This window comes from Campylobacter pinnipediorum subsp. pinnipediorum (assembly GCF_002021925.1).
GTDB lineage: Bacteria > Campylobacterota > Campylobacteria > Campylobacterales > Campylobacteraceae > Campylobacter_A > Campylobacter_A pinnipediorum.
This window is the reverse complement of sequence record NZ_CP012546.1, coordinates 1-115,343: the sequence shown is the minus strand read 5'-3', so window position 1 is coordinate 115,343 and position 115,343 is coordinate 1. Positions and strand designations below refer to the sequence as shown.

106 protein-coding genes, 1 tRNA gene, 1 other RNA gene and 2 pseudogenes (1 of these 110 running past the window's edge) are annotated in these 115,343 nt (G+C 30.3%); 27 read left to right on the top strand and 83 right to left on the bottom strand.

Features of this window, described 5'->3' with window-relative positions:
* Positions 1-1,031 carry the 5' portion of a ribosome biogenesis GTPase Der gene (gene der, locus CPIN17260_RS00550; protein ID WP_078415137.1) on the bottom strand. The gene continues 343 nt to the left of window position 1, outside the view, so only the first 1,031 of its 1,374 coding nucleotides appear in the window; its start codon is at positions 1,029-1,031; its stop codon lies beyond the left edge, outside the window.
* 93 nt (positions 1,032-1,124) lie between these two features.
* On the opposite strand from der, the gene CPIN17260_RS00545 reads away from it, so the two are divergent.
* The 6 genes from CPIN17260_RS00545 (at position 1,125) to CPIN17260_RS00520 (ending at position 5,934) form a co-directional block, all read left to right on the top strand.
* Entirely contained in the window at positions 1,125-2,015 is an 891-nt protein-coding gene (locus CPIN17260_RS00545; RefSeq protein WP_069637051.1) for a DMT family transporter, read from the top strand.
* Positions 2,015-2,815 (top strand): 3-deoxy-8-phosphooctulonate synthase, encoded by an 801-nt coding sequence (gene kdsA, locus CPIN17260_RS00540; RefSeq protein ID WP_078387314.1) that lies wholly within the window; start codon positions 2,015-2,017, stop codon positions 2,813-2,815. Before CPIN17260_RS00545 ends, kdsA begins: the two co-directional genes overlap by 1 nt.
* A gap of 2 nt (positions 2,816-2,817) precedes the next feature.
* A complete protein-coding gene (ribH, locus tag CPIN17260_RS00535) occupies positions 2,818-3,288 on the top strand; it encodes a 6,7-dimethyl-8-ribityllumazine synthase (RefSeq protein WP_069633082.1) in 471 nt (156 codons plus the stop codon).
* Between the two features lies 1 nt (position 3,289).
* The gene (gene nusB, locus CPIN17260_RS00530; protein WP_078440395.1) at positions 3,290-3,679 is read left to right on the top strand and encodes a transcription antitermination factor NusB; all 390 of its coding nucleotides are present in this window, start codon (positions 3,290-3,292) and stop codon (positions 3,677-3,679) included.
* Positions 3,680-4,357, top strand: coding sequence for an orotidine-5'-phosphate decarboxylase (pyrF, locus tag CPIN17260_RS00525; protein ID WP_069633084.1), 678 nt, complete (start codon positions 3,680-3,682; stop codon positions 4,355-4,357).
* 197 nt (positions 4,358-4,554) lie between these two features.
* The gene (locus tag CPIN17260_RS00520) at positions 4,555-5,934 is read left to right on the top strand and encodes an MFS transporter (RefSeq protein WP_226996953.1); all 1,380 of its coding nucleotides are present in this window, start codon (positions 4,555-4,557) and stop codon (positions 5,932-5,934) included.
* Here the strand turns inward: CPIN17260_RS00520 and CPIN17260_RS00515 are convergent, their stop codons facing one another.
* The 5 genes from CPIN17260_RS00515 to CPIN17260_RS00495 are packed head-to-tail and all read right to left on the bottom strand — an operon-like array spanning position 5,935 to position 8,912.
* Positions 5,935-6,540 (bottom strand): ABC transporter ATP-binding protein, encoded by a 606-nt coding sequence (locus tag CPIN17260_RS00515; protein WP_069633085.1) that lies wholly within the window; start codon positions 6,538-6,540, stop codon positions 5,935-5,937.
* Positions 6,537-7,187 carry a CbiQ family ECF transporter T component gene (locus CPIN17260_RS00510; protein ID WP_078415135.1) on the bottom strand — a complete coding sequence of 217 codons (651 nt, stop codon included), beginning with the start codon at positions 7,185-7,187 and terminating at the stop codon, positions 6,537-6,539. Before CPIN17260_RS00510 ends, CPIN17260_RS00515 begins: the two co-directional genes overlap by 4 nt.
* A complete protein-coding gene (gene cbiM / locus CPIN17260_RS00505; RefSeq protein ID WP_069633087.1) occupies positions 7,184-7,765 on the bottom strand; it encodes a cobalt transporter CbiM in 582 nt (193 codons plus the stop codon). The genes CPIN17260_RS00510 and cbiM overlap by 4 nt, the downstream gene beginning before the upstream one ends.
* Positions 7,765-8,196, bottom strand: coding sequence for a hypothetical protein (locus CPIN17260_RS00500; RefSeq protein ID WP_069633088.1), 432 nt, complete (start codon positions 8,194-8,196; stop codon positions 7,765-7,767). The genes cbiM and CPIN17260_RS00500 overlap by 1 nt, the downstream gene beginning before the upstream one ends.
* Positions 8,196-8,912, bottom strand: coding sequence for a DUF4198 domain-containing protein (locus CPIN17260_RS00495; RefSeq protein WP_078415134.1), 717 nt, complete (start codon positions 8,910-8,912; stop codon positions 8,196-8,198). The genes CPIN17260_RS00500 and CPIN17260_RS00495 overlap by 1 nt, the downstream gene beginning before the upstream one ends.
* A 257-nt stretch (positions 8,913-9,169) precedes the next feature.
* On the opposite strand from CPIN17260_RS00495, the gene CPIN17260_RS00490 reads away from it, so the two are divergent.
* Together CPIN17260_RS00490 and CPIN17260_RS00485 are read left to right on the top strand one after the other, a co-directional pair.
* Entirely contained in the window at positions 9,170-10,015 is an 846-nt protein-coding gene (locus CPIN17260_RS00490) for a fumarate hydratase (protein WP_078415133.1), read from the top strand.
* An 11-nt stretch (positions 10,016-10,026) separates the two neighbouring features.
* Positions 10,027-10,587, top strand: coding sequence for a Fe-S-containing hydro-lyase (locus CPIN17260_RS00485; RefSeq protein ID WP_069633091.1), 561 nt, complete (start codon positions 10,027-10,029; stop codon positions 10,585-10,587).
* Between the two features lie 49 nt (positions 10,588-10,636).
* On the opposite strand, the gene CPIN17260_RS00480 is transcribed toward CPIN17260_RS00485, so the two are convergent.
* The 9 genes from CPIN17260_RS00480 to tig all read right to left on the bottom strand — a co-directional run bounded on the left by CPIN17260_RS00480 (position 10,637) and on the right by tig (position 18,430).
* Positions 10,637-11,182 (bottom strand): YceI family protein, encoded by a 546-nt coding sequence (locus CPIN17260_RS00480; RefSeq protein WP_069633092.1) that lies wholly within the window; start codon positions 11,180-11,182, stop codon positions 10,637-10,639.
* Positions 11,183-11,301: 119 nt separating this feature from the next.
* Positions 11,302-11,377: transfer RNA gene (locus CPIN17260_RS00475), tRNA-Val, on the bottom strand.
* A gap of 106 nt (positions 11,378-11,483) precedes the next feature.
* Positions 11,484-12,062, bottom strand: a complete 579-nt coding sequence (gene purN / locus CPIN17260_RS00470) for a phosphoribosylglycinamide formyltransferase (RefSeq protein WP_078440394.1) — start codon at positions 12,060-12,062, stop codon at positions 11,484-11,486.
* Positions 12,044-13,438, bottom strand: coding sequence for an NAD(P)H-hydrate dehydratase (locus CPIN17260_RS00465; protein ID WP_078440393.1), 1,395 nt, complete (start codon positions 13,436-13,438; stop codon positions 12,044-12,046). Before CPIN17260_RS00465 ends, purN begins: the two co-directional genes overlap by 19 nt.
* Before the next feature lie 3 nt (positions 13,439-13,441).
* Positions 13,442-14,953: a YifB family Mg chelatase-like AAA ATPase gene (locus CPIN17260_RS00460; RefSeq protein WP_078415131.1), complete on the bottom strand. Its 1,512-nt coding sequence runs from the start codon at positions 14,951-14,953 to the stop codon at positions 13,442-13,444.
* Between the two features lie 6 nt (positions 14,954-14,959).
* Entirely contained in the window at positions 14,960-15,487 is a 528-nt protein-coding gene (gene def, locus CPIN17260_RS00455) for a peptide deformylase (protein ID WP_069633096.1), read from the bottom strand.
* Between the two features lie 5 nt (positions 15,488-15,492).
* Positions 15,493-16,506 (bottom strand): GGDEF domain-containing protein, encoded by a 1,014-nt coding sequence (locus tag CPIN17260_RS00450; RefSeq protein WP_226996950.1) that lies wholly within the window; start codon positions 16,504-16,506, stop codon positions 15,493-15,495.
* Positions 16,507-16,514: 8 nt separating this feature from the next.
* Entirely contained in the window at positions 16,515-17,105 is a 591-nt protein-coding gene (gene clpP, locus CPIN17260_RS00445; RefSeq protein WP_078415130.1) for an ATP-dependent Clp endopeptidase proteolytic subunit ClpP, read from the bottom strand.
* Complete coding sequence (tig, locus tag CPIN17260_RS00440) at positions 17,105-18,430, bottom strand: trigger factor (RefSeq protein ID WP_078415129.1); 1,326 nt, start codon at positions 18,428-18,430, stop codon at positions 17,105-17,107. Before tig ends, clpP begins: the two co-directional genes overlap by 1 nt.
* 133 nt (positions 18,431-18,563) lie before the next feature.
* Between tig and folE the strand changes: the two genes are divergently transcribed.
* From folE to CPIN17260_RS00425, 3 genes are all read left to right on the top strand, one after another.
* A complete protein-coding gene (folE, locus tag CPIN17260_RS00435) occupies positions 18,564-19,136 on the top strand; it encodes a GTP cyclohydrolase I FolE (protein WP_069633100.1) in 573 nt (190 codons plus the stop codon).
* A complete protein-coding gene (fliI, locus tag CPIN17260_RS00430) occupies positions 19,133-20,443 on the top strand; it encodes a flagellar protein export ATPase FliI (protein WP_069633101.1) in 1,311 nt (436 codons plus the stop codon). The genes folE and fliI overlap by 4 nt, the downstream gene beginning before the upstream one ends.
* Before the next feature lie 118 nt (positions 20,444-20,561).
* Positions 20,562-21,131 (top strand): YceI family protein, encoded by a 570-nt coding sequence (locus CPIN17260_RS00425; protein WP_078405774.1) that lies wholly within the window; start codon positions 20,562-20,564, stop codon positions 21,129-21,131.
* Between the two features lie 431 nt (positions 21,132-21,562).
* On the opposite strand, the gene CPIN17260_RS00420 is transcribed toward CPIN17260_RS00425, so the two are convergent.
* From CPIN17260_RS00420 to CPIN17260_RS00405, 4 genes are all read right to left on the bottom strand, one after another.
* Positions 21,563-22,171: a cytochrome c3 family protein gene (locus tag CPIN17260_RS00420; protein ID WP_069637825.1), complete on the bottom strand. Its 609-nt coding sequence runs from the start codon at positions 22,169-22,171 to the stop codon at positions 21,563-21,565.
* Positions 22,172-22,184: 13 nt separating this feature from the next.
* A complete protein-coding gene (locus CPIN17260_RS00415) occupies positions 22,185-22,613 on the bottom strand; it encodes a cytochrome c3 family protein (RefSeq protein WP_069637138.1) in 429 nt (142 codons plus the stop codon).
* Positions 22,613-24,187: a flavocytochrome c gene (locus CPIN17260_RS00410; protein WP_069633105.1), complete on the bottom strand. Its 1,575-nt coding sequence runs from the start codon at positions 24,185-24,187 to the stop codon at positions 22,613-22,615. Before CPIN17260_RS00410 ends, CPIN17260_RS00415 begins: the two co-directional genes overlap by 1 nt.
* A gap of 199 nt (positions 24,188-24,386) precedes the next feature.
* Positions 24,387-24,929: an isochorismatase family protein gene (locus CPIN17260_RS00405; RefSeq protein WP_069637827.1), complete on the bottom strand. Its 543-nt coding sequence runs from the start codon at positions 24,927-24,929 to the stop codon at positions 24,387-24,389.
* Between the two features lie 75 nt (positions 24,930-25,004).
* Here CPIN17260_RS00405 and CPIN17260_RS00400 point away from each other — a divergent pair, with 75 nt between their 5' ends.
* Both CPIN17260_RS00400 and CPIN17260_RS00395 read left to right on the top strand, forming a co-directional pair.
* Positions 25,005-26,810, top strand: coding sequence for a menaquinone biosynthesis decarboxylase (locus CPIN17260_RS00400; RefSeq protein WP_069637135.1), 1,806 nt, complete (start codon positions 25,005-25,007; stop codon positions 26,808-26,810).
* A 3-nt stretch (positions 26,811-26,813) separates the two neighbouring features.
* Entirely contained in the window at positions 26,814-27,896 is a 1,083-nt protein-coding gene (locus CPIN17260_RS00395; protein WP_069637134.1) for an epoxyqueuosine reductase QueH, read from the top strand.
* Between the two features lie 40 nt (positions 27,897-27,936).
* Here CPIN17260_RS00395 and CPIN17260_RS00390 read toward each other — a convergent pair whose 3' ends face one another.
* The 8 genes from CPIN17260_RS00390 to CPIN17260_RS00355 form a co-directional block, all read right to left on the bottom strand.
* Entirely contained in the window at positions 27,937-28,650 is a 714-nt protein-coding gene (locus tag CPIN17260_RS00390) for a TorD/DmsD family molecular chaperone (RefSeq protein ID WP_069633109.1), read from the bottom strand.
* A 132-nt stretch (positions 28,651-28,782) separates the two neighbouring features.
* A complete protein-coding gene (locus tag CPIN17260_RS00385; RefSeq protein ID WP_069633110.1) occupies positions 28,783-29,286 on the bottom strand; it encodes a TlpA family protein disulfide reductase in 504 nt (167 codons plus the stop codon).
* Positions 29,283-29,954, bottom strand: a complete 672-nt coding sequence (locus CPIN17260_RS00380) for an ABC transporter ATP-binding protein (protein WP_069633111.1) — start codon at positions 29,952-29,954, stop codon at positions 29,283-29,285. The genes CPIN17260_RS00385 and CPIN17260_RS00380 overlap by 4 nt, the downstream gene beginning before the upstream one ends.
* Entirely contained in the window at positions 29,955-31,097 is a 1,143-nt protein-coding gene (locus CPIN17260_RS00375; RefSeq protein WP_069633112.1) for an ABC transporter permease, read from the bottom strand.
* Positions 31,084-32,364 (bottom strand): ABC transporter permease, encoded by a 1,281-nt coding sequence (locus CPIN17260_RS00370; RefSeq protein ID WP_069637143.1) that lies wholly within the window; start codon positions 32,362-32,364, stop codon positions 31,084-31,086. Before CPIN17260_RS00370 ends, CPIN17260_RS00375 begins: the two co-directional genes overlap by 14 nt.
* Positions 32,361-33,728, bottom strand: coding sequence for a Fe-S-containing protein (locus CPIN17260_RS00365; protein WP_078440392.1), 1,368 nt, complete (start codon positions 33,726-33,728; stop codon positions 32,361-32,363). The genes CPIN17260_RS00370 and CPIN17260_RS00365 overlap by 4 nt, the downstream gene beginning before the upstream one ends.
* Before the next feature lie 56 nt (positions 33,729-33,784).
* Positions 33,785-34,306 (bottom strand): iron transporter, encoded by a 522-nt coding sequence (locus CPIN17260_RS00360; protein WP_069633115.1) that lies wholly within the window; start codon positions 34,304-34,306, stop codon positions 33,785-33,787.
* 23 nt (positions 34,307-34,329) lie between these two features.
* The gene (locus tag CPIN17260_RS00355; RefSeq protein ID WP_078440391.1) at positions 34,330-36,267 is read right to left on the bottom strand and encodes an FTR1 family iron permease; all 1,938 of its coding nucleotides are present in this window, start codon (positions 36,265-36,267) and stop codon (positions 34,330-34,332) included.
* Positions 36,268-36,478: 211 nt separating this feature from the next.
* On the opposite strand from CPIN17260_RS00355, the gene dsbD reads away from it, so the two are divergent.
* Positions 36,479-38,197 (top strand): protein-disulfide reductase DsbD, encoded by a 1,719-nt coding sequence (gene dsbD, locus CPIN17260_RS00350; protein WP_069633117.1) that lies wholly within the window; start codon positions 36,479-36,481, stop codon positions 38,195-38,197.
* Positions 38,198-38,233: 36 nt separating this feature from the next.
* On the opposite strand, the gene hcp is transcribed toward dsbD, so the two are convergent.
* The 7 genes from hcp to queC all read right to left on the bottom strand — a co-directional run bounded on the left by hcp (position 38,234) and on the right by queC (position 46,587).
* Complete coding sequence (gene hcp, locus CPIN17260_RS00345) at positions 38,234-39,562, bottom strand: hydroxylamine reductase (protein ID WP_069633118.1); 1,329 nt, start codon at positions 39,560-39,562, stop codon at positions 38,234-38,236.
* A gap of 169 nt (positions 39,563-39,731) precedes the next feature.
* Positions 39,732-41,708 carry an autotransporter outer membrane beta-barrel domain-containing protein gene (locus CPIN17260_RS00340; protein ID WP_157887313.1) on the bottom strand — a complete coding sequence of 659 codons (1,977 nt, stop codon included), beginning with the start codon at positions 41,706-41,708 and terminating at the stop codon, positions 39,732-39,734.
* A 184-nt stretch (positions 41,709-41,892) separates the two neighbouring features.
* Positions 41,893-42,366, bottom strand: coding sequence for an ankyrin repeat domain-containing protein (locus tag CPIN17260_RS00330; RefSeq protein ID WP_157887352.1), 474 nt, complete (start codon positions 42,364-42,366; stop codon positions 41,893-41,895).
* Positions 42,367-42,459: 93 nt separating this feature from the next.
* Entirely contained in the window at positions 42,460-44,457 is a 1,998-nt protein-coding gene (locus tag CPIN17260_RS00325) for a hypothetical protein (RefSeq protein WP_157887312.1), read from the bottom strand.
* Positions 44,458-44,470: 13 nt separating this feature from the next.
* Positions 44,471-44,629, bottom strand: coding sequence for a hypothetical protein (locus CPIN17260_RS09085; protein WP_157887311.1), 159 nt, complete (start codon positions 44,627-44,629; stop codon positions 44,471-44,473).
* Complete coding sequence (locus CPIN17260_RS00320; RefSeq protein ID WP_078440386.1) at positions 44,630-45,907, bottom strand: DUF2130 domain-containing protein; 1,278 nt, start codon at positions 45,905-45,907, stop codon at positions 44,630-44,632.
* A gap of 14 nt (positions 45,908-45,921) precedes the next feature.
* Complete coding sequence (queC, locus tag CPIN17260_RS00315; protein ID WP_078440385.1) at positions 45,922-46,587, bottom strand: 7-cyano-7-deazaguanine synthase QueC; 666 nt, start codon at positions 46,585-46,587, stop codon at positions 45,922-45,924.
* Between the two features lie 64 nt (positions 46,588-46,651).
* Between queC and ybeY the strand changes: the two genes are divergently transcribed.
* Both ybeY and CPIN17260_RS00305 read left to right on the top strand, forming a co-directional pair.
* Positions 46,652-47,053 carry an rRNA maturation RNase YbeY gene (ybeY, locus tag CPIN17260_RS00310; protein WP_078440384.1) on the top strand — a complete coding sequence of 134 codons (402 nt, stop codon included), beginning with the start codon at positions 46,652-46,654 and terminating at the stop codon, positions 47,051-47,053.
* A 236-nt stretch (positions 47,054-47,289) separates the two neighbouring features.
* Positions 47,290-50,049 carry a TonB-dependent receptor plug domain-containing protein gene (locus tag CPIN17260_RS00305; protein WP_157887310.1) on the top strand — a complete coding sequence of 920 codons (2,760 nt, stop codon included), beginning with the start codon at positions 47,290-47,292 and terminating at the stop codon, positions 50,047-50,049.
* An 85-nt stretch (positions 50,050-50,134) separates the two neighbouring features.
* On the opposite strand, the gene CPIN17260_RS00300 is transcribed toward CPIN17260_RS00305, so the two are convergent.
* The 9 genes and pseudogenes from CPIN17260_RS00300 to purB all read right to left on the bottom strand — a co-directional run bounded on the left by CPIN17260_RS00300 (position 50,135) and on the right by purB (position 62,873).
* Positions 50,135-51,565 carry a catalase gene (locus CPIN17260_RS00300; protein WP_078440382.1) on the bottom strand — a complete coding sequence of 477 codons (1,431 nt, stop codon included), beginning with the start codon at positions 51,563-51,565 and terminating at the stop codon, positions 50,135-50,137.
* A 290-nt stretch (positions 51,566-51,855) separates the two neighbouring features.
* On the bottom strand, positions 51,856-52,653 hold the full coding sequence (locus CPIN17260_RS00295; protein WP_078440381.1) for a metal ABC transporter permease: 798 nt from the start codon (positions 52,651-52,653) through the stop codon (positions 51,856-51,858).
* The gene (locus tag CPIN17260_RS00290; protein ID WP_226997023.1) at positions 52,646-53,404 is read right to left on the bottom strand and encodes a metal ABC transporter ATP-binding protein; all 759 of its coding nucleotides are present in this window, start codon (positions 53,402-53,404) and stop codon (positions 52,646-52,648) included. Before CPIN17260_RS00290 ends, CPIN17260_RS00295 begins: the two co-directional genes overlap by 8 nt.
* Positions 53,398-54,843, bottom strand: a complete 1,446-nt coding sequence (locus tag CPIN17260_RS00285; RefSeq protein WP_078398207.1) for a HoxN/HupN/NixA family nickel/cobalt transporter — start codon at positions 54,841-54,843, stop codon at positions 53,398-53,400. The genes CPIN17260_RS00290 and CPIN17260_RS00285 overlap by 7 nt, the downstream gene beginning before the upstream one ends.
* Positions 54,840-55,874, bottom strand: coding sequence for a metal ABC transporter solute-binding protein, Zn/Mn family (locus tag CPIN17260_RS00280; RefSeq protein ID WP_078440380.1), 1,035 nt, complete (start codon positions 55,872-55,874; stop codon positions 54,840-54,842). Before CPIN17260_RS00280 ends, CPIN17260_RS00285 begins: the two co-directional genes overlap by 4 nt.
* Positions 55,875-55,956: 82 nt before the next feature.
* Positions 55,957-56,565 (bottom strand): anaerobic ribonucleoside-triphosphate reductase activating protein, encoded by a 609-nt coding sequence (locus CPIN17260_RS00275; RefSeq protein ID WP_069637024.1) that lies wholly within the window; start codon positions 56,563-56,565, stop codon positions 55,957-55,959.
* Positions 56,566-56,607: 42 nt separating this feature from the next.
* Positions 56,608-58,848 (bottom strand): annotated as a pseudogene (locus CPIN17260_RS00270) (ribonucleoside triphosphate reductase); the annotation flags it as partial.
* A gap of 230 nt (positions 58,849-59,078) precedes the next feature.
* Entirely contained in the window at positions 59,079-61,451 is a 2,373-nt protein-coding gene (locus CPIN17260_RS00265; protein WP_069633306.1) for a ribonucleoside-diphosphate reductase subunit alpha, read from the bottom strand.
* Positions 61,452-61,544: 93 nt separating this feature from the next.
* Entirely contained in the window at positions 61,545-62,873 is a 1,329-nt protein-coding gene (purB, locus tag CPIN17260_RS00260; protein ID WP_078387289.1) for an adenylosuccinate lyase, read from the bottom strand.
* Positions 62,874-63,010: 137 nt separating this feature from the next.
* Between purB and CPIN17260_RS00255 the strand changes: the two genes are divergently transcribed.
* Together CPIN17260_RS00255 and CPIN17260_RS00250 are read left to right on the top strand one after the other, a co-directional pair.
* On the top strand, positions 63,011-63,931 hold the full coding sequence (locus CPIN17260_RS00255; protein ID WP_078440379.1) for an RluA family pseudouridine synthase: 921 nt from the start codon (positions 63,011-63,013) through the stop codon (positions 63,929-63,931).
* Positions 63,932-64,059: 128 nt separating this feature from the next.
* Entirely contained in the window at positions 64,060-64,308 is a 249-nt protein-coding gene (locus CPIN17260_RS00250) for a hypothetical protein (RefSeq protein ID WP_078440378.1), read from the top strand.
* Positions 64,309-64,725: 417 nt separating this feature from the next.
* Here CPIN17260_RS00250 and rlmN read toward each other — a convergent pair whose 3' ends face one another.
* The 3 genes from rlmN to CPIN17260_RS00235 all read right to left on the bottom strand — a co-directional run bounded on the left by rlmN (position 64,726) and on the right by CPIN17260_RS00235 (position 69,151).
* Positions 64,726-65,787, bottom strand: coding sequence for a dual-specificity RNA methyltransferase RlmN (rlmN, locus tag CPIN17260_RS00245; RefSeq protein ID WP_069633310.1), 1,062 nt, complete (start codon positions 65,785-65,787; stop codon positions 64,726-64,728).
* Entirely contained in the window at positions 65,784-66,308 is a 525-nt protein-coding gene (locus CPIN17260_RS00240) for a nucleoside phosphorylase-I family protein (protein ID WP_078440377.1), read from the bottom strand. Before CPIN17260_RS00240 ends, rlmN begins: the two co-directional genes overlap by 4 nt.
* Positions 66,309-66,778: 470 nt before the next feature.
* Positions 66,779-69,151 carry an autotransporter domain-containing protein gene (locus tag CPIN17260_RS00235; protein ID WP_078440376.1) on the bottom strand — a complete coding sequence of 791 codons (2,373 nt, stop codon included), beginning with the start codon at positions 69,149-69,151 and terminating at the stop codon, positions 66,779-66,781.
* A gap of 163 nt (positions 69,152-69,314) precedes the next feature.
* On the opposite strand from CPIN17260_RS00235, the gene rsmA reads away from it, so the two are divergent.
* Genes rsmA through CPIN17260_RS00215 form a run of 4 tightly spaced genes read left to right on the top strand, consistent with a single transcriptional unit; the run spans position 69,315 to position 73,898 of the window.
* The gene (gene rsmA, locus CPIN17260_RS00230; RefSeq protein WP_078440375.1) at positions 69,315-70,151 is read left to right on the top strand and encodes a 16S rRNA (adenine(1518)-N(6)/adenine(1519)-N(6))-dimethyltransferase RsmA; all 837 of its coding nucleotides are present in this window, start codon (positions 69,315-69,317) and stop codon (positions 70,149-70,151) included.
* Entirely contained in the window at positions 70,135-72,150 is a 2,016-nt protein-coding gene (locus tag CPIN17260_RS00225) for an RNase J family beta-CASP ribonuclease (protein ID WP_078440374.1), read from the top strand. The genes rsmA and CPIN17260_RS00225 overlap by 17 nt, the downstream gene beginning before the upstream one ends.
* Before the next feature lie 9 nt (positions 72,151-72,159).
* Positions 72,160-73,122 carry a KpsF/GutQ family sugar-phosphate isomerase gene (locus CPIN17260_RS00220; protein ID WP_078440373.1) on the top strand — a complete coding sequence of 321 codons (963 nt, stop codon included), beginning with the start codon at positions 72,160-72,162 and terminating at the stop codon, positions 73,120-73,122.
* Between the two features lie 11 nt (positions 73,123-73,133).
* Positions 73,134-73,898, top strand: coding sequence for a pseudouridine synthase (locus tag CPIN17260_RS00215; RefSeq protein WP_078440920.1), 765 nt, complete (start codon positions 73,134-73,136; stop codon positions 73,896-73,898).
* Positions 73,899-74,153: 255 nt separating this feature from the next.
* On the opposite strand, the gene CPIN17260_RS00210 is transcribed toward CPIN17260_RS00215, so the two are convergent.
* Positions 74,154-74,774, bottom strand: coding sequence for an AAC(3) family N-acetyltransferase (locus tag CPIN17260_RS00210; RefSeq protein WP_226997022.1), 621 nt, complete (start codon positions 74,772-74,774; stop codon positions 74,154-74,156).
* A gap of 122 nt (positions 74,775-74,896) precedes the next feature.
* Between CPIN17260_RS00210 and CPIN17260_RS00205 the strand changes: the two genes are divergently transcribed.
* Positions 74,897-75,661, top strand: coding sequence for a replication initiation protein (locus CPIN17260_RS00205; RefSeq protein ID WP_226996947.1), 765 nt, complete (start codon positions 74,897-74,899; stop codon positions 75,659-75,661).
* 29 nt (positions 75,662-75,690) lie between these two features.
* Here the strand turns inward: CPIN17260_RS00205 and CPIN17260_RS00200 are convergent, their stop codons facing one another.
* The 19 genes from CPIN17260_RS00200 to CPIN17260_RS00105 all read right to left on the bottom strand — a co-directional run bounded on the left by CPIN17260_RS00200 (position 75,691) and on the right by CPIN17260_RS00105 (position 93,550).
* The gene (locus tag CPIN17260_RS00200; protein ID WP_078415342.1) at positions 75,691-76,257 is read right to left on the bottom strand and encodes a hypothetical protein; all 567 of its coding nucleotides are present in this window, start codon (positions 76,255-76,257) and stop codon (positions 75,691-75,693) included.
* 15 nt (positions 76,258-76,272) lie between these two features.
* Positions 76,273-76,929, bottom strand: a complete 657-nt coding sequence (locus CPIN17260_RS00195; protein ID WP_078415343.1) for an AAA family ATPase — start codon at positions 76,927-76,929, stop codon at positions 76,273-76,275.
* Between the two features lie 742 nt (positions 76,930-77,671).
* On the bottom strand, positions 77,672-78,673 hold the full coding sequence (locus tag CPIN17260_RS00185; protein ID WP_078415184.1) for an adenine-specific methyltransferase EcoRI family protein: 1,002 nt from the start codon (positions 78,671-78,673) through the stop codon (positions 77,672-77,674).
* A gap of 9 nt (positions 78,674-78,682) precedes the next feature.
* Positions 78,683-80,635: a type IA DNA topoisomerase gene (locus CPIN17260_RS00180; protein ID WP_078415185.1), complete on the bottom strand. Its 1,953-nt coding sequence runs from the start codon at positions 80,633-80,635 to the stop codon at positions 78,683-78,685.
* 11 nt (positions 80,636-80,646) lie between these two features.
* Positions 80,647-81,054, bottom strand: a complete 408-nt coding sequence (locus CPIN17260_RS00175) for a hypothetical protein (RefSeq protein ID WP_078415186.1) — start codon at positions 81,052-81,054, stop codon at positions 80,647-80,649.
* Positions 81,055-81,071: 17 nt separating this feature from the next.
* Positions 81,072-82,283: a type IV secretion system protein gene (locus CPIN17260_RS00170; protein WP_078415187.1), complete on the bottom strand. Its 1,212-nt coding sequence runs from the start codon at positions 82,281-82,283 to the stop codon at positions 81,072-81,074.
* A 1-nt stretch (position 82,284) separates the two neighbouring features.
* Entirely contained in the window at positions 82,285-82,560 is a 276-nt protein-coding gene (locus CPIN17260_RS00165; protein ID WP_078415188.1) for a hypothetical protein, read from the bottom strand.
* 59 nt (positions 82,561-82,619) lie between these two features.
* Complete coding sequence (locus tag CPIN17260_RS00160) at positions 82,620-83,489, bottom strand: ArdC-like ssDNA-binding domain-containing protein (RefSeq protein WP_078415189.1); 870 nt, start codon at positions 83,487-83,489, stop codon at positions 82,620-82,622.
* A 41-nt stretch (positions 83,490-83,530) separates the two neighbouring features.
* Positions 83,531-83,725, bottom strand: coding sequence for a hypothetical protein (locus CPIN17260_RS00155; protein WP_078415190.1), 195 nt, complete (start codon positions 83,723-83,725; stop codon positions 83,531-83,533).
* A 106-nt stretch (positions 83,726-83,831) separates the two neighbouring features.
* Entirely contained in the window at positions 83,832-85,730 is a 1,899-nt protein-coding gene (locus CPIN17260_RS00150) for a type IV secretory system conjugative DNA transfer family protein (protein WP_078415191.1), read from the bottom strand.
* Complete coding sequence (locus CPIN17260_RS00145; protein WP_078415192.1) at positions 85,723-86,157, bottom strand: plasmid mobilization relaxosome protein MobC; 435 nt, start codon at positions 86,155-86,157, stop codon at positions 85,723-85,725. The genes CPIN17260_RS00150 and CPIN17260_RS00145 overlap by 8 nt, the downstream gene beginning before the upstream one ends.
* The gene (locus CPIN17260_RS00140; protein WP_078415193.1) at positions 86,154-87,098 is read right to left on the bottom strand and encodes an ATPase, T2SS/T4P/T4SS family; all 945 of its coding nucleotides are present in this window, start codon (positions 87,096-87,098) and stop codon (positions 86,154-86,156) included. The genes CPIN17260_RS00145 and CPIN17260_RS00140 overlap by 4 nt, the downstream gene beginning before the upstream one ends.
* Positions 87,091-87,309 carry a hypothetical protein gene (locus CPIN17260_RS00135; protein ID WP_078415194.1) on the bottom strand — a complete coding sequence of 73 codons (219 nt, stop codon included), beginning with the start codon at positions 87,307-87,309 and terminating at the stop codon, positions 87,091-87,093. Before CPIN17260_RS00135 ends, CPIN17260_RS00140 begins: the two co-directional genes overlap by 8 nt.
* A gap of 12 nt (positions 87,310-87,321) precedes the next feature.
* Positions 87,322-88,419 carry a DNA type IV secretion system protein ComB10 gene (locus CPIN17260_RS00130; RefSeq protein ID WP_418225665.1) on the bottom strand — a complete coding sequence of 366 codons (1,098 nt, stop codon included), beginning with the start codon at positions 88,417-88,419 and terminating at the stop codon, positions 87,322-87,324.
* A gap of 52 nt (positions 88,420-88,471) precedes the next feature.
* Positions 88,472-89,701, bottom strand: a complete 1,230-nt coding sequence (locus CPIN17260_RS00125; protein WP_078415196.1) for a TrbG/VirB9 family P-type conjugative transfer protein — start codon at positions 89,699-89,701, stop codon at positions 88,472-88,474.
* Positions 89,698-90,351 carry a VirB8 family type IV secretion system protein gene (locus CPIN17260_RS00120; protein WP_078415197.1) on the bottom strand — a complete coding sequence of 218 codons (654 nt, stop codon included), beginning with the start codon at positions 90,349-90,351 and terminating at the stop codon, positions 89,698-89,700. The genes CPIN17260_RS00125 and CPIN17260_RS00120 overlap by 4 nt, the downstream gene beginning before the upstream one ends.
* A 124-nt stretch (positions 90,352-90,475) precedes the next feature.
* The gene (locus CPIN17260_RS00115; RefSeq protein WP_078415198.1) at positions 90,476-92,977 is read right to left on the bottom strand and encodes a VirB4 family type IV secretion/conjugal transfer ATPase; all 2,502 of its coding nucleotides are present in this window, start codon (positions 92,975-92,977) and stop codon (positions 90,476-90,478) included.
* Positions 92,978-92,985: 8 nt separating this feature from the next.
* Entirely contained in the window at positions 92,986-93,228 is a 243-nt protein-coding gene (locus CPIN17260_RS00110) for a hypothetical protein (protein ID WP_078415199.1), read from the bottom strand.
* 10 nt (positions 93,229-93,238) lie between these two features.
* Positions 93,239-93,550 carry a hypothetical protein gene (locus CPIN17260_RS00105; RefSeq protein ID WP_078415200.1) on the bottom strand — a complete coding sequence of 104 codons (312 nt, stop codon included), beginning with the start codon at positions 93,548-93,550 and terminating at the stop codon, positions 93,239-93,241.
* 591 nt (positions 93,551-94,141) lie between these two features.
* Between CPIN17260_RS00105 and CPIN17260_RS00100 the strand changes: the two genes are divergently transcribed.
* Positions 94,142-95,770 carry a relaxase/mobilization nuclease domain-containing protein gene (locus tag CPIN17260_RS00100; protein ID WP_078415201.1) on the top strand — a complete coding sequence of 543 codons (1,629 nt, stop codon included), beginning with the start codon at positions 94,142-94,144 and terminating at the stop codon, positions 95,768-95,770.
* Between the two features lie 23 nt (positions 95,771-95,793).
* On the opposite strand, the gene CPIN17260_RS00095 is transcribed toward CPIN17260_RS00100, so the two are convergent.
* The 10 genes from CPIN17260_RS00095 to CPIN17260_RS00050 all read right to left on the bottom strand — a co-directional run bounded on the left by CPIN17260_RS00095 (position 95,794) and on the right by CPIN17260_RS00050 (position 103,014).
* A complete protein-coding gene (locus tag CPIN17260_RS00095; RefSeq protein ID WP_078415202.1) occupies positions 95,794-96,351 on the bottom strand; it encodes a HepT-like ribonuclease domain-containing protein in 558 nt (185 codons plus the stop codon).
* Positions 96,344-96,709, bottom strand: a complete 366-nt coding sequence (locus CPIN17260_RS00090) for a nucleotidyltransferase family protein (RefSeq protein ID WP_078415203.1) — start codon at positions 96,707-96,709, stop codon at positions 96,344-96,346. Before CPIN17260_RS00090 ends, CPIN17260_RS00095 begins: the two co-directional genes overlap by 8 nt.
* 69 nt (positions 96,710-96,778) lie before the next feature.
* A complete protein-coding gene (locus tag CPIN17260_RS00085; RefSeq protein WP_078415204.1) occupies positions 96,779-97,180 on the bottom strand; it encodes a hypothetical protein in 402 nt (133 codons plus the stop codon).
* Between the two features lie 454 nt (positions 97,181-97,634).
* Positions 97,635-97,892: a hypothetical protein gene (locus CPIN17260_RS00080; protein WP_078415333.1), complete on the bottom strand. Its 258-nt coding sequence runs from the start codon at positions 97,890-97,892 to the stop codon at positions 97,635-97,637.
* A 149-nt stretch (positions 97,893-98,041) separates the two neighbouring features.
* A complete protein-coding gene (locus CPIN17260_RS00075) occupies positions 98,042-99,274 on the bottom strand; it encodes a toprim domain-containing protein (protein ID WP_078415334.1) in 1,233 nt (410 codons plus the stop codon).
* Positions 99,275-99,281: 7 nt separating this feature from the next.
* Positions 99,282-99,983 (bottom strand): TrbM/KikA/MpfK family conjugal transfer protein, encoded by a 702-nt coding sequence (locus CPIN17260_RS00070; protein ID WP_078415335.1) that lies wholly within the window; start codon positions 99,981-99,983, stop codon positions 99,282-99,284.
* Positions 99,984-99,985: 2 nt separating this feature from the next.
* On the bottom strand, positions 99,986-100,423 hold the full coding sequence (locus tag CPIN17260_RS00065) for a single-stranded DNA-binding protein (protein WP_078415336.1): 438 nt from the start codon (positions 100,421-100,423) through the stop codon (positions 99,986-99,988).
* Between the two features lies 1 nt (position 100,424).
* Positions 100,425-101,414: a TrbJ/VirB5 family protein gene (locus tag CPIN17260_RS00060; RefSeq protein WP_078415337.1), complete on the bottom strand. Its 990-nt coding sequence runs from the start codon at positions 101,412-101,414 to the stop codon at positions 100,425-100,427.
* Positions 101,415-101,424: 10 nt separating this feature from the next.
* The gene (locus CPIN17260_RS00055; RefSeq protein ID WP_078415338.1) at positions 101,425-101,913 is read right to left on the bottom strand and encodes a hypothetical protein; all 489 of its coding nucleotides are present in this window, start codon (positions 101,911-101,913) and stop codon (positions 101,425-101,427) included.
* Positions 101,914-103,014 carry a hypothetical protein gene (locus tag CPIN17260_RS00050; RefSeq protein WP_078415339.1) on the bottom strand — a complete coding sequence of 367 codons (1,101 nt, stop codon included), beginning with the start codon at positions 103,012-103,014 and terminating at the stop codon, positions 101,914-101,916.
* Between the two features lie 851 nt (positions 103,015-103,865).
* Here CPIN17260_RS00050 and CPIN17260_RS00045 point away from each other — a divergent pair.
* Entirely contained in the window at positions 103,866-105,023 is a 1,158-nt protein-coding gene (locus CPIN17260_RS00045) for a tyrosine-type recombinase/integrase (RefSeq protein WP_078415340.1), read from the top strand.
* A gap of 99 nt (positions 105,024-105,122) precedes the next feature.
* On the opposite strand, the gene CPIN17260_RS09080 is transcribed toward CPIN17260_RS00045, so the two are convergent.
* Positions 105,123-105,266, bottom strand: a complete 144-nt coding sequence (locus CPIN17260_RS09080; RefSeq protein ID WP_157887309.1) for a hypothetical protein — start codon at positions 105,264-105,266, stop codon at positions 105,123-105,125.
* Between the two features lie 189 nt (positions 105,267-105,455).
* Here CPIN17260_RS09080 and rmuC point away from each other — a divergent pair, with 189 nt between their 5' ends.
* Both rmuC and ffs read left to right on the top strand, forming a co-directional pair.
* The gene (gene rmuC, locus CPIN17260_RS00040; RefSeq protein WP_078440371.1) at positions 105,456-106,955 is read left to right on the top strand and encodes a DNA recombination protein RmuC; all 1,500 of its coding nucleotides are present in this window, start codon (positions 105,456-105,458) and stop codon (positions 106,953-106,955) included.
* 74 nt (positions 106,956-107,029) lie between these two features.
* An RNA gene (ffs, locus tag CPIN17260_RS00035) (signal recognition particle sRNA small type) lies at positions 107,030-107,127 on the top strand.
* Positions 107,128-107,133: 6 nt separating this feature from the next.
* Here the strand turns inward: ffs and CPIN17260_RS00030 are convergent.
* The 6 genes and pseudogenes from CPIN17260_RS00030 to dnaA form a co-directional block, all read right to left on the bottom strand.
* Positions 107,134-108,351 (bottom strand): annotated as a pseudogene (locus tag CPIN17260_RS00030) (HD domain-containing protein); the annotation flags it as partial.
* A gap of 4 nt (positions 108,352-108,355) precedes the next feature.
* On the bottom strand, positions 108,356-109,066 hold the full coding sequence (gene queF / locus CPIN17260_RS00025) for a preQ(1) synthase (RefSeq protein WP_078440370.1): 711 nt from the start codon (positions 109,064-109,066) through the stop codon (positions 108,356-108,358).
* Positions 109,067-109,083: 17 nt separating this feature from the next.
* Entirely contained in the window at positions 109,084-110,460 is a 1,377-nt protein-coding gene (locus CPIN17260_RS00020; RefSeq protein ID WP_078440369.1) for an EAL domain-containing protein, read from the bottom strand.
* Positions 110,460-112,790, bottom strand: a complete 2,331-nt coding sequence (gene gyrB / locus CPIN17260_RS00015; RefSeq protein WP_069637857.1) for a DNA topoisomerase (ATP-hydrolyzing) subunit B — start codon at positions 112,788-112,790, stop codon at positions 110,460-110,462. Before gyrB ends, CPIN17260_RS00020 begins: the two co-directional genes overlap by 1 nt.
* A gap of 19 nt (positions 112,791-112,809) precedes the next feature.
* Positions 112,810-113,877, bottom strand: a complete 1,068-nt coding sequence (gene dnaN, locus CPIN17260_RS00010) for a DNA polymerase III subunit beta (RefSeq protein ID WP_078440368.1) — start codon at positions 113,875-113,877, stop codon at positions 112,810-112,812.
* A gap of 155 nt (positions 113,878-114,032) precedes the next feature.
* Positions 114,033-115,343, bottom strand: coding sequence for a chromosomal replication initiator protein DnaA (gene dnaA / locus CPIN17260_RS00005; protein ID WP_078440367.1), 1,311 nt, complete (start codon positions 115,341-115,343; stop codon positions 114,033-114,035).

The following is a 115,343-nucleotide window of genomic DNA, read 5'->3' as shown; positions in this document are numbered from 1 at the left end:
GCTGATACACTTATGATAGGTGCATAAGCTAAGAATTTAAACCTATCTTTTATATCCTTTACCATCTCATCAAACTCTACTTGCGACTTATCCCATTTATTTAAAACGATAATTATCCCCAAATCAAACTTAGATGCAAGTCCCGCTATTCTCTCATCTAGTTCACTAAAAGGTTCTGAGCTATCAAGGACCAAAAGTGCTATATCTGTGTTTTCTAAAATTTTTTGTGTTCTATTTAGTGCATATTTTTCAATGCCTTCTATCTTGCCTCTTCTTCTTATACCAGCAGTATCTACAAACTCATAAATTTTGCCATCATGCTCATAAACTTCATTTACTGGATCTATCGTTGTTCCAGCTACATCGCTAACAACAGCACGAGAGTCTTTTACTAAGGCATTTAATAAGCTTGATTTTCCAACATTAACACGACCTATTATCCCGACTCTTATATTTTTGTTTTCAAAGTCTTGTTTTATCTCTAAATTATCATCTACTTCATCTAAAAAATCATCAAAATCATCACTTTCATCAGGAATAATCTCATCTTTTAGATGTTTTTCTATCCAATCACTAAGCTCATCTATGCCGGTATTGTGGCTAACTGATATGCTAAATACATCTTTTGCACCAAAGCTTATAAACTCCCAAGCCCTTTGTTCATCTTTTTTGCTATCACATTTATTTATCACCAAACAAATAGGTAGTTTTTGCTTGCTTAATTCATAAAAAAGCTCTCTATCTTCATCATCTGGCATCATCTTGCCATCAACCATATAAACGATAGCATCAGACTCTTTTACTTCATTTAAAGTTTTTGCTTTTACATTGCGAAACAATTCAGAACTATCATCAAGACCACCCGAATCTATAAGCAAACATCTTTTATCATAGATGTTTATCACAGCTTTATTTGTATCTCTTGTTGTTCCACTAACATCGCTAGTTATCGCAATTCTCTGTCTTGCTAGTCTATTAAACAGCGAACTCTTTCCGACATTTGGCTTACCTACTAATATAATCTTTTGCACTTTTTTCCTTTTTTAAAGCCAATATTATACAAAATTTAAGCTTTTTGTTCGTTAATTTGAGTAAAATATATATTTAAATTTAAAGGTATTATTTTGTTTCGTAAAATTATTATAAGAAATTTAGGCATTTATTATATGATTATTGCCTCTATTTTATTTGCTTTCACTGGTGCTTTTGCCAAAATTTTAAGTAGCGATTTACCATCCATTGAAGTTGTTTTTTTTAGAAATTTAATAGGCTTAATGATGATATTATATGCTATTTTTAAAAAGCCATTAAATCAAAAAGGCGGACATATATTTTTACTTATGTTTCGTGGTTTTGTAGGAACGATAGCACTTTTTGCATTCTTTTATAATATCGCTCATATAAACTTAGGAGCAGCTTTTACTTTTTCAAAAACAAGTCCGATTTTTACAGCTATCTTAGCGGCATTTGTATTTAAAGAATCACTTAGCTTTAAGGGTTGGGGAGCAATATTTTTAGGATTTGTTGGGATACTTTTTATAATTCAGCCGAATTTGGGCATAAGTAAAACAGATTGGCTTGGGATTTGGAGTGGTGTTGGAGCAGCACTTGCTTATACAAGTGTTAGAGAGTTAAAAAAGAGCTATGATACAAAGGTTATAGTTTTATCTTTTATGGGCTGGGGTTCTTTGCTACCACTTATTTTTATGGGTATGGCTGAGTTTGTTGAGTATGAGCCTATTGATTTTTTACTATCAAAATTTGTTATGCCAAATATTTGGAATTTAGCAGCAATTATAGCTATGGGAATTTTTGGACTTTTTTTTCAAGTTTATATGACAAAGGCTTATGCGGTTAGCAAAAAAGCCGGAGTTGTGGCGGCAGTTAGCTATCTTGATGTTGTTTTTACGATAATTATAGGATTTTTTATGGGCGATAAGCTTCCTGATGGATTGGCTTTTTTTGGTATAATGCTTGTTATTCTTAGTGGAATAATAGTTGTAAGGGAGAAATAATGATATTAATAGCTGGTCCTTGTGTAATAGAAAGTGAAGAGCTTGTAATGCAAGTCGCTGAAAGACTGCAAGAATTTAATGATAACAAAAATATAGATTTTTATTTTAAGTCAAGTTTTGATAAAGCAAATAGGACAAGTATTTCAAGTTTTCGTGGCCCAGGTTTAGAAAAAGGGTGCGAGATATTGGCAAAAGTAAAAGAGAAATTTGGATATAAAATTTTAACAGATATTCACGAAAGCTATCAAGCACAAAAGGTAGCACAAGTTGCGGATGTGCTTCAAATTCCTGCTTTTTTATGTCGCCAAACTGATTTGCTTGTAGCTGCAGCAAAAACAGATGCCGTTGTAAATATCAAAAAAGGTCAGTTTCTAGCCGCTGATAATATGAAATACTCAGTTAAAAAAGTGCTTGAAACTAGAAATGTAAAAGATGAAGGCTACGAGATAGCAAAACAAAACAAAGTATGGCTTTGTGAGCGTGGAAGCACATTTGGATATGGAAATTTAGTAGTTGATATGAGAAATTTACCTATCATGCGTGAGTATGCACCTGTGATATTTGATGCAACACATAGTGTCCAAATGCCGGGGTCTGCAAATGGCAAAAGTGGTGGCGATGCTAGATTTGTGCCGTATTTAGCAAAGGCTGCGGCTAGTGTGGGTGTAGATGGATTTTTCTACGAGACACACATAAATCCTTGCGAAGCACTTTGTGATGGACCAAATATGCTAGACATAAGCGAGCTTAAACATCTAGTAGAACAAACAATGAAAATAGAAGAAATTTTAAAAGGATAGATATGAACATTATAGAGGGAAAACTTTCATTAGATGGAAGTGAAAAGATAGCGATAATAAATGCTAGATTTAATCACATAATAACAGATAGATTGGTTGAAGGTGCAAAAGATGCCTTTTTGAGACACGGTGGAGATGAAAAAAATCTAAGCCTTATTTTAGTGCCTGGCGCGTTTGAGATACCTATGGTTTTAGAAAAAGTTTTACAAAGTGGAAAATTTGATGCTGTTTGTTGTGTTGGTGCTGTTATTAGGGGTTCAACTCCACATTTTGATTATGTGTCAGCTGAAACAACAAAAGGTATAGCAAATGTAACATTAAAGCATGGAAAACCTGTAAGCTTTGGTGTTTTAACAGTAGATAGCATAGAACAAGCTATAGAAAGAGCTGGAAGCAAAGCCGGAAATAAAGGCTTTGAAGCTATGGCTGGCATTATAGAAATGCTTAATCTTTATAAAACTTTAAAGGTTTAAAATGGCAACTCGTCATCAGGCTAGACAAGCTGTAGTTTCACTTTTGTATGCTTATGAAATGGGAACAGATAGTGAAGAGTTTTTGGAAGAGTTTTTGGAAGATAAAAAGATAAGAAATGAGAGAAAAACTCAGGTAGTTGAAACTTTTAATCAAATTCGCCAAAAACAAGATGAGATAGATAGTGTTTTTAAGCAATACCTTAAAGATGAAGATATAAGCAAGGTGGGACTTGTTGAAAGGTCTATTATTAGACTTGGTATATTTGAGATAAAATTTGCAGATACCGATAAGGCTGTTGTTATAAATGAAGCTATCGAACTTGCAAAAGAGCTTGCAAGTGATACAAGCCCTAGATTTATAAATGCGATATTAGACAAGGTTAATAAGTAAATGAAGCTTTGTGTAGCACTTGATATGCAAAGCTTAGATGAAAATTTAAATCTTGCAAAAGATTTAAATGGTCTTGATGTGTGGATGAAGGTCGGGCTTAGAAGCTATCTTAGAGATGGGGCTTTGTTTTTGACTGAGCTAAAAAAGATGAATTTTAAAATTTTTTTAGACCTTAAACTTCACGACATACCAAACACAATGGCAGATGCCGCTGAGGTTATAGCTGACCTTGGTATAGATATGACAAATATCCATGCAAGTGCTGGAAAAAGAGCTATGAGAGAAGTCGCAAATAGACTAAGTGCTAAGTCAAATCGTCCATTGCTATTTGCCGTATCGGCTCTTACTAGCTTTTCGCAAGATGAGTTTTTTGATGTTTATAATGACACTATAAATAACCGTGTGAAGAAATTTAGTATAGATGCTTATGAGTGCGGTCTTGATGGAATGGTTTGTTCTGTTTTTGAAAGCAAACTTATCAAACAATCAACAAACAATAGCTTTTTAACTCTAACTCCGGGCATTAGGCCATTTAAAGAGTCATCAGATGATCAAAACAGAGTAGCTGATATAAATACTGCAAAAGAAAATTTAAGTGATTTTATAGTAGTCGGTCGCCCTATATACAAGTCTGAAAATCCAAGAATGGTTACAGAAAAGATACTATCTGAGATATAAAAAATTTTAAATAAATTCAATAAATTAATATCTATAAAATATTCAAAGTGTATTGCCCTATGATACACTTTGAAAAATAATCGCAAAAAAAGATTTTAAATCTGTACCAAAATAAATATTTATTTTTATGTATTAAAATAACGATTTATTGATTATAAATTTTTTAATACTCAAATACTAAGATTCGTGGGGATATCGTGGAAAATCATAATTCCTATAGAGGACTGGCTTGGATAGGTGCCATTGTCTTTTTTATGCAAGCACTTGATGCTACTATTTTAAATACTGCTTTACCTAGTATAGCTACAAGTTTTAATGAATCTCCACTTGATGTTCAAATGTCTATCATAAGCTATGCTGTAGCTATATCTTTTTTTATTCCACTTAGCGGATGGCTTTCAGATAGATATGGAAGCTTAAATGTTCTTAGACTTTCTATAGTAGGATTTGTTTTAGGTTCTATCCTTTGTGCGATGTCTACCACTTTAAATCAACTTATATTTGCTCGTGTTTTACAAGGTGCGGGCGGGGCTTTGATGTTGCCTGTGGTTAGACTTGTTACTATAAATATAGTGCCTAAGCATCAGCTACTTGATGTGTGGAATATAATAACAATGTCTGGTTTGCTTGGACCAATACTTGGACCAATACTTGGCGGTTTATTTGTTACTTATCTAACTTGGCATTGGATTTTTATAATAAATATTCCTATAGGTATATTTTGTATAATGCTTTGCGGTAGATATGTGCCTAATTTAAAAAAATCAGTAGAAAAATTAGACTGGAAAGGCTTTGTATTATTCTCTTCTGGGCTTGTTTTTTTAACTGTTGGTCTTGATTTTATTGCAGAGCCTAGATTTTCTATGCAAAGTGCTTTTATTGTTTTGTTTTTAGGTGGGTTGCTTTTATTTTTGTATTATCTTCACGCAAAATCATTTACTCATTGCATTATATCTCTTGAGCTTTTTAGGATTAGGACTTTTAGTATATTATTGTTTGCGATTTTATTTTTTAGACTTTATATAACATCTGTGCCTTTTTTATTGTCTTTGTTGTTTTTGGTTGTTTTTCATTATGGTGCTGATGTCGTTGGCTATTTACTTGCTCCTATTCCAATGTGTGCTGTCTTGATCAAGTTTTTTATAACATATATCTTAAAAAGAATAAGTTATAAGACAGTCTTGATATCAACTTCTATATTTACTATGATTTTAGTTGCGGCAATGGGGCTATTTGATAGCAATACTTCTATATTCACAATCGTGATTTTATGTGGATTTTATGGAGCTTGCATGTCTATACTATTCACTTCTAGTAATGCATTAGCCATCATAGATATATCTGAAAACTTGGCTGGTTCAGCATCTACGCTTAGTGTTATACAGCAAATTGGCATAGGTGTTGGTATTGCTGTTGCTTCTGTAGTGCTTAAGTTTTATAGAGATAACATAGGAGATAGTGCCGAAAAACTGCAATATTCCTTTGGTTATACATTTTTTACAATAGGTGTTTTAGGTGTTTTGCTGATTTGGCTTTTGAACTATTTGCATAAAGATGATGGCAAATCTTTGCAATAATCAAATATCTTTTTCTAGCATATCTAGATCAAAAAATACAACATTTTGAAGAAGCTCTTTTTTTTCGTGGGTTATTAAAATAAATGCCTTTTTTTCATTTAAAATTTCCAAGACTAGATTCGTTTTTTCTTCATCTAGCTCTTTAAACGGTTCGTCTAGTAGATATAAATCAGCATCTCTAACAAGTATTCCAGCTATTGCAACAAGCCTTTTTTCTCCGCCAGATAGATAGTATATAGAGTTGTTTTTAAGATGTGAAATTTTTAATCTTTCAAGCATATCACTTGATAATCTCTCGGCATTTTTTGGATCTATTCCGTCTACTAAAAGTGAAAAAGCAACATCTTCAATAACACTTGGAGCTATAAATTGGTCATTGCTATCTTGAAATAGATATGCTATTTTTAGATTAGGGCGAGTTTTTATACTCTCTTTGCAGTCATCTTTTAATCCAGCCAAAAGTGATAAAAAAGTGCTTTTTCCTCTACCGTTATTTCCGTGTATTACTATTTTTGAGTCTTCTTGTATGTCTAAGTTTATGTTTTGTAAGATGGTTTTGTATTTGTATCTGAAAGATAAATTTCTAATTTCTACTAAATTTTTCATAAGTTTATTATAATCCTATATAAAATATTTAAAACACTAAGTATTAAAAGCATTATTTCGCCAAATTGTGCTTTTTCTGAATGCAAAAATGCAATTTTGTCTTTATATCCCCTTACTTTCATTGTATTAAAAATTTCAAATGCAAGGTCAAGACTGGCAACTATATTTTTGCCTATTAAATTAGCATAACATTTGTATGTAAAAAATGATGTTGTTAGTTTAACACCTCTTGCTTTTAATGTTTTTGGTATTTGTTTGGTTTTTTGTAAAAAATCACTAAATAATCTTGAATTTATTACCATTATGGCTATAATTTTTTGTGGAAATTTAAGCTCGTAAAGTGCTTTTGTAATAAAATATTGATCTTTACTAAATAGCAAACTAAGAACTAAAAGCAATATTAGATTTGATCTTAAAAAGATAATTTTTGCATTTTGTATTTCGTTGTTTATAAAATATGAAGCAACCATAAAAAGTATAAATAAATTTAGTCCAAGTAGCCAAAAAAATACTCTTTTTTTATCAGGACATAAAAATAAAAACGCAAAAAATGGTATAAAAAAGTCAAATGCGCCAAAATTATTTATATTAAGCAATAAAATATCATAAAGTATTACGCAAAGTAAGTAACAAACTGGTTTGCTCATAAAAAATCAGGCTTATATTTTAAGATAAAACGCAAGGTAAATACTGATATAAAACCCTCTATAAACATTAATGGTAAGTTAAATAATACAATCATATAAATAGCATAATCGAGTTTTGTGCTATTTATAAGTAAAATTCCACACAATAATATAACGCTTAATAAAACTGGTAAAAAACCACCTACAAAAGATACTAAATTTGTATTTTTGTGCAGTTTTGGTCTTAAAAAATACCAAACTACAACAGCTGGAAATGCCATAATAAAGGTATTTACACCAAGAACTCCTATACCTCCAAATCCATAAAGTAGAGCTTGGAAAAATAGGGCTATCATTATGGCTAAAAACGAATTTAGTCCCCCAATTGCCCCAATTAAGCCGTTAAATAAAAGGTGAACGCTTGTAGGTCCAACCGGTATGTGTATAAAAGAACCTATGAAAAACAAAGATGACAGCATTGCTATTTTTGGCATGTCTTTGTTTTTTAATTTATAAAGTGCGTAGGCGGCCAATGTCGCAGAAACAGCCCATCCTACGCTAATTATAGTGTTATTTAATACACCTTCTGATATATGCATTAGTTATCTTTTTTTCTTGATTTAATTAATGACAATACACCAAAAATTCCAAAAATAATACCAATTGTACTAAGAACGCCGAAATATTTTTGGAATACAGGCTCTTCAAATTTTGCAATTTCAAAATCATTTGCCACATCTATTTTAAATTCTTTTATATGATCGCCATGGTCACTACTAGCTGTTATTTTAACATTGTAAGTTCCGGCAGATTGTGGTAAAAATGCAAAACTACCTTTGTTGTCCATTCTGCTATTTACAAATGCGAGAGCAGAATCTCCCTCAAAAATTTCAATCTTTGCATATGCAGCAGGTACGCTTTTTGTGAAATTTGCATTTATTATTATAGCTTTTCCCTCTTTTGCCTCATAAAAAAGACCATGTGAAAACAAAAAAGAGCAAATAAATGCTAACGCGACAAAAAATTTCACTATTTTACCTCAAAAGATATAGAGCTTTGGATAAATAAAGTATGTGCATCTGGGTCATTAAATAATGGCTCTTCGCCTCTTGCTGCAATTATATTTAGCCCTTTTTCTTTGATAGGAATTAAAGCTATACCAAATTCATTGGTTAAATTATCAAGGTCTTCATTTGCTGTTTCAAATGCTACGCCTTTTGCTGGCTTGCCATCTTTTAATACCAAAACAGGTAAAGAGTCACCAACTTTAACTTTTAAAGGATCGTTTAGCGCTATTACTTCTAGTTTTAAACCTATCGGATCTAAAAATTTCTCGTTCCAAGAAAAATATGTTTTTCCTATTTTAACACTCTTGATGTCATCAAACACAACATCATCTATTTTTGTTTTATTTCCATTTTTGTATCCGGTATCTGTTTGAATCCAGTATTTTGCATCAAAAACTGTTACCATTATGGCAGGTGCTTTTTCTGTTAGAATTTCAGGTTTTTTCGAATCATCGTTATAATTATATTTTATACCTGTTTTTATTCGATCTAAATTTTCATCGTAAGCTTTGGCTCCAAGAAGTTGGTTTGAGTTATAATCGTCAAATTGCGTGTGTGCCCAGAATTTAGCTTCAAATTTATTTTTTCCAACACTGCTTGCTATAATTTGGTGAGCATTTGCATTTACGGCAAAACCTAGTGTTGCAACAACGGCTAAAGATAATATTTTTTTAAGCATTTTGAGCCTCCAAATAATAAATTTTTTAAAATAGTATTATAAAACCACAAAGTTTAAAAAGTTATTAAACAATAAAGCCTGCTATTTTAAGTCATTTTTAGTAAATACTAACTTTAAATTCTAATTTTATAAATTCAAATATTTATTAAAATATAAAATTAATATTTTTTTATAAAGATAATTTTTATTATTTTTATAAAATTGCTTTTTTATATAGTATAATTAGATATGTAATTTTTTAATAACAAGGAGGAATTATGAGAATTATTCATGCAGATGAAATAAAAAAGGTTGTAAGTGAGCTTTGTAAACAAGCCTGCTATGTTATTACTCCTGATATGAAAGAAGCTTTTATAAAAGCCAAACAAACAGAAACATCACCTTTAGCAAAGGATATTTTGTCTAAATTGTTGCAAAACTCAGAACTAGCTGAAAAAAAAGTAGCCCCAATATGTCAAGATACTGGGATGACTGTTGTATTTTTGGAGATAGGACAAGATGTAAAAATAGAAGGTGAATACATAGAAGATGCTGTAAATGCTGGTGTGGCTGATGGTTATGTTGGTGGTTATTTGAGAAAATCAGTTGTTGCTGAACCACTTTTTGAAAGAAAAAATACTACAAATAATACCCCAGCTGTTATAAACACAAAAATAATCCCCGGCGATAAAATTAGAATAAAAGTAGCGCCAAAAGGATTTGGTAGTGAAAATAAGTCTATTTTAAAAATGCTTGTTCCTGCTGACGGAATAGAGGGTGTTAAGAAAGTTTTCTTAGATGCTGTAAAGTTGGCTGGTCCAAATGCTTGCCCTCCTATGGTTATTGGTGTTGGAATAGGCGGCACTATGGATAAAGCTACTCTTTTAGCAAAACATGCTGCTGTTCGTTCCATTGATAGCAAAAATAGCGATGAAAGATATGCAAAACTAGAAGAAGAGTTGTTAGAACTTGCTAGAAAAACAGGCGTTGGCCCTCAAGGTTTAGGTGGAGATACTACAGCTGTAAAGGTAAATATAGAATGGTATCCAACCCATATCGCAGGACTTCCTGTTGCCATAAATATAAATTGCCACGCTGCTCGCCACGCTGATGCTGAAATTTAAGGAGTTTAGTTATGTCAGATATAAAAAAAATACAAGTACCATTTGATAAAGAGGTAGTAAAAAGTTTAAAAGCTGGAGATAATGTTTTGATATCAGGGACTATTATTGCTGCAAGAGATGCTGCTCACAAGGCTTTGATAGAGACATTACAAAGAGGTGAGAGTTTGCCTGTAAATTTAGCTGGAGAGACCATATACTATCTAGGGCCAAGTCCTGCTAAACCAGGAGATGTCATAGGCGCAGCAGGTCCAACAACAAGTGGCAGAATGGATAAATACACACCTACTATGATAAATGAAATTGGTATAAACGGCATGATAGGTAAAGGATACAGATCGCAAGAAGTTATTGATGCTATGAAAAAATCAAGTTGTGTATATATGGTTGCTATAGGTGGCGCTGGTGCTTTAATAAGTCAGAGTATAAAAAAATACGAGATTTTAGCCTATCCTGAACTCGGACCAGAAGCAATAGCAAGACTTACGGTTGAAGATTTTCCGGCTATAGTTGCGATTGATTGTGAAGGTAATAATTTTTATGAAATAGGACAAAAGCCTTATAAGAAGATATAAACAAAGAACAATGTCTTTGATGTTTAATCAAAGACATTTAAAAAAATCATTATTTTTCTATAACCAAGCTCATATCAACTTTAGCTTCACTCCAAGTTTTTCCGCTATGTAAAGCTTTGCACTCTTGCGCAAACTTATTGAAAGTTTCATTTAAACTAAAATCAAGAACATCTATAACAGCACTAGCTGATAACTTTCCATCTTTTACTTCATAAGGAGCATTGTAAGTTTTTGTTACTCCATTTGCTGTGATTTCAAGAGCAAATTCGCCCTTATTCTCATCACCTTTTACATCAACGATTTTTGCCATTATTGCTTCATTTTTGAAAATAGAAGCAATTCTTTTGTCGCGAAGTGGATTTTTTGTAGTTAAACCAGCTGATTCTATCTTTATGTCAATTGTTTTAGCAAAGTCAACAAAACTATCTTTTTTTTCTGATTTAAACTCAAATTTTTTAAATGTTCCGCCAACAGCAGTCTTCTTTTCTGTTTTATATCCTGTAAAGCTTAGCTCAGGATCCATTTTTGCATTAAAAGCAAACGCACCAGTAGCAAATAAAGATGCTACAACAACACTAGAAATAATTTTTTTCATTTTCCATCCTAATATTAAAAATAAGTATCAAGATTATACAACGAATAAAATAATTATTTTCTTAATTTGTATTTTTTATTAAAAAATAAAGCATTAAATTTAAATAAAAATAATGTAGATGGTGGCTCCGAATGGACTTGAACCATCGACCACTACCATGTCAAGGTAGTGCTCTACCAACTGAGCTACGGAACCACAAAATAAGTCTTGTATTGTATTAAAAAAATCTTTTTGTAAAGCTTAATCCTATGTCCAAATAAGACAAAAATCAAATCGAGTTAGCAATAAGCAACTATTTGATTTAATTATTACATAAAATTTTAATTATAGCTTGTGGTAAAATTTCATGCTCTATGCTATGTATAGCATTAGCCCAATCATCTAAACTCATTTGCGATTTACGTTCAAAAGCTCTTTGGGCTATAAGTTTTCCGCCATCAAGCTCTTCACTAACCCAATGAACACTCACACCACCAACTTGCATATCACTATCAAAACTCTCTTGTATAGCATGCGCACCCTTAAAAAGCGGAAGTATAGATGGGTGTAAATTTATCGCTTTTATTTGAGTTGTAAAAACACTTGTTAAAATTCTCATAAATCCAGCCAACACGACCAAATCTATATCTTGTTTTTTTATCTCTTCTACTAAAGCCGCATCAAATTCTTCTCTTGATGAAAAATTTTTATTTTCTATTATCTTGGTTTCAAGTCCATATTTTTTTGCTCTTTGTATACCATAAGCATCAGCTTTATTGCTTATACACAAAGCAACCTCAATCTTTACACCATTAAATACTTTGTTGTGAACCTTATCCAAAATGGCTTGCAGATTTGAACCACTACCACTAAAAAGCACTGCTATTTTTTTTGTAAGCATTTTATTCCTTTTATGATATTATTTGGGTTTAAAGCATAGTTATTTATCTTTTGTTTTTTTGCTGATAATGCATGTGCTAAAGTGCCATTTATTGCAGCTTTTAAAGGCGAATAACCCTGAGCTAAAAGCCCAAGTATAATGCCTGATAGCACATCGCCACTACCACCTTTTGCAAGAGAGCTTGATCCAAAAGGCATTATAAATAATTTACCATTTTTTGCAATGATAGTATTTGCACCTTTTAGCACCAAAACACATTTAAATTTTAAGCTAAACTTCTTAGCATACTCAAACCTATTTTTTTGAAGCTCATCAACACTAATATCAGCCAAACCACCAAGTTTAAGCAATGAACAAAATTCTTTTGGGTGCGGTGTCAAAACTATCTTTTTGTTTTGTTTTAAAATATCAAAAGTAGCCTTACAATGACACATCATAGCATCCAAAACAAGACTTTTATCCATAAGTGTATTTAAGTTTAAGCTTGACACATCTTCAATACTAAGCCCCATTCCAATAGCACCTGCATTCATTTTTTGACCTATTTTATCTGTTTGCATAAGATAGTTTTTTATGATTTTATTTCTACCTATCACACTAACAAGTCCGGTACCTATGCTAAATGCTGCTTTTGCACAGATTTCACTAGCGCCTGATAGCTTACCACAAACAACAAAAGCATGTCCGAAATCGCCCTTATTTACACAAAGTTTTTTTCTAAATGGTAATTTTAGGTCTCTTTTTTGAAGCAAAAAAGTATCTGTTTTTGTTTGAAATTTATCTTTGCAAATACCTAAATTTGCAACTTTTACCCTGCCGACATAATCTTTTGCTTCATCTAAAAAACATCCAAGCTTTAAAGCACCCATACAAATAGTAGTATCAGCTTTAAAACACTCGCCTAAAATATTTCCATTCTCACTCAAACCGCTTGGAATATCACAAGCTACCTTGTATGCTTTTATTTTGTTTATTTTTTTTAATAGTTTTTTATGCTCTTTACTAAGCTCTCTATTTAGTCCGGATCCAAAAAGACCATCTACTATACACTTTGATTTTTTGATTTTTGTTGTTAATTTAGCTCCAGCTTTTTTGGCTATCTCTAATTGCTTTTTAGCCAATGGTTTTAAGCTTGAGGATGCTAAAAATATCTTTGTTTTATAATCCCCCTGAAGCATTCTAAGGGCTGCAAAAACATCTGCCGCATTGTTTCCACCGCCACAAATTCCGAGAATTTTACTACCTTTTTTTATCTTTTTACGTATGTGATTTGCTATAGACAAGGCTGCATTTTCCATTAAAATTTCACTTTCAAGTCCAAATTTTAATGTAGCTCTTAAGTCAAGTTCGTTTGTGTTTAAAAATAATTTTTTCAAGGCTTAATCCTTATTTCTAAAACTCAAAGCTTCCAAAATATGTGATTTTGATATATCGTTTTTAAACTCAATATCAGCAATACTTCTAGCTACTTTTAAAGTCTTTTTTATACCTCTTTGAGATAAATTATACCTTGTTATTGCCTTATTTAAAATATTTTTTGCCTCATCATCAAGACTACAAAACTTATCAACATCGCTATCTTGCAATTTTCCGTTAAATTCAATCTGCCCTCGTTGCTTTTGAAATTTAAAGGCATTTAATACCACTTCGCTCATCTGTCTTGAAGTAATATCTGATTTATCGGTTTTACTAACCTCATCCATTTGGACATAAATGTCAATTCTATCTAAAATAGGCTCTGAAAGTTTTGACTTATACTGCTTTATCTCTCTTTCGCTACATCTACAATTTAAGTTTTTAGATAATAAATTTCCACAAGGACAAGGATTTAAAGCAGCCACAAATGTAAATTTTGTATCATAAGAAACTTTTGAGTTTACCCTTGAAATATTTATTTTATAATCCTGCAAAGGCTCCCGCAAACTCTCTATAACCTGCTTTGAAAAATAATTAAACTCATCAAAAAACAAAATACCGCCATTAGCCAAAGCCACCTCGCCTATCCTAGCAACACTGGTTCCACCACCAAAAATAGAGCTTTTTGTTGATGTATGATGTGGACTTCTAAAAGCACGAACACTACTAAACTCGCTATCTTGCATATTTAAAGAACGATAAGCCGCTGAACTTAAAACATCATCTAAACTTTGAGGCGGAAGAATATATAAAAGTCTTTTAGCACACATACTCTTACCACATCCTGGACTTCCTTCAAATATTATATTATGCATACCGACAGCCGATATAAGACAAGCTCTTTTTGCCCTTGTTTGACCCAAAACATCTTTAAAATCTAGCTTAAAATCTAAATTTGGAAGATATTTTTTACCATTTATATCAATTATATTTTTAAAAACCGGATGCGTATTTTTAAACTTACAACTTTGTGCATAGTCTTTATCTATGAAAAAGTTAATAGCATCTTCGAGCTTATCAACACCATAAATTTCTAAATTTTGTATCTCACTTGCCTTATCCGCTATGGATTTTGGGACTAGAACCTTTGCATTTTTAACCTTAGTGCTTAAAAAAAGAAGTATTGAAAAAAGATTTGTTGTGTTTTTAATACTTCCATCAAGTCCAAGTTCTCCAAAAACAAAAATTTTATCAAGTTGTTCTGATTTTTGAAGTGCTATTAAAAGAGCTATTGATAGATCAAAATGTGAACCATTTTTGGATATATCAGATGGAGATAGACTGATAGTAATTTTTTGAGATGGAAACGAAAACCCCAAAGATAAAAGTGCTGCCTTTACACGCTCCGTGCTTTCTTTTATACTTGCACCAGCTAGCCCTACTATGTTAAACCCCGGCAACCCCCTAGAAAATACAGACTCTACTTCTACAATTTTTAAACCATCTAAGTATGTTGCGCAGTATAGGGATTTCATATATGATTAGCTATGCTCTTTTGGCTTTTGTTTTTTGCTATTTTTAAACTCTTTATCAAATTTTTTACGTTTAGTAAATCCTATTTTTTCTATAAACAGATGACCATCAAGATGGTCGTTTTCGTGCTGAAAAGCAATAGCCAACAATCCATCAGCTTCTATAGAATGATGATTTCCAAAACGATCTTGATAAGATACTTTTATCCATTCAGCCCTTTTTACTTCTTCGTAAAAATCTGGCACACTAAGACAACCTTCTTGAAAAATACTTTCACCTTTTTTGTCTTCAAAAACAGGATTTATAACCTCTATAAGTTCATTCTTATCTTGAGTGCCGTCTTCATTAACTAAATTTATAATAAAAATACGTTTTGCAACGCCTACTTGAATAGCAGCAAGACCTATGCCTAATTTTGCTATCATCGTATCATACATATCATCAAGAAATTTATGTAATTTATCATCAAATTCTGTAACGTCTTTTGAGACTTCATATAATTTTTTATTAGGGTATGATAAAACTTCTAAAATCACTAAAATTACTCCAAAATTATAGGTTCATCTTCATTAGCAACTTCAATACTATCTAAAGCCTTTGATAGCATCTCTTCCATACTTAAAGAATTGGCGCCAAGCTCACATGCAACCATACAAAGCTTAGCATACACATCATTGTCATTTATACGTTGCTTTACTGAACTTATCAACTTGGAAAGCCTATTGCAAGCAAGTTTTGCACCATTTATGTCAGTATGTTTCATAATAACGACAAAATACCCATCACCATAGTGTCCAACAACATCACTACGTCTAGATACCTTTAAAAGAAGTTTGGCGATATTTTTTAAAAAGTTGTTTTTTTCTTTTAAATTTTTCATACCAAAAAGTATTCTTTCACTAACTTTAACAATTAAAAATGAAGATTTGTAACCATAACGCCTAGATGTATCTAGCTCCATTTGCATAGTGTTTATTATAAACTTTCTATTATATATCTCATATCTAGAGTCGTATACAGTTTGTTCTTCTATAGTTTTTAAAATTTTACCTATTTCATTATAATTTGTTTTAATTACTTCTATATGCTTATCCATCAACGTAAAAAGTTTAGAAATATCACAATTAAAAGAAGAAACCACATTTTGAACAGCTAGGATATCTCTATTGCTTTTTAATATAGTTAAATTTTTTTTTGTTATACCTTTCATTAAGCCTATATTTTTATAAATTAAGGCAACAGCTTGAAGCATACTTTTAATCTGAACAAAACCTTGTTTTATCTCTTTTTCTATACATATGCTACTTTCTGGCATTTTTTCACCAAATTCTTCATAAAATTGAAGCGAATCTCCTAATTTTTTTTTAAAATCAGGAGATTTTTGTTCAAGTAGTTTTTCAAAATATATAGAATAATTACTAGGTATAGATGAAATGTTATCTTTATTTAATTGCTTTAATACATTTTCCGAAAATTTATATATATCAACATCTTCCAATTTATCACTTTTATTATTTAGTATCTGATATTTTGGCTTAGAATCTGTTGTTTGCAAAGTTATTCCTATTTAAAGCTCTTTTTAAGTATAGTATCTATAAGACCATAATCTTTTGCCTCTGCGGCACTCATAAAATAATCACGCTCTGTATCTTTTACTACTTTTGAAAGTTTTTGACCAGTATTGTTTGCTAAAGTCGCATTTAAAATCTCTTTAAGTCTTAAAATTTCACGAGCTTGTATCTCTATATCAGTAGCCTGTCCTCTTGCACCACCAAGTGGTTGATGGATCATTATACGAGAGTTTGTAAGCGCATATCTTTTGCCTTTAGCTCCTGAACTAAGCAAAAAAGCTCCCATAGACGCAGCTTGACCTATACATATAGTGCAAACATCTGGCTTAATATAATTCATAGTATCATATATACTAAATCCGCTTGTAATAACTCCACCTGGAGAGTTTATATACAAATATATATCTTTTTCTGGATCTTCCGCTTCTAAAAATAAAAGCTGAGCTACGATAGAAGATGCCATACCATCTTCTATCTCACCGCTTAGCATTATTATCCTATCTTTTAAAAGGCGAGAATATATATCATAACTTCTCTCTCCTTTGCTTGTTCTTTCAACTACGACAGGAACGTAATAACTCATTATTCAGCCTTCTCTTTTTTAGCCGCTTTTTTGTCATCTTTGTTAAACATTTCGTTAAATAATTTTTCTTCTATCATAGACATTTTAATAGCTGGCAACACTCCTTGATTTTTATAAGCTTCAAGGTGTGATTTTGGATCTCTTCCGCTTCTATATGCTTCAAAGTAAACAGCTTGAACAACTTCTTGATCACTTACTGTAACATCTCTTACACGAGCAAGCTCATCTATGATAAATGTCAAACGAACACTATTTTCAGCATCTTTTCTAAATTCTTCACGCTTATTTTTTAAAGCATCTTGATCCTCTTTAAATTTGTTTATCTCGTCTTCAGTAAAACTTGACCAAGCGCCTCTAAATTGCATATCAAGTTCTTGTTCTACTATATTTTTAGGAACATCAAATTTAAACTTCTCAACAGCTGCTTCTGCAAATTTAGGTTTTAATTCTTCATTTACAAGAGTGAATAATTTTTCACTTCTGATTTGCTCTTTTATCTTCTCATCAAGCATATCTTCAGTTGGGTTTTCTTCATTTGGTAATATACTTTTTAATGTTTGCTCATCAATTTTTTCTGGTATTTTTCTCTCTTGGATTTCGTGTAGTTTTACCTTAAACACAGCAGGTTTTCCAGCTAAATTTGCAGCACCATACTCAGCAGGGAAAGTTACATTTACATCTTTTTCTTCTGAAACTTTTAAACCAACCATTCCATCTTCAAAACCAGGTATAAACTGACCAGAGCCTATCTCAAGAACATAGTCCTCAGCCTTTCCACCTTCAAAAGCTTCGCCATCAACAAAACCCTCAAAATCAAACTTAGCAAAATCACCTTGTTTTAAAGCTCTATCTTCGCTAACTTTTTCAAGTGGAGCAACCATTTTTAAAATTTCATTTTTCTTCTCTTCTATGTCTTTTTTCAAAACTCTTGGAGTAGAAAACTCAGGGATTATCTCCTCATAGCCACTAACATCTATGCTTGGTTTAAAAGATATAGTCATACTAACATCTATGCCTTTTTCGTTTTTATCAAACTTCTCAACCATAGGCTCACCTATAATATCGCTACTTTTTTTGCCAGCTTGTTTTATAGCCTCATCTAATATATCTTTTAAAGCGTCTTGCTCTGCATCGCTTGTTAATTCTTTTTCATATCTTTTAAGAACAACAGCAGTTGGAACATGTCCCTTTCTAAAACCATCTATTTTCATAGTCTTTGCAGCTTTTTTTGCTAATTTTTCAATATTAGCTTTTATTTGTGAATTTTCTATATTTGCGCTAATTTCAGTATTTACACTATCTATAGCTTTTACGGTAATCGCCATTTTATTCCTTTTTTAAATAAAAATTTAAGCAAGAATATACCAAACTTTTCCTTATTAATAGTATAAATTTTAAAATTTTATACATCTAAAAGGCATTTTTATATAGAATTTAATTTTATTTTTGGAGAAGTTAATGCAAGAAAGTTTTGAAAATTCTGTAAGAAATATGCTTACCATAATAGGCGAAGACATAAATCGTGAAGGTCTTATTAAAACCCCTGAACGAGTTTTTAAGTCTTTTAAAGATCTCACAAGTGGTTACAAAGAAGATCCAAAAGAGGTTTTAAACAATGCCCTATTTCAAAGTTCAAACAATGAAATGGTTTTGATAAAAGATATAGAGTTTTATAGCCTTTGCGAACATCATTTGTTACCTATAATAGGTCGTGTTCACGTAGCCTATATACCAAATGGAAAGGTCGTTGGGCTTTCAAAAATACCAAGAATGGTAAATATATATGCCAAAAGACTTCAAATTCAAGAGCAAATGACAGAACAAATAGCACAAGCTATAGCTGATGTTATCGAGCCAAAAGGGGTTGGGGTTGTGGTTCAAGCAAGGCATATGTGTATGGAAATGCGTGGGGTTCAAAAAATCAACTCAACGACAACAACATCTGCTCTTCGTGGCGCATTTATAAAAAATGCTGAGACTAGAAAAGAGTTTTTTTCTCTTATAAACTCACCTAAGGAATTTTCTTTTTGAGTTTAGAACGAATAAAACTTAAACTAAACGATAAAAAAATTTCACTAGCCAATGTATTTGGAGTGATAACAAAAATAACACCAACGACTATACAAATAAACGGGCTAAGACCTAGTATCGGAGATGTCGTTAAAATTTCAAGCAAAGACAAGAGCAAAACCGGACTTGGAATGGTTACACAAATAACATCAGATGGTGCTTTCATAAGTCCATTTGGTTTTGTTGAAGGATTTAGGGTTGGTGACTTTGTTTATCAAAGTGATCAGGGTATGAATATACCGGTTGGAAATGAGCTTTTAGGTCGTGTCGTGGATCCCTTTATGAGACCAATTGATGGAAAAGGTCCAATTCGCTCAAATGACTTAATGCCAATAATGAAAGCACCGATAGATGCAATGAAAAGAGGGCTTATAAATGAGCCTTTTAATGTTGGAATTAAAACGATAGATGGACTTCTTACTTGTGGCAAAGGTCAAAAACTTGGAATTTTTGCTGGTTCTGGTGTTGGAAAATCAACACTAATGAGTATGATAGTAAAAAATACCCAAGCCCCCATAAAAGTAGTAGCTTTAATAGGAGAAAGAGGAAGAGAGGTTCCTGAATTTATAGAAAAAAACCTAAAAGGGGATCTTACCGGAACTATAATAATAGTAGCAACATCTGATGATAGTGCCCTTATGAGAAAATATGGAGCATTTTGTGCTATGAGTGTTGCTGAATACTTCAAAGAACAAGGCAAAGATGTTTTGTTTATAATGGATAGTGTTACGAGATTTGCAATGGCTCAAAGAGAGATAGGTCTTGCACTTGGAGAACCGCCAACATCAAAAGGCTATCCACCATCATCTTTAATGCTGCTTCCGCAACTAATGGAAAGAGCCGGAAAAGAAGATGGAAAAGGAAGTATAACAGCATTTTTTACGGTTTTGGTAGAGGGTGATGATATGAGCGACCCGATAGCTGACCAAAGTCGTTCTATATTAGATGGGCATATAGTTTTAAGTAGAGAATTGACTGATTTTGGGATATATCCCCCTATAAACATACAAAACTCGGCTTCTAGGGTCATGAATGACGTAGTTAGCAAAGAACATAGACAAAATGCCATAACTTTTAAAAGACTATACTCTCTTTTAAAAGAAAATGAAGTATTGTTACGCATAGGAGCTTATCAAAAAGGCAATGACAAAGAGTTAGACATAGCAATAGCAAAAAAAACATTTATGAATGACTTTTTAAAACAGGGCGAGGATGAAAATTTTAGCTTCGAAGAGATACAAAAACTACTAAAAGATATAAACTTTTAAAAAATACCGCAATATAGCCAATTTAAAATAGCTTAACAAAAGTATATTTTTTATTTATCTTATATTATAAAAAAGTGTACTATACTTTCACCTTGTAAAAAACACTCAAGGAGAAAAAATGAAAAAAATGGTTAAAGCTTCTTTGCTTGCAGCTCTTTTAGCGAGCTTGTCATATGCTACTGATTACAAAGTTGATCCAGCTCACTCAAATGTTGGTTTTATGGTTAAACACCTTACAATTGCAAAAGTTTATGGTAGTTTCAAAAGCTATAATGCAGATGTAGATTATGATAAAGATGAGAAAGTATTAAAAACTTTAGATGTAACTTTAGATGTAAATTCAGTAGATACTCAAAATGAAAAAAGAGATGAGCATTTAAAAAGTGAAGATTTTTTCAAAACTAGCGAATTTAAAGATATGAAATTCAAAATGACAAAATTTGAAAAAGAAAGCGATACAGAAGGTAAAGTTATGGGTGATTTAACTATAAGAGACGTAACTAAACCAGTTGAACTTAAATTTGAACTTAGCGGTATAGCTAAAGATATGGATGGAAAAGAGAGAATAGGCTTTAGTCTTACTGGTGATGTTATGAGAAAAGATTTTAAAATCGGAGATAAATTCCCTGGTGCTATGGTTTCAGACAAAGTTCAACTTCAAATTGATGTAGAAGCTCAGGCAATGTAATTTTTTAGTTGTCTCTTTTTGAGACAACTATTTTTTATAACTCATACTTTAAAATTATTTTTCACTATATTTTTATACAAACTTTTTTAACCTCTGCAACAACCAAATGGAATTTGATCATAAAGATTTAAATATAAGATTTTGATGCACAAATTATCAATTTATTTTTAAATAGCGCTTTAAGACATTATATAAGACAAAGCCCAGAAATTTTATTACTAAAAACCTTTCTATATTTCATAAACTAGGTAACTAGATTTCAAGCTTTTAGTGTATTTAAAAATTTATAATTATGTTTTATCCTATTTGAAAACCACACTGCAAACACCTCGCCTATATTTTTTGCATTAATTATTTCAAATTTATATATAAAGATAAAAAATTATAGTAGATTTATTTCCCAAAAAGATTTGCTCTTTGGGAAATTTGTTTTATTTTTTACTAGCTTTTAGGTCGTGCATTTTCTTCCACTCATCCCAATTTTGTGCTGTTTTATGTTTTTGTTCTATAAGCATTTTACCAAGCTCATGATGGCCTACATATTTATGACATTCAGTACATTTCATCTCATTTTTTGTGCCTTTAAACTCAATATACTTTAAGTGCATTTTATTCACAACTCTTGTGATGTTTCCATCCTGAGATTTTAAAATATTATTATGACAATTCAAACAAGAACTATCGAAAGTATATTTTTCACGCACATATACTCTATTAGCTATCCAATCTTTTGCTTTCGGATCTTTAGTTAGTGTGGTTAAACCTTCGGAAATACCATTTTTTGCTTTTGTAAAGATGTAATTAACAAAAGAATCGTGAGGTAAATGGCAGTCAGTACATTTGGCGCCAACACCTTTTTGGTTTGATGGTCCATGAATTTTATCAGCTAAATTTGTTTGAGCTATAGCTCCATCCCATTCATGACAACTACCACAGAAAGGATAATCAGATGTAGCCTTTACAACCTCATATCCGCCAAAAAATATAGCAAACATAACAAGGGCAGTTATCACAACCGCTTTAATTACTGTATTTTTCATCTTAACCCCCTTCTTATTTTACTTCAAGCTTTTTCATGGAATCTTGCGTATGACAACGCAAGCACATATTAACAGTTGGCTTATGTGCTTTGTGGCATGTATCGCAATCAAGAGATTCATAATGAGGATTAGCATGTATATTATCATTATGGCCTAAATGTCCTGTGGCTTCGCCCAGCTTTTTGTAACTTCCATGGCATTCTAAACAGGAGCTATTCATAGCAGATGAATAATCTTTTTGATTTTTCTCTTTATGACAATCTTTGCAATCAAGACCCAATTTTTCATGTATTCCTTTTATAGGAAATGCATTTTTGCTAAAATCCGTAATAACCTTGCCATCTGAACTTCTTAAAACATCAACCAAACTATCTTTTGGATTTATTTCATTTCCACTTAAAAATAGAGCTATAAGCGAGATTAATAATATTATCTTTTTCATTATGCACCTCTTTTTTCGTTATATTTTTGTGCAAGTTTTGCACCAGCTCTTTTACCATAAACCAAACAATCAAGAACTGCATTTGAACCAAGCCTATTATATCCATGTCTACCACCAGTTAATTCACCACATGCATATAAATTTTTCACAATTTGCATATCATTGTTATAAACTTCACAATCTATTGTAGTTTTAATTCCACCCATACAATGATGAACTTTAGGCCCAGGTCTAGAAGCAAAGAAAGGAGCTTTTTCAACTTTTATATATTTTCCTTTATAAGGAGAGAAGTTGCGGTTAAATTCAGGGTCACGATAATCTTTATTTTTAGAAGCTTCATCTACAAAAGAATTATATCTCTTAAGCTGATTTAAAAATGGTTCTTTATTTATATGGTAGAACTCAATAAGCTCATCCATAGTATCAAATTGCTTTATAGCCCCTACACTTAATCCACGTTGAAAATCCTTTACATCTACAGTTTGAGTTCCTTCTATATCCATTATTAAAATTGGATGATTTGTCCCATTTTCATTCATAGCCCAAATAGCATCAGAACCCACTTTTCTATCCGCTATTTCGTTCACAAAACGAAGTCCTGTTTTTGGGTTTACCATGATTCCATAAGCATAACCACGAGTTATCCATCTATAAGCAAATCCAAAAAATGGCTCATCTGCAGATGTTACATGCATTCTTTGAATATATTGCATATCTATAAATTTTATATCATCAGATATTAATTTTTTAACAGTATAGGCAGTAGCACCTGAGTGATTTGTTGTTAAAACATCGGATCTTAAAGCAGGGTCAAATTTTTGTCTAAACATTATGTCAGCACCCCAACCACCGGTAGCTAAGATAAGACCACCATAAGTTCTATAGTATTTAACTTGACCGCTATGATTGTTTTCTTCTTCAAAACCTTTATCAAAGTTAAACTCATATTTTTCACGAACCTTTATACCTACAACTTCGTTTTTATCATTATAGATAATATCATCCATAATAACCCTAGTAGCTATTTGTCCACCAAGTTGTAATATTTTGTTTTGCAATGGTCTTGTAATATAACTTCCTGCGCCAGCAGAATGAGAACGAGGAACACTATGTCCACCACTTCTGCTAACCCATTTAAATTTAACACCATTATCAACCAACCAATTAAAGGTTGTTGGTCCTTCATAAACCATCTCTTTAACCAATGCTAAATCATTTAAATCATGACCACTTTTTAAAGTATCTTTTATTTGAGATTCAGGATTATCTTTAATACCATCTTTTTCTTGCATAAAAGTTCCAGCAACAGCCATAGAGCCGCCGCTATATGCAGAGTTTCCACCCAAATATTGCATTTTATCAATCATTATACAATTTGTTACGCCTCCATTAAGCAAAGAAAGCATTGCTGCACTTCCAGCAAATCCACTTCCAACAACAATAGCATCAAAGGTCTTATCCCAATGCTTGACATCATTAACAGAAATTTTACCAAAAGCCAAATCAGGCATCGCAAGTGTGGCCGAGCAACAGGCAAGAGTTTTTAATGTTCGCCTTTTTAATAGATCAATCATTTTGATCGCTCCTTATTATAATATTAAGTATTAAATATAATTTTTAATATAAAAATTATCTTAAAATCAAAACATCCTATATAAAATAAAATTAAAAAACAATAAAAAATTAATACATAAATCTAAATACAATATATTGTTTTTATTGAAATAGGAGCTAATTTAAATCATTATATAAATTTAATATTGAGATTATTAATTAAGTATTAAATTTAATTCCTTCGTTTTTAAATTTAAAAATAACATCATCTACCTTGCTTTTGTTCACACAAGCGCATAAATTTAAATCTACTTTTACATCAAAACCTGCTTTTTTAAAATCAATTGCAGTTTGTAAAACACAATATTCTAGTGCTATACCAACAATAAGAACATCATTATTTATAATATCAGACAAAAATACACTATCTTTATTTGTAGCTTTAAATGCAGAATATTGCTCTTTTAACATACCTTTAAAGAACATATTATCTGCATTTGGAGATTTTTGTGCTGGTAATTTTGTATAAAATTCATTATCCAAAGAAGCGCCAAAGCTTTCAGCTACACAATGAATGGGCCAAATACCCCCATTTTGGATAAAACTGCAATGATCAGACTCATGCCAATCTAAAGAATAATAGACATTTCCGTCAAAGTTTTTAATAAAATCTACTACTTTTTTCAGAATTTCCAAAGCATTTGGACAAGCAAGTGTTCCACTTATAAAATCATTTTGCATATCAACAACTAATAAATTCATATCAACTCCAAATTTAATAAAAAAATACTTTTTTATTATATAATAATATAAATTTCAAAAAATAGGTAAATTATTATGGATTATATAAAACTTTTAGAAGAAAATGGGCTTTTAACAAAGATAAAACAACCGGTAGACTTAGACCTTGAAATAGGACATATAAGCTATATTGAGGTTAAAAAAGAAGATAGCAAGGCTATTTTGTTTACAAATGTTATAGACAAAAATGGTAAAAAATATCCACCGGTTTTAACGAACATATATGGCTCAAAAAAAGCATTAGAGCTAATTTTTAAAAGACATCCTGATGATATAGCAGATGAAATTCAAGCTCTTTTAAAACCAAAAAAACCAAAAAATTTAATGCAAAAAATTGATTTTTTATCATATCTGTTTAGCATGAAAAAAGTTTTTACAAAGCAAATAGATAAAAATGCACAAGCTCAAGAAATAGTACACCTTAACGAAGATGTAAATTTACTTGACCTTCCAGCGCTAAAAACTTGGGAGCTTGATGGCGGAAGATTTATAACAATGGGGCAAGTTTATACCAAAAGCCTTAATGGAGAACTTTCAAACCTAGGCATGTATAGATTACAAATATATGATAAGAACAGGCTTGGTATGCATTGGCAGATACACAAAGATGGTGCAAATTTTTTTCACGAATACAAAAAAGCAGGCAAGAAAATGCCAGTTAGTGTAGCTATAGGCGGAGATCCTTTGTATATTTGGTGCGGTCAGGCGCCATTGCCTAAGGGTATTTTTGAGCTTTTATTGTATGGTTTTATAAGAAAAGAACCGGCAAAACTTGTAAAAAGCATAACAAATGATATTTTAGTACCTCACGATGCTGATTTTGTTATAGAGGGATTTGTAGATACGAGCAAGACTGAGCTTGAAGGTCCTTTTGGAGATCATACTGGCTTTTATACCCCGATAGAGCCTTTTCCGGTTATGGATGTAACTGCTATCACACAAAAAAAAGATCCTATATTTCATGCAACAGTTGTCGGGAAACCACCGCTTGAGGACAAATATATGGGTTGGGCTACAGAGAGAATTTTCTTACCGCTTTTAAAAACAACAGTGCCTGAACTAAATGATTATTATATGCCAGAAAATGGTGTTTTTCACAATCTAATCTTAGCAAAACTAAAAACCCTTTATCCAGGTCACGCCAAACAAGCAATGCATGCTTTTTGGGGTGTTGGACAGATGAGCTTTGTAAAACATGCTATTTTTGTTGATGAAAATGCGCCGGAACTACAAAATTTAGATGCGTTTAGTACCTATGTTCTAAATCGTTTTGGAGAAAAATCACTTCTTATATCAGAAGGGGTTTGCGACCAGCTAGATCACGCTTCGCCAAACTCTTGTTATGGCGGAAAACTAGGCATAGATGCCACAATGGATTTGTCCGATGATGGTATAAATACCATAAGCGATAATGAATTATTGGCTAAGTTTAAAGAAATTTCAAATGATATTTTAGAACTTAAACAATACAAAACAGATACAAAAAACCCAATATGTATAATAAAATTTGCAAAAAAAGAGCCAATAAAAGATCTCTTTGAAAAGTTATTAGAAATAAAAGATTATTTTAAAATTCTCATATTTGTTAATGAACAAAACAGGATAAATAACCCATACATGCTAACTTGGAGAGTAGTAAACAATATAGATGCTATCCGTGATATTTATATAAAAGATAGTAGATTTTGTGTAGATGCAACACCAAAAAATACACAAGATGGATACGAAAGAGAATGGCCAAAACAAACTGACTGTACTCGTGAAGTAGTTGATAGCCTTATAAAAAGGGGGATAGTCAAAGACAACCCTGATTTATTTGAAAAATTTGAAATTTTTGGTTAAAGGATGTTGATTCATATTTGTTGTTCTGTTGATAGTCATTATTTTTTACAAAAATTAAGAGCTGATTTGCCAGATGAGAATTTGGTTGGTTATTTTTATGACCCAAACATACATCCATATAGTGAGTTTTTACTAAGATTTGAAGATGTAAAACGCTCTTGTGATAAGCTTGGAATAAAGCTTATTTGTGGGGATTATGACTATGATAGTTGGTTACAAGGCACAAAAGGACTAGAAGATGAGCCAGAAAAAGGCAAAAGATGTAGTTATTGTTTTGATTTTAGGGTTGGAAATAGTGCAAAAAAAGCTACCGAAATAGGAGAAAAAACCATAACGACCACTCTTTTAATGAGTCCAAAAAAAGACTTTGAACAATTAACAAATTCTTTAAAAAAGGCTGTTGAAAACACACAGATAGAAATTTATGCAAAAGATTACCGCAAAAATGGTGGAACAAACAAACAATTTACATTAGCAAAAAAAGATAAATTATATCATCAAAATTATTGTGGCTGTATATTTGGACTTTCTAAACAAAGAGAGGCACAAAAGCTTCCACTTAGCGAACTTTGTAGCGAAATAAATGCAAGGATAATGCCCGGAAGCATAGAAGAGAGATTAGAACTTTATAAAAACGTAAGAGAGTGTGAAGAAAAAGGGATAATCTTTACTCTAAAAAGAAACTCTTTCTTAAACTACCGACTTCTTAGGGCATTTGTTAAGTTTGATGGCAAAACAATACCTAGTTATTTTATGCTTTATTCAAATTTTAAAAGAAATTTTATAAAGTTTAATTTACAAGAACAAGTAGATGAAAATACAAATTTGCGTGATGGAATCGTGCTTTTATCAATATCGAGATTTAACACTCTTTTTAATACAAATTTCAAAGACACAACACAACTTTGCAAAAACCCATTAAGCATAGAAAACGAGCTTAAAATAAGAGAAGAATTAAGCGGAACAATGAGCCTAAATCCGATAATAATACTAGATGATGTAAAACTTGGTAAATATGAAATTTATGCAAAAAATGAGTTATACCAAGATAGCAAAGAGATTTTAAAAATTTTAGACAACAAATAGTGCTTTTTATGCAGTACTATTTAATATTTTAAAACCTGAATCATAAAGCTGTGAATTCTTCCCAATGAATTTTTGATTTTGGTGTAGGCATTTTTGTTTTAAATGGAACTTTGTTTAAAGCCTTATCAGCCACACTTTGCTGATCTGGCTTAAAGTATGGTGCTTCTATGCCAAGGATAGATCTTTCAAGAGCTATAAAGGTATTTAAAATTTGAGCTATTGCTTTAAAAAATACTGATTTTTCGTGAGAGTAAAGTTTGTCACAAAGCTCATCTATAAAGCCATTTATAACACTAGAAAACAACTCGGTGCTTAAACTCAAATTTGTATCATTTGTTATCTCATCAATTATAAAAGTTTTCATTGCAAGGAATATAAATCCTACAAAATCTTCACTATCTTTACATTTTGAAAAGTCTCTATAATAAGCACTTTTTTTTAAAATTTCAATAACCCTAAGCCTAGCAGCACCATCATCTCTACCCTCTTCGTAAAAACTAGCACTTAATGGTATGTTTGTATAACTAAAATCAAATAAGACATCATTTTGCTCTTTTTTAAAAGAATCAAAGTCAAAAGTATTTAAAATTTGAAAGTTTTCGCTATCGCTTTGAGATAAAGGATTTTGCTGAATATAAGCTAGCTGTTCTTTCCAAATTGAAAATTTTCTATCATCTTCGTAGAAAAAAAACGGTGTTGCAAAAAACTCATAATAATAACTTCTAGCTCTTAACAAATCTATATTTTTATTCATAAAATCCCCCTTAAAATCAACCTATTAAAATTATATCATTATAATTTATAAGTCATTTTTAAAAATAAAATATAGTTGTGAATTTTAGATTTGTATAAAAAAATATCAGCAGAAAAACTACTGATATTTGATTTAGTTTGTATAAAATTTAATCTTTTCTTTTAGTGTGTTTTCAGGGATAAGTCCGATAAATTTTTCAACCATTTTTCCATTTTTGTCAAATATAAAACTTGCAGGAACACCCATAACTCCACCAACAGCCCTGCTAAAATAATCAACAGAAACCTTATCGCTAGTTGTTTTAAACTCTATATTGTGTTGTTTTAAAAGCTCGATATCTTTATCAAAACCCCTAGTGCCACCTAAAACACCGACAAATTGAATTTTATCGCCGAATTTTGAATTTAATTCGTTTAAAATAGGAATTTGAGCCTTGCAAACCCCGCAACTTGAACTAAAAAAGAATAAAAAGTATGGTTTATCTCCTATTTTCAAACGCCTATCGGTAGGAAAATATTCTGTTTTTATGCCTTGTGTGTCATTTAAGAGTATGTGATTTTTGCTATACTTGTCATTACAAGAGATAAAAAATACAGCAATAAATCCAACAAATAAATATTTTATATATTTTTTCATTTATTATTCTCAATCACACGTATTTTTTCTAATTTTCCGTGTCTTAAATATACGATTTTATCGCCATACTCTCCCAAATCAGGATTATGAGTTACAAGTAATATAGTTTTACCTTGTTCTTTAAGCTTGCAAAAAAGATCAAGTATCACTCTCTCATTTGCCTCATCAAGATTACCTGTTGGCTCATCGGCTATAAGTATCTCTGGGTCGTTTATCAAAGAACGAGCTATACACAAACGTTGTTGTTCCCCGCCACTTAACTGGCTAGGTAAGTGATCAAGCCTATGGCCAAGACCAACCATCTCTAAGGCTTTTATCGCATCATCTTTATCAACACTACTATGATAATGCTGTGCTATCATTACATTTTCAATAGCATTCAAATAAGGTATAAGATGAAATTGCTGAAAGATAAGACCTATCTTTTCACGCCTAAATTTCAAAGTATCATCAGGGCTTAGCTTGCTAGCGTCATCGCCACCTAAAATATAAAAACCGCTAGTTGGTGTATCCATCAAAGACAATATATTAACCAAAGTTGATTTACCAGAACCACTAGGCCCCATAACGCTAAGCCATTCGCCTCGCTTAACATCAAAACTTATATCATCAAGAGCTTTAACATCACCAAAATGTTTACACACACTTTTGAGTTCTAAAGCATTCATCTATTCTCCTCTTAAAATTTCAGCCATATTAGCGCCCAATGCTCTTCTTATAGGATAAAAAGATGCAATCGTAGCAAAAAGTAAGGATATAAAAACAGCGATAGGGATACTTAAAATCCTAAAATCTATACTAGAATCAAAAATAACAAAACCTAAAATTTGAGCCAAAATATATCCAAAAAATGCACCAAAAATTGAGCAAATAAAAGCTAAAGAAAAAATTTCTAAACTAAAAAGATTTAAAATATTTTTATTGCTAGCACCAAGCGCTCTCATCAAAGCTATCTCTTTTGACCTAGAAAGCATTATAGCCGATAATGTCGTATTTACACACATAGAAGTTATAAGCAAAATAACAAGCGAAACAAGTGCCATTAAAAGCTTAATCTTATCAAGTATCATACCCTCTGATTTTGAGACCTTAGCTACCGGTCTTGCAACAAATCCATCATTGCTTAATTTATTTGATAATGTTTGTATCTCGCCAAAAGAACCCAAAACAACAGCTTCGGCATAGTTTATCTTATTTTTCAAATTAGAAATTTCTTGTGCTAAGCCAAGAGATACTATAAGCAAAGTATCTTCTTTATCGCCACTAGCAACTATGCCTTTTATGCGAACCTTTGTTACTTTATTTGAACCGGTAGTTCTTATATCTATCAAGTCTCCTACCTTAAAACCTGTCTGCTTTGCCAAATCAACCCCGATTAGGGCATTTTTATCATCAAAATCAACATTAATCATAGAGCCTTCTCGTAGCTCTAAAAATGGTTTGATTTTTTTAAGTGAGCTAAAATTTACACCCATTATAATAGCATCAGTAGGTCCTATGTTTGACTGGGAAAACAGATAAGAGCCAAAACCTATGAGATTTTGCTTATTGATACTCTCTTTTGCTTTTTGTATCAAGCTTTCATCTATAAATTCATTTTTCGCCATATCCGCAGGAACAAAAACCATATTTGCACCATAAGTTTTTAACTCCCTTGAAACCTTAGAATCTATATCCAAATAAACATTTACAAAAGCTGCACACACACAAGCACCTATAAAGATACAAACAGCAATAACAGCTCCGCGAAGCGAACTATTTTTTAAGCTTTTATACACTAAGTTCATAATAAATTTATTATTTACGGTCATATAATACCTCCGCCGGAAGTAAATTTATCAAGCTTTTCATAGGGATTATAGAACCAATAATACTAACCAAAAGCGAGAAAAACACACTAAGTGGAATAATAATCAAAGCAAGCCCAATACCGTGTGAAAAAATAGTATAAGCAACAAAATAACTAACAACATAACCGATAAAAGAACCGACCAATCCAGCTATAAATGCAACAACCAAACTTTCACTTGTAAAAAGAGTATATATCGCAAAGTTACTAGCACCCAATGCTTTTAGTAACCCTATCTCTTTTTTTCTACGATAAATTTCACTAGTCATCAAAGATGTGATACCAATGGATGAAACAAAAAGAGCTATAATACTAACTATACCCATTAGGCTTTGTATCTTTTTTACTATGTGGCTTTCAGCATCACTTACTTGCAAACTAGGCTTTGCACTTACACCTGAAAAGTTCTCTTCTATTTGGTAAGCTATAGAGCTAACATAGGCAGAACAATACCATTTGTCATACTCCGCACTATCTAAATCATCTAAATTTTTTCTAGCTTTTAAAGATAAATCATTTTCTGGTATTGTCATAGCAGAAACTTCAGCTTTTTGAAATTTACCCATTTTATCAAAAAGTTTTTGTGCTAGTTTTAAAGAAACTATCAGCTTACCGCTTTCATCTCCGGCACCCTTTAAAATACCAACTACCTTAATATCATTGCCGTTAAAGTTTAAAACATCTCCAACCTTGATAGATAATTCTTGCGATAATTTCTCTCCAACCAAAGCCTCATCTAAGCTATCATCTTTTACCCAGTTTCCAACAACTCCCCAAAAGCCAAATAAACTTTTAGCACCTGTGCTAAACTCAGGCTCATCAGCAAGGCCAATATTTTTATCAAAATATGTTCCCATAATAGAAAAGTTTCTACCCTTGCTATCATTCATTTTACCTTCCAAAAAAGGAGAAAAAGCGACTATGTTATTTCTCCAAAATATCTCTTTTATCTTATATAGGTCTGATTCGTTTAAGAAATTTTGAGATTTTAAGGGTGTAAAGTTTCTACCTTCTATCTCTATACTAAGGCTCTCTCCTCTTGGTAAAACAACTATATTTGAACCATAAGATCTAAGCTCACTAGCGACCTCATCGCCTATTTTTAAAGTGATATTTAGCATACAAGCAATAAGAGTTGATGCCAAACACACAGTTACAAAAGCCATAAGCTTTTGAAGTTTTGAGCGAGTAAGCGAGTTTATAATCATAAGAAAATGTGTGTTTTTCATTTTAATGTCCCATTTGTATCTACAAATTTTTCAGGATTTGCTTCAAAAGTGGCTTGAGTTTTTTCATTTTCAAAAAAGTATGTATGCCCATAATACAAATATGATTTTGATGTTAGATTGCTAACTTCTTTTTTTGAAACCGGATCAAGAACCATTTTTTCAACCACTTTGCTAAAGTAGCCAGATCCATCAACAATGGTTTGTCTATCAACGGTAACATACTCACCATCAAACTCAAACTCCATAGGAACTGGGTTGCAACCACCTTGCTTGCCGACAGAAGGTAGAAATATCCTTACATTACAAGATATACATATAAGGTCATTGTCTTGTTTTATATAACCCATATCGCCACAAATCATACAAGCATCAAAGACTATGACAGGTGAAGCCCTATCAGCAAAACGATTAAGCAAGAAAAATCTAACCTCTTTACCTTCATCTGTTATATAAGCATATCTATGAAGCTTATTGTCGCTTAATTCTTTTACATCAAAAACAAATTTATCATTTTTTGGCTCTACATATGTAGGGTCTGATATTTGCGGTGGTTTTGAAGCATACAAATCATAATACAATACAAAACATAAAGATATAAAAATAATATAAAATGAATATTTGAAATTTGAAAATATAAAATTTCTTTGTGCTTTCAAAAAGCGATACTCTTTTGAACCAATCTCATCTTTACTATGTAGTTTTGGAGCTGATTTTAAAGCAAAAAGTGCGATAATAATAGACAAAGCAACATAAAAATAAATAGCAAAACTATTAAAATATATGCCTTTTGCAACCAACGACAAAAGCCAAGAGTGAGTAGCTACTATGCCTGCTCGCATCGATTCTAATAGTGCTTGAGATATCTTTTCTAACAATAAAACCACCACAACTAAAAATGATGCTGTTTTAACAATATGAGTACAAATTTTATCTTTTAAATTTGAGATTAAGAAAAAGATAAAGATAGAAAATAGCATACCAAGAAGCATCAAGAAAAAGCTTATTATAGACATTGTATCAAGCAGCTGAGAGTCAAATAGCGGAAAAAGAGAGCTATTTAAACTATAAGAAAAACCAAAACATAAGGATAATACACCAAATGTAAAAATTTTTACTGGCTTAAATTCAAAAAAAATACAAAAGCAAGATATTATTAAAAATAAAATAGCAATATAATCAAAAAATATCTTAACATAGCTATCAATTAAAAAATATCTAGCAAATTTAAAAATCAATATACCAAGTAAAACACCTATGATAGATGGTAAAAATATGATTTTAATAGATTTTGTTTTGTTACTTAAGGCAGCAAAAAAGACTAAACCAAAAAACGAAGATATAACATGAAAGAAATAAATTGACATAAAAGTCCTAACTATTTATTTGATGGATAAAAAGGGTGATTAGCACCCTTTAAAAATTATTTTACAGGACCGCCTGTCCATTTGAAGTTATAAGTTACATCAAAAGCTTCAAACCATTTACCAACACCTGTTTCTTTATCAGCATGTCTTCCAAAACCTTGTTTTTCTGGGTTGTCAATATGGAATTTCAACTCATAGTTGCCTATGCCAGCATCCATTTTTAGGTTTGCACCATAGTGAGGACCATCAGAAGCAACCATAGGCATAAAAGTTCCTTTTTTCATTTTGCCATTATCAAGATTTTTTAGCTCATAAGCAATTTTTAGATATGGCATCCACTCGCCTTCACCAAAACCATTTTTATTTCCTTTGATAGCATGTATATCAGCTTCTAGGTGTATATCAGCTTGACTAGGAGCCAAATCCATACCTTTTGGTTCCATATCAACTGGTTGTAGATAAACAGCAGCTATCTCCATTCCATTGATTTCTACAGGCTCACCTATAGGAAACTCACCAGCCATGCTCAAAGTGCCAAAAAGACCTACTGCTAATGCAGAACTTAAAAACTTGTTCATTTTTTCTCCTTGTTTAAAGTTTTTTATTGTATTTGTTTTTTCTTCATAATAAAAATTCCAAATACCAATGATAAAATCATAATAATCTGTGGAATCAAAGTCTCATAATAAGCATAAAATCCAAGCCATGTGTTAAAGAATGGTGGAAAATGCAATCCATCTATTATTGTAGGAACAAAAATCTTTCCTTCTACAAGTTCCATTATACCCTTACCTACAAAAACTATAGACATATAAAAAATAATTGCTGATGTAAATATAAAGAAAGGTTTGATAGGAATTTTTACAGCAAATATTTTAAATACAAAATATACTACCAATAATATAACAAGACCTACAACAAATCCACTACCAATCATTGCAAGAGCTGGAGCACTATCTTTAGCATCAAATATCAAAGCTTGATAAAACAATACTGTTTCAGCACCCTCTCTAAATACAGCCAAAAATACAGTCCACCAAAGCGCCATAATAGAGTTAGAAGTTAATGACTGGGTAATATTGCTTTGTATATAAGCACTCCATTTTTTAGCTCCGGCATTTGAAAGTAACCAAAATCCGACATAAAATAAAAATCCGACAGCTACAAGCATTGTTATGCCCTCAAAAAGCTCTCTTTTTTGTCCAGCAGCTTGAGCAAATATCAAGTTCATAGCATACGCCATAACGAAGCTTAAAACAACAGCTGTTATTATAGAGCTATATACGATTTTATTCATTTTTGTTGCATTGCCGGTTTTTAGCAGATAACTAACAACAGCAGCAACTATAATAAGTGCCTCAAATCCCTCTCTAAGTATAATAGTCAAAGACCAAACAAATAATGTCCAAGGCGAGCTTTGAGTGCTGGTTAATTCCAAAGCCTCTTTTAGCTGAGAATCAAGCTTAGTTAAAGCTTCTTGGATAGATTCTTTATTTGCTCCTGATTTCATCAAAGATACAACAGAACCAAAACTAGCTTCTATCGTAGTTTTAAGATTTACATTTATAGCACCTATTTTATTTTCCATACCGCTTGCTTCAAAATCATCAAAGTATATATCCTGAGCATCGCCCATTGCACCATCAATTTCACCTTTTAAGTATCTATCAAGTGCTTGTTGCATTTTTGTGTTAATGCTTACTACAACGCTTGTAAAATCAGTTCCATTACCTTCATCGCTAAAATCATCAGGTAGTTTAACATCAGCTATTTTTGTAGCTTCAGCAGGTAGTTTTGATATAGCACTGTGAGTTAGGCTTATAATATGATCTATTTTTGTATCAAAATCATCTTTTGTGATTGAATTTTTTGTTCCAACTATAGCTTCATTCATCTTTCTTTGTATATCGCCATCTAAGCTTTGCCCTTTATCAGCATATTTTCTGATAGCTTCTTCTAGTTTTGTATTTCTATAATAGACAAATTTAGCATCTTCAACGGCTTTTTTAGCCTCTTCTTTTTTGTCATCTTGATAGTTTTGTTTTGCTAACTCCAAGCTATTTTTAATGTTTTCAAAAACAAATTTCCACTCAGGTGCAAAATTTTGCGAATCAAGCTCAGCTACACCAACTTCATTGCTAGGTGTATCAGAATACTCGCCAACTAGCCTGTGTCCATTTAAAATTATAGGCAAAACCTCATCGAGTTCTTTGCTTAGTTGATCAACCCTACTTTGAATTTGAGCGACAGTTTCGCCTTTTTTAATAGCTTTTCTTATATCTCCAAATTGCTTTTCCATAAGATAGGCTTTCTTAGCAGAAAGATTTATCCTAATAGCCCCTTCTATATCTTCAAAAAGACCAAAATAAGCATTTTGAACATCTGTTTTAGCTTTATCAACATTACCAGCTTCATACTCTTTTATAACAACATTTAAAGCATCTTTGATATCTTGAGTAGTTTTTGCAAAATCATCACTTTTAGCAGTTAAAATCAAAGGAGCAAATAGCAAAAATAAAAATACAATAATTTTTTTCATAATAATTTTCCATGTTTAATCAAATATAAGATATAACTTTACTACATTTTAACTTTAATAAAAATAAAAACGGTTATCAAAATTTAATACAAAAACATAACAACATAAATATAATTACAAAAAAATTAATGAAATTGTGTTATATATCAAGTTAGAAAAAATTTAATATTTTTAAGTAAAATCAGAAGCAACAATCTAATATAGAGGCAAAATGATAAAAAAAATTATACTATTAATTAGCTTTTTATACTCTTTTGGCTTTGCTGATGTTTTAAACACAAACGAAGCTTTTAAAATAAGCAACCACATAACAAGCGATGATGTGGAAATAAAATTCCAACTAGGAAAAGATATATATGTCTATAAAAAAACTTTTAACGTAAAGATAAACGAAACAAGCATACTAGATATACTAAATATGCCAAAAGCAGTAGTTAAAAAAGACTATGAAATTTTTGATAAAGATTTTAGTATATTTATACCCACTAAGCTTATTCAAAAATACCTAACAGACAATAAAAACACACTAAATTTAGAATATCAAGGCTGTGCGGAAAATGGAATTTGTTATCAGCCACAATTTAAAAAATACCATATAAGTGAAAATTTTGGAAAAATTGCACTTCAAGAGTTAAAAAAAGACAAAGAAAAAGAGATAATTTTATCAGAAGAACAAGACATCGCAAGTAAATTATCATCAAATGGTCTATTTTTATCACTAGCTACATTTTTTGGATTTGGACTATTGCTATCTCTTACACCTTGTGTTTTTCCTATGATACCGATACTTTCAAGCATTATAGTATCAAAGAGTGAAACTTCAAAAAATAGCTTTTTAATATCAGCTGTGTATGTTTTTGCTATGAGTTTAGCCTATGCTATAGCTGGTGTTTTAGCAAGTATCGTAGGTGTAGGTGTTCAAGGATTGCTACAAAATTCATGGGTTCTTGGTGGTTTTAGCCTTATTTTTGTAGCCCTAGCATTTAGCATGTTTGGATTTTATGACATTAAATTACCATCAAAACTTGAAAACCTTATAAACAAAAAAACAAGCAATAAAAAAGGTATGATTGGTGTTTTTATCATGGGTTTTGCATCGGCATTGATAGTCTCACCTTGCATTGCTGCACCTTTAGCTGGAGCACTTCTTTATATATCACAAACCGGAAATTTATTTTATGGTGGGCTTATGCTTTTTGTCATGGGTATAGGAATGGGTGTGCCTTTACTTATCATAGGACTTAGTAGCGGAAAAATTTTACCAAAACCAGGAATTTGGATGGATACCATAAAGTATACATTTGGATTTTTAATGCTTATAATGGCTATATGGCTTTTATCAAGAATACTTGGTAGCTTCTTTGAGCTTTTGGGATATGGTGTTATAGGTGTTATATGGGCTGTTTATATAGGAGCTTTTGAAAGTGCAAAAAATGGCATAGAGAAGTTTCAAAAATCATCGGCTATACTTATATTTATATACTCTTTAATGCTTATTTTTGGAAGCTTTATAGGCTCAAAAGACCCACTTTCGCCGTTAGAAGGACTACATATAAGCTCAAACACACAAAGCGATAATCAAACCAAATTTGAAAAAGTAAAAACACTAAATGATTTAAACAAAATCATACAAACATCAGATAAGCCTATTTTGGTTGATTTTTGGGCTAGTTGGTGTGTTAGTTGTTTGGAACTTGATAGCAAAACATTTAAAGATAAAGATGTAATGCAAAAATTAAAAGAGTTTAAACTTGTAAAAATTGATGTAAGCGAAAACAAGGATGAAAATACAAAGCTACTTCAAAACTTTGGTCTTATAAATCCACCCGCTTTATTGTTGTTTAAAGACAAACAAGAAATTTCACACAAAAGAACGATAGGGTATATATCGCCGGAAAAATTTTTAGAAAAAATAAAAGATATAAAATGACCTTCTCTAAGAAATTTCTTAGAGAAGTTAAAGTATTTATTTGCTCAAATAATACTCCAAATCAGCTTTTGCATCGCCACTTATAAGCCTAACATTAAATTTTTCTACCAAGAAATTTACTATCTCATCATTAAAAAATTTAGGCAATGTAGGACCTACATTTATATTTTTGATACCCAAGCTAAATAAAGCAAGAAGTATAATAACGGCTTTTTGCTCCATCCACATAAGCACTATTGAAATAGGTAGGTCATTTACCGCTATACCGGTTGCTTCGCTTAAAGCAAGAGCTATTTTTACAGCGCCATTGCTATCATTACACTGACCTAAGTCTATATATCTTGGTATTTGCGTATCAGGCACCATTCCAAAATCAATATCATTAAATCTAAACTTACCGCAACTAGATGTAAGTATCACACAATCCTTAGGCAAAGATAGTGCAAGTTCTCTATAATACTCTCTACCTTTTCCAGGCGCATCACACCCAGCTATAACAAAAAATCTACGAATTTTACCAGAGTTTATCGCATCAAGAATTTGTGGTGCAAGACCCAATATGCTCTTATAATGGCCACCTGTAACCAAAACATCATCACTATCCAAACTAACATCTCCACAATCAATAGCACACTGTATCAAAGGTGTAAAATCATCGTTTTGTATATGCCTAACTCCATCTGTGCCGACTATTTGATAGCCAAAAAGTCTATCAGAGTATTCACAGCTTGAGCGTAAAGGAACTATACAGTTTGTTGTCATAAGTATAGCGCCCTTAAATTCATTAAAAAGTTTAGTCTGATCAAACCATGCCTTACCTACATTTCCCTTTAAATGAGGATATTTTCTAAGCTCAGGATAGCCGTGAGCTGGAAGCATTTCAGAGTGGGTATATATATTTATACCTTTATCTTTAGTCGCTTCAAGTAGTAATTTTAGTGCATTTAAATTATGTCCACTAACAAGTATAGCCTTGCCTTCTACTTTATTTTGAGTAACTTTTACCGGAGATGGGACACCAAAGGCATTTGTATGTGCCTCACTTAATACATCCATAACGTTTACACCAGCAGAGCCGACTTGCAATAATTGTGCTATATGCTCATCAAAATTAAAATTTGAGTTTGTAAGTGTAAAATAAAGAGTATCAGCCATAACCTTATCAACATAGCTTGTATCAGCACCAAGTTCATTTGCATGGTGGCGATATGCACTAAGTCCTTTTAATCCAAAAACCATAGTATCTTGCAAACGAGCCAATGTATCAGTTTTACCGCAAGTTCCCTTACTTTGACCATGAGAGCCACATCCATCAATAGCACTCATTTCGCATTGATGACAAAACATTTTTAATTCTTCACTCATATGTTCTCCTTTAAAAAATATAAGAACATTCTAGGGAAATTTTTAAAATTAGTAATTGATAAATATCAAGGATAAGGATAATGTTTGTAAGATTATAACCCCTTTAAGTTTTACTCCTAAAGGGGGTTTAGATACTTGTTTGAGTATCTTTGTGTAGTTACTTAACTAATTAAAACTTATAGTTAACACCTACGGTTCCGTTATAGAACTTGTTTTTAGAACCTAGTTTTGTTCCAAAGTTGATATTTGTGCTTAAGCTATCTGTTAGGTTGAAGTTAGCACCTGTTTGTAAAGTGAAGTAAGTATTTTTCTTATCATCACCTACTAGTTTAATGCCATTCTCTGCTCCTATAAATTTAACTATAGGATCTTTAACATTTTTAAATATCTCTCTTTCTACGCCAGGAGTTACATAGAAGTATTCACCAGATTCAAGATATTTTCTTAACTCAACACCGGCTTTTAAGTTAGCTACTTTTGTTGTTATAGAGCTATACGATAAAGCACCCTCGCCTTTTTCAGCAAATGATTTTGTTTTTAGATATGTATATCCAACACCACCGAGTGGTTTAATCATTAAATCATTGTCTAACTGATATATGCGACCATAAGTTAGATCAAAAGATGTTGCAAATGAATCAAACTTACCATCAGTTTTACCTATACTAGTTGTTCTTTTTACCTTGTTATCTCCAAAGTTAAAGTTGATTCTTGCATCTACTTCATTCTCATCAAAGTATCCTCTTGTATAAAGACCTAATTGGATATTTTTACCTTTTAACTCAACATCACTTTTGTCTGCTTTTGTTTGAGTATAAGTTGTAGTTGCACCAACTATCATATTATCAAATCTCTTATCATAACCAAGAGTTACACCAAAGATTTTTGGATTTGCACCATTTTTAGCACTTGTCTTGCCACCTAATACACTTCCCCATAGGTTATTGTCATAGTTAAATCTATCTGTGTATTCTCTTACTATGCTAATTAATGCACTGTCGTCACTACTTGCAAAGCTATCATCTTTTAAATGTTTAATAGCACTTGCTAATGCTAAATCAGCATTGAATGGGTTGCTTAGACTTGCAAGTCTTGTAGCAGTTGAAAGATCTGTATTAAACTTAATGATATCTACATTAGATATTTTAGCCATTGAATCAACTGATGTTGTTACAGAGCTTGTTACATTCTCAACTACCTTAACAATATCTTCTTTTTTAACACCTTCTGAAAATAGTTTACTTAACACTTTATTATCTGCTGATATATCACCTAAAGACTCTGCTACATTTTTGCTTATACTATCTAGCTTTCTAACCGCACGAATAGCACGATCAGCATTAGCATCACCTACTTCTTTTTTAGCCTCTGCTACTGCTTTTATAGCATCATTAAGTACTTTTAGTTTAGTGGCTTTTTGTTCTGCTGTAGTAGCTTTATTATATTCTTCTTCAGCTTTTTTTAATGCTTCTTGTTTTTCTTTTAGTTCTTTATTAGCTTTACCTGTGTTAACATTAGTTTCCGCTAAAGCATCATTTAATAAATCTACTTGTTTAGATTTAGTTTCTATTTCTGCTTGAAATTCTTTTTTAGCTTTTTCAATTGCTTCTGCTTTTTGTTCTGGTGTCGCATCTTCTGGAACTGCCACTTTGGCTTTTGCTAGTTCTGCTGCCACTTTGGCTTTTGCTAGTTCTGCTGCTTCTTTGGCTATGTAAACTTGAGCTTCAGCTTCAGCCAATAGCTCATCTGTATACTCTACTACTTTTCTTGCTTCTTCTATTTTAGCTGCTGCTGTTGCTTTTTGTTCTTCTTCTAATGCTATAATTATTGCTTTTTTTGCTGCTTCTTTTGCTGCTAATACTGATTCTATTACTTCTGATACTTTATCCTCTAATGCTTCTATTTTTTCTTTAGTGGCTTCTTCACCTGCATTTATAGCCGCTAGTGTTTCTTGTGCTAATTTAAGTTCAATTTTTTTATTTTCAGCTATTAGTTTGGCTGCTTCTATATTTTTTTCTGTTATGTTTTTAGCTGTTATTTCTCCTTTTTTTAATGCATTTTCTATATTTTCTGCCTCATCACCAAAAGCGGAACCACTTACAGCAATACTAAGTATAGTTGCACTTACAATCTTTGAAATTTTCATTTTTACTCCTCCTGATAATTCAATACTATATAATGGTAACTTAAATCATCTTCAAAGGCTCTTAAATTTCAAATAATTAACTATAATTTGAATTAATATTTACAGAATATATAAAAAAATATTTGTATAAAATTTTTAAAACTAAGAATTGATAATTTTAAAAAAACAGAATATACCAATAAGGCTATTTACCTGAAAATAAACCAAAAATCTTACCGAATATTTTTTGTAAAAAACTATGTTTTTTATTTACACTATTTAGATATTTTACAACCTCAGTTCTACCAAATATCATAGCAAAGGTATGTGGAGTAGCACCCATGCCATTGTTTGCATTTATGTCAGCACCAGCTTCAACCAAAGCCTTAACTACTTCAAGATGACCTTTAAAACAAGCACCAGCAAGCGGGGTTTGGTTTTTGTCATTTCTCTCATCAACCCTAGCACCTTTTTCTATAAGCATTTTTACCGTTTCAAGCGAGTTGCGATAACTTGCAAGCATTATAAGCGAATCGCCTTTTTCATTTTTTAGATTCACACTAAGCCCCGCATTTATCATTTTTTCTAACTCTTCTTTTTTATTATGCCTTGCAAATTCAAAAGCCTTGCCACAAAGCTCAGCATATCTTTGTTCATCTTGCTCGGTTATTTCTTCTATATTTTCCATAAAAAGCCTTTATTTTTGTGATTTTATAAGATTATATCATAATTTATTTTAGCGACTAAAACAATAACACCATCAATACTTTAATCATAAACTTGGATTATTTAGCTCTTTTATTTGAATATATAAATTTTTCAAACTTTCATCCGACATATCCAAAATTGGCTCATACATAAAAGAATTTAGATGAATATTCTCAGGTGTTATTAAATTAACTTTTTCTAATACTTTAATAATTTCATACTGTTTGCTAAATTTATTTTTGTATTTGTTTATTAGCATAATGGTTTGATTGTTTGAAATATTGCCTTCTTCATTACCTATTTCTTCAATCATAAATTTTTCCGCTTTTAATCTAATTGCAATAGACATAATTATTTTATTTTCTAAATTTAAACATTCATTATCATCTTTTATAATATCTTCAGCAAGTTTAAATATTAAATCAATCACAATCTCATTAGTATTTGTAAACTCAAATATTACATCTTTAAATATTGCTTTAATATTGTTTTCTAAATCTTGAATTGTTATATTGTATGTATTTTCTTTTATATGCAACAATGAAGTTAAAAATATATATTCATTGCTATCAATCCCCGAAGTATATTCAAATAAATTTCTAATAAAAGGTATTATAGCAACTAAGCATTTTTCATTTTTTACTAATTGTTTTTTTAAATATTCAAAAGGATTTTTTATATATTTTGCATCTATAATTGAGATTTTATGCAAGCCTTTGTTTATCATTTTAGAAAAATTGTAACCTACAAATCTACTATTCAAGGTTCTATAAAAATCAAAATTGTGAGTTAAAATTATTTGATAAAATTTTTCTTCTTTAGAAATATCATTTAAATATTCTATTATAGCATACTTATTTTTGTAATCAAAAGAATCAGCAATATCATCCACAATAAATAAACTTTTTGTTTCTAATTTTTTTCTAGCCATTATTTCAAAAATAATATTTAACAAATACAAAGCTCTTTTTTCTCCTTGGCTCAAAATTTTTAATAGCTCGCCTTTTTCTACTCTTATTTCATTTTCATTTTCTTTAAAAATAAAATTTAGCATAGGTACTGCACTAGTTTTTAAAATCATATCATCTTTATTTTCTATTTCTAATCTAAATGGCATATTTGTAAATCTTATATTAAATTCATTAACTGCATCTTCCCATTCTGTTATTGTGTCAATAGCTGATTGAATAATTTTTTTTAGATCTTCTTTTTTTTCATTATAAGATTTTAATATATTTTCAACATCTGTTTTTAACTTAGTTAAATACGAAACCCAAACTTTTTCCTTAAATTTTTCATAATCGATAAGCTCTGTCAATAGTAAATTATTTTCTTCCAACACTTTCTTAAAATCTCTTAGTTCTTTGTTTGAAGAAATTGCTTTGTCTATTTTTTTAAACACTTTTTTTAAATTTTCATCTTCCATAATTTTTTGAATTTCATTTTCTATTAATTTTTCATACTCTTCAGCTGATTTAATTTCTTGATTTGTATTTAATTTTAAGGCATGCCCTGCAGTAAAAAATGAGTTATCTTGTATAGATTTTAAAATTTCTTGAGCTTGATATGTTCCAAATGTATTATTTGATTTTTTAAAAAAACTGGATTTAGAAATCAAAGAATCATATTCATTAAAATACTCTTTAAGAGAATCTTTGTTTTTATCTAAAAATTTTTTAATATTTCCTTTTTGATCAAAAACATCATTGTATCTAAAATTATATTCACGATTAATATCTAAATTTGAATTTTCATTAATTTTCAACAAAATTTCAAAAAAAGTATCTGATTTATCTTTTCTAAAAGTTTCCATTACTTCGCTTTCGCAATCAGAACTTTGAGATACAGATTTTAATTTTTTAATAAATTCTGTTTTTTCATTGTCTAAGTCGGTATAAATTTTATCGTATTTTTGCTTCAATTCTTTTTCTACAACCAAAGTAGAAATTTTATCAGAGCTATATTCTTGATTATAACTCTCTATAACAAACACTTGCTCTGGCAATAAATCTTCATCTTTTTCATCTGTAATTTTTCTAATTGGTTTCCGCTCTTTAAACACTTCATCTTTTGAATCATAAATTAGATAAATCTTTAAATGTTTTAGCAAATGATGTTTTCATGGTGCCATTTGGTGCGTATATTGAATAAGTATTTTTTTTCGTAAAATCAAATTCTGTTTCTAATTTTTTTATTCCGTAACAATTTTCTAAATAAATTTTTAATTTTTTCATTTATTTTTCCTCCTTTTCATTATAAGCTAACTCAAGTGCTTTAACACTTCCTATGCTGTTTCCAGCTATGCCTTTGATAGAACCATACATTCCTATCGTATTATCAAGCACCTTTTCTATCTGTTTTTCTCTTTGTTTCCAAATTCTTTGCATTGAGCGTTTTTCGCTATCAAGGTCGCTTTGCATTTGAGTAAAGCCCTCAACTATCGCTTCTATTTGCATTTTAAACTCATTGCTGGTTAAATAGCCATAAAGCAAACTCATCTTATCTGTCTTATTTTCATCTGATTTTTTAGCTAAATATACCTTTATAACACCCTCTCTAAGCACACCAACAAGCCCCTTAAACTCCTCATAAGTGCAAACCCACACACCATCAATAAGCCCCATTCTGCTTAGCTCTTTTGGAAGCACTTCAGTCACCAAAACACCGACATCAGCACCCTTTTCTCTCATATCAGCTTTAAATTTTTCTATCCAAGCCCTTTGAAATTCCTTAGTTCTCTTACTCTCATAATAAATTTTTCCGCAGTTTTGAAACTCTCTTGTATGAACCGTCTGCACACAGTCCCCACCCCTAACACCTTTTTTAATCTCTTCAATAGTATCAAAGGCAAACTTTGCACTCAAATACTCTTCAATGGCTAGCTCTTGCACCTCACCTTGAAGTTGTTGTGAGCCTTGTTCTGCCTTTCTTTGAGCATCAACAAGTTGCTTTCTAAGCTGTTCTAGTTGCTCTTCTTTTTGTTTGAACTTAAGCTCGTTTTGCTCATCTAAGATTTTTTGAATTTTTGCCTTTTCTTCGCTTAACTGCTTGCTTAAGACAAGCTCGGCTTCTGCTTTTATTTTTGACTCCATCTCATCTTTTTCACGTTTTAGCTTTTCTATCTCAGCCTTGCTTTTGTTTAGCTCTTTTACTTGATTTGATTTTTCTTCAAGCTCTTTTTTTAAAAGATTTATGGATTCGCTTTGTTCTTCTAAAAGTTCTTTTTTAAGCTCATCGCTTAATTTTTGTCTTTGCTGTTTTAAAAGCTCCTTTGTGGCTTTTTCAAGCCTTTCATTAAAGCTTTCTTCTTGTGCTTTTATGCTTAATTCTTGTTCTTTAAGCTTTGCAAATGCTTCTTTGTATTCGCTTCTTTTTTGGTTTAATTCATCTTCAAATTTCTTTTTTTCTTGTAGATTTTTTTCTTTAAATTCACTCTCTAGCTTATGATAAAGTATGTCGTTTATGTCTATTGTTTCTCCGCAATTTGGGCATTTTATACTTTGTTTTTCCATATTTTATCCTTTTACTAAGAGATGTATTTTATAGGATCTTTTGCGCCAGCGAGCTCAAAGCCGTTTAACCTAAGCCTGCAACTATCACAAAGTCCGCAAGCATCATCTTCGTTTTCATAACAAGACCAAGTAAGCTCAAGTGGAGAGTTGTTTTGTAAAGATGTTTTTACTATATCAGACTTACTAAGATGAACTAAGGGCATATGAATTTTTATATTTGTGCTGTCTTTTGTGCCTTTGTTTATAGCATTATTTATGCTTTTTATAAACTCATCGCTACAATCAGGATAACCGCTACTATCTTCCTCAACCACCCCTATAAAAAGAGCCTCTGCCCCCTCTTTTTCAGCAAGTGCTGCTGCAATGGATATAAAAATGCCGTTTCTAAAAGGCACATAGGTATTTGGCACATCATCAGCAACGCCGTCTTTTCTTATATCCATACTCAAATCAGTCAAGGCATTAGCACCTATATCAGCTATAAAGCTAACATCAAGCTCTACCTTTTTTACCACACCTATTTTGTCACATATCTCGTTAAATGCACGCTTTTCACGGCTCATCGTGCGTTGATTATAATCAAAATGCAATGCAACGATATCATAGCCTTGTTTTTTTGCCAAAACAGCACACAAGGTGCTATCCATTCCTCCACTCATTATACAAACTGCTTTTTTCATACTCTTGCACCCCATAAATTTTTTAGATAAAATTATACAAAAATAAGCTAAAAAGAGAAAAAAAATGATAATTTGTGATGAAAACTACCCAGAGATACTAGATAAAATTTGCGATTTTTTAACACCTGGTGATGTTGATTTGTGCTTTGTTGATAACGAAGAGATGAGAAAAGTAAATTTAAAAGAGCGTGGATTTGATAAAACAACTGATGTGCTTAGCTTTCCACTTGTCTATCAGCCACATGCGCCGCTTGGCTGCATACTTATAAATGTTGATTTGGTTGAAGAAAAAGCAAATGAACTAGGACATAGCAAAGAGGCTGAAATGGCACTTTTGTTTACTCATGGCTTACTTCATGTGCTAGGATATGATCACGAAACAGATGATGGGCAAATGAGAGAAAAAGAAGAAGCCGTTATAGCTGAGTTTGAACTTCCTGATAGCTTGATAGTAAGAAATTCATAATAAATATAAACAATCATATTTACACTTTTATAAGCTAATATTTGTTATCATAATTGGCTTATAAAATCAACCAAATAGCCTAAATCTAGCCTACTAATGCAATATCGCAAACATACAAGATATGTAATTAAAATTATAATTTTGATTACAATTATCAGAATTTATAAAATCTTAAATTCTTTAGCTATATAATACAAACATTTTTTAAAAATTTTAAGCAATTAAAGGGAGTTGTATTGAATAATTTGTTTAAAACCGGACTTAGCATAGTTTTGATTGCAAATATTTTGTCTACTGCACACGCCGCGAATGAAGTCGAGTTAGATTCAGTAGAGATTGTTGATCAATACTATAAAGAAAGGATTGAAGCATATAAAAAAAGCGGTGCCGTAAGTATTAGAGATGAGATAAATAAATCAGATAAAACACTTGACACTATAATAAGATCGATACCTGGGACATTTACACAGATGAACAAAGGTGCGGGGGCTGTTACTGTAAATATAAGAGGTGGTACTGGTTTTGGTAGAGTAAATACGATGGTAGATGGTGTTTCTCAAACATTTTATAGTAGTGGTGGAGATACCGGTGGTAAGGGTGGTGCAGGATCTCAGTTTGGTGCATCCATAGATCCATCATTTATTACAAGTGTTGAGCTAAACAGAGGCTCTTTTAAAGGAAGTGGTGGCGCAAACTCTTTAATGGGTTCTTCAAATTTTAAGACAATTGGAGTTGATGATATATTAAGATTTGATAGAGATATAGGTGGTATGGTAAAAAGCCAAGTTGGCAGTAATGATATGAGACCTGAGCATATGTTTGCAGTGGCTGGAAAGAGATTTTTTAACTACGGTGGTGCTCTTGGATTTTTATATGGGCATAGTGAAAAAACCATATCTCAAAACTATGAAGTTGGTGGTGGCGAGACTCACGAACAAAAATCACTTAGAGATACAAAACGTATATCAGATGACTATGAAAGAGAATATTATCCTCAAAAATCTCCATATGACTCAACACCATATGATCCAGAAAAAGTGAGACAAAAACCAAAAAGCGATATCTTTAAGATAGAATATACAGATGACTATAACTCACTTGAATTACAATACAGAACTCTCAACAACCATTTAGCAGGCAGAAGCATAAAAAATAAAACGAAACAGATTAATTATAATCTAAATATACCGGATAATAATTTGATTAATTTTAATTTTCTATACTCAAATAATTTCAATCAACAAAACTATGATATAGGTGCTGAGATAATAAATAGAAGAATAAACAAGCCGCTTGCCGGAGAAAATAAAGCTGAGATATTTGATATAAGTAACACATTTGAGTTTGAACTGCCCAAAGATTCAACTTTAAGCACCACATTTGGTTTAAACATATTAGAAAATAAATACTCTAGAAATCGCTATCCTGATGAACTTAAAATTTATAAAATTTGTGAAGAAGGAGAGGATAATGATGACTGCCTAGTATCAACTAGTGAGTTTTTAGGTGGCACTTTTTCTGAAGCAGAAAAAATAAATGCAGCATTGCCAACAAATTCATTTTTTCCACAAGGAGAACAAAAATTTAAAGCTTTTTACTTAGACAATTCAATCAATTGGGATAAATTAACTTTTGATTATAATATAAATTTTGTTAAGTATAAAAATAAAGGCGAAAGCCTGCTTACAGTTAGCCAATTTGTTGATGAATTAAACGATCAATGGAACAAACTTGATGAGATCTGGAAAAAATTACCCAAAAATTCAAAAGAAAGAGATGCATTAGAGCCGGATTTTAATAGATTAAAAGAACTTTATAAGCCTTACTATGATTGGACTTTAGTTAATGACCCTGATACAAACGAACAAGTGCCAAAAGGTTTCACACAAAATCCAAACAATATAATAACAAAACAAGATAAAGTTAAAGATCATTTTCTAAATTACTCTTTTATGTTAGCAGCCAATCTTAATGAATATTTTACACCTTTTATAGGGCTGTCAAGGACACACAGAGCACCTACTATACAAGAAATGTTTTTTTCAAACCTAAGTAATGCTGGAAAAAATTTATCCCTAAAACCAGAAACAGCCAAAACCAAACAAATAGGATTTAATGGATTTACTCAAGGAGTAATTACAAAAAACGATACAATAGGATATAAATTCACAAGATATCAAACAAGAATTGAAAATTTTATACACAATATATTAAGCTATAGGGTAGTTCCTGGAAAATATCTAGATGGTACACCTGTTACTGTCGGAACCATATATCACAGAAACCATAATGAAGAAGTATCTATAAACGGTTTCGAGGCTGAAATAAGCTATGATATGGGGACATTTTTTGCAAATGTAAGCTTTGCAAAACAAAAAACAAATCAACCAGCCTCTTATAGTGATATATCAAGGACTGCGGATAATATAACCGTGGATCAAGCCGATGCACAAAGTTTTGGATTAACAAAGGTTACAATATTACCTAATCAATACGGTTCTCTTGAACTAGGAGTAAGATTATTTGATCAAAAACTTACACTAGGAGGTATTGCAAAATACTATGGTAAGAGTAAAAGAAGCAAATATGATACAACTTTAATGTGCGAAGGTGGAGCTAAGCCTATTCATCCATTAGATCAACATGGTAATTTTAATTTTGAAAGAGCTTTACAATGTCCAAAAGATTCAAAAGGCAACCAATATAAAAGTATAGGTCAAATAGCAGAATACGAAGAATTTGAAAGCCAGCCTATAATATACGACATTTATGCTATATATGAACCTAGTAAAAATCTTATGATAAAATTTGCTATAGACAACTTAACAGACAAACTATACGTGAATCCACTTGATGCAAATAACGACTCAGCATCACAATATGCAAAAGTGATTCACACAAAGCAAAAAAATGGAAAATACTTTTATACGGAATACTTCCAAAACAACTTTGCTCGTGGTAGAACAGCAAAATTAATGTTTACATATAAATTCTAATAAAATAAAATTCCCTCTTTTATACTTTAGAGGGATTTTTTACACAAGACAAAGTCAAACACCTTGTCTTGCTTTATTTTATAAGTTATTTTTTCAAAGCTTTTCTAACACCATTAGCATAATCGCTTGATATTTTTTCAAAATGCCCCAAAGCTCTATTTACAACCTCATCACTAACACCAGCCATACTCTCAGCTATATTGTTAAAAAGTTGCTTTTTTTGTGAGTCGTTCATAAGATTAAACAAATCTCTTGGCTGTGAGTAATAATCATCATCTAGCTCTCTATGATCATACCTTTTCATAAGACCCTCAAGTGCCAAATCAGGCTCAAGGAATTCTTTATTTTCCTGTGCGCCACCATAGCTATTTGGCTCATAGTAAGCATTTTGTTCTATCTCATATGCGCCATTATTCATAGCACCACCAACAGTATAAGTGCCTACTTCGTTTATAGGGCGATTTACTTTAAGCTGTGCATAGTGAGTGCCTATCCTATATCTTTGTGCATCGGGATAGCTAAAAATCCTAGCTTGAAGCATTCTATCAGGGCTAAATCCAATGCCCGGAACTATATTTGAAGGGCTAAATGCCGCTTGTTCTACTTCATTAAAGTAATTATTTGGATTTTCATTTAGAGTCATTACACCAACTTTTATAAGCGGAAAATCCTTGTGCGACCAAACCTTAGTCAAGTCAAACGGACTATAAGGAAGCTTTTTAGCTTGTTCTTCTGTCATTACTTGGATTTTAAAATCCCAGCTTGGAAAGTTTCCTTTTTCTATATTTTCATATAGGTCTTTTTGGTGGCTTTCTCTATCGTTTGCTATTATTTCATTGGCTTCTTTGTTTGTTAAGTTTTTAATGCCTTGTCTTGTTTTAAAGTGAAATTTAACCCAAACTCTTTTTCCATATTTGTTTATAAGACTATATGTATGGCTACCAAATCCGTGCATTTGTCTATAACTTGCCGGAATACCCCTATCGCTCATTAGTATAGTAACTTGATGAAGTGTTTCAGGACTTAAGCTCCAAAAGTCCCAAGCTGCCTGTGCTGAACGCATATGTGTTCTTGGATTTCTCTTTTGAGTATGGATAAAATCAGGGAATTTATAAGGGTCTTTTAAGAAAAATACAGGTGTATTGTTGCCCACTAAATCCCAGTTACCCTCTTTTGTATAAAATTTAAGTGCAAATCCACGAACATCTCTTTCAGCATCAGCTGCACCAGCCTCGCCTGCAACTGTTGAAAATCTCAAAAGTAGCTTGGTTTTTTCGCCTTTTTGCAAAACCTTTGCCTTTGTGTATTGTGAGATATCTTCTGTTATATCAAGTACTCCATAAGCCGCACTACCATTTGCATGAACTGTTCTTTCAGGGATTCTTTCTCTGTTTTGATGAGCTAGTTTTTCTATGAGCTGATAGTCTTGTAGCATTATGCCTCCCCTACTGCCAGCTGTTAGTGAGTTTTGATTATCAGCTATTGGATTTCCAAAAGTCGTAGTTAATTGTTTCATTATTTTTTCCTTATTAATAATTTTTATTATTTCATAATTATATTCTTTTAGTATTAATTAAAGCTTAATCTTTTAAAAAATTCAAAAAAATATAAATTTTTAAATTTTATATGTTGTTTAATTTATTTTTAAGATTTGTATGACTATGTATGCACTGCAAGTAGTATATACTTCTATGGCATTCATAAATTTTATCTTCACTAAATCCAGTTTTTTGAAACTATCTATATTTGAAGTATAGATAAAATAATTATTGTTTTTACTCTTTAAAAGTTTAAGAAATAAGATATTTATTTCTTAAATCTAAAACAAAATATAAAAAAGAACAAAGAAGCTACAAGTATGATACTGGCTCCACTTGTAAGATTAAACTCAAAGCTTAAAAAAAGTCCAGCTATACAAAAAAATGAAGCTATGATTGATGATAAAACCATCATCGAACCAAGTCTTTTTGTAAATCCACTTGCCATTATAGATGGTATACTAATAAGTGCTATAACAAGTATAAGCCCCACAACTCGTATCGTAGCGACTACACAAAGCGCCATCATGCAAACCATCACATAATACAGTAAATTTACATTTACACCACGAAGTTTTGCAAACTCCATATCAAAGCTAATAGCTACAAATTGGCGATATAAACTAGCAACGAGTATAATAAATATAGAGTTTAAAACAAGCATAAAAACCAAATCACTATCGCCAACAGCTAATATAGAGCCAAATAAATAGCTCATCAAATCAACATTATAACCAGGTGTGAGATCTATCAAGATAATACCAAGTGCCATTCCAAAAGCCCAAATGGCACCTATGATAGAGTCTATCTTTGTCTTGTCAACAAGTGTTATTTTAGCGATAATTATAGCGAGCAATAAAGAAAAAACTGTCGCTCCAAGCAATGGCTCAAGCGAGAAAAAAAAGGCGATACCTATGCCACCATAAGCACCGTGTGCTATGCCTCCTGCTATAAAACCCATACGATTTATAACGACCAAAGAACCCACAACACCACAAGCTATGCTTACAAGTAATCCGCCAAGCAATGCGTTTTGCATAAACTCAAGTTGTAAAATCTCAATCACAGCCACACTCCTTTAAAGCAAGCTCAACATCACAAAAATGGTTATGATTTTTAACTAGATGTGCTATAAATTCTTGTTTATTTAAATCAGGTGTTATATCGTGCAAATGAAGATTTTTACTCACATAAGCTACCTTTGTAGCAAAGCTAAGAGCGATATTTGCATCATGGCTTATAAGCACTATACCTATGCCATTAGCATTTATATGCTTTAGCAAAGAGTATATTTCTGCTTGTGTTTTTGTATCTACACTAGCCGTTGGCTCATCAAGCATTAAAATTTTACTCTTTGTACATAATGCCCTAGCTATATAAACCCTTTGCCTTTGACCACCACTAAGCTCATCTATGCGAACCTTGGCATAATCTTGCATATTCACCATTTCAAGGGCTTTTAAAGCTTCTTGTTTTTGTGATTTTGTATAAAAACCAAATATTTTTTTATCTATAAGCCCCATTAATACTACTTCTATAACAGTTATAGGAAAGTTTTGATTGTGCATAAAGCTTTGAGGAACATAACCTATGACATTGCTTATATTTTTTGGAGATTTGTTAAATACTTTTATGCTTCCATTTTGTGGTTCTAAAAGTCCCAACATAAGCTTTAAAAGTGTGCTTTTTCCGCCTCCATTTGGTCCTATGATAACCAAAAAATCATCAATATTTACATTTAAATCAATATCTTTTAAAACAAAATTTGTATCATCATAACTAAAACTAACATTTTTTAATTCAATCATATTCAAAATATACTACTTTTTGATGAAATAAAAATCATAAAAATTCCTAGAACAAACATTATCAAAATAGCAATAAGCTCTATATAGGATTTAAAATTTCTTATTTTTGATATAGAGTTGTTATTTATTTTTTGGCCAAAAACGGCTGATAAAAATATAACAACACTCATTCCAAGAGCCATAAAAATACCGCTTAGTATACCCGTAAAATAACTTCCAAGCTCAAAAGCAAGTATAAACACCAAAATAACACCCGGACAAGGTATCAAGGCAGATGAAGCCGCTATAACCCAGTCTTTATATGTGCTATTTTTGCTTAGGTTTATGCTCGCACAAGATGCACAACCACAACCACTTTCGTGTGTATTCCAAGTATATTTTGGTTTTGTTTTTTTAAGTTTTGTATATAGCATATAAATAGCTATCATTGCTATCACAATGCCACAAATTAATGTTGAAATTCTTGATAATTCTCTAGAAAGTATTAAGTCTATCTTACTAAGTGTCAAAAATGTAGTTCCAACTAAGATAAAAGCTCCCAAAACATGCATAGCACCAACTTTTATAGAAAAGTTAAAAGCTTTAAGATAACTTCCTCCATTTGCAGCAAAATAGCTTCCGGTTAAAAGCTTAGCATGTCCTGGACCAGCAGCATGCAAAAAGCCATAAACAAAAGAAAAAAACAGTATCAAAAATGTTGAAAATATAGTTGGATTTTTTTGATTGTCTTTAAAAATTTGCTTTAGTCTATCTAAAAATCCAAGACTTACCTTTGATAAAGAGTCAAATTTATTAGCATCAATCTCATCTATATAAGAATAATCAGGCTCTTTTTCTTGCAAACTTACTACATCTTTTAACTTTGGTTTGGCATCATCCTGCTTTGCAACCTCTTTTTTTACTATTTTAAAGAAATTTATGTTTGCATTTATGTTTTGAACAACCCAATAACTAGGCGATATTTCGTATGATTTTTCATCCATAAAAGTAAAATAAAAATACTCATTTTTGTCAAAAACTTCTATAGGCATAACAAGGTTTTGTTCTATTTTTATCCCCAATAAAAACTCAACTTCAAATCTCAGCCGCCCTTTGTCAAAAAATATATTATAATCTTTTACTTTAAGCAAGACATCTTTTGCATCTTCATCGCCTTTGTAATACGATATTTTAGTTAAAAATCCATTTGGAACAAGATAGTCTAAAAGAGATCTAAAAACAACCTGCAATTCACTTTTATCAAAGTGTTTATCTGAATTTGTATCATATGTTTGAAGCATCAAATTTGAAAAATTTTCAGAAAATGTCCAGATAAGTTTTACACTATCTATATTATCATTTGTTGTATGAAATTTAGTGGTTACGTGTGCGGTAGGGCTATATAAAGCACACAACGCACACGCAAATGTATTAACACTAAGGATAATAACTAAAAAAAAATTTTTCAATTTTTAAGACTTTTGGCAAAGACTTCAGCTGTTTTTTTCATCTCTTTTTCCCATTCAAGAGGTAACTGATCTATCTCAACAACTTTTGAACCTGTTTGTTTTGCTATGATTTTAGCTGTTTTTTGAGAAAACTGCGGAGCAACAAAGATAACTTTTATATTATGCTCTTTTGCCTCTTCTATAAGCTCAGCAAGTTCAGCTGGTTTTGGCTCCTTACCTTCTATCTCAATAGGAAGTTGTTTTAAGTCATATCTTTTTGCAAAATATCCCCAAGATGGATGATAAACTATAAATATAGAATCTTCAAAAGGTTTTAATGTTTTTTCTATATATTTATCCAACTCATCAAGTCTTTTTGTAAATTTATCTAAATTTTCCTCATAAAGTTTTTTGTTTTCTGGGTATTTTTTAATTAAAGCTTGTGCTATTGTTTTTGTTTGTTCTTTAACAAGCATTGGATCAAGCCAGATGTGTGGATCAAGTTCGCCATGATGGTGATGATGCGCTTGTGCATGATGGTTATCATCATGATCGTGATGGTCTTTATCGTGGGCATGATCATGGTCGTCGTCATCATCATGGTCTTTGTCATGATGGTCGCCGTCGTGATCGTGGTCATCATCGTGATCTTTATCGTGATCGTGATGATCGCCATCATGCTCGTGATGCTCATCGTGATCATCATCGTCATCATGGTGATGATGTGCAGCCATTTTTATCTTTTCTATGCCTTTATCTGTATGGATTATATTTAAGTCTGGATAGGCTTTTTTAAATTTCTCAAGCCAAGTATCTTCAAATTCTATACCAACAGCAAAATACAAATCGCTTTTTTCAAGCTCTTTCATCTGTTGTGGTTTTGGCTCATAAGTATGAGGATCTGATCCTTTTTCAACCATAGCATTAACATCTAAAGTATCTCCAGCTATTTGTTCTACAAAATATTTTGTGGGTAAGATAGATGTGCTTACAAGTGGCTTACCAAAAAGAGCGGTAGCGGCAACGATCGCGAATAAAAGTGTTTTTTTCATAAAAATCTCCTTTGATTTTAAAAATAAAAGTCATAGAGTTTAACAAAATGCAACTAAGTTGCTACTTAAAAATTAAAAGTACTCAAGCTTTTAAATTTCCAAAATTTTCGCCAGTATCTAAGAAATTTTGTAAAAAATATTCGTTATTATAACCCTCTTCTTTTAACAATTTATACATAGAATGGATATCATCACTATTTAAAAGGGAGTTATGCACGGTTGTTCTAACTTCAAAGTCAAAATTTATACTTATTAGGTATTTTAAAGTTTTCATGAACTCATCGTATAAATTTGAGTTTGTAATATCTTTAAATTTTTCTTTTAAGGATTTAAAATCAAGAGCTATATAGTCTATAAGTCCGAGCTGGATAGCTTCTTTCAGGATTTTTAGATTTGTTCCATTTGTATCAATTTTAAGTAAAAAACCTCTTTTTTTAACCTCTTTTGCAAGTTTTAAAAAAGATTTTGTAAGAGTGCATTCCCCACCGCTAAACACAACAGCATCTAGTTTATTTTTGCGAGAATCCAAAAATTTACAAAAATCTTCATCGCTTATATAAGGCTCACCTAAAACTATCTCTGTATTATAGCAATACTGACACCTCATATTGCAACCACAAAACCAAACAACACAAGCTATCTTGCCAGCATAATCAGTTAAATTAAATGGTGTTATTTTAAAAATACCCATATTGATATTGGTTTAAATATTCTTATAAGATTTAAAATCACATTCTTGTTTAAATTTAACTCTCTCTCTATGTTCACCTTTTTTACCAAGGTTAAAGCTTTCAACTGGTCTATGATACCCCATAACTCTTGTATATACAACACATCTTGTTCTTTTTGATTGCAATTCTTGTGGAAATTCTTGCATTTATGCTCCTTTATATTTATTAAGTAACTCTTGATCACATATAGGACAAAACTCATGTTCCCCTGCTATATAGCCATGCTTTTCACAAACACTAAACACAGGTGTTATGGTAATATATGGAAGTTTATAGTTTTGGACTATATTTTTTACAAGTTTTTTACAAGTTTGGGTATCACTTATCTTTTCTTTCATATATAGATGAAATACGGTTCCTCCTGTATAACTTGATTGGAGTTCATCTTGATAATCAAGTGCTTCAAAAGGATCATCCCCAAAATCAGCAGGTAACTGAGTAGAGTTTGTATAGTATATATTATCTCCACTTCCGGCTTGTATGATGTCTTTAAATCTTTTTTTGTCTTCTTTTGCAAATCTATAAGTAGTTCCTTCTGCCGGTGTTGCTTCAAGGTTATATAAATTTCCTGTTTGTTCTTGAAAAGATTTTATCTTATCTCTTAAAAACTCTATCATTTCAAGTGCAAATTCCTTACCAAAATCGGTAGAAATATCTTCTTTGTCATCTGTAAAATTTCTAATCATCTCATTTGCACCATTTATACCAATAGTACTAAAATGATTATTGAAATGTTTAAGATATCTAGCTGTGTATGGATAAAGACCTCTATCATACATCTCTTGTATAAATTTTCTCTTTTTTTCAAGAGTTGATTTTGCTAACTCTAAAAGATACATAAGCCTATCATAAAGCGCTTTTTTATCATTTTTAAACTCATAACCAAGTCTTGCTAGATTTATAGTAACAACACCTATACTTCCAGTCATCTCAGCACTACCAAAAAGACCACCACCACGCTTTAAAAGCTCTCTTAAATCAAGTTGCAATCTACAACACATAGACCTAACAGCACCCGGTTTGTATGCCTTTTCATTTGGTATTTTGTTTCCGTTTTCATCAATAATGTATTGACTACCTATGAAATTTTGGAAATAACTAGACCCCATTTTTGCTGTATTTTCAAACAAAATATCAGCAACTTCACTATCCCAGTCAAAATCCTCTGTTAAATTTACAGTAGGTATAGGAAATGTAAAAGGTTGTGAGCATTTATCTCCAGCCGTTAAAACCTCATAAAAAATCTTCACTATTCTGTGCATTTCAGGCTCAAAATCTTTATATGTCATATCAATAAGACTATTGCGACCTCTTTTTTTAGCCTCTTTCAAAAGCTCAGAGTCATCTGTGTGCTTAAAAATATGCTCATCATTTATCGTTGGGATTTGCTCTTGTAAATCATCAGGACAAGATATATCTATAGTAACATTTGTAAATGGACTTTGTCCCCATCTGGCTGGAACATTTAGATTAAAAATAAAACTAGTTATAGCCTTTTTTATCTGTAAATCACTCAATTTATCTTTAAAAACATAAGGAGCAAGGTATGTATCAAAACTAGAAAAAGCTTGAGCTCCCGCCCATTCGCTTTGAAGTATTCCTAAAAAATTCGCCATTTGAGACAGTGCTTGTCTAAAATGTCTAGGTGCTTTGCTTTCAACCCTACCTCTAACACCATTAAAGCCCTCATTAAGCAAGGCTCTAAGGCTCCAACCAGCACAATACCCTGTCAAACAATCAAGATCATGTATATGATAATCGCCATTTCTATGAGCTATGCCTTCCTCTTTGCTATACACACTATCAAGCCAAAAATTTGCTATAACCTTACCGGCTGTATTATTTATGAGACCTGCATTTGAATAGCTTGTATTTGAGTTAGCACTAATTCTCCAGTCTGATTTGTTTATGTATTCATTTATAGTTTGGGTTGAGTTTATATAAGTTGTATCTTTATTGAGTCCAAGAATTTGCTCTCTTTGCATTTTATGAGTGTGTCTATAAAGCATAAAGCTCTTTAAGACATTAAAATAACCAGTATTAAAAAGCTCTTTTTCTATACTGTCTTGTATATCCTCAACGGTAGCTATATTTTGTTTTTGAAAGATGCTTTGAACAACATTTGTAAATACATTTTCATCATAATCTAAATTTTCACTCTCAAATGCTTTTTTTATAGCATCAACAATTTTATATGCTTGAAAATCCTGTTTACTTCCATCTCTTTTTACAACTTGTTTCATATCCCACCCTATATAAAATTCCTCTGGAGTATATAAAAAAAAAGCTTAAAGTTTAAGCAAATTGATATTATCTATCAAAAAAATAATAAATAAAGAACTTTTTAATTTATTATTAAAATTGTTATATTTTGATAATAAATATTATAATAATGTTTGAAATTTTAGTATTTTTTTATTAATATTATGGATTTTATAAACCACCTAAGCATAAAACTTAGGTGATATTTTCATTACTGACAACCCTGACATTCGATAGATCTATCGGCTACATTATTTACCTTTTCACTATCAGGGCTTTCGCTTCTTAGATAATAAGTTGATTTTAGCCCTAGCTCCCAAGCAAGAGTGTAAATTTCACTTAGATATCCACCACTAGCCTTATCTAAGCTTATAAATATATTTAGGCTTTGACCTTGGTCTATCCATTTTTGTCTAATAGCACCTGCCTTTATAATAACTCTTTGATCTAACTCATAAGCTGGTGTGTAGTATTGCCAAGTATCTGTGTTTAGATTTGGCACAACAGTTGGTATCATTCCGCTTAAATTGTGTTCAAACCACTTACGCTTATAAACTGGCTCTATTGTCTGTGTAGTTCCTACTAAGATACTTATACTTGAAGTTGGAGCGACAGCCATCAAGTAGCCATTTCTCATACCATCTTCTTTTACTTTTTTCCTAAGCTTATCCCAATCGCAAGTATCATCATCAAACAATCCGCCCCTATCAACAAGTGCTTTTGCTTTTTCACTTGCTGAGTCTATAGGAAATATACCCTTACTCCATTTTGAGCCCTCATAGCTAGGATAAACACCCTTTTCAACCGCTAAATTTGAACTAGCATAAATAGCATTATAGCTTATGTTTTCCATAACACTATCTATAAGACTAAGATGTTCGTAACTACCCCAGCTTACACCTTTTGTAGCTAGCATTTCAGCCTCTCCCATAACACCAAGTCCTATAGCTCTTGTATGTAAATTTGTCTGTTTTACTTTTTTATGTGGATAGAAATTTAGATCTATTACATTATCTAGCATTCTTACAGCTATAGGCACTACTCTTTGTATATCTTCTTTTGTATTTATCTTACTTAGATTTATACTTGCTAGGTTACAAACAGCTGTTTTACCCTCTATATTTTCTTTTTCTACTATAAAAATTTGTTTTTTATTTATACTATCAAGTGCCGATAGTTTTTTTGCTTTTTTGACTATACCTGTATCGATTTTTACTTCATCTTCTTCATTATAAAGCTCAATATCACCATTTTCAAAAGTGATCTTTATCTTATAATAATTTGGATCTGTGTTTTGAAAAATTTCAGTACATAGGTTTGAACTTCTTATGATACCATCGTGGCTATTTGGGTTTGCTCTATTTGCATTATCCTTAAATCCCAAAAATGGCATACCAGTCTCAAAATAATTGGTAAGAATTTTTTTCCACAACTCTTTTGCCATAACTGTATTTTTTTGTATGCTTTCATCATTTTCATACTCTATATAGCGTTTTTCAAACTCTTCGCCATAAAGATCACAAAGATCGCTAACTTGTGCCGGATCAAAAAGAGTCCATCTTTCGTTGTTTTTAAGACGCTTCATAAAAAGATCGTTTATCCACAAAGCTGGAAAAAGTTCGTGTGCTCTACGGCGCTCTTCTCCTGAGTTTTTGCGAAGATCTATAAAATCCCCAACATCCATATGCCAAGGTTCTATATACACAGCTATAGCACCTTTTCTTGTGCCAAGCTGATCAACAGCTACAGCTATATCATTTGTAACTTTCAAAAATGGAATGATACCACCCGCTGCATTTTTATGTCCATCTATACTACCACCCATAGCTCTAACTTTGCTCCAGTCCCAGCCTATACCACCACCAAATTTAGACAACAACGCCATCTCTTTATAGCTATCAAAAATTCCTTCTATATTATCAGGAGTGCTACCTATATAACAAGAGCTTAATTGATGTCTTTGTGTTCTCGCATTAGATAAAGTAGGAGTAGCAAGCATAACTTCAAATTTACTTATAAGATCGTAAAATTTCTTTGCCCAGCTCTGAGAGTCAAGTTCGTTTTGAGCCAAAAACATAGCTATAACCATAAACATATGCTGTGGCAACTCTATAGGTTCACCTTTTTGATCTTTTATAAGATATCTATCATAAAGTGTTTTTATACCAAGATATGTAAACTGCAAATCTCTTTTTGGTTGTATATAATCATTAAGATCATCAAGATCATATTTTTCTTTTAGACCTGGGATAATACGACCTATTTTTTCACCTTTTTCTAAATATTCTTTTAAATGATTATAGCCATTATATCCAGTTATCTTATGATACAAATCATACAAAAAAAGTCTAGCAGCAACAAAGGTCCAATTTGGACGATCTATATCTATCTTTTCAACTGCTGTTTTTATAAGAGTTTGCTGAATTTCTTCTGTAGTTATCATATCACGAAATTGAATTTTTGCATCAACTTCAAGCTCACTAAGACTTACATTCTCAAGACCTTCAATCGCTTCTGTTGTGTATTTTTTTATTTTTGATACATCAAGCTCTTCAGTTCTTCCGTTTCTTTTTATTACTTTCATTTCTCACCTAGTCCAAATTTGATAAACATACTCTTGCATAGTTAAAATTTTAAAGTTATAAAATCGCAAGAAGTATGTTTTATTTATAAAAAATTATTTAAAAACTCTATTAAAAATTCTATCTACATTTTTAGTATAGTATTCATACTCAAAACAACTTCTTATATCATCTTGAGTAAGAGATTTGTTTAAGTCTTCATCGTTTAATAAATTTTGTAAAAATAGGCTTTCACCATTTTCATTTATAGCTGGTCTATTTTGTTGTAAATCAGCCCATACCTTCATCGCATTTCTTTGAACTATCTTATAAGAATCTTCACGGCTAACACCACGCTTAGGAAGTTCAAGTAAAACTCTTTGAGAAAAGACCAAACCGCCAGTTAGGTTTAGATTTTTCATCATATTTTCAGGATAGACAACTAAATTCTTAATCAAATTTGTAAGTCTATGAAGCATAAAATCAGCTGTTATAAATGAATCAGGTAGCATAAATCTCTCAACAGAGCTATGGCTTATATCTCTTTCGTGCCAAAGTGCAACATTTTCCATAGCTGGTATAGCATAAGACCTAAGCACTCTACAAAGCCCTGTTATATTTTCACTAAGAACTGGGTTTCTTTTGTGTGGCATAGCAGAACTTCCCTTTTGGCCAGGACTAAAATACTCCTCAGCTTCATAAACTTCAGTTCTTTGATAGTGTCTTACAGCAACTGCTATCTTTTCACAGCTTGAAGCAAGGATTGCGATAGCATTCATAACCTGAGCATATCTATCTCTTTGGATTACTTGGTTTGAAGCTGGAGCTGGCGATAAATCAAGCTCATCACAAACTAATTCTTCTAGCTCAAGCGGAGCGTGCGCGAAATTTCCCATAGCACCACTTATCATACCAACACTAATAACCTTTTTAGAATGCTCCAAAAGCTCTAAGGCTCTTTTTATCTCATCAAACCAAATCGCCAAAACCAAACCAAATGTTATAGGTTCGCCGTGTATGCCGTGGCTTCTTCCTACCATTAAAGTTTTTTTATGTTCTAAAGCTCTTGTTTTAAGTGCAGAAAGTAGTTCATTTACATCTCTTATGATAAGCTCTAAGCTATCTTTTATCTGTAAAGCAACAGCCGTATCTATACAGTCACTACTTGTCATTCCAAAATGAACAAACCTGCTCTCACCCCCAAGACTCTCGCTAACACTTGTTAAAAATGCTATAACATCGTGCTTTGTTGTTTTTTCTATTTCATCTATTCTTGATATATCAAATTTAGCGTTTTTTACTATCTTTTCACAGTCATCATCACTAATGAATCCTAGTTTATTCCAAGACTTTACAGCCGCAAGTTCTACTTTAAGCCAAGCGTCATATTTAGCTTGCATACTCCACTTGTCAGCCATCTCTTTACGCGAATATCGTTCTACCATATTATAAGACCTTTATGAGTTTTTTTGTATAATTTTAATAGAAAAAATTATACAAAAATTGCCCTGAAATAGTGGTTATAATTGGTTTAATTTGAACTTAAATTTTTAGACTATAAACTTATAAAAGAAAGGTTAATTTGCCATACATAAATAAATTTCTAACCAAAGCAACCTCACAAAAAGCCTATGAGATAATGATAGCCAAAGGTTTTAGTATGAGAGAAGCTCAACGGCTTATAGACAAAGGTAGGCTTATATGCGATCAAAATGTCATAAAAGAAAAAAATGCTATATTAAACGGTGATGTTTATTTGATTGATTATGAGCCAAATCCAAAAGGTCTAAAACCGATATTTGAATGCGATGATTTTGTGGTATTTGATAAGCCTAGCGGAGTTTTAAGTCATCCAAATGGAAGAAATTGTGTTTATTCTTTAAATGATGAAATTTGGCATTTGTATGGTAAAAATGCTTGTGTTGCACATAGGCTTGATTTTGAAACAAGTGGGCTTATAGTGGTCGCATTAAATAAAAACTCACAGATAGAGTTAAAAAAGCTATTTGAACAACGAAAGGTAAAAAAGACATATCTTGCATTAGCAAAAGGTTTTATAAAAGATGATTTTAGTGTAAATGCAAAAATAGGACTTGCAAATAACTATGATGATGTAAAAATGCGAATGGAAATTTCAGACAATGGAAAAGATGCTTTGACTGGATTTAGGGTTATAAAATATTTTGATGATACAGATTCCACCCTACTAGAAGCTACACCGTTTACCGGAAGACAGCACCAGATAAGAGTGCATTTGTTTCACGTGCAACATAGCATATTAGGAGATCCGCTTTATGGACTTACAAAAGATAAAATCATAGAAATTTTAGATAAAAAAATGCCAGAACAAGAAAGACTGGAGCTAACCGGTGCAAGTAGATTGTTACTACATTCAAACTCATTGTCATTCACTTTTAATGAAAAAGAATACAACATAAAAAGTAATTTTAATGCTTATGATGAGTTTTATAAGCTAGCATATAATAAAGCTTATAAAAAATAGATTTATAGTTTTATCATTTTACTTTTTTAGCATATAAATAATATTTTTTAAAGTACTATAATCTGAATTATTAATTATGATTTTTTTGAAAAATACAGAAAGAATAAACAGATAAAAAACTTCTTTTATTGTTATTTTTTATTGGGTTTGGTAGCGAGCTGGATGATTTAGTAACAAAAAGTAGTGATGTAGATGGCAAAACATACCTTAAAATTGGATGTGAAAAATTAAAATATTGGCCGTGTTGCTATCAAATAGGTTTAATATATAAAATATCAAAAAAATGTTCCGCAAGACCTAAAAAAGTTAAATACTACTACAAAAAAGTTTGCAGATTTGGTTCGAAACTTGCTTACAATAGCTTAATGGGGCTTTAAAACCCCATTTGTTTTTTTAAATAAAGCCCATAAAAGCTAACTCAATATTGCTTTTTTCACGATTTAAAATTTGTTTCATAAAATTATAAGCTAAGACATTTTTTCTAACAATTTCTCTTTTCTGCTAAGTCATTTATATGCTACTTTTAAATCACCATTATGTGCAACTATAAACAAGCTAACAATAAACTTTTGGAGCATTTCTAATTTGGCGAATTTCATTTGTGTTTTATAAAAATGGCGAAATTATTCCAATAAAAGCTACCAAGACTAACAAGCTTGATATTAAAAAGTTAGTGTTAGTTATGATAAATTAGCTATTTTTATCATCATCAAAAAATGCAAATTTGACAAACATACCAATACCAACACAAACAACGATACAAATAAAAATTATCTGAAATATATCAAGTGTTGTCATTTGTTTTCATTTCTCTGTTTTAGTTGCCCACAGGCCGCGGATATATCAAGCCCCTTGCTTTGTCTTATGGTGCAAGTAACACCTTTTGCACTCAAATAATCTTGAAATTTTATCATATCTTCTACATCCGGTCGTTGATAGACACTTCCTTCGTGTGGATTAAAATATATCAAATTTACCTTTGCCCTTATACCATCAAGCAACTTAACCAAAGTCTTTGCATCTTTTATGCTATCATTTACATTTTTTATAACAAGATATTCAAACAAAACTTTCTTTCTCATATCAACAGGAAATTCTCTCACAGCTTGCATAACGGTTTGGATATTATACGCTTTATTTACAGGCATAAGTTTTGTTCTAAGCTCATCTGTAACAGCATGAAGTGATATAGCAAGTAAAACACCTAGATTTAAATCACCAAGTTTTTTTATCTGATTTGAAAGACCGCTTGTTGATATAGTCTGTCGCCTTGGTGCGATAGCTAGTCCATCATTTTCTTGCAAAATTTTAACAGCCTTAGATACATTTTCAAGATTATCAAGTGGTTCACCCATACCCATATAGACTATATTTACCCTTCTTTCATAAGGTATATTGTTTTGTTTTTTTATCCAAAGTATCTGCCCTACTATCTCTCCTGGAGTTAGATTTCTTTTAAGTCCACCCTTTGCAGTTAGACAAAAAGAGCAACCCATACGACAGCCAACCTGAGAGCTTACACAGATAGTATATCTAGCGTGTTTTGAAATTTTACCATTTTCATCAACCTGCTCTTCTTTCATAGGCAAAAGTACACTCTCTATCCTAGACCCATCCAAGGCTTCAAAAAGATATTTGATACTCTTATCGCTACTTTGTTCTGCTTTTATACATTTAAGAGGATTGAAATGATAAATTTTTGACAGCTCCTCTCTCATCTGTTTAGGCAAACTAGACATATCATCAAAGGTATCAACTGTCTTTTTGTATATCCATTCAAAAATTTGTTTTGCTCTAAACTTTGGGCTCACTATCTCTTCAAGTTCATTTAGAGTATAATCAAGTAAATTATTCAAATCAATCCTTTTTCTATTAAATATTTTTCTAAAATTTCTTTTGCTTTTTTATGGTTTTTTATAAAATCACTATGTGCATTATCATTACAAAAATTTGTAGCAACAAATATACCCTTTGCAGGTATATCAAACTTCTTAGCCACAGCTAAAACAGAGTAAAACTCCATATTTTCTATATCGCATCCCATATCAGACATTTTATAGGCTAAAGCTTGATTTGTCGTTATAAATGTTGATGAGTTTGTCAATGTTTCACAAGAAACATCATTAATAATCTTTTGTTCAAACGGTGTATAAGAGTTGTTTTCAAGAGATGATATTTCTATGTTTGTTCCGTTTTTACTTTCAAAGATATCAAAAATTTTACCATTTTTGTAAATACCACAAGAGCCTACAAACAAAAGCTCGTTTGGTTTTTCTTTGATACAAATCTCACTTAGACTTATACTCGCATCAACAAGCCCTACTCCGATAGCCTTTGCAAATGCAAAACTCTCACTTTTACCGGCACAAATTATCAAATTCTAACTCCTATTATTATCTTTATTTTAAATACCATTAATGCAAAAACTACTAACATTATTTGATTTCTAAAACATTAAAAATCAAATTCTAAAATACCAAATTTCATAGATAATCATTTTATACTTATATTATCATAATGAGAATTTAAAAGTCTTGAAATATTATAGGTATCTAAATATTAAAAGCTTTCCTTACAAACTTAATAAATCAAAACATAGAAATTTAATAAAAGCTAACAAACAAATTTTTATAGTTGTTAGTTAGCTGATAACATAACAAATCACTAACCACTACAAACTACTAACAAAAATAAAACTACTAAATTTCATAAATTTATAAAGTAGTTTTTGCTTTATATTTTAGTTCAGAGATTGTTGTATTTTTTGATGGATAATTTTGTTTTTATAGTAAGGTTTAAATAACAACCACCAACATAAATTAGTGGTTGTTATAGTTTATCTAGACATTAAAACTTATAAGAAAGTCCTATTGTTCCATTGTAGTGTTGTTGTTTTGATTTAGCTTTTATGCCAAAGTTTACGTTTGTAGATAGATTGTCAGTTAGTTTCATCTCTGCACCTGTTTTAAGTGTAAAGAATGTGTTTTTATCTTTTTTAGATGCATATTTGATATTTTCTGTTGAGTTTACAAATGCTAGTTCTGTATCTTTCATACTTTTACTTAACTCTCTTTGGATACCTGGAGTTATGTATAAGAAGTTACCGTTTGCTATGTATTTTCTAAACTCTACTGCTGCTTTAGCTGATAGTGTTTTTACAGTAGTTCCTTTAAAGCTTACAGGAACTTTACCAGTTTCTTTAAAGCCTTTAGTATTTATATGGCTATACTCTAAACCAATCATTGGTTTCATAAAAGAGTTATTGTTTGTATCAAATATATAACCATAATCAATACTTGTATTAAAGAACTTGCTATTGTATTTAGCATTAGCATCAAAGTCTGAATCTATAGTTACTTTTCTATCTAGTTTGTTTTTACCTTTACCATAAGATACTTTAGCATCTATTTCGTTTTGTTCTATATACATTCTAGTATAAGCACCAAAGTGGTAGTTGTCTGATTTGGTTGTTAATGCATCACTTGAAGATCTAGCATTAGTATATCCAGCATATCCACCAATTATCATATTATCAAATGCTTTATCATAACCTAGCATAAATCCATAAGTACTTGTATTTGCTTGAGATTTTAATTTAGCTTTACCACCCATGATATTTCCCCATAGGTTGCTGTCATAGTTAAATCTATTTGTATACTCTTTTACTACACTTGAAAGAGTATCTCCGTTATCTGCAAATTTATTATCACTTAGATTTTTTATAGCATAAGCTAAAGCTAGATCATCGTTTAATGGATTACTTAGTTTAGCAAGTCTTGAGTTTATAGCTGAACCAACATTTGATAGTAGTGTATCTACTGCTTGATTGTTTTTAAACTCTTGTGCTACTTCTTCTAATGAGTTATTTATATTTTTAGCTAAGATAGCTATGTCTTCAGCTTCAGTTTTTAATAATAGATTATTAACTTCTTCATTATTAGTAACAGATAATAAAGACAATACTGTTTGAGCTTCATTGTTATTAAATTTCAAATCTTTATCTTTACTTATAGATTTTGCTCTTTGTTTTTTGGCTTCTTCTATTTTTGATTCTAGTTCTTCTAATGCTTTTTTTCTTACTTCTGGATCTTTTGCTTTATTGGCTAGCTCTTGGGCTTCTTGTAATGCTTTTTTAATTTTGTCTAGTTTTGGTTGTAGCTCTTTTATTTTTTGTTCAGCATCTTTTTTGGCTTGTTCTAGTGCCTTTTTGGCTTTTTCTAGTTCTTGTTCTGCTTGCTCTACTTTTTTTTGCTGGTCTGTGATTATTTTTTCTTTTTGATTTGCTAAATTTTGTTGTCTTTCAAATTCTTGTTCCTGCCTTTGGAATTCTGCTTGTTTATTTTCAAATTCTGTTTGTTTTTGTTTAAAAGAATCTCTAGCTTCAATTACTGCTTCTAAATCTTTTTTGATTTCTTCTGCTTGTTCCTTTCCTGTATCTAACAATAGTTTTCTTAAACCTTTATCATAACTTTTACCAATAATATCATTTAACCATTGTGTTAATTCTTGATTTTGTTGTGTTTTAAGTGCTTTAAGTTTACTAAACTGTTCTTCTTTAACCAAACCTATTTTAGATAGTTTTTCTAATATTTCTAATTTTTCATTATTTTTTTCACCGGTTGAATCTTCTGCTAATTTTATTAAATTAGGATCACTATATTTATCATAATCTGTAAAAACTTTAATAGCTTCTTCAAGATCTTCTTTAGAACCTTTAAAGTTGTTGCTGTCTAATTTTTGTTGTAAAATACCGCCTAACTCATGTGTTTCTTTAATTCTTTGATTTAATTCTTTGATTTTTTCATTTTTAAATGCTTTTGTTTCAGCTTCTGTTTTTTGTTGTTCTGCTTTGGCTTTTTCTGCTTCTGCTTGTTGTTTTGCTTTTTCAGCTGCTGTTTTAGCTTCTTGGACTTTGTTTTTTTGTTGTTCGGCATTATTAGCTTCATTTATTACTTTTTCTGCTTCTTGTTTTGTTTGTTTAACTTGTTCTTCTAATTTTTCTACTTCTATTTGTGGTTTTAAGGCTTTGTTTTTTTCTTGTTCAATTTTTTCTTTTTCTTTTTTAAGCTTATCAATAAATCCATCTTTACTAGCATCTTCTAATAACTTGATTTGATCTTGTATATCGTGTATTAAATTTAAAGATGAACCATCACCATAAACATTTATCGTCATAATTGCACCTATAATAGTTGCACTAGCAATCATCGAAATCTTCAACTTTTTCTCCTTAAATAAAATTTAGCTAGGTATTTTACCCCCCCCCATATTAAATTATTATTAAAAATTAATATTATTAATTATATAAACTAATAAAAAATTAAAATAAATATAAAAATTTGATTTATTTCATTATAAGTATCATTTAGATACAATATCGGCTATGATAAAAGCTAAGAAACATTTTGGACAGAATTTTTTACAAGATGCAGGTGTTTTATCAAAGATCATCCAATCGATTCCCAAAGATAACAAAGATATAAAACATATAGTTGAAATTGGGCCTGGCTTAGGTGATTTGACCTTTTGGCTTTTAAAGAGTGATTTTAAAGTAACAAGCTATGAGATAGATAGTGAGCTTATACCTATCTTGCTTGATAGATTTAAAGATAAAGCCGAAAATGGACAATTTAGACTGATAAACAAAGATGCAAATTTGCATTGGTGTGAACATAAGAGTTTAAGCGATGTGCCATATATATTAGTGGCAAACCTGCCCTACTATGTCGCAACCAAGATGATATTAAATGCATTAGAAGATCAAAACTGTATAAGTATAGTAGCTATGACACAAAAAGAGGTAGCTATGAAATTTGCTAGTAATGGAGGAGATAGAGAGTTTAGCTCTCTTGGAGTACTTGCAAATTTAACAGGATCTTGTAAGCTACTTTTTGATGTAGCTCCTGAGTGCTTTGATCCTATACCAAAAGTTGTTTCATCAGTTCTAAGGATAGATAAAAAGCAAGAGCTTTTAGGAGATAATGGTCTTTTTAGTGATATAAATGAGTATCATAAATTTAAAGACTTTTTGAAAGCTTGTTTTATAGCCCCTAGAAAGACTTTGTTTAAAAATTTAAGTTCAAAAGTAGAAAAAGAAAAACTTCGCATAGTTTTTGATGAACTTGATATAAACCAAAATCTTCGTCCACACGAGTCAAATGTCGCCTTGTATTTAAAAATTTATGAAAAAATAAAGGCAAGAAATGAGCGAAAACAATGAAGCTAAAGTTATAACTAACGATAGTAAGGACAACAAAAAAAAGAGATTTAACCATAAAAAACCTAAACCAAAAGTAGATGAAAATGGTGTAAATCAAAACAAACAAGAGAAAAAACCAACAAACAACAAAGCAAAAAATTCTAACCCTAACACAAACAAACAAGAAAACAGCACAAACACTAACGGTGAAAAAGCACCTAAGAAAAAAAGAATACGCAAGAATTTACCAGCCAAACTAAATGGTAATGAACCTTGGCAACAAGATATAGCGCAGGCTATGCAAGCAAACAGGGCTGCACATGAGCTTATACTTGAACCACTAAAATACCTACACTCTAACGAACATAAAATACGCATAACCCCACTTGGTGGGCTTGGTGAGATCGGCGGAAATATGACTGTGTTTGAGACTGAAAACTCAGCTATCATAGTAGATATAGGTATGAGCTTTCCAAATGAGGGTATGCACGGGGTTGATATACTTATACCTGATTTTGACTATATAAGAAAGATAAAGGATAAAATCGCCGGTATAATCATCACTCACGCACACGAGGATCATATAGGGGCGGTGCCGTATTTTTTCAAAGAGTTTAAGTTTCCTATATATGCTACTCCACTTCCACTTGGTATGATAAATAATAAATTTGAAGAGCATGGGTTAAAAAGCGAAAGGTCATTTTTTCGTTCAGTGGAAAAAAGAAAACCATATCAAATAGGCGAGTTTGAAATAGAGTGGATACATATGACACACTCTATCATAGATGCCTCATCCCTTGCTATAACAACAAAAGCTGGAACGATAATACATACTGGGGATTTTAAGATAGATCATACTCCGATAGATGGATATCCTGCTGATCTTGGTCGCTTAGCGTATTATGGTGAACGTGGTGTTTTGTGTCTTATGAGTGATAGCACAAATAGCTATAAAGAGGGCTTTACAAAGTCTGAAAGTAGTGTTGGTAAGACTTTTGATGCGATATTTTCAAAGGCAAAAGGTAGGGTTATAATGAGTACATTTAGCTCAAATATCCACCGTGTTTATCAAGCTATATCTTGGGGACTTAAATACAACAGAAAAGTTTGTGTGATAGGTAGAAGTATGGAGAGAAACCTATTTACAGCAATGGAACTTGGTTATATAAAGCTTGATAAAAAGATATTTATAGATGCAAATGAGGTCGCTAAGTATAAAGATAGCGATGTGCTTATAGTTACTACTGGATCTCAAGGTGAAACTATGAGTGCTTTATATAGAATGGCAACTGATGAGCATAAATATATAAAGATAAAACCAACTGATCAAATAATCATAAGCTCAAAAGCGATACCAGGTAATGAGTCTAGTGTATCAAAGGTATTGAACTTTTTGATAAAGAGCGGAGCAAATGTAGCTTATCAGGATTTTAGTGAAATTCACGTAAGCGGACATGCAGCTCAAGAGGAACAAAAGCTAATGTTAAGGCTTGTAAAACCTAAATTTTTCCTACCTGTTCACGGCGAATACAATCACATAGCAAAACACAAAGAAACAGCGATAGCATGTGGTGTAAATGAGAAAAATATATATCTTATGAGTGATGGCGATCAGATGGAAGTATCATACAAACATCTAAAAAGAGTAAGAACGGTAAAAACCGGAAAGATGTTTATAGATAATCAGATAAATAAACAAATAGCTGATGATGTCGTGATAGATAGACAAAACTTGGCTGAGTCTGGTGTAGTTATGATAATAGCTCAAATTTCAAGTCATAATCAAAAGCTTATAGGAAAACCTAGGGTCATAAGCTATGGTTTGGTTGCAAATAAGCAAGATGCTGAGTTTAGTAAAGAGATGCAAGAGATATTGGTTCAATTTTTAAGCAATGTAAAAGAGGAACTTTTAAAAGATAATAGAATGCTTGAAAGTCAAATAAGACAAGTGATAAGAAAGCATATATTTAGAAAAGTGAAAAAATATCCAACTATCGTTCCAATAATTTATATAATGTAAGGAAAAAAATTGGGTGATTATATAAAAATAGCAAGACAAGTACTAACACTAGAAGCTAACGAAATTTTAAGAAATGTCGAGCTTATAGATGAAAATATGCAAAAAGCAGTCGAACTTATACATCGCACTAAGGGTAAAGTTGTAGTAACTGGTGTAGGCAAAAGCGGACATATAGGTGCAAAGATAGCAGCCACACTTGCAAGCACAGGAACACCTAGCTTTTTCTTACATCCTACGGAGGCTATGCACGGCGATCTTGGAATGATAAGCAAAGATGATGTAGTGTTAGCTATAAGTTTTAGTGGAGAGAGTGAGGAACTAACAAAGATACTTCCTCACATCAAACGATTTGGTGTTAGTATCATATCTATGACAAAAAGCAAAGATAGTTCGCTTGGTTATTATAGCGATGTGGTGCTAAAACTAGACATACAAAAAGAGGCTTGCCCACTAAATGCAGCACCTACAAGCTCTACGACACTAACACTTGTGTTAGGAGATGCGTTAGCTGTTTGTTTGATGAATAAGAGAAATTTCAAACAAGAGGATTTTGCAAATTTTCATCCTGGTGGAAGCTTAGGAAAGAGACTTTTTATAAAAGTAAAAGACATAATGAAAACTGAAAATCTTCCGATAGTAAATGAAGATGAAAGCTTAAAAACTACGATAGATGTGATGACTCACTCAAAACTTGGAAATGTTTTGATAGTTAATAAAAATAATACATTAGTTGCTGTTTTGAGTGATGGTGATTTAAGAAGAGCTTTGATGGATGAGAATTTTGATATAAATGCAAAGGCTATAAACTATGCTACAAAAAATCCAAAAGTGTTAGATAACGAGGATATGTTAGCAATAGATGCGTTAGCTTTGATAGAGAAATTTAAAATTCAACTTCTTATAATTTTAAAAGACAATGAGATAAGAGGTGTGCTTCATATCCACGATTTAACAAGCTTAGGACTAAAATAATGCAAGAAAAAATGAGACTAAATAAATTTATATCACATAACACAAACTATTCAAGAAGAGAGGCTGACGAACTAATCAAACAAGGTAAGGTTAGTATAAATAACAAAGTAGTTAGTAAAATGGCTGTTAGTGTTAGCAGTGATGATAAAGTAAAGATAAATGGTAGATTCGTAAAAGAAAAGAAAGATTTTACTGTTATTGTTTATAACAAACAAAAGGGTGAGTTAGTAACAAAAAAAGATGATCGTGGAAGAAAAACTATATATGATAACTTACCTCGTGGATTTTCAAAATTTGTTAGTATAGGTAGGCTTGACTTTGCAAGTGAAGGGCTTTTGCTTTTAACAGATGCACCAGCTATCGCGACTGCACTTATGAATAGCGATATAGAAAGAGAGTATTATTTAAAGATAAAGGGAGATATAACAGAAGAGGTTAAAAATGCTATGAGAGAGGGCTTTTTTGCACAAAATGCAACAAAAGGTGCTCACGAAAAAAGCAAGATAACATCTATGGATTTTAAACCTTTTGTAGCCTTTGATATATTTGGTTCTAGTGGTGGTTATACCAAACTTCGTGTTATGATAAATGAGGGTAAAAATAGAGAGCTTAGAAGATTTTTTGGATATTTTGATTTGGAAGTTGTTGATCTTAAAAGAGTTAGTTTTGGAAGGGTTGAGCTTGGAATGCTTAAAGATGGCAAGTGGAGATACTTTGAAAATAGTGAATACGAGGATTTGAGAGACTTTTTAAAACAAAATGGAGTTAGGTATTGATAAAAAAATTATCAATATAATATATTGGTGTTAAAAATAGATTATTTTATGGCATTATTTTAATTAAATTAGCTGAGTCTAATTTATGAATAATTTCATATAGTTTCTACTTTTACATCGTTAATTAGTATATATTTTTACTTTGTAAGTTCCATACTTAAGTTTTAAAATCATTATAAGAAAAACAAAATCCACGTATTTATTTATAGTAAGAAGTTATATACGAAATTGTATTTGGCTTAGTTTTTTAATCATTTATTCTATTTTATATAAATTATTACCATTATTTTCTAGAATATCTTTTTTTATTATATTATATGCTAAATACAAATCAATTTTTTTAATTTCTATACCATCAAATAAAGATACTTTCATAACATTATTTTCAATAAATATAGATTCTAGTGGTTCAATAAAAGTTAAAACTTTATTTTCAATATCTCTAACATGCATATCATATTTAACAAGTTCTTTATTCCCTTTATCATCAATATAATAAGAAGTAAATGTTTTATTATATCTATAACTCACCTTATACATCTCTTCTACATAATGCACAAATGTAAAAGAATTTTGAAGAGGTAATCCGATTATAATCATTTTTGCATTATGTTTATACATAAAGTCAAAAGGCGAATTAGCATCAAAAGCACCTTTATTTCTTAAAGAAATAAGCTCATTTTGGTATTTACCTGCAACAGCAAAAGAATATATTGGATGTCTAGTTCTTTTAAAATCATCTCTTTTAAGAGCAATATTACCCAATGAACCGGTTTCTGATTTTGTATTTAAAATATCATATGTTTCTCCAGAACAAAACCGCCAATTAAATGTTTGTAATGCAAGAGTTCCACTATTTCCTATTTTATCAAGTATTGAGTCAATTAATAAATTTAAGCTTCAACACATTAAAAGTATTTTAAAATTGTAGTCAAATTTTTAGATTACGAGGTATAAATATGAGTGACTTTTCTTTCTATTTTGAGAAAGGCGATTTTGTGTTAGAAGTTTCAAAAAAGAATTTTAAAAAATCATACGGTAATCTTGTTTTTAAAAATAAGATGAATTCTATTTTGTTTCCAGTTAATTTTACAGCTAGGGATTATGATATATTCTTTACGATTTGCTGGTTTGCAAAGCAAAAAGGATATGCAGAAAATAAAGGCTTTATAGAAATGCCTTACTCTGAAATTTCTAGATTTTTTGACAAAGGGATAAATAAAACTAGGTTTAACGATGAAGTTAAAAGTTTTGCAAATAAAGTTCTTGGCAAGGATGGTGCAGCAATATATAGAACCCTTGAAATTACAGATGACGATGAAATTTTAAGTTTGGGTGTATTTTTTACTGACATTAAAACCTTTAGAAATCAACAAATTTTACGCTTTAAAATGAATCCTATTGCCTTAGATATTCTCTTTGGTGTTCTTCAATTTATGAAAATTAATTTATATGATTTTGTAGCCATAAAAGGCAAATTTGCAAAAACTCTTTATCGGTTATTACTCCAATATGAAAATATAAAACCTGATAAAGATGGTTTTAAATGTGTAAAATTTAGCCGATCTGATTTTGAGAACCTTATGGCTGTGCCAGATTATTACGAGTCCAGCAATATTGATACTAGAGTAATTTTGCCATCCATAAAGGAATTAAATAAAAACTACTTCAAGAAACTTATGTTTGAAAAACAATTTTTAGCAAACGACAATAAAAAAATAGTCGGCTATTCTTTTAAATTTCTTTTTAAAGATGCTTCATAAAAACGGCTAATATGCCGTTTTTAAGCTTTCTATCCCTTTATTCTCATTGCAATGTATTCATCTAGTTCTAGCTCGTAATTCATCGCTTCTGCTTTAAATTGCATCAACTCTTCAAACGTAAAAATATCTTTTAATTTATAAGTAGCTAAAATTTTGATTTCTGAATAAGTTAAAATTTTTAACCCGATATTTTGTGCTTTCTTGATTATTTTCTCTTTATTTTCATTACTTATCCTTAACCCCCTATTTTTTAATACTGCATCCGTTTTGTTTGGTTCTATTGTCTGTGGCGATTCCGTTAAGCCCATTTTAAATTTTACAAAATCATCCATTTTCATATCATACCACTTGGCTTGTTGATAAATAAATGGCAAAATTTCTTCTTTTATGTGTGGAATATCGTTAATTAATGATTGCTCTATAAATTTTGAAATAGATAATATTGGATATTTTTGTTTAATTTTTTCTCCAAGTTCTGTTGAAAATTTAACATTTATAAAAGAAGTATTTATTTCTTTTCTCTCTCTTTGAGTCTCTGCACCATCTATAAACGCATCTAAATTTTCAATTGAGTTTGTGGTTTTTTTAAAATTCATTTTTATCTCCGTAATCTATTTATTTGTATTAAAAAGTTCAAGACATAAGTTTTTAATTTCGCTTTCCGCCTTGTTACCGTCTTTTATTTCAACCACACCAAGCCCTAGTTGAGTTGCTACTTTGTAGCGTTCTCGCTCATATATGATTGTTTCGGCTAATTTTATATAATCTTGCTCTATCTCTTCTATAAAACTTTTTAAACTCTCGATTTTTTTATATAAAAAAGGATTTGTTGAAGCCCTGTTGATTACTATATATGCTATGAGTTTTTCGTTTTGTTCTTTTGCCATTTTTATAACATTAACCATTTTATCTAGCACGCTAACATCAAACTGGCTTGGGATTGTTGGAATTATAATCATATCACTTAATGCAATAGCTATTCTCATCTCTCTACTATCTCTTCCGCCAGTATCAATTATAATGTCTTTGTTACCGCTATAGCTTTGCAAGAATTCTTTTAAATTTTCGCCATATTTATATGTAAAATCAAAAACCTTTGGTTTGTTTTCTTCGTTTCTTATGTTTAAAAATGTAGCTATCGATTTTTGTGGATCAGTATCCATTAATAGCGGTAGTTCGTTTTTAGATAAACTTTGATTAATGGCAATATTTGTTGCTAAGGTACTTTTTCCACTTCCTCCTTTTTCATTGCAAATCGATACAATCATTATACTTCCTTAATACATTAAAATTATATGAATTATATCACTATTTTCTTAAAGTGTGTTAAAATATGATTATATTGTGTTAAATATATAGTAAAATATTAGTTATATTAAAGTTATAAAGTGTTAAATAATTAGTTATTATAAAGTTATTTATAAGTTATAAAGTGTTATTTAAAATATAATCTCTTTTTTTATTATGTATTATTTATTTTACAAAAAAGAGACTATTTTGAATATGCTATAACAATTCATTACTCTTTCTTTTTTTGTTATTTGTTTTTTATTCTACTTTATCGGAACATTTTGTAAAAAGTTGTAATTCGTAAAATGCTATTAAATAGCGATTTTATCGGTTTTTTAGCTATATTTTGTAAGCTTATACAAGCCTTAAAGTGTAAAAAACACCTGTTTTAATGAAGGATATGCCACTTATTTCTTTTTATTTCTGGTGTATGTTTTACTTTTGTGAGTTAAAAGTTGGTTATTTTTGCGATATTAAAAATCTAATTTTTAATATTGTATACAGCATTACATTAAAAACTATATAGCAAATAATAGCTAATGTTATAAATATTGGACTTGCATTAATAATTGTTTCTATTCCACTTGGTATTTTTAAAAAATAAAGTATTATGTTTAATCCGATTCCTATTAAATGTATTGCTATAAAAACCCATATAAACTGTTTTATCGGGCTATCAAATAATTTTACTTTCTTTTTTTGTTTCATTTTCTATTCTCGTTAAAATTGGTTTTGTAATTTTGTTCTAGGCAATAAGCCGATTTTTCTTTGCACTATTATTCTTGTAAACATCTCTTGTCCATTAAGCACGGCTGATTTTGTGTTGCTTTGTGCAAAATCTTGCTTTACAAGTTCTGGGTATTTTTCTTTGATTTGAAAATCACAGCCCAATATATTAAATTGAGTTGGATTATGCCTTAAAAAAAATGTTAGCGGAACACCGATTATACCGTAGTAATCAATTGGTATATCTTTATAGCTGGTTACTTCTATGGCTTTGTAATTATCGTATTCAGGGTATTTATGCTCGTTGCTTTTATATCTTTTTGTTAGTTTTATTGGTTCTAAGTGTTTGATACTCTTTAGGTTTGTAAACCAACTTATGTTTGAAAAACGCTTTTTTGTGCCGTCTGGGCGTGTAAAAATGCAGACTTGATTATTCCCTAGCCAAATTTTGCCTTTTTCATATAATTCAAATATCATTTTATAAGTGATTGAGTATGTACCACCGACTATTAAAAATTTCTTTTTCTCACTCTCTACTATCTCTATTAAATCTCTAAAAAGTGAAAATGGCGGATTTGTTACGATTATATCTCCCTGTGCGATTATTTCTCTTATTTCATCGCTTCTAAAATCGCCACGTCCGTGCAATTGGGTTTCTTTTTTTTCTTTTGTTGTAATTTCTATTTTTGTTCCCTTTGCATTTTGGTCATTGATATTAAAAGTCGTAGTTATAAGCTTTTGTAACTCTAGTTCTTTAAAATTTAATTTAAAATAGTGATAAAAATTGCTTTTCTTTCCATCATTACAAGGACACACTACAATCTTGCCTTTAAAATGTGATTTGTAATCATCTAGCTCTTTTTTGATTTCATGATAGCTCGTATAAAACTCATCATCTACTTCATATTTTGCTTTCATAAAGTAAACATTTTTCTTTTTCTCTTTATTAGCCATCCATCCTTGACTGGTCGGCTCTGTCGGTTTTATTTGGTTCATACTCTTATCTTACTTCTTCTTTATGTGCTTATCTATAAAATTTGAGCATATTTTTACATCTTTTTCTATGCCATTTGGTAACTCTACTTTGTTGTCTGTTGCTAGTTTCTTTGCAAAAGCTAGTTGTTTCTCACTTGGTGGTCGCACGTCTTTATCTTTGTTTTTCTCAATAAAATTTGAGCATATTTTCCAGTCTCCTTCAATTCCTTTTGGAAGTTCTAAATTTATGTTTTTAGCTATACTCTTTGCCCATTCTAGTTGTTTCTCGCTTGGTGGTTTTGTTTCGCCTGAGTTTAATTTTACAAATCCCATTTTTTCATGCAAAGGCTTGATAAAGTCTAAATAGCCCACTTTACCATCGCTTATCTCATCTAGTACGCTCTCCATTTGCTTCGTAAATTCGCTCTGACTTACCCATTCATCGTTTGCTTTAATATTTTCGATAAAATTTATCCCCTTGCTTGTTGCTACGATAATTTGATTCTTCCCTTTTTTCTCTGTAATCACATACTCTCTTTTAAGTAGCGTAGGCAAGAACGTAGCATAAGTACTTGGTCTTCCAATACCTTCTTTTTCTAAAAGGGAGATAAAATTACTCTCTTTATAATGTTTCGGTGCTTGTTTTTTAACTTCGGCTAGTTCATATCCTGTTATTTGCACTTCGTCGCCTTGCTTTAAATTTAGAGTAATTTCTAGTCCTTCTTCATCAGTATCTTCATCATCTTGTGTTCCTTCTTTTAAAGCCCCTTTAAATCCATTATAAATGCATTTGCTGGTTTTTGTTTTAAAGCTTAACGTTGTTATACTTATATCATATGTAGTGTTTTCATTGATTGCATTTTTGGCTTGACTTTGAATTGAATTTAAAAAAATTAGTTCGTATAACGCCTTTTCATCGTCACTTAAGTTTTCTTTTACTCCGATTTCGTCTATTTTGGTATATTCGTGTACGTGTGATATTCTTATTGCTTCGTGAGCTTGTGCTTGACTCTGAGCTCCTGCTTTATATTCCTTTTTTTCATACCATTCCTGTTCTTTAAATTTAGCTTCTACTTCGTTTATAAACTCATCTGATATTGTATTGCTATCCGTTCTGTGGTATGTAATTAAGCCTTTCTCAAATAACTTTTGGGCTAGGCTCATAGTTTTATCCGAGCTAAATCCTAATCTTTTACTAGCCATTTCTTGGAGTTGGCTTGTTCTAAATGGTGCAGGTGGTTTAATCTCGCTTTGTTTTGTATCTACTTGATACACTTTTGCCATTGCATTAGCAAATTCGGCTATTTTTGCATTTGCATCTTCTTTTGAAGTAAATATATTGTCGTTTATTGCATCAAATTCTATGCCATCTCTCGTTTGTAGTTTTGCTTTGATTTTATAGCTTATTTGCTTTGAAGCAGGGTTTTCGTTAAACTCTTTGATTTCAAGCTCTCGCTTAACAATTAATGCAAGTGCTGGAGTTTGGACTCTACCGACACTTATATTTTTATCATTTAATTTATTTATATATGTTGGACTCATTATAAAGCCCACTAGTTTATCGCCAACAGCTCTTGCTTTGAAACTATCAAATTCTTTTAAATTTGAGTTAGTAAATGGCACAGCACGATCAAGTCCTTTTTTGATTCCACTTTCTGTTATCTCGTGAAATTCTGCCCTTTTTATGCTTTTTGCTATGTTTTTTATAACTTCATAGACCATATAGCCAATACCATAACCTTCACGATCTGGATCTGTCGCAATTATTACATCTTTGCCTTTACATTCATTAAAAATTTGATTTATTTGATATTTTTTTTCTTTTTTTATTTCAAATATTGGAGTATAATCTTGATAATTCTCCACGATCTCTTTGCTTAATTCTTTAAAGTGTCCTTTTGTAGCATAAACTTTTGCTCCAGTAATTTTTTCTATTTTTTCACATTTATTTGGACTTTCAATTATAATTATTGTATTGTTCATTTAGCTTTCCTTTATATGTTTGGTCTAAAATCTATCATCATTGTTAATTTATCTTTTATTTGTAAAATTCTATTTTGTGGTCTATGTTTTTCTTTTATGAAACCTATGTCTTCTTTTAAAAATTCATACTCAACTTCTATTTCTTTTGTCCTTTTGGTGTATTTTTTTATAATGCAATCTAATGCTTTATCTATGTTTAAAAAATTAATAAAATTTTTCTGTTTTATTAAACAAGTTTTGAGAATAGAATACTCATCTTCACAACATTCTTGCCAATCTTCGCCATACTTTTTTGCTACTTTTAAAATTTTATAAGCTTTATTTTTATCTCTAATTTGAATATTACAATCAATAAAACCCCTAAAATAAGCAATATCACTAAAATCTATCATAATACTACAATAATAAAATTTATCCATTTTTTTCCTTTTTTATATTACGGTATTGCATATCCACCCCTAAATGCCTTGTAGGTGTTATATGTTCCAGTCCCTAGTATTTTTGCCCCTTTTCCTATATCTTTTCCCATGTTGATACTCGCATCGATTCCTGTTTTAGCAATATGTCCAACCGCATTTCCGCCAGTCGCTCTACCAAAGCTTTGCAAAGCTCCGCCTATAAAACTTCCACCACTAGCTTTTCTAGCTAATCCGCCAAGTAGTGTTTTTCCAGCTATTCCACCAGCTACGGCTCCTGCTACTACTCCACCGCTTCCACTTTCCATTTGAGTTCCTAAAACAGCATTTATCCAGCTTGGAATTCTTTTAAGTATAAAAATTGCCGTAATACAAGTAATTGCCCCTGTTATTAAATACTCAAATTGTTTTAAAAATATTTCCGCTATGTTATTTTGAAATTTTTCAAGTTGCAGTATCGGATTCATAGCTAAATTTAAAGCTATAAATGCCAAAGGGGCGATAATTGCATATGATAAGTACAATTTATACCAGCTCCACAAATATGGTCTAAACCTTGAAAATATTAAAAATGGAATAATTAGCGGTAGTGTACTTAAAATCAAAAATGCTGTAAATTTACTAAAAAATATAACTATTACGATTCCTATCAAAAGTATAAAAAATCCTGTATAAAATATCCAAAATGGGATCATTAAAAATGCGGTTACTACCCCAGCCATTAAATAGTCAGCTGGACCATTAACTTCAAAAAACCCAAAATTCCAAGATTCTGATTTTAAGTATTGTGTTGTTCCATAATCCCACATCGATGCTCTTAGATTATCTACTTTATTTGCTGATTCTGTTACGATAGTTCCAAAGTCTTGATTTTGAAAAATTGAGCTAACAACTGCCGTTATTACACTTTCTGGAATTGTTAAAAAATTTAAAAATCCCGTGTAAGCATCAAATGAACTTAACATTGCATAAATAAAACAAAGTGATATTATATATTTCATTGCCCCAAATGATTCATCTCTTGTTGGATAACCGTTTTTAAGCTTATCTAGTAGCCAATAAACGACTATTAGAATTATGATTGTTGTTACTCCTGATGAATAAACTATGTCGTGAGCTCCTTGATAAAATTTTTCAAATAGGCTCATTACGTTTTCTTGCATTATGTTTTGTGTTTTATTTATCCAATTACTATCGGTAAGTAGCTCTTTTGCGACTTGTTGTTCTGCCATTTTACATCCTTGTTATATCTTTTTTATACGTTTTTATCGACACCAAAGTCTTGCCGTTATTTAATGGCTCTGCAGTTTTTATTTTTTTAATCTCTATTTTTTTGCCGTCTTTTATTATTGTTTTAGTTGTAATTTCTTCTTTAAAATATGGACTTTGCATCTGCACTATATATTCTTCAGCCTTTTCTTTTACACTAGCATCGTTCATATGTGTAGGCTGTTTTTTGTGGGTAGTCTTATCATTAAGACCTAAAAAATTTAAAAATTCAATTAACATTTTTTCCCTTTTAAATTTGGGGCTTTCGCCCCATTAACCCTAAGTTTCATTTTGACTGCTTATCTACCTTGATCCAAACTATTATCTTTCTCTTTAGTTTTTTTCTTAATTGATTTTTTGCCTTTGGTTTTATCTTCTTCTTTGCTCATATCAAGCCTTTTAGCTGGGTTAAAATAATCTACGCCTTTGATTTGAGCTAATGTTAGATTATTTAGTTGCTTTTCCAAATTTCCGCCAATGCCTAGAGTTTTGCCATAATCGACCTTTACTTCGTATGCTTGGCTTTTGGCTGTTTCTCTGTAATTGTGAACAGCGGTTAAATCTCTATCTTTTACCTTGCTCTCATCTAGTCCTTCAAATTGACTTACATGATAAAGAGTTTTTGTTTCTAGTTTTGGTTCAATTGGGATTTTTTCTTTAACTATGTAAGTGAGCGGTTTTTTGGTATTCTCGTCTATCTTAATATTGCCATCCTTGTCTTTAACCACAGCCGTGACTTCTTTGCCATCCTTGTCAATCTTAGGTCTCATCTCATAGTTTGCAATATAAAGCATTTTTACACCGTCGACTCTTGCATCTTTACCATTCTTAGTTTTTAAAATTTCGCCTGTTTGCTCATCGTGTTTTAGTTTTAGTACTCCTCCCATAGCATTTCCTTGCTCCATAGTTACAAACTGAGCTTTGTTATAACCTTTTATCGCCATTTCTGCTCTTAGCAGCATACTAGTCTCTCTTGAGTATGTTCTGCCAGTTGATGCATTATATGGAATTGTATTGTCTACTTCTTCCTTGCTCATATCTTTTTGCCAATCAGCTTTTGCTGTCTTGTGTGCTTCAAAAAGTTTAAATTTTGCATATTTATCAAAACTTTCTTTTTTCTCTGCATTACTCATCTGTTCCCAAGTTTTTCGCTCTTGCTCTTTTGCCATTTTTAATCCTTTATCTCTGTTGTTTACTCATAGCTTTTGGGCTATGAGTTTGTGTTTGGCTCGTCTTCGTCTGCAATATCTAAGCTTTGGTTGGTCTTATTTAGATATTCCCACTCCTTGCTCTCTTCGTTACTGATTTTAAATTCGCCATCTTCGCTATGTTCAAACTGATCAGCAAGGTGTTTTTCATACTCTTTGTATGCTTTTTCTTGCTCCAGTCTCTCTTCATAAGTCATTTTTACTCCTTAGGGTTGGATTTTAGAGCTTTTTAGACTCTAATCTGAATTTTAATTTGGTATTAAAATTTAGATTAAAACCTTTAAACATATAAAATCATAACTTTTACTCCCTATTTATTCTAATTTTTAAAGCTCTTAATAGCTCATCTCTTTGCATTTTTTTCTCATTAAATTCATTTTTTGTTTGCTCTATTGTTTCTTCGCTTTTGTTGTCTGTTGTGGCTCTTTTTTCTTTATTGATTTCTAGCTCATCTTGTGGGTTTTCTATTGATATTATTTTTATTTTGTCCGCATTGCTCCATTGCTTCATCTTAAACCAATATGGCACTTTGGCTTTAATTGGTAGCTTAAAGAAACCCTTTACCAAAATTAAAATATCGCTACTATCTTGATTTTTTAAGTCCTGTGAGGTTACTAGCCTTTTGGCTTCTTTGCTCTTTGAGATGTTGCTTTTAAATAATTCTAAGTTTCCTTGACTTCGGCTAATCTTTATGTTCGTATAATCACCTATTAATCTACTTGTGTCTTCAGCATCCTTGTCACTATTCATATTAAAAATAACTTGATATCCGCTATTGTTTTTAACTATATTCATATCATCTTCACCATAGTATTTCTTTACTTGTTCATAGCTTTGTGTAACAAACACTGGGAGTAATCCATAGCTTCTGCATAGTGCTGGTGCTTCAAGCAAAAATGGCATTTTGCCAAATCTGACGAATTCATCCAAATAGCAATATATAAATTTATCTATATCACTGCACTCATGCCCACTCATTAATTTTTTAAATAATGTTTCTATAAAAATTCGTACCAAAGGAGCTAAAATTTCCATGTCTTCAGTTTGAATTACAACATACATTGATATTCTTTTTTCTCTTAAATCTTCAAATGTAAAGCTCATTTTACTTGTTGCATTTGCTACTTGCGGATTGGTAAAAACTTTCATAAATGTGTCGTAAGTTGATTTTATACTAGCAAACTCATTTTCGGCAGCTTTACTGTAAGCTCTAGCTTGATTTCTAGTATTTTCATCTATTGTCTCATCAAAACTAGTTTGTTTTAGCCATATTCTAAAAGTATCAACATCATAATCTCTTTCCCTTTCTTTTTCAGGATTATCTTCATCTATTTCTTCTAATGCTTCATCTAAAAATTTATCTTCTAATACATCAAAATAATCGGCTTTTGGTGCTTGTGCTAATTGTGCTAATGTTGTATGTTTATTTTTTTGCATAAAATATTCCGCAAAAAATACAAACATGGTTTTTGCTGATACAATCCAGTGATCGTTTTCCTGTCCTTTCTCTCCTACAAAAATAGTAGATGCTATTTGCTCTGCTAATTTTTTAATATGTATATATTCCATATCTTTAATTATTAAATTATCAAACGGATTAAAAAATAGCGTATTATCCCAACTAAAAGGGGAGAAAAGTTGGATTTCATTGTTAAAATATTTTTGGCGATATCCAGCCGTTTTTTCGTATAACTCTCCTTTTATATCTAAAACTACGCAAGAGTTAGGCACACTTAGCAAATTCGGAATTATCATACCTGCAGTTTTACCACTTCCAGGAGGTGCAACGACTAATGTTGAGAGCGGTTGTGTTGCTCTTATAAATTTTGGATTGTCGCTGTTAACATCAAGACAACCAAGCACCAAACCAGTATCGTAGTTAATTTTCATCTTTTTAAAATCTTTTGGCATCGCAAACCTAGCTGAACCGTAGTCTTCATTATCTTGTAGGTATGGTAACATCCACCACACTACACACATTAAAAATGGAGCAAAAAGCATTAAAAGTGCTACATATGCTTTAAATTTTAATGTTGGTTCTCCAATGTTATTTAAAATTTTGAGAGCAACTATTGGAACATTTACCAAATCTGGGTTAAAAATAAGCTTGACCATTCCTAAGTATACCACCACTCCAATCAATAACGATGTTATAAATACGACTATCCATTTTGTGGTGCTGAATTTCTGTGTATTATCCATTTTCTTCCCTTTTTATTTCGTATTCTTGTACGTCATCTTGCTCTTCTATACTGCTTGGGGTTTTTGTGTGCGGTACATTTATCTTAATTTTTAGTGTATCAACCTTTTCATTTAACTCTTTTATCTTCTGCATTAGCTTCACGATGTTCTTTTCAAGGTCTGTTTTTGCTTCTTCATGATTTGTTATATTTGCATTTAGATGGTATGCTATTTGATTTATATTCGTTCCTATATGGCTAAATTCTTTTAAATAACTGCCAATTATTCTATTATTCGCTTCTATCTCTTGTAAATTATCTCTGTATTTTTGGGTTTGAATTAGTTTTCTAACAACTGCAGATCTGCTTTGATTTCTTTTATCTGATAGTTGTCTTAAAATTCTATTATCGGCTTCTGTTAAGTATATGTGGTGTCTTGTCTTTTTCATGCCACAATCCTTACCATGTCTTTTTTTAAATTTAAGATGTCAGTTATTACTCTTTGATTTTTAACTCTTTCTATTTGGATAATATAGTCTATTGCTGTAATAATTAAGCTATCTAACATCTTGTCGTCTACACTTGATAAGCCACCGCCTAGTATAATGTTTGTTTTTATAGCTTTTATTGCATCTTTTGGGCTGTTGGCATGTAGCGTACTTAGGTTTCCTGCATGTCCTGTGTTGTTAACTCTTAAAAATGAGAAGGTATTTCTTATGTCTATTTCGCCTAAGAATAGTCTATCAGGTCGAAGTCTCATAGCATTGTCTATTGCTATTTGATAGCTATATACTTCATTGGCTATTTTTGGGACTGCAAGTTGAGTTTTATTTATATTTTCAACTCTTAACTCTTGGCTGTCTTCAATTGTTACTACTCTCTCGTTTGGATCAATTTCACCCATTAGTGAGTTTAAAAAGCTTGTTTTTCCACTTCCTGTTCCACCACTTAGTAGTACATTCTTTTTCTCTCTTATTAGTTCTTTTATTTTTTCGTAATTCCAGCCATCAAGTCTAACTTTATCACTTAAAACAAAGCTTTCTAATTTGAAATTTTCTTTACTTGGTATTCTTATGCAGATTGCTATTTCGCTATTAAAAAGACTTGATTTGTGCTGTGCCTGAACCCTATATCTTAAAAATGGTTCAGGTAGTTCGCACGATAGATGGCAATGTGCTTCACTAAACCTTTGATTTCTCCTTGTAGCAAGTTCTATCAAGAAATTATTTAAAAATTTAAGATCTAGTTTTGTATCGTTTATTATCTCCCAGTGATCGCCATAATCTACATTTATTTCGCATGGTTTATTAAAAATAAGCTCATTTGCTTTTAAATTTAGATATGGTGTCAACACTCCTAGTATGTTGTTAAGTATTACACTTTCACTCATTTGATTGCTCTTTGTTTATTTCTTGTGATGCAGATGAAAGTCTTTCTTTTTCCATAATCAAATTTTCTAATTTCTCTTTCTCTTTATTGTAATTTGCTTCGGCTTTTTTTGTGGTTTTTAGTTGAGTGCCGATTTTATCCAGTATTTTGTCGTAGGCTTTTTTGTTTTCAAGCTCTTTTTCTATTTGACCTTGTATTTTTTCAAATTGCATTTTTTATCCTTTTTATTCTTTAAAATATTTCATTAAGACTTCGCCATTTTTTGGTTTACTAAACCACATATGATTTGTCGGCACTAAGAATATACGACTTCCGCTTTGAATTTCAATCGTTGGCTTAATTTGGCTTTGCTGTTGTATCATATCTTGAACTACTGTGCCTACGTCACTTCTTGTATTAGTGTATATCTCTTGTGTATAAGCGTTAGCCCCTTGCGTTTTTGAAGCTATTACCAAAAGCAAGGCGTTTGTCAGAGTTGAGATTGAATAGGGCATTCCGTATCTATCCCAATATTTATTATTTATAGCTCCTATAGCTCCGTTCATACCCATGTTGTCAGCAGCTAATGCATCCGTTAACATGATGTTTATGCCTTGTGGTGTAATAATTTCTCTCCATCTAATTTCTAGTCTTTCATGACCGATTTTGGTGTCGTTGGTATAAAAACCTATTGCTTTACTTCCGCGTGGGATTAAAACAGCTCTCCCCATTGAAGCATATATGTCTTGTTCTACTTGAGCTGTAATTATTCCACTTAAATCTGAGCTTATTGCGGTCGTTAAAATAGCTGGTATCATGCGTCCTGCCCTTATTGTCCTATAAAGCCTATGTTCGTTTGTGCTTATGTCGACAGGCTTTTGATTTGAAAAGCCATCAACACCATATTTTGAAGAGGATCCATCAATGTTTTTAATTTCATTATTGCGATTGGCTAAAATTTGAGCTCTTAAAAGCTTTTTTATTTTATTATCATAGGCTTTTTTATTATCAACCCTTATCTCTTGTCGCAAGGCTTCTTGTTTGGCTTGTAGTTCTTCTTGTTTGGCTTTGTTTCTTTTTGCTTTTTCTTGTTCTTTAAACACGGATTGGGGCATTTGCACCTGTGTTTGTGGAGTCGGTGAATTTTGTTTGTCTTTTTTCCCTTTTAGAGCTTGGGCGATATCGGATTGATCTTTATTTGGCTCTCTCTTTCCTGCCTTATAAATGTAATCATCAACTGGGAATTTTGAATTTTCAAAAAGATGATTTAAATTCGTTTCATTTTGCAAATTTCTTATCTGTTCGTCGCTTAGCTCATTAGCAAAAAGGGAAGGAGATTGCATTACATACAATGCCATAATACTGAAGAATAACGCTTTTTTCCCTTTTTTCATTTTATATTCCTTTTATTCTGTTTATTGCTTGATTTTGCTTTTCTTTATTGACTTTTATCTTGCTATTATTTTCTTTTTGTCTTTCTTTTATTACTTCTTTACTTGTGTTTAAATTCTTTCTCATTTCTTTTCTATCTTTTTCTTCTTTTGTCTCTTTTCGTCCTACACATATATAGCTATTACCACTTTTAATCGTAAATCTTGGATTTATGGTCTCGGCTATTATGTAATCTCCTATAACCCTTGTCTCTACTGGGCTGTCTTGATTATCGATTACCGCAAAAATTGCTGGTACTTGAGGCAACTCGTCTTTTGGATATTTAAAGTAAGTAAATTTCTTATCGTCAAAAATTTCAGCCGATAGTAGCCACTCGTTTTCCTTGTTTGCTTTTTGTATGTAACCGTTGTAAATATCGCTTTTCTTTATTTTTAGCTTTGCGATACCATCTTGTATGATTTTATAATCTCTATTGTCTCTCTCTATTTTTGCCTGTTTTGCTCTTATTGCTTCTTCATCTTGGATATAAATCACAAAGCTTGGGTCTTTTGTATTTTTATAGTCTGTTGAAAATATATAAAATGTATGTATTTTTCCATCTCTTGTAAAAATTGTAAGACTTGTATCAATTCCTATTAATTGCGGAATTACTGCTATTGCATCATCTTTATTTGGGATTAGCTCTAGTTTAAAACCTGTTTGATCTCCTAGTATAAAGTTTTCTATTGGGCTGTCAAATATTAAAGTTGTTGCCATTGCATGGCGAGTTCTTATTTTGTGAGTCTTGTTTGGTGTGTATTTTATTGTTTTGGTATTCTCAAATCCGCTATATTTTTTTGAGTGAAATTTTTTCTGTAATGCTTTTAAGTCTTGATTTCTTATAGCATTTCGCATAAGCTCCATCTCTTCCTTGCTATACTCTCTTGGCTCTTGGGAAGTCGAACCATCAAAATCTATATACTCATCTTGTGGATGTTCTTGATAATTTTTTTGTCCATATACTCCAAATGGATTTATACCTACACTTGTTTGGATGTTTTTGTTGATATTTTTTGTTTTATCATTAAATATGTTTTCACCCATGGACTGGTCTTGTTGTTTCTGTTCGTTGACTAGCTCTTGAGTTTGTCTCATAATTGCTCTTACTTCGCTCATTTGTTCTTCGCTAAGTCCCTGAGCATTTAAATTTAAAGCCGTAGCCAAAATTATGTATATTTTCGTTAAATTTTTCATTTTTTATCTTTTCTTTCATCAAGTATCTGTGTGACTCTGTATTTGCTAACTATAAAGCCTGTAGGATTTTTTATGTTATCCAAATATGTACTACTTTGGTTTTGAAAGTCATACTCTATTGCACTTCTATATTTCTTAAAGCTCTTATCCGTTCCTGATGGATTCGTGATTTCTGCTTGAAAATCTACTGTTGCAACATTTTTGCTTAAAATAGAGACGTTTAAAATTTGAATATCTCTATAATAGCTTTTTGTGGTATAAATTGAATTTGGATCGGCTACTAAAGTCTGAAATGCTTCCCACACTTGTCTACTGCTTTGTGTTCTTATCTCGTTGTATCGTTCTATATCATCAATTCTATTTATTAGTTCTCTATTTTTAACATATCCAGCTATTATGCTTTTTAATAGCTGTTCATCTCCCCTTATGTTAAGGCTAGTGTCGCTAATAGTTACAAAGCGAGAGTCAGCTTCGCTAAATTTAAGTAAAACTGGCTTTGTTTCTTTTAAAGGTGTTAATAGTGCTAAGGCTATTGATAAACTAACACTTACAACTGTTAAGGCTATAATGATATAAAGCATATATGCTTTAATATTTCTTTCCATTTTAAAAATAAAATTTGGGTCTACTTTTTTATCTTCAAATGCCATTTTAAATCCTATTTTGAAAAGTCGCAATAAGCACAAGGACTTATCTTTTCTATTTTGCTTGGCTTGTTTGTACATCCGCTTAAAAATATCATCATTATTGTTGCCGTTAAAATCACTATTTTTTTCATTGTATTACTCCTTTATGTTCTAGGTATAGTTTTCGCCAATGTTTTGGGCTTTCTTCTTTTAGCTTTTTGATTAGCATTACATTGTCTGAACTTGATGAGAATGCTTTTAGTAGGCTTCCTAACTTTGAAAGATCTATATTTAGTTTTGCACTCTCGTTTCTTAGCTTCATATTTAAAAGCACTTCTCTTGTGCTTGAATTGCTCTCTTTTAAGTATTTAATTTCCGTTGGTGCAAGTCCTATTATTTCGTGCATCTCGTTTAATGCTTCTGTATTGTTTGTTGGGAATATAATAAAATTTGCGATGTTATCTAAAAACGATGAACCCCTTTCAATTTGTTTAAAGAGACTAAGGCTTTGAAATCCCATACACATTACTCCACCTATCTTTCTTACTTCTAGGATGCTTTCTAAGATTTTTTCTTGCATGGTTTCGTCTTGCAAGTAATCTTTAAGCTCATCTATAAAGCAGAAAAAGCCCCTAGTATCAGTGCTATTCTTTGCTTGGTTTTTTAACTTATGAAATATATATATCGCTGTAAGTGCTGATATTTTTTTATTGGTTAATATCCCATCCATATTTAGCACTGATAATTGTTTTTTGAAATTTAGAGCATCTTCTTTATTGTCAAATATTGAACCTTTGTAGCTATCAAACCTTATTTTTAATCTTGATTTTCCATCATTGTCAGCTGGAAGTGAGATTATAAAGTCACTAAGCGTTATGACTTGGTTTGGTTGCTTCATTTCATACATTCTATCTACGGTGCTGTTAATATCCTTTTTTTCTTCGTGTTCGTCTATTTTTATCTCTGCCATCATTTGAAGCCATGATTTTAAAAATTCCCTGTTCTCATGTGTATCAGCAAGAGTAAATGGATTTAGTTTAAACTCTTCGCTCTCACTGTCGTGGTACTCTCCATCCATATAATTTGTAAAGTTGCTCATTCCTCTTAATTTATCCATTGCGAATATGTTTATTGGATATTTAAATAGATTTGTCATTAAAAACTCAGCAAGTGTTGTCTTTCCCTTTCCAGTTCCACCCATTATCATTGTATGACCTGCTGGTCTATCGCCGTCTGGTGTATAGTGAAAGTTAAAAAGGAAGGGTGTTTGGTTTATATGCTTAAATGTTGTTACTGCTTCATCTCCCCAATCATTTCTATTAAAGCCTGTTACTTCGTTTTCAAAGTTGGCGATTGTGGATAAGTTGCTTATGTTTAGCGTTTTCTTTCTTGCATTTAAATTTCCCCTGCTTGGAAAGAAACTAAAATATAAGGGTTTTTGATTTAGTGTCTCTCTTACGACATTTAACCCTTGATTTTCAAGAATATTTTTAAGCTTGTTTGCTTTATCGTCTAACTCTGATAAGCTATCTGCTAGACAATATACTGAAAAACTTGTTTCTACTAAGTTTTCTCTGTCTGCTTGAACTAACTCCATTAATTCATCAAGCTCTGCTCTTACTAGTTCAACCGAGAATGTTTTTGTATCTTTTATCTTTTTGATTGCTTTTCTTTTCTCATATGCTTTAAAATAAATCATTGCCATAAATTCATTATTACTTTTGATTAGATTTGAAGTAATAAGTGATTTTAACTGCTCTGTTTCGTAGGCTTTAATGCTTATAAATCTTGCGTATTTGGTAGTGCCGTCGTTGCGAAAAAATTCTATATAATCTTTTTTAAATTCAACGTCCGAGCTTATATAACAATCCGTTATTAATTCGTTTGTATATCTTAGGCTGGTTTCTTTTGCATTTGAGTATGTAGCATAAAAATTAATTATTTCATCAGCTTCCATTTGGCGTGGATTATAAATTAAAAGATAATTTTTAATATTTAAAAGTGTTTCATTTAATAGATCTATTTTTTGTCTTAAATTTACACTTTCACTACTTTCTTCGTTTTGTTCGCTTGTTACTTTTGTCTTAAAACTTTCAAGTATGCCTGTTAAATTTTTAGTGATTGTTGAGATAATTAAGTAATATTTTATTGAGTAAATATCTTGATTTGTCTCCCATTTTTCTATTATCTCTTCTGCATATGGGTTTATATCTCTTTTTTTAATTTTAGTTATATCTTGTTTGTCTTTTTTAATAATTAAATTTATTTCTACATCGTTTTTTAATGTTGTAAAAAACATAACACGATTTAAAAGATAATCTGTTTCATCATCAAGAGTAATTCCAGCATAGCTCGTTCCTTTTAGCTCTACTGCTATGGTTGCATTGCCATCTTTTGTAATTATTACATTATCACCATATTTACATGCGATATTATTTTCTTTTGCTAATGTATAAATTTGTGGTTCTGCTAACATTATTATCTTGTCTGCTTTTTTATTTAATCCGCATCCACTTTGATTTGTCTGTTTATTGTTTCTTTTTGCATTCTTTTTATTTTTTGAATTATCAAAACCTAGCTCTTGCTTTTCTTTTTCCCTTTGTTTTTCTTTCTTCCAGTCTTTAAATACATCAATTAATCCACGAGCCATTTTTAACCCTATGCATAAAATTTATTTTGAGAAATTTTCATTTTAGAACCGATGATCGCATATATATCTTCATCAAAAAATTCTAAAATAAAAAACAAGCAGTATAAAACTGCCACAATTACTAATGAATATAAAATTAGAACAAACCACGCTATAAATCCAGCTATAAATACAATAATTAAACTAGTTGAAGTTAAACCTATTATTTTTGTTTTTTTAGTTAAATCCATATAGCAATCTGTTACTATCATTTTTACTTCCTTACATTGCAGCCGCACTTAATCCGTAACAAATACCAAGAATAATCGAGGCAATTAAAATACCTTTTGCGTGATTTTTTGCAGCTTCAATATTAAAGAATGCAACTAATGCTAAAAATATAATCCATAAAACACCAAGCACAAGAATGACTGTATTTAAAACACTTGCTACACTACTTCCAGCTTCTGTGATTTGTTCATTTGCAGCAGTCGCCATTTTTTTAAGTACATTATCTCCTGCACCAAATAAAAAGACTGGCGAACATACTAAGAGCCAGTAAATCTTTTTGAGGTTTTTTGAAATTTTTTTCATTGAGTTGTCCTTTAATTATGATTTTATTTCATAACTATATCAAAAACAAAAAAGAAACATTTTGTAATTTTATTTTCCAAAATTACCATTTTATAGGCATTTACTAAGTCTATTTAATTTATTTTAAGATTTTTATTTACTTTTTGATTTTTTGGTTTTTATTATATTTGCGATGTTTGATGAAGTTTTTTTTAAAAAATGTTGTTTTACAAAATGTTTTAATTAAAATTTTTTTCTTATTTTTCCATTTTTTACATATTTTTATAATTTTGCTTATTCTTTTTTGTTTTTCCAAATATGATTTTTATTTTTTATTAGTTTTAAAATTTTTCAAATATTTTTTGAAATTTTCTATTTTATTCTTTGATTACTTTGTTTTATCCAAAAAATAAAAACGCAAAGCCTTTTTTATTTTATTTTTGAAATTTGTTAAAAATTCAAAAATCAGCTATAAATGCCGATTTTTTCGGTATTTATGCTAAAAAATGGCACACAAAAGGGGTTATCCTGCCTTACTTCTTCTAATCTCTTTTTTATTTTTACTAAGCTAATATAATTTTCAAATATTTTTTATTTTTTTTGGAGATTATTTTGAGTAGTATTGATTGGGATAAATATTTTGATGAATTAAAAGCTATCAGAGCTGGACGAACTAAATTTACAAAATCCGATCATAAAAATGTTTATTTTGGAAGTGGTAGAGGATTTGCAAGATCTAATACTAATTTTTCAAAAAATAATTTTACCAAACAATCAGTTATTAAAATGATTTCAAATTTACCAAAAACTTCAATTAAAAGATGCATTGATTATGCTCTTAAAAATTCTATTGACGGCACAGCTATTAATGAAAAAGGGGAGAGAGTAAGCAGTGACGAAGTGATGATCGAATGGAGCAAGGATTTTGGTAAAAATCTAAACTCAAAAGATGCATGGCATTTAATGTTTTCTATCAAAGAGCCGTGTAGTGATAAACAAAAATTAAAAGCTTTAGAGCAAAGTGTTAAAAGTGTTCTTGGTACTAATTTTACAGGACATAAGTATGTGTTTGTAACGCATACTCATCAGAATAATCCACACGTGCATGTGGTCTTAAATAAAAGAAATAATTTTACTGGCAAAAAAATTCACTTTGATAGTCGTACGGAGATTAGAGAATTTTTTGATGATGCAAGGGATGCATTTGCTTATGCCCTATCAGCTCGTGGTCTAAAATATGAAAATAAAAATTTCTTGGATAAGGATTTAAAAAACGAATTTAACAAAATAAAATCTAATATTAAGCTTGAGGTGGATGATTATACGGCTAAGGATAAAATCAACGACTATTACGATAAAATGCAAGATAAAAACAGAGAAAAATACAACTCGACTGCTGAGCGAATTAAAACTATGAATGATGATCTTGAGAAACTTAAAAAAGTCAATGAAGAGCTTTTAAAACTTTTCTTACTCTATGCTAAAAAGCGAAATAAAAAATCGTATAAACTTGCTAAAGAATTAAAACAAAGCAATAAAATTATTAAGGACAAAAGCAATAAAATTTTAATTGAAATTAAAAATATTAATAAACTAACGCATGAAGCTAATCTTCTTAACGAGTTGAAACTCGCAAACTACAAAGACCGCTCAGCTGGGCTTACTTTGCTTGAAAATTTTAGCTATAACTACAACAAGCTTTATCCAAAAAATAAAGGTGTGAGTAAGGCTGATTTTGAAAATTATAAAAAAGTTAAACGAGCCATAGCCATGCTTCGTGATAGAAAAGATGACAATGCTAAAAAATACTTTGATGATAGCTTAATCGTTACTAGGATGCTCGGTCACAATGAAAGTCTTTTTAAATTAAGTAAAAAGCTTGAGATTTTGGATAAAAATTTATACATTTTAGAACATTCAGAACTTGAGATTGATGAAGCTAAAGAGTTTAAAAAACGGCTTAATAGCAATAAAGAATTTATTACTGGTGTATGTGAGAAGCGGTTTGAATATGTTTCTAAAAAGCTTTTAAAGAGTGAAAATATAAGCAAGGATGACTTTTTATTTAAAGAGTATTTTAAGGGTGTTTCTGTGCTTAGTACCCAGCCAAATGAGCGACTGGCTAAAATCAAAAAAGAAGCAGACATGGCAGATAAATTTGGCTCTCGTAGTGGCATTAATAAATCAAAATCTAAAAGCAAAGATGACTTTGAATTTAGACGAAATGCGAACAGGGGGTAGTTTTTCTCCCTTTTTCTCATAATTTATTTTTGATTTTCTTTTGAATTTTCTTTAATTATATTTTTTATCTTATCACTATATGGCTTCTCTAGTTCAATTTTATGCTCTTGTAATTTTTCATACTCTTTTTCAATGCTTCTTATAAGTTCTGTTTTTGCTTGTGGTATTAAAATATCTTTTTTTTTGGTAAAATAATCAACATTTTTTTCTAAATTTTTACATAGTTCTTTTTTTGTCTCTTTTAAAACTTCTTGTATATTTCCTTTAAGTTTTGGTAGTTTTGTATGTATTGTTTGCTCTATAATTTCATTTTGTATATTATCGTAATCATGTGAAGACCAGTTTCTAACACGCCTTAATCCTTTTAGTTCGTCTTTGTCAAATTTACTTAAAATTTTATATTCTTGATCTTTTTCTAACTTTTCAAATTGTTGATGAATTACATCAAAGTGTTTCATTATGGCAGGTTTTAAAATTGACTCATCTTCTAAAGCTTTTTTAACCCCTTTTAAACTACAAATTTTTTCTATTTCTTCTATTTTTTCAACCGCTATTTCCAATCTTCTGATGTGCTTAGACATAAATTGCCCCTTTTACTATTTTATTATCTTCCATTTTTTGTTCTGAGTAAAAATCACAAATATCTACAGATTTGTGAAATTTATTTGAAATTTGCTTTCTTAAATTATCCAAATACTCAAGTGCATTATACACATCTAGTCTCTCTAAAAACTCTTTTTTATCCGCTAAAACAACTATATCAATATCTGAATTTTCATCAGCATAACCTTTGGCATAACTTCCAAATAAGCCTATTTTTTTAATGCCATCATTTTTAAGGTTTGACTTTAGTTCTGATAAATACTCCAATATAGCATCTTTTGTCAAAATATAGTTTTTAGATGTTGGTATCTCATATGCTTGTTTTGAAACTATCATTTTTTACTCTTTTTGTTGCAATCTTTATCAAATGATTTTAAAACTATGTTCTGTCTATCTTTTTCCAATTTATCGATTTATTTCCATTATTTTATCTATGTCGATATTGACTGTCTCTTTACCTAATTCTTTGCAATATTTCAACTTTTCAGTTAAATAATATATTTTATTGAGTTTTGCCATTTTGTTTGCTGCATCAAGATAAATATTGCCTTGAACATTTCTTTGCCCTTTAACTCTCGTTTCTTCATCGGCTATCTTTTTTGTTTCTTTTGCTTCTTTCTCCATTTTTAATAGTCTTTTACATTCTACTTCTGTTAATTGATAAGGTTTTTTTGAGGATATACTATTAATATCGCTTGTTTGTTTGCTACTTTGCATCTTTGGTAGTTCGGGTAACTTTAATTCACTGCATCCTGATATTATAACCCCTGTTGTAGCAATAGCTACTAAAGTTTTAAACCTTTGCATGATCTTCTCCTTGAATTTTCCAAAATTATACATAATTTAGAATAAATATGTTCTTATAATTATATCACTATTTTCTTAAAGTGTGTTAAAATATGATTATATTGTGTTAAATATATAGTAAAATATTAGTTATATTAAAGTTATAAAGTGTTAAATAATTAGTTATTATAAAGTTATTTATAAGTTATAAAGTGTTATTTAAAATATAATCTCTTTTTTTATTATGTATTATTTATTTTACAAAAAAGAGACTATTTTGAATATGCTATAACAATTCATTACTCTTTCTTTTTTTGTTATTTGTTTTTTATTCTACTTTATCGGAACATTTTGTAAAAAGTTGTAATTCATAAAATGCTATCAAATAGCGATTTTATCGGTTTTTTAGCTATATTTTGTAAGCTTATACAAGCCTTAAAGTGTAAAAAACACCTGTTTTAATGAAGGATATGCGTTAAAAATGGGTTAAATATAGTTTTGTTTGCTTTCTTTGCTCTATCTCTTCGTCGATAAATGCTAGGACTTCCTTGCTTAAACCTTTAATTTCAAAGCCTAACGAGTCAAGATAATTTACCATCATTTCTATTGTTTTTTTTAAAAATACAATCTCTTTGTCATTTATATTGCTTATTTGTTCAAAGGGAAGAGGAGTTTTTGATAACTCTATCATTGTTTCGTATGCTCTTTCAAATTTATTATAACGTCTATCCATATTTCAATTTCCTTTTCGCTTTATCGGGACATTTTGTAAAAAGTTGCAATTCGTAAAATGCTATTAAATAGCGATTTTATCGGCTTTTTAGCTATATTATATAAGCTTATATAAGCCTTAAAGTGTAAAAACACTTATTTTCTTTCCCTTTATCTCTGTTTTAAATAATCTTTTTCTATTTTTTTACAGACGATATCTAGCCTCTTATAACACTCTCTCATTCCTGCTAAATATCGCACTTTTGGCTCTATTTCTTTAAATTTAGACATATTACATCCAAATAATTCCTTTACTTTATTGTTTTTCGCCTGTGGTTCTAAAAAATCATATTTCTTTGATAAATATTCCACTTTTTTGTTAAATTCGTTTAATGGCTTTGTGATACTCTCTTTGCTAATTTCATCAGCTTTTAGTCCAAGTATTTTCCCTACAACCAAATCATCATTAAAGTCTTTTAAAATGGCTTTATCTGTTACTGCTCGTGGGATTATCTCTTTTACTATGCCATTAAATTCTATCCCCTTTTTATCGTTATCAAATGCTAGTATTATATTTGCATTTGTAGCTTTTTCATTTAGATAACTAAATACTTCTTTTTGACTACTTGATATTTGCCCATTTGTTGAGCATAAAATAGTTTCTTTTAAATTTAACTTTTTTAGTTCACAATATGACAAAGCATCTATTGCACTCTCGCAAATTACAATATATTTAAAGTTTTTTAAATTTTTTTGTGAGTCGTCCCCTTTTAAAATTTCCAATCCTTTGTTTCCGTTACACAGCTGTTTAATTGGCTTATCATAAGGATTTCCTTGCCTATCTTTGCTAAGAGGTCTTGAAAGGTAACTAACACTTCCTGTTTGGATTAAAAATCCAATTTCTTTCTCTCTATTGCGAAAGCTTTTATAAGTGTAACTTGGTACTATGGCATTTGCATATTTTTCATCTTGTTTTAACATACTAAAACTATTTAAAATTTGGAGATCAATTTTCCTTTTGGCTACTAAAAATGAATTGTTTGCAATAGTAGGTAATTTTTTAAAGTCTTCTATTACTTTTTTATTGCTTTGATTTGTTGTTTCTATCGGTTTTATATTGCTTTTTAATTCGTTTATATTTATTCTGTCGCTGTTTATTAGTTCTCTTATTTCTACACCGCGATTCTTTGCAAAATTATAAATATTTCCCCTATCGTCATTGTCGCTTGGATTAAAATACAAATAATGCCCATTGGTTTGGCGTGATATAACTATTGTATCATCTTGATCGTTTGTAAGAGTCTTATAGTTTCTGCTACTCTTATTTCTCTTCTCGTAGTAACCGTTATTTTTTAAAATTTCATCCAATGGAAGTTCTACTAAATTTTCTTTTTTTACTTCCATCACGATTTTAATCCTTATTTACCCAACAATCTTTTTTAATATCTTCTACTTTATAATAAGTTTTGCAAAACTCTGAGTTTGATCTTTTGCAAAATTTACTACTACTTGTGTTAACTATTAAATTTTTAAAGCCTTTTGCTTTTAAATTATTGTATTCATCTTTTGAAATATTTGTATAAGCCTTTCCACTAGACCATTCTATACTAGAATACCATCTAGTATTTTTACATACATTTTTTGGCTTAACATTTGTGTATTTATGATTATAAAGAGCATTACAAAATGCTGGAAGTGATGTTTTTGGTCTATATTTATACTCAACACAACGACAACGGTGTTTGCCACAACTCTTTTTTATACATTCTGTATCAGGATTATTATTTAGCCATTTTGCAGTACACTGATCGGCATTCAAATTAGGCAAAACATTATCTCTTAAATCCGCAAATACTTTATCGTCGACTGCAGATGAGCCAACAGGACAAAGTCTTAAAAAGTTTCTTCTTGCATTAATAGTGTCTTTCCATTTTTTCTTATGAATAGAAAAATATCTTTTTATTGATGAACTACATTCGCTTGGTCGCGTTCCGCTACTTAAACACAAAATAGCTTCACAAGCAAGTTTTGTGTCGCCAGTTAGTATATCCCCTGCGTTTATGCTATTTGCTAAAGATAAAGCTATAGTTATTGCCAAAACTAGTTTTTTCATTTCTAATCCTTTGCTAAATTTTGCATTTCTTCTTCGTGTATTATGCTCTCGATTGGCTCTAAATTTGAAGAAAGCATATTTTCGGTTTTGTTTGGATCGCAAACGTCTTTTTTATTCCCTTTTTGATTTAGCCAATAAAATTCTTTAACTCTAACTTCCCAAATATATCTCGTATTTCCGTTATTATCTATATATTCGTCTGTTGCTAATTCCCCTGAGCATAAAAATTGAGAGCCTTGTTTGAAGTATTGATTTACTACTTCTGCCGTTTTGCCAAATAGTTTAATAGGTATCCAATCTGTATGTTCTACTCTGTTTCCATTACTATCTGTCCATTTTTTGGTTATTGCCAATGAATTACTTGCTATTACATTTCCTGCGTTACTATATCTTAATTCAAAATCTCTTCCTAGATATCCACATAAATCAACTTTATTCATTTTAATTACTCCTTTTAAATATAAATTTTGGAAGTCCTAGTTCATCTTTTGGTAGCTGTTTTGTTTCGGGTTCAAATATATCATCATTGCGTTTATATTCGACTACACTTTTATTAAAACTCTCTTCAGTTAAATTTTTATTACTGTTATTATATAACTGTCTACTTGATGCCATTGTACTTGCATAATTAATGTTTAGCTCATATTGATGTTGTAAATTTTCTAAAATTTTAAGCAGTAATGAGTTTGTAAGTGCTTGGGCTTGTTTTTGATTGTTTGCCTTACTTAGTTGTTTTGCGAATTTATTTAAATCGTCATTCATTTTTGCTTTTGAGTATGAATTTGTTTTATCTCCTTTGTGAAATACATCTTCAAATGCCAATAATGCATCAGTCTTTGTTGCATTCTCTCTTGCTTGTAAAAATTTTTCCGCATTTTTAATATTTGCAATCTGAGCTTTATAGTTTGCTCTTTCTATTGGATCAATGGATGCATTCATCTTGGCGGTTATTTCTTCTATACTTTTGCTTAAATTTACTCCATTCCTTAGTGCTGATGTGCATTGATTTATTTTGCTTGTTAGTTTATTGCTTGAAGTCTTAACCGATATTCCAAAAAATTGACTATTTGTTTCTAAAAACGAACAAGCCATTTTAACTCTTGCCACGTCGCCCATAATATCTTCTGGAATATTTTTAACGCTACTATAGATGTCTTTCATTGAATTGATCATCTGTGTTACATCTCCTAGTATTTGATTAACATCATTCATATCAACACCTAATTCTTTCATTTGTTTTTCAAAGTTTAATGTGTCTTGAACCATTTGCTCATATTGTTTAATTTGTTCCGCATAATCTTTTAAAGTTTGAGTATATCCAACTACAGCTTGTGCAATCGCAGCAACATCTATCGTTGGAATTCCGCCAGCATTTAAATTATTCAAATATAGTGAAGTAGCAATACTTAGTGCTATTAATGTTTTTTTCATTTGATATCCCTTATCTTCCTTTAAAGTTATTGCTAAGCATTAAATCTTTATCATTTGTCTTTTGCATTTTTTCAAAAGATTTTGGATAATGTGTTTTAAATCTAATTTTGTTTATATTTTTTCCTATTTTAAATTCGTGATAAGATTTAATTATAGTTTTTATATCTGCATTTAATGTTTTCTTTTGAAGATTACTTTCATTTTGCATAAGTTTAAATTCATTTTTTAATTCTTTGTATAATTTTGGATTTTCTTCTTGAAATATTTTATTTTGTTCTTGTTCTGGCATATCAATTATTTTAACATTGTTAAACATATGTTCATAAGCTTTATTGCGATCATAAGATTCGCTTGCAACAGCCAAAGCTTGATTTAAGTCAATATATTTTTCTTCTTGAGTTTGTTTATTACTGTTGTCTAAAATTTCTTTTATGTATTCCAGTTTTTCTTTAGGTGTTTTATTACTATATGGAGTTATTTCTTCGTTATTTTGTTGCATTTATCTTTCTTTCCCTTTTGATTGCTCTTTTTTTGCTTCTTTTGTACTTTTGTTTAAAATTTTATTTTTTGTTTGTTTTAAAGTATCATTTATTTTTTTATAAAATTTAGGATAATTTTCTTTGAAATTTGGAGTTTCTTTCTCTATGTTGCTTATCATTGTTTTTAATTTTTCATATCCTTTAACATCTAATCCTTTTTTGGTTTCTTTTTCATATGTACTTTGTAGTTTAGTATAATTTATTTGCTCATTTTCCATAGTTGTTAAACCATTTTTAACCTTTTTTTGTTCTTTATATACTTCTTTTACCAAATCCCCTACAGCTTCTTTAAATTTAGGACTATCAAATGCCATTTCTAGTTTTTCTTTACGTTGTTTGTCTTTAGTTTCGCTTTCTTCTTTCCCTTGTTTTAACATCATTTCTAGACTTCTATCCATTTCCTGTAATGCCGTAATTACACCATTTATCCCATCGCTGTTCATTAAATTGTCTATAGACTTTTGAAAATTTGCTTCAAGCTTTGATTGTTGTTCTTTTAATGCTTCTAGCTCTTTTTCGTGTTGTAGCTCAAGTTCTTTAGCTCTTTTATCCCAGTCATCTTGTTCGGCTGAGTTACCTTGATTTTGCTTCTTGCCTTGTTCTTCTTGGTTTTCTTTCCCTTTTTCTGTTTCGCTAGTATTGTCTTTTAAATTTTCATTTTTTATCTCTTTTTCTTTGGCTTTTATTTGCTCGTCTAATTTTTCTTTTTCTTTTAAAATTTCCAAGCTCTCTTTTAAATTCTGATTATTTTCTATATTATCCAACTTGTTTTTTAAAAATTCTCTTTTTTGTTTTGGGCTTTTAAATTCGTTTAGTTCTGCTTGTTTTTCTTGTATTTTCTTATCTATTTTTTCTTTTTTTTCTAATGTTTTAATGGCTTGTTTTGCATCTTTACTTAAATGTTCGTTTGAAGAATTAAAGCTTTGCTGTGCTTGTTTTTTCTTCTTTTCGTTTTCTTTCAATTCTGATTCATTATTTTTTTGTTCTAATGATTCATATGCTTCTTGCTCTTGAAGATAGCTCCATTCATTAAGTTGCTCTTGTGTTAGTTTGTCGATCATCTTTTAGTCCTATTATTGATTTAATTCATAGTGTTAATTTTAGACAAACACTTTTAAGGTATTTTACTTCTAATCAAATTTAAAATAGCTGTAAAAAGTGGCACACAAAAAACAAAAAAACGGCTAAAATTTAAAAATGCTCACAAATGCCTTTTAAATGCTATACAATTAAAATTAAACTTTTTTCGTATATTTTCCTTACTTTTTATTTTTAAGCCCTAAAACACCCCTTAAAATTAATCAAAATTGCCAACAATCATTAAAACATTAAAAAAATATTTTAATCATTCAAATTTTAAAAAATTCCTTTGTCATTAATAATTAAAATAAATTTTTTCTTAGAAAGCAAAAAAATAAAAAAATCTATACTAAAACTATAATTTAATATTTTTTTAAGTTTTGTCAAATTTAAATAAAATTTAAAAATTCTAAATTTCTAAACTCTCCAATATTTAATTTCTTTTCCCTTTTTAAATTTGTATTTTTTATATATAGTAAGGGCTGGAACATTTTGTAAAAACTTAAACTTTTATTCTAATTTTTGCTTAATCCTTTAAAAACCTTTAAATGCTATGTTGTGTTCTTATTTTTAGACTTGAACCTTAATTTAAAAAATCGTTTTATCGGAACATTTTGTAATTCTTAGTATAAATTTAGATTATTTTTAAGCTATTTTTAATATATTAATCCCTTTATTATGGACTTTAAGCTTTGAAATATTATTTTATATTATTTTTAAATCTTAAATTATACTATTAATTTAATATTATAATAAAATATTTATTTATATTAAGGGAATAATGCTTATATGTTAAATTTACTTATTGAGATTTTTTTGCTAAAATCTACTTATGAAAAATTTACCAAAAAATAGAAATATTTATATTCAAAAAGGCAGGTTTTATGTTGACCATCAAAAAGATGGTGAGAGAATTCGTCGCTCTACTGGTATTAAAAAGTCTGCTCTTGCATTTGATTTTATACGTAAAAATTATGATAGGTTTATAGGTTCTAAGGCTGAACTTGAAAAAGCTAGGCGTGATTATTATGAGCTTGAGAATTCCCAAGTCGATCGTCAACTAAGAAAAACAGAAAATGAATTAAAGCCTATAAAAAATAGTAGCGAGTTTAGTTTTGATAGTGTGATTAATAATTTGCTTCAAGAAAAATCTTTTTTAAAAGACAAAACTATTAAGCTTTATGGTGTTATGAGTAATGCTGTTAGTGATTTTTTAGAATATAAAGGCATCCATTATTTACCTGATTTTAAAAGGCATCATAGTGTTGAATTTGTTCAATTTTTTAAGGATAAAGGCTTAAAAGATAGTTCTATTAGTGGCTATTGCTCCTTTTTAAAAATGTTATTTCGCTATGCTGTAAATAATGATTTAATCTCAAAAAACCCGTTTTACATGCCAAGATTCAAACAACAATATGATAATGTGAACGATGAAAAATTTACACCTTTTAGCCTTGAAGAAATTTTGGAACTTATAAAAAATGCGAACGATGAAGAACTACGCTTATTTTTGATAGTTGCTTTTTTTACAGGTGCTAGAACTGGCGAGATTTTCGCTCTTACTTTTGGTGATTTAGATTTTGAAAATAGACAAATTCGCATTAATAAAACACTTTCTGATGTTGGTATTGTGGATTCTCCAAAAACCAAAACAAGCAATCGCACGATTGATATGCTTAGCATCGTTCATAAAGAGCTTATAAAGCTAGATGCAAGTGATAAAAATAAAAGAATTTTTAGGCGTTCTCGTTCAATGATAAGGATTAAATTTAATGATTTGCAAGAAAAACTTGGCTATAATATACGCAGACTTTACGACACTAGGCATTCATTTGCATCCGTTATGTTAAGTCGTGGTGAGGAGCCGATGTGGGTTGGTTGCAAAATGATGGGTCATAAGGATTTGAATGAAACTTATCGCTCATATGCAAAATATTTGCCAAAAGAAGTCAAGCAAAGGGCTGTTTTTTTAAATGATATTGTCATTTAAAATTTATTTTTAGTCATATTTTTAGAAAACCATGCTATAATATCGATAAAATTTAATAAAAATAGAATAATTTTCACTTCTTTTAATGTGTTTAAAGCCCTATTTCAGGGTATTAAAGCTTAATAAATTTAAATTAAATTCTTTGTCTATTTTTTTAGCTTTTTTAATAAATTTAATTAGATTTCCTGTAATTAAAATAAAATCTCCGATTTTAATTTCAAATTTATCAAGAAAATCTTCCATATATAACATCTCCAATAAAAAATAAATCAGAAAAGATAATTTTAAAAAAATATTCAACTTATTAAATTTATCAAAATATTATATAATAAAATTAATATAAGAGATATTAACAATATAAAAAGTTGAATTAGAAAAATAATATGATTAAATAATATAAATTATTTTTCTAATATTTAGGTATTAAAAGTAATGAATGAATATATATTAATAGGTTTAATTTCTGGTCTTGGTAGTATAGTTTTATGTTTATTTTTTAATTTAATAAAAATTAAACATCTAAAAAAGCAATACACATCAAAAATTTTTGAACTAGAAAATACTATAAGTGCAAATAATGAGATTTTTAAAGATAAAAAAGAACAATTGAAAAATCATATTCTAAATTTAGAAGAAGATGTTAGAACTAGGCAAAAAGAGATTGAGATTTTAAAAAATGTCAAAAATGGATTTGATGAACAAAATAGACAGTTTAGTACTGAGATAATGAGGCTAAATAGCGAAAATGCAAAAATTTTAGCTATAAAAAGTTTAGATGATGAAAAGATAAGGGATCTAACCCTAAAAATAGGCGAATTTGAGATAAAAAATCGTGATTTGATAGGTAAAAAAACTGAGTTAGAAACAAAACTTGAGTTTATAACAAAAGAACTTGATAAGATAGCTTTAGAAAATAAAAAATTAGATGATTTAAATCGTAGTTTTGAGATAGAAAAAAGAGATAATATAAATAAGATAGATGCTATAAATATGGTAGTTTCATCGCTAGAAAACGACAAGAAAAATCTAATCCAAACAAATAACGAACTAAATGAAAAAAATAATGCTTTATCTAACGAATACGATAGGCTTAAAATCACACTTAACGAGCAAATGAATGATGTAAGCAATAAAGTCAAAGCAATGTATGATAGAAGCAATGAGCGTGATTATAAGGCAAATCGCTTTGCTGGGGAGTATTTTGAAAAGACAATAGAACAAATGCTTATAAATGGTGGTATGGTTAAGGATATCACTTATTTTGCTCAAAAAGTAGATGGTGCTTTAAGACCTGACTTTAAGATAGTGCTTCCAAATAATAAATTTATAATAATAGATGCAAAAAACAATATAGAAAACTATAATAAAATGGTAGCTATCATAACAAATCCACAATCAAACGAAGAAAAGATAAAACAAGCTAAGTCTGAATTTGCTACTACTATGAAAAATACGGTTTTGGGCTTTGGAAAAAAAGGGTATAACTCGGGAAGTGGCGATATATACCCTACTTTGTTTATGTGTGTGCCTTATGAGATATACTCTTATTTAAGCTATATGCAACCCGATATTTTGGGCTTTGCTAATGAGAAAAATATCGAGATAGTAGAGCCTACTCATATAAGAATGATAGTAAATATTGCGATTGATTTTTGGTCTGTGTTTAATAGTATTAAGACACTAGGAAAGACTCTTAGAGTGATAGAAGATGCAAAATCAAGGGGTATTTTGGCTGAAGAAGCGTTTAATGAGTTGGTTCAAGAAGTAGATAAATATACAGAAAAATTAAAATCATCTGTGGATAATTGCAATAAAAAACTATTTAAATCTCAAGGTGTATATAGTACTTTAAATCGTATAGATATAGAAAAAACAGAAGATGTTGCTGACCTTAACGATGATGAGATAGTAAAATATATATCAGCTAAATAATATTTTTTATTTTAAGGATTACTAAAATTTTACTATATTTTAAGTAACATTTTAGTAAAATCCAAGTTCGCTCCTTCTTAGACCTGTGCAATGCTATTTATAGGCACCGCTTCAGGGTGGGAACACAGCAGAGCACTTATATTTAGTGTGTGCCGCAGTTATCTGAGAAGGGGTCTTTTAAAGAAAAATGCTTATCAAAGTCATCACATACACTTAGAAAATCAACTCCATCTATTTTTGGCTTTTCATTAAAAAATTTCTGCATTTTTTCAAATCCATCAATTAATTCTTTTGACTTTACACCATAACTTATAGATATACCAGCCTCTATATAAGCTGCTAATTTATCACAATATTTCAAAGCTTTGCCATCTATTGCATTGTATTTATCTTCGTTATAATTTTCCATAGTTCCTTGTGTAAGTGTTATGAAATTGTCAAAAATTCTATTTTCAAACTCATCTTTTATAAATTTTCCATTTTCTTTTCTAATACCTAAAATATATGAAAATTCATCTTTATAGAAATTTGGAACAAATGGTAAAATTTGCTCATCTATAAGTCTCATTTCATAATCACTTATTATCTCATTTAAACCTTGAATACCGTATTTGACAGGGCTTATGATATCTCTAGTTAAACTTTCTGGCAAATCATGGAATAAAGCACAAAAGAAGTTATTTTCAAGCCTTTTATCGCAAGCTTTAACTTTTATAGAATAAAAATAGCTAAGTATAGCAACAACTAGCATATGCCCTAAAACAGCTGTTTCTGGTATCCTAGGTGTTTGAGCCCATCTTTTTTGAAATCTAAGTCTTCCACTTAGATCAACTAATCTAGCTAATTTTTGATTCATAGCTATTTTTCTAACGCCTATTAGTTCATAATAGTCTTCAAGCTCTTCTTCAACTTTGCGTTTTACTTCATCTATGTCGCTTAAAAATTGGCTAGTTTGATAGACTATGCTAAACTCCCACCTTGTAGCAAGATAGCTAGCAGCTCTTAATATAAGACGCTCTTTTGTGTGGTCTTTTTCGCTACTTAAAAGATATTTTTTTAACTTTTCAAAAAATCTACCATCATCAATATCACTAACGATATTTTCTAGCTTATTTATAACCCAGTCGTTAACTTCTTCTTTTTTATTTTTTTGTATATAGTGAAAAACATCAGGGCGAATATCAGTAACAACAACACGGCTTAAAAACTCAAAAATTCCAGCTTCAATAATATAATTTATATCAACATCATTTTCTAATTTTGCAATAAAATAAGCGATGATAAACTTATGAGCTTGTTTATCAAGCTCAACTAAATTTGTCATTTTTGGATAGTCATTCCATCTTGAAATGGAAGCCGCTTTTAGTATATGTTCTATCAGTTTCGCACTTACCATTTTTTTAATCTTTTTTAACTATATTTGGTTGTTTATCATTTTCGTATTGTATCTTTCTATAGCCATCTCTTGAGCCACCTCTGTTGTCGCCTCTAGAGTTGTTTCCTCTATCGCCTCTATCCCTATCATTTCCTCTAAAATTTCCTCTATCTCTATCACCACCCCTAAAATTTCCTCTATCGCCTCTATCCCTATCATTTCCTCTAAAAGAATCTCTTCTATCATTACTACGTCTAGGAGCAAAATCTCTTTTTCTATCATTTTCACGCTCATTTATGCGTCTAGCACCGGCACTTCTATTGTCTTGTCTGGTTTCAGCTTCAACTTTTTTCTCTTTTATAAAGCTTTCAGAACATATTTCAACAACAGTATGAACATTTCCACGAGGATTAAAATCACCTACTATTTTCATCCATTTTGGTTGAATTTTTTTCTCTATCGCAGAATATATCTCATTTATACTATCTTCATGGCTAATTTTTCTACTCATAAAGCTATTTATATAAAGCTTTATAGCTTTTAACTCTACTACTAATTTATCTGGAATATAATCAACATAAATAGTAGCAAAATCAGGATATCCTGAACGAGGACAAAGACAACAAAACTCAGGTAGAGTTATCCTTATAACAAACTCTCTTTCGTTTTTGTTTTCCCAAACTTCTAAATCTCTTTCAACATCAAATTCTTTTATAATTTCTTCACCGTATTGCATTTTTTTCCTTAAATTTTTTAAACTTCTTTTGGTTTTTCTATAAAAAAGCCTTGAATAAAATCAACCTTATTTTCTTTAGCAAATTCTAAAACTTCAGCTTTTTCTACAAACTTTATAATACTTTTTATACCTAATTCTTTACAAATTTCATTAAATTTTAAAAATACATTTTTTATCTTTTCTTTTTCATAATTTTTACTTATAGAAATGTCATAAATTATGTAATCAATTTTTAAATTTAAAAAATATGTAAAAAAGCTATTTTTACCTCCAAAATGACTGATAGCAAAACTAAAACCTAATTTTTTATACATTTTTATAATTTCATCAAATCTTTTAATATGAGTATAAATTTCATGTTCATTAAATTCAAAAATTATATTTTTTGGATCTATATTATTTTTTTCTATAAAATCTTTTAAAAAATTTAAAAATGTATTATTCCTAATACTAACTGCTGAAACATCTAAAATAAATTTTTCATTTTCTTTAATTGTTACTTTTTTAAAAAATTCAGAAAAAATATTTTTATCAAGAGTAATTTCATATCCATTTTTATTGGCAATATCCATAAAAATAGTTTTTGAAATTTTTCCAAAATTGTTTGTTTTTAATATAGGAACAACTGAATAAAGATAAGAATTATCATTTAAACTTATAATCTTTTGAGTTTTAAAGATAAAATTTAAATCATCTATACTTTTACAAACTTCATTTTCATACTCATTTATATTATTATGGCTATATTCATTACCATTTATATCATTTAATAAAAAATTTATACTATTTTTTAAATCTTTTGAATAATTAGCATTGACTAAAGCAAAATTAGTTTTTATTTCAATATCATTTATACCATCATTTTGTATTTTTTTAGAAAAAATATTTAGAATATGTGTAATATATGCCTTATTTGCATTTGCAAAAATTAAAAAATATCCACCACTATATCTTCCAATTTCGCTATCTTTTATTTTATTTTTTTCTAAAAAATCTATTAATTTTCCAACTCCTTTTCTTAAAATTTCATCTCCAAAATTTAATCCATATCTTTGGGAAATATCATCTATATTTTTAAAATTTAATAAAATTAAATTATCGTTTTCATGATATTTTTTTATTTTTTTTGAGATAATTTCTATTATTTTTTTTCTATGAAAAACATCTACAACACTATCAAGCACATTATCTTTAAAACTTTGATACATCATATAAGTAGTAAAGTATACATAGCAAAAAGTAAGCAATGTAAAAAGAATAATATCTTTACTACTTATATTGTTTGTTTTAAAAAATATATATGATAAAAAGGCTATTATAGCAATAAAAGGTAGAGCAATCTTTAAGGCTATTTTAAAACGATGAGATCGCTCTACATTTTGTGCATTTTTCATTAAATATCCAAATGTTTTACATCTTTTGCATGTTCTTGAATATAATTTCTTCTTGGTTCAACTTCATCACCCATAAATAAATTAAATGTATCACTTGCACTTTGTGCATCTTGTATATTTACTTTTAATAAACGTCTATTTTCAGGATTCATAGTAGTTTCCCAAAGCTGGTCAGGGTTCATCTCACCAAGACCTTTATATCTTTGAATTTTTACATTATTTCCTTTTTTGGCATTATCAATAACTTCTTTTAAGACATCTAAAACATCTTTTCCACCAAAATCCATATCTCTTTCAACAATTTTTCTATTTATATGGAGTGCTTCTTCAAATAAAGGATTTGAAAATAAATTATCATTTATATAAAACTCATCAAGGCCGTTTTCTGTTTGAACATAAATTCTAACCTCTTCATCATTTACATATGAGTTTAATATATTATAACCTTTACTTTCAAGATATGTTTTTAAAATTTCAAAAATTTCTTGATATGTTTTTCCTATTATATCTGGATTTTCTATCATATATCTTAAAGCTATAAGTAAGTTAAATCTATTTGCTAGTTCATTTAATACATTATCATAAGCGGCAACTATCTTTAAAAAATCAACTAAATCATTAGTCCCGATTCCTTTAAAATCAATCCCTTCAATCCCTGTTTGAATTAAAAACTCATTTAAAGCTTTATCATCTTTTAGATATACCTCTTTTTTACCTTTTTCATATCTATATAAAGGCGGTTGTGCTAAATATACATAACCATTTTCAACAACTTGATTTAAAAATCTAAAGAAGAATGTTAAAAGTAGTGTTTGGATATGGCTTCCGTCAACATCGGCATCTGTCATTATGATTATTTTATTATATCTTAATTTTTCAGCATCAAACTCTTCACCTATGCCACAACCAAGTGCTGTTATCATATTTTTTATTTCATCTGATTTTAAAATTTTATCAAGTCTTGATTTTTCAACATTTAAAATTTTACCTTTTAAAGGAAGTATAGCTTGAAAAACTCTATCACGACCTTGTTTTGCAGAACCACCAGCAGAATCGCCCTCAACCAAATAAAGCTCACTTATAGTTGGATCTTTACTTTGACAATCAGCCAATTTTCCAGGTAAAGTTCCTACACTAAAACTCTCTTTTTTGCGGGTTAAATCTCTTGCTTTTTTAGCAGCTTCTCTACCACGAGCAGCCATTAAAGCCTTATTCATTATAGCTTTTGCTTCTATAGGATTTTCTTCAAAATATTTAGTTAGAACTTCAAAAGTCATCTTTTGAACTATTGGTTTTACATAGCTTGAGCCAAGTTTTCCTTTTGTTTGACCTTCAAATTGTGGTTCAGGAACCTTAACACTTACAACAGCTATAAGACCCTCTCTTATATCTTCGCCTGTTATTTTTGTATCTTTTTCTCTGGCTGAAGCATTAGCTGATATATAATTTGTTATAACTCTAGTTAAACCAGCTCTAAAACCAGCTTCATGTGTTCCACCATCTGGGGTTTTGATATTGTTTACAAAACTAAGTAAATTTTCACTATATGTTTCATTATATATAAGTGCAAAATCAACTATAACATCTTCTTCACCACCACTAAAAGATACAGCTTTGCTTACAGCATTTGATTTATTTAAATCATTTACAAAGCTTTCAAGACCACCTTCAAATTTATAAGTTTCACTAAATCCAATTCTACTATCTTTGAAATTTATAGTTATTTTTGGATTTAAATATGCTAATTCTTTAAATCTTTTTGCAAGTATATTTTTATCAAAATCAGTAACTTCAAAAATACTATCATCTACCCAAAACTCAACAGAAGTTCCTGTTCTATTTGTAGTTTTTACTACTTCAAGATCTGTTACTGGTATACCTTTTGAAAACTCTTGTCTATGTAAATTTCCATCTCTTTTGATATTTAAAACCAATTTTTTTGATAATGCATTTACAACAGATACACCAACACCATGAAGACCACCTGAAACTTTATAAGTATCTTTATCAAACTTACCACCAGCGTGTAAAACTGTTAAAACAATAGTAGCTGCTGGAATTTTTTCTGTTGGATGCATATCTACAGGAATACCACGACCGTTATCTGTAACTATAACACTACCTTCTGTTGTAATTTCAACATTTATAGTATCACAATAACCAGCCATAGCCTCATCTATAGAGTTATCTACAACCTCATATATCATATGATGAAGACCATTTATGTTTGTATCACCGATATACATACCTGGTCTTTTTCTAACGGCTTCTAGCCCCTTTAATACTTTAATACTTCCTGCACCGTATGCTTTATTTTCTATTTCAGACATTATTTCTCTTTCTTAATTTTTATAATACTATAGGCATTAATACTGTTTTTAGATCTTTAGAAGTTACTGTAAATGCTAAATTCGAATCATTAAATCCAAGTTCAAACTCATCTTCTTCTATACTTGATAAGAAATCAAGTAAAAATCTATTTCTAAGTCCTATTGTTATATCCTCTTCAAGTCCTGTTTGATATTCTATTGTAGTTTTTGCTTCAGAATTATCTTCTATAACACTTTCAAATGTTATATTTTCTTTTGAGAATGTAACTTTCATAGTTTCACTAAGTATTGATATAGTTTTTATACCATCTATCATCTTATCTCTACTTAGTTTTAATCTATTTTTAACTTCTTTTGGAATTACTCTTTCATAGTCTGGATATTTTCCATTTATTAGTTTTGTATAAAACTCAAAATTAGAACTTTGTGCTATTAATGTGTTTTCATCATAGTAAATTTCTATTTTATCAAAAAATAGCTTTTGCATTTCACTTATTGCTTTTTTTGGAATTATTATTGAAAATTCATTTTGAGTTGGAGTTTCTAGTTTAAAAATACTTAATCTTTTAGAGTCAGTTCCTACTATGTTTATGTAATTTTCTTTTATATCTATTAAAGCACCTGTTAACTCTCTTTTGCTATTTCCTTGTTCTATATTTGGAAGTATTTTTTTAAGACTTCTACCAAATAAAACAGCATCTATGTCAAATTTATTTTTACCTTCTATCTTTGGAAAATTTGGAAAGTCTTCAAATTTATACATAGGAAGTTTATATTTTGAATTTTTTTGTTTTATATATAGATAGTTATTCATAGTTTCTAAAATAACTTCATCATCTTTTAAACTTCTTATTATGTCCAATAATTTTTTACCATTTGCAGTAGCTGTTCCCTCATCTACTATTTTTACATTTGTTAGTTTATATGATAAACCTATTTCATAATCAGTAGCTTTTATATTTAAAACAGAATCTTGTGCTGATATAACTATATGAGATGTTATTACACTTAGATCTTTTTTTTCTAAATATGGGTTTGTATTTGTTACTATGCTTTCAAGGACATTTTTATTAATAAAAACTTTCATATTTTGCCTTTCTTATTTTTTAAATTTATTTTAGTTTTAATAGTATACTCTGTGAAAATGTGAAAATTACTTTTTCTTGCGAGTATTTCGTTGTTTTCATTGTGAATATTTTTTATTTTTAATTCACATATATTCACAAATTTCATTTTATTTTATCATCCTTTTGTCAAAATTTTATTTTTTATTTCTTCAACTCTAAGTCTAAAAACTTCATTTGTTTTTATAAGCTCATTTATCTTTTTTATATTGTGGCTTATAGCACTGTGATCTTTCATATCAAAGTAATTAGCAAGTTTTGGCATTGAGTTTGGAGTTAAATTTTTTGCTAGATAGATTACTATTCTTCTTGCTTCAACTATGCTTTTTACTCTTGATTTGCTCTTTATATCACTTTGCTTTATATTCATCTCTTTTGCTACTATATCTATGATATTTTCTAGGTTTATATTTTCTCTTTTTTCTTTTATGTGATCTTTTATAACATTTTTTGCAACATCAAGTGTAATCTCTTCGCGTAATAAATTTTGAAAAGCATTTAGTTGTATTATAACGCCTTCTATCTCTCTTATATTATCTCCCATATTAGTTGCTATGTAGTTTATAATATCGCTATTTAACGTTATTTTATTAAACTCACATCTTCTTTCTATGATAGCCACTTTTGTTTCAAGCTCAGGTGGTGTTATATCAGCCATTAAACCCCATTCAAATCTTGAAATCAATCTCTCTTCAAAACCTTTTAAAATTTTTGGTGGTTTATCTGATGTCATTATGATTTGAGCTTTTTTACTATGAAGTTCATTAAATGTGTGAAAAAACTCCTCTTGTATCATATCTGTCTTACCTAAAAACTGAACATCATCTATAAGTAAAAGATCGCAATTTCTGTATTTATCGCGAAATCTATCCATTGTTTTTAATTTTAAATTATTTATATAATCATTGATAAATTGTTCGCTTGTTATATATACGACTGATTTTCCGATATTTAGACAATAATTTCCAACTGATTGGAGTAAGTGTGTTTTTCCAAGACCTGTTGAGCCATATATAAAAATAGGATTAAACTTAACTCCCGGTTCTTCTGATGCTATTTTGCAGTTTAAAAATGCAAATTGATTTGAAGCTCCAACAACAAAATTTTCAAATGTATAAGTAGGATTTAACATTGTGCTTTGAGCTTTTATCTGTTTTATATCTACTTTGTTTATTTTTGATGATTTTAATTTATTTGATAGTGAAATTGTTATTTTTGGTTTTATACCAGTTTTTACTTCAAAAAGATATGCTATTTTTTCTGAATATCTAGTGGTTATAAATTTTGCTATTAGTTCATTTGGAGCATTAAATACTATATTTTCATCTGTTGATGTTTTTTCATTAAATTTTAATTGTTTTATATAGCATTCATACTCTTTTTGGGATATTTGAGTCCCTAGAGTTTCTAAAATTTCATTTGCAAGCAA

Excerpts from the sequence above, each read along its gene's own strand:
- kdsA (WP_078387314.1), top strand. The coding sequence starts at position 2,015 with ATGATATTAATAGCTGGTCCTTGTGTAATAGAAAGTGAAGAGCTTGTA.
- ribH (WP_069633082.1), top strand. The coding sequence starts at position 2,818 with ATGAACATTATAGAGGGAAAACTTTCATTAGATGGAAGTGAAAAGATA.
- nusB (WP_078440395.1), top strand. The coding sequence starts at position 3,290 with ATGGCAACTCGTCATCAGGCTAGACAAGCTGTAGTTTCACTTTTGTAT.
- pyrF (WP_069633084.1), top strand. The coding sequence starts at position 3,680 with ATGAAGCTTTGTGTAGCACTTGATATGCAAAGCTTAGATGAAAATTTA.
- CPIN17260_RS00515 (WP_069633085.1), bottom strand. The coding sequence starts at position 6,540 with ATGAAAAATTTAGTAGAAATTAGAAATTTATCTTTCAGATACAAATAC.
- CPIN17260_RS00510 (WP_078415135.1), bottom strand. The coding sequence starts at position 7,187 with ATGAGCAAACCAGTTTGTTACTTACTTTGCGTAATACTTTATGATATT.
- cbiM (WP_069633087.1), bottom strand. The coding sequence starts at position 7,765 with ATGCATATATCAGAAGGTGTATTAAATAACACTATAATTAGCGTAGGA.
- CPIN17260_RS00495 (WP_078415134.1), bottom strand. The coding sequence starts at position 8,912 with ATGCTTAAAAAAATATTATCTTTAGCCGTTGTTGCAACACTAGGTTTT.
- CPIN17260_RS00490 (WP_078415133.1), top strand. The coding sequence starts at position 9,170 with ATGAGAATTATTCATGCAGATGAAATAAAAAAGGTTGTAAGTGAGCTT.
- CPIN17260_RS00485 (WP_069633091.1), top strand. The coding sequence starts at position 10,027 with ATGTCAGATATAAAAAAAATACAAGTACCATTTGATAAAGAGGTAGTA.
- CPIN17260_RS00480 (WP_069633092.1), bottom strand. The coding sequence starts at position 11,182 with ATGAAAAAAATTATTTCTAGTGTTGTTGTAGCATCTTTATTTGCTACT.
- purN (WP_078440394.1), bottom strand. The coding sequence starts at position 12,062 with ATGCTTACAAAAAAAATAGCAGTGCTTTTTAGTGGTAGTGGTTCAAAT.
- CPIN17260_RS00460 (WP_078415131.1), bottom strand. The coding sequence starts at position 14,953 with ATGAAATCCCTATACTGCGCAACATACTTAGATGGTTTAAAAATTGTA.
- clpP (WP_078415130.1), bottom strand. The coding sequence starts at position 17,105 with ATGAGTTATTACGTTCCTGTCGTAGTTGAAAGAACAAGCAAAGGAGAG.
- tig (WP_078415129.1), bottom strand. The coding sequence starts at position 18,430 with ATGGCGATTACCGTAAAAGCTATAGATAGTGTAAATACTGAAATTAGC.
- folE (WP_069633100.1), top strand. The coding sequence starts at position 18,564 with ATGCAAGAAAGTTTTGAAAATTCTGTAAGAAATATGCTTACCATAATA.
- CPIN17260_RS00425 (WP_078405774.1), top strand. The coding sequence starts at position 20,562 with ATGAAAAAAATGGTTAAAGCTTCTTTGCTTGCAGCTCTTTTAGCGAGC.
- CPIN17260_RS00420 (WP_069637825.1), bottom strand. The coding sequence starts at position 22,171 with ATGAAAAATACAGTAATTAAAGCGGTTGTGATAACTGCCCTTGTTATG.
- CPIN17260_RS00415 (WP_069637138.1), bottom strand. The coding sequence starts at position 22,613 with ATGAAAAAGATAATATTATTAATCTCGCTTATAGCTCTATTTTTAAGT.
- CPIN17260_RS00410 (WP_069633105.1), bottom strand. The coding sequence starts at position 24,187 with ATGATTGATCTATTAAAAAGGCGAACATTAAAAACTCTTGCCTGTTGC.
- CPIN17260_RS00405 (WP_069637827.1), bottom strand. The coding sequence starts at position 24,929 with ATGAATTTATTAGTTGTTGATATGCAAAATGATTTTATAAGTGGAACA.
- CPIN17260_RS00400 (WP_069637135.1), top strand. The coding sequence starts at position 25,005 with ATGGATTATATAAAACTTTTAGAAGAAAATGGGCTTTTAACAAAGATA.
- CPIN17260_RS00395 (WP_069637134.1), top strand. The coding sequence starts at position 26,814 with ATGTTGATTCATATTTGTTGTTCTGTTGATAGTCATTATTTTTTACAA.
- CPIN17260_RS00390 (WP_069633109.1), bottom strand. The coding sequence starts at position 28,650 with ATGAATAAAAATATAGATTTGTTAAGAGCTAGAAGTTATTATTATGAG.
- CPIN17260_RS00385 (WP_069633110.1), bottom strand. The coding sequence starts at position 29,286 with ATGAAAAAATATATAAAATATTTATTTGTTGGATTTATTGCTGTATTT.
- CPIN17260_RS00380 (WP_069633111.1), bottom strand. The coding sequence starts at position 29,954 with ATGAATGCTTTAGAACTCAAAAGTGTGTGTAAACATTTTGGTGATGTT.
- CPIN17260_RS00375 (WP_069633112.1), bottom strand. The coding sequence starts at position 31,097 with ATGACCGTAAATAATAAATTTATTATGAACTTAGTGTATAAAAGCTTA.
- CPIN17260_RS00370 (WP_069637143.1), bottom strand. The coding sequence starts at position 32,364 with ATGAAAAACACACATTTTCTTATGATTATAAACTCGCTTACTCGCTCA.
- CPIN17260_RS00365 (WP_078440392.1), bottom strand. The coding sequence starts at position 33,728 with ATGTCAATTTATTTCTTTCATGTTATATCTTCGTTTTTTGGTTTAGTC.
- CPIN17260_RS00360 (WP_069633115.1), bottom strand. The coding sequence starts at position 34,306 with ATGAACAAGTTTTTAAGTTCTGCATTAGCAGTAGGTCTTTTTGGCACT.
- CPIN17260_RS00355 (WP_078440391.1), bottom strand. The coding sequence starts at position 36,267 with ATGAAAAAAATTATTGTATTTTTATTTTTGCTATTTGCTCCTTTGATT.
- dsbD (WP_069633117.1), top strand. The coding sequence starts at position 36,479 with ATGATAAAAAAAATTATACTATTAATTAGCTTTTTATACTCTTTTGGC.
- hcp (WP_069633118.1), bottom strand. The coding sequence starts at position 39,562 with ATGAGTGAAGAATTAAAAATGTTTTGTCATCAATGCGAAATGAGTGCT.
- CPIN17260_RS00340 (WP_157887313.1), bottom strand. The coding sequence starts at position 41,708 with ATGAAAATTTCAAAGATTGTAAGTGCAACTATACTTAGTATTGCTGTA.
- CPIN17260_RS09085 (WP_157887311.1), bottom strand. The coding sequence starts at position 44,629 with ATGAAAAAATTAAAAATTTATTTAGAAAATTGTTACGGAATAAAAAAA.
- CPIN17260_RS00320 (WP_078440386.1), bottom strand. The coding sequence starts at position 45,907 with ATGGAAAAACAAAGTATAAAATGCCCAAATTGCGGAGAAACAATAGAC.
- queC (WP_078440385.1), bottom strand. The coding sequence starts at position 46,587 with ATGAAAAAAGCAGTTTGTATAATGAGTGGAGGAATGGATAGCACCTTG.
- ybeY (WP_078440384.1), top strand. The coding sequence starts at position 46,652 with ATGATAATTTGTGATGAAAACTACCCAGAGATACTAGATAAAATTTGC.
- CPIN17260_RS00300 (WP_078440382.1), bottom strand. The coding sequence starts at position 51,565 with ATGAAACAATTAACTACGACTTTTGGAAATCCAATAGCTGATAATCAA.
- CPIN17260_RS00280 (WP_078440380.1), bottom strand. The coding sequence starts at position 55,874 with ATGAAAAAAACACTTTTATTCGCGATCGTTGCCGCTACCGCTCTTTTT.
- CPIN17260_RS00275 (WP_069637024.1), bottom strand. The coding sequence starts at position 56,565 with ATGGGTATTTTTAAAATAACACCATTTAATTTAACTGATTATGCTGGC.
- CPIN17260_RS00265 (WP_069633306.1), bottom strand. The coding sequence starts at position 61,451 with ATGAAAGTAATAAAAAGAAACGGAAGAACTGAAGAGCTTGATGTATCA.
- purB (WP_078387289.1), bottom strand. The coding sequence starts at position 62,873 with ATGGTAGAACGATATTCGCGTAAAGAGATGGCTGACAAGTGGAGTATG.
- rsmA (WP_078440375.1), top strand. The coding sequence starts at position 69,315 with ATGATAAAAGCTAAGAAACATTTTGGACAGAATTTTTTACAAGATGCA.
- CPIN17260_RS00225 (WP_078440374.1), top strand. The coding sequence starts at position 70,135 with ATGAGCGAAAACAATGAAGCTAAAGTTATAACTAACGATAGTAAGGAC.
- CPIN17260_RS00215 (WP_078440920.1), top strand. The coding sequence starts at position 73,134 with ATGAGACTAAATAAATTTATATCACATAACACAAACTATTCAAGAAGA.
- CPIN17260_RS00200 (WP_078415342.1), bottom strand. The coding sequence starts at position 76,257 with ATGAATTTTAAAAAAACCACAAACTCAATTGAAAATTTAGATGCGTTT.
- CPIN17260_RS00195 (WP_078415343.1), bottom strand. The coding sequence starts at position 76,929 with ATGATTGTATCGATTTGCAATGAAAAAGGAGGAAGTGGAAAAAGTACC.
- CPIN17260_RS00185 (WP_078415184.1), bottom strand. The coding sequence starts at position 78,673 with ATGAACCAAATAAAACCGACAGAGCCGACCAGTCAAGGATGGATGGCT.
- CPIN17260_RS00180 (WP_078415185.1), bottom strand. The coding sequence starts at position 80,635 with ATGAACAATACAATAATTATAATTGAAAGTCCAAATAAATGTGAAAAA.
- CPIN17260_RS00175 (WP_078415186.1), bottom strand. The coding sequence starts at position 81,054 with ATGGATAAATTTTATTATTGTAGTATTATGATAGATTTTAGTGATATT.
- CPIN17260_RS00170 (WP_078415187.1), bottom strand. The coding sequence starts at position 82,283 with ATGGCAGAACAACAAGTCGCAAAAGAGCTACTTACCGATAGTAATTGG.
- CPIN17260_RS00165 (WP_078415188.1), bottom strand. The coding sequence starts at position 82,560 with ATGTTAATTGAATTTTTAAATTTTTTAGGTCTTAATGATAAGACTACC.
- CPIN17260_RS00160 (WP_078415189.1), bottom strand. The coding sequence starts at position 83,489 with ATGGCAAAAGAGCAAGAGCGAAAAACTTGGGAACAGATGAGTAATGCA.
- CPIN17260_RS00155 (WP_078415190.1), bottom strand. The coding sequence starts at position 83,725 with ATGACTTATGAAGAGAGACTGGAGCAAGAAAAAGCATACAAAGAGTAT.
- CPIN17260_RS00150 (WP_078415191.1), bottom strand. The coding sequence starts at position 85,730 with ATGGATAATACACAGAAATTCAGCACCACAAAATGGATAGTCGTATTT.
- CPIN17260_RS00145 (WP_078415192.1), bottom strand. The coding sequence starts at position 86,157 with ATGAAAAAGACAAGACACCACATATACTTAACAGAAGCCGATAATAGA.
- CPIN17260_RS00140 (WP_078415193.1), bottom strand. The coding sequence starts at position 87,098 with ATGAGTGAAAGTGTAATACTTAACAACATACTAGGAGTGTTGACACCA.
- CPIN17260_RS00135 (WP_078415194.1), bottom strand. The coding sequence starts at position 87,309 with ATGCAATTTGAAAAAATACAAGGTCAAATAGAAAAAGAGCTTGAAAAC.
- CPIN17260_RS00130 (WP_418225665.1), bottom strand. The coding sequence starts at position 88,419 with ATGCAATCTCCTTCCCTTTTTGCTAATGAGCTAAGCGACGAACAGATA.
- CPIN17260_RS00125 (WP_078415196.1), bottom strand. The coding sequence starts at position 89,701 with ATGAAAAATTTAACGAAAATATACATAATTTTGGCTACGGCTTTAAAT.
- CPIN17260_RS00120 (WP_078415197.1), bottom strand. The coding sequence starts at position 90,351 with ATGGCATTTGAAGATAAAAAAGTAGACCCAAATTTTATTTTTAAAATG.
- CPIN17260_RS00115 (WP_078415198.1), bottom strand. The coding sequence starts at position 92,977 with ATGGCTCGTGGATTAATTGATGTATTTAAAGACTGGAAGAAAGAAAAA.
- CPIN17260_RS00110 (WP_078415199.1), bottom strand. The coding sequence starts at position 93,228 with ATGATAGTAACAGATTGCTATATGGATTTAACTAAAAAAACAAAAATA.
- CPIN17260_RS00105 (WP_078415200.1), bottom strand. The coding sequence starts at position 93,550 with ATGAAAAAAATTTCAAAAAACCTCAAAAAGATTTACTGGCTCTTAGTA.
- CPIN17260_RS00095 (WP_078415202.1), bottom strand. The coding sequence starts at position 96,351 with ATGTCTAAGCACATCAGAAGATTGGAAATAGCGGTTGAAAAAATAGAA.
- CPIN17260_RS00090 (WP_078415203.1), bottom strand. The coding sequence starts at position 96,709 with ATGATAGTTTCAAAACAAGCATATGAGATACCAACATCTAAAAACTAT.
- CPIN17260_RS00085 (WP_078415204.1), bottom strand. The coding sequence starts at position 97,180 with ATGCAAAGGTTTAAAACTTTAGTAGCTATTGCTACAACAGGGGTTATA.
- CPIN17260_RS00080 (WP_078415333.1), bottom strand. The coding sequence starts at position 97,892 with ATGGATAGACGTTATAATAAATTTGAAAGAGCATACGAAACAATGATA.
- CPIN17260_RS00075 (WP_078415334.1), bottom strand. The coding sequence starts at position 99,274 with ATGGAAGTAAAAAAAGAAAATTTAGTAGAACTTCCATTGGATGAAATT.
- CPIN17260_RS00070 (WP_078415335.1), bottom strand. The coding sequence starts at position 99,983 with ATGAAAAAACTAGTTTTGGCAATAACTATAGCTTTATCTTTAGCAAAT.
- CPIN17260_RS00065 (WP_078415336.1), bottom strand. The coding sequence starts at position 100,423 with ATGAATAAAGTTGATTTATGTGGATATCTAGGAAGAGATTTTGAATTA.
- CPIN17260_RS00060 (WP_078415337.1), bottom strand. The coding sequence starts at position 101,414 with ATGAAAAAAACATTAATAGCACTAAGTATTGCTACTTCACTATATTTG.
- CPIN17260_RS00055 (WP_078415338.1), bottom strand. The coding sequence starts at position 101,913 with ATGCAACAAAATAACGAAGAAATAACTCCATATAGTAATAAAACACCT.
- CPIN17260_RS00050 (WP_078415339.1), bottom strand. The coding sequence starts at position 103,014 with ATGATCGACAAACTAACACAAGAGCAACTTAATGAATGGAGCTATCTT.
- CPIN17260_RS00045 (WP_078415340.1), top strand. The coding sequence starts at position 103,866 with ATGAAAAATTTACCAAAAAATAGAAATATTTATATTCAAAAAGGCAGG.
- CPIN17260_RS09080 (WP_157887309.1), bottom strand. The coding sequence starts at position 105,266 with ATGGAAGATTTTCTTGATAAATTTGAAATTAAAATCGGAGATTTTATT.
- rmuC (WP_078440371.1), top strand. The coding sequence starts at position 105,456 with ATGAATGAATATATATTAATAGGTTTAATTTCTGGTCTTGGTAGTATA.
- queF (WP_078440370.1), bottom strand. The coding sequence starts at position 109,066 with ATGCAATACGGTGAAGAAATTATAAAAGAATTTGATGTTGAAAGAGAT.
- CPIN17260_RS00020 (WP_078440369.1), bottom strand. The coding sequence starts at position 110,460 with ATGAAAAATGCACAAAATGTAGAGCGATCTCATCGTTTTAAAATAGCC.
- gyrB (WP_069637857.1), bottom strand. The coding sequence starts at position 112,790 with ATGTCTGAAATAGAAAATAAAGCATACGGTGCAGGAAGTATTAAAGTA.
- dnaN (WP_078440368.1), bottom strand. The coding sequence starts at position 113,877 with ATGAAAGTTTTTATTAATAAAAATGTCCTTGAAAGCATAGTAACAAAT.